General features: G+C 58.5%; 102 protein-coding genes, 1 riboswitch and 1 other annotated feature. Of the genes, 63 read left to right on the forward strand and 39 right to left on the reverse strand.

The genetic code is table 11. From position 1 onward, the window contains the following. Positions 1–225: 225 nt before the first annotated feature. Positions 226–1,254 carry a 16S rRNA (guanine(1207)-N(2))-methyltransferase RsmC gene (gene rsmC / locus ABLU73_RS11555; protein WP_348850222.1) on the reverse strand — a complete coding sequence of 343 codons (1,029 nt, stop codon included), beginning with the start codon at positions 1,252–1,254 and terminating at the stop codon, positions 226–228. A gap of 102 nt (positions 1,255–1,356) precedes the next feature. On the opposite strand from rsmC, the gene ABLU73_RS11560 reads away from it, so the two are divergent. The 13 genes from ABLU73_RS11560 (at position 1,357) to deoD (ending at position 13,839) form a co-directional block, all read left to right on the forward strand. Continuing rightward, on the forward strand, positions 1,357–1,770 hold the full coding sequence (locus tag ABLU73_RS11560; RefSeq protein WP_004886506.1) for a DNA polymerase III subunit psi: 414 nt from the start codon (positions 1,357–1,359) through the stop codon (positions 1,768–1,770). After that, entirely contained in the window at positions 1,739–2,185 is a 447-nt protein-coding gene (rimI, locus tag ABLU73_RS11565; RefSeq protein ID WP_004886508.1) for a ribosomal protein S18-alanine N-acetyltransferase, read from the forward strand. The genes ABLU73_RS11560 and rimI overlap by 32 nt, the downstream gene beginning before the upstream one ends. A 14-nt stretch (positions 2,186–2,199) precedes the next feature. Next, entirely contained in the window at positions 2,200–2,877 is a 678-nt protein-coding gene (gene yjjG, locus ABLU73_RS11570; RefSeq protein ID WP_004886511.1) for a pyrimidine 5'-nucleotidase, read from the forward strand. Positions 2,878–2,967: 90 nt separating this feature from the next. Continuing rightward, complete coding sequence (prfC, locus tag ABLU73_RS11575) at positions 2,968–4,557, forward strand: peptide chain release factor 3 (RefSeq protein WP_004886513.1); 1,590 nt, start codon at positions 2,968–2,970, stop codon at positions 4,555–4,557. Between the two features lie 219 nt (positions 4,558–4,776). Continuing rightward, the gene (osmY, locus tag ABLU73_RS11580; RefSeq protein ID WP_017901234.1) at positions 4,777–5,397 is read left to right on the forward strand and encodes a molecular chaperone OsmY; all 621 of its coding nucleotides are present in this window, start codon (positions 4,777–4,779) and stop codon (positions 5,395–5,397) included. Between the two features lie 129 nt (positions 5,398–5,526). Then, positions 5,527–5,688 (forward strand): DUF1328 family protein, encoded by a 162-nt coding sequence (locus ABLU73_RS11585; protein ID WP_002887716.1) that lies wholly within the window; start codon positions 5,527–5,529, stop codon positions 5,686–5,688. Positions 5,689–5,841: 153 nt separating this feature from the next. Next, a complete protein-coding gene (locus ABLU73_RS11590; RefSeq protein ID WP_004886521.1) occupies positions 5,842–6,915 on the forward strand; it encodes a patatin family protein in 1,074 nt (357 codons plus the stop codon). Continuing rightward, positions 6,912–7,706 carry a metal-dependent hydrolase gene (locus ABLU73_RS11595; RefSeq protein ID WP_231829138.1) on the forward strand — a complete coding sequence of 265 codons (795 nt, stop codon included), beginning with the start codon at positions 6,912–6,914 and terminating at the stop codon, positions 7,704–7,706. The genes ABLU73_RS11590 and ABLU73_RS11595 overlap by 4 nt, the downstream gene beginning before the upstream one ends. A 129-nt stretch (positions 7,707–7,835) precedes the next feature. After that, positions 7,836–9,113 (forward strand): NupC/NupG family nucleoside CNT transporter, encoded by a 1,278-nt coding sequence (locus tag ABLU73_RS11600; protein WP_017901232.1) that lies wholly within the window; start codon positions 7,836–7,838, stop codon positions 9,111–9,113. Between the two features lie 415 nt (positions 9,114–9,528). Then, positions 9,529–10,308 (forward strand): deoxyribose-phosphate aldolase, encoded by a 780-nt coding sequence (gene deoC, locus ABLU73_RS11605; protein ID WP_017901231.1) that lies wholly within the window; start codon positions 9,529–9,531, stop codon positions 10,306–10,308. A gap of 109 nt (positions 10,309–10,417) precedes the next feature. Next, positions 10,418–11,740, forward strand: coding sequence for a thymidine phosphorylase (gene deoA, locus ABLU73_RS11610; protein ID WP_032455525.1), 1,323 nt, complete (start codon positions 10,418–10,420; stop codon positions 11,738–11,740). 52 nt (positions 11,741–11,792) lie between these two features. Further along, complete coding sequence (gene deoB / locus ABLU73_RS11615; RefSeq protein ID WP_004886536.1) at positions 11,793–13,016, forward strand: phosphopentomutase; 1,224 nt, start codon at positions 11,793–11,795, stop codon at positions 13,014–13,016. 103 nt (positions 13,017–13,119) lie between these two features. Next, complete coding sequence (gene deoD, locus ABLU73_RS11620; RefSeq protein ID WP_004886539.1) at positions 13,120–13,839, forward strand: purine-nucleoside phosphorylase; 720 nt, start codon at positions 13,120–13,122, stop codon at positions 13,837–13,839. 89 nt (positions 13,840–13,928) lie between these two features. Here deoD and lplA read toward each other — a convergent pair whose 3' ends face one another. Together lplA and ABLU73_RS11630 are read right to left on the reverse strand one after the other, a co-directional pair. Then, positions 13,929–14,945, reverse strand: coding sequence for a lipoate--protein ligase LplA (lplA, locus tag ABLU73_RS11625; protein WP_004886541.1), 1,017 nt, complete (start codon positions 14,943–14,945; stop codon positions 13,929–13,931). After that, on the reverse strand, positions 14,945–15,592 hold the full coding sequence (locus tag ABLU73_RS11630; RefSeq protein WP_004886544.1) for a YtjB family periplasmic protein: 648 nt from the start codon (positions 15,590–15,592) through the stop codon (positions 14,945–14,947). The genes lplA and ABLU73_RS11630 overlap by 1 nt, the downstream gene beginning before the upstream one ends. A 104-nt stretch (positions 15,593–15,696) precedes the next feature. Between ABLU73_RS11630 and serB the strand changes: the two genes are divergently transcribed. The 3 genes from serB to nadR are packed head-to-tail and all read left to right on the forward strand — an operon-like array spanning position 15,697 to position 19,314. Continuing rightward, on the forward strand, positions 15,697–16,668 hold the full coding sequence (gene serB / locus ABLU73_RS11635) for a phosphoserine phosphatase (RefSeq protein ID WP_004886545.1): 972 nt from the start codon (positions 15,697–15,699) through the stop codon (positions 16,666–16,668). Positions 16,669–16,677: 9 nt separating this feature from the next. After that, positions 16,678–18,060, forward strand: coding sequence for a DNA repair protein RadA (radA, locus tag ABLU73_RS11640; RefSeq protein WP_002887800.1), 1,383 nt, complete (start codon positions 16,678–16,680; stop codon positions 18,058–18,060). 21 nt (positions 18,061–18,081) lie between these two features. Next, positions 18,082–19,314: a multifunctional transcriptional regulator/nicotinamide-nucleotide adenylyltransferase/ribosylnicotinamide kinase NadR gene (gene nadR / locus ABLU73_RS11645; RefSeq protein ID WP_004886547.1), complete on the forward strand. Its 1,233-nt coding sequence runs from the start codon at positions 18,082–18,084 to the stop codon at positions 19,312–19,314. Positions 19,315–19,489: 175 nt separating this feature from the next. On the opposite strand, the gene ettA is transcribed toward nadR, so the two are convergent. Further along, complete coding sequence (gene ettA / locus ABLU73_RS11650) at positions 19,490–21,157, reverse strand: energy-dependent translational throttle protein EttA (protein WP_004204211.1); 1,668 nt, start codon at positions 21,155–21,157, stop codon at positions 19,490–19,492. A gap of 228 nt (positions 21,158–21,385) precedes the next feature. Between ettA and sltY the strand changes: the two genes are divergently transcribed. After that, the gene (gene sltY, locus ABLU73_RS11655; RefSeq protein WP_053810947.1) at positions 21,386–23,323 is read left to right on the forward strand and encodes a murein transglycosylase; all 1,938 of its coding nucleotides are present in this window, start codon (positions 21,386–21,388) and stop codon (positions 23,321–23,323) included. Between the two features lie 88 nt (positions 23,324–23,411). Continuing rightward, on the forward strand, positions 23,412–23,741 hold the full coding sequence (gene trpR / locus ABLU73_RS11660) for a trp operon repressor (protein ID WP_004204213.1): 330 nt from the start codon (positions 23,412–23,414) through the stop codon (positions 23,739–23,741). On the opposite strand, the gene yjjX is transcribed toward trpR, so the two are convergent. Further along, on the reverse strand, positions 23,728–24,243 hold the full coding sequence (yjjX, locus tag ABLU73_RS11665) for an inosine/xanthosine triphosphatase (protein ID WP_004204215.1): 516 nt from the start codon (positions 24,241–24,243) through the stop codon (positions 23,728–23,730). The two genes, trpR and yjjX, sit on opposite strands and share 14 nt — an antisense overlap. 113 nt (positions 24,244–24,356) lie before the next feature. On the opposite strand from yjjX, the gene gpmB reads away from it, so the two are divergent. Beyond that, the gene (gpmB, locus tag ABLU73_RS11670; RefSeq protein WP_004204216.1) at positions 24,357–25,004 is read left to right on the forward strand and encodes a 2,3-diphosphoglycerate-dependent phosphoglycerate mutase GpmB; all 648 of its coding nucleotides are present in this window, start codon (positions 24,357–24,359) and stop codon (positions 25,002–25,004) included. Here the strand turns inward: gpmB and robA are convergent. Then, a complete protein-coding gene (robA, locus tag ABLU73_RS11675) occupies positions 25,001–25,870 on the reverse strand; it encodes an MDR efflux pump AcrAB transcriptional activator RobA (RefSeq protein ID WP_004204217.1) in 870 nt (289 codons plus the stop codon). The genes gpmB and robA overlap by 4 nt on opposite strands. Positions 25,871–26,079: 209 nt before the next feature. On the opposite strand from robA, the gene creA reads away from it, so the two are divergent. From creA to creD, 4 genes are read left to right on the forward strand one after another with little or no spacing between them, the layout of a single operon-like run. Next, a complete protein-coding gene (gene creA / locus ABLU73_RS11680) occupies positions 26,080–26,553 on the forward strand; it encodes a protein CreA (RefSeq protein WP_009309170.1) in 474 nt (157 codons plus the stop codon). 12 nt (positions 26,554–26,565) lie between these two features. Continuing rightward, on the forward strand, positions 26,566–27,255 hold the full coding sequence (creB, locus tag ABLU73_RS11685; RefSeq protein WP_009309171.1) for a two-component system response regulator CreB: 690 nt from the start codon (positions 26,566–26,568) through the stop codon (positions 27,253–27,255). Then, a complete protein-coding gene (creC, locus tag ABLU73_RS11690; protein ID WP_264923634.1) occupies positions 27,255–28,679 on the forward strand; it encodes a two-component system sensor histidine kinase CreC in 1,425 nt (474 codons plus the stop codon). Before creB ends, creC begins: the two co-directional genes overlap by 1 nt. Before the next feature lie 59 nt (positions 28,680–28,738). After that, positions 28,739–30,097: a cell envelope integrity protein CreD gene (gene creD, locus ABLU73_RS11695; RefSeq protein ID WP_069135399.1), complete on the forward strand. Its 1,359-nt coding sequence runs from the start codon at positions 28,739–28,741 to the stop codon at positions 30,095–30,097. Between the two features lie 64 nt (positions 30,098–30,161). Here the strand turns inward: creD and arcA are convergent, their stop codons facing one another. Beyond that, a complete protein-coding gene (arcA, locus tag ABLU73_RS11700) occupies positions 30,162–30,878 on the reverse strand; it encodes a two-component system response regulator ArcA (protein WP_002887843.1) in 717 nt (238 codons plus the stop codon). Positions 30,879–30,973: 95 nt separating this feature from the next. Between arcA and yjjY the strand changes: the two genes are divergently transcribed. The 6 genes from yjjY to thrC all read left to right on the forward strand — a co-directional run bounded on the left by yjjY (position 30,974) and on the right by thrC (position 37,237). Continuing rightward, positions 30,974–31,114 carry a protein YjjY gene (yjjY, locus tag ABLU73_RS11705; protein WP_004146984.1) on the forward strand — a complete coding sequence of 47 codons (141 nt, stop codon included), beginning with the start codon at positions 30,974–30,976 and terminating at the stop codon, positions 31,112–31,114. Positions 31,115–31,511: 397 nt separating this feature from the next. After that, entirely contained in the window at positions 31,512–32,198 is a 687-nt protein-coding gene (locus tag ABLU73_RS11710; protein ID WP_004204223.1) for a tRNA/rRNA methyltransferase, read from the forward strand. Positions 32,199–32,409: 211 nt separating this feature from the next. Continuing rightward, on the forward strand, positions 32,410–32,478 hold the full coding sequence (thrL, locus tag ABLU73_RS11715) for a thr operon leader peptide (protein WP_004222578.1): 69 nt from the start codon (positions 32,410–32,412) through the stop codon (positions 32,476–32,478). After that, positions 32,417–32,534 (forward strand) — a sequence feature (Thr leader region). Its footprint overlaps the gene before it by 62 nt. A 25-nt stretch (positions 32,535–32,559) precedes the next feature. After that, the gene (gene thrA, locus ABLU73_RS11720; protein WP_004204224.1) at positions 32,560–35,022 is read left to right on the forward strand and encodes a bifunctional aspartate kinase/homoserine dehydrogenase I; all 2,463 of its coding nucleotides are present in this window, start codon (positions 32,560–32,562) and stop codon (positions 35,020–35,022) included. A gap of 1 nt (position 35,023) precedes the next feature. Next, positions 35,024–35,953, forward strand: coding sequence for a homoserine kinase (gene thrB / locus ABLU73_RS11725; RefSeq protein ID WP_002887853.1), 930 nt, complete (start codon positions 35,024–35,026; stop codon positions 35,951–35,953). Between the two features lie 3 nt (positions 35,954–35,956). Continuing rightward, positions 35,957–37,237 carry a threonine synthase gene (gene thrC, locus ABLU73_RS11730; RefSeq protein ID WP_002887863.1) on the forward strand — a complete coding sequence of 427 codons (1,281 nt, stop codon included), beginning with the start codon at positions 35,957–35,959 and terminating at the stop codon, positions 37,235–37,237. A gap of 48 nt (positions 37,238–37,285) precedes the next feature. Here the strand turns inward: thrC and yaaA are convergent, their stop codons facing one another. Next, complete coding sequence (gene yaaA / locus ABLU73_RS11735; RefSeq protein ID WP_264923633.1) at positions 37,286–38,059, reverse strand: peroxide stress protein YaaA; 774 nt, start codon at positions 38,057–38,059, stop codon at positions 37,286–37,288. Positions 38,060–38,136: 77 nt separating this feature from the next. Then, positions 38,137–39,567 carry a sodium:alanine symporter family protein gene (locus tag ABLU73_RS11740; protein ID WP_004204227.1) on the reverse strand — a complete coding sequence of 477 codons (1,431 nt, stop codon included), beginning with the start codon at positions 39,565–39,567 and terminating at the stop codon, positions 38,137–38,139. A 202-nt stretch (positions 39,568–39,769) separates the two neighbouring features. Here ABLU73_RS11740 and tal point away from each other — a divergent pair, with 202 nt between their 5' ends. From tal to ABLU73_RS11755, 3 genes are all read left to right on the forward strand, one after another. Further along, complete coding sequence (gene tal, locus ABLU73_RS11745) at positions 39,770–40,723, forward strand: transaldolase (RefSeq protein ID WP_004204228.1); 954 nt, start codon at positions 39,770–39,772, stop codon at positions 40,721–40,723. 99 nt (positions 40,724–40,822) lie between these two features. Further along, entirely contained in the window at positions 40,823–41,410 is a 588-nt protein-coding gene (mog, locus tag ABLU73_RS11750; RefSeq protein WP_004204229.1) for a molybdopterin adenylyltransferase, read from the forward strand. Between the two features lie 119 nt (positions 41,411–41,529). Further along, positions 41,530–42,831, forward strand: a complete 1,302-nt coding sequence (locus ABLU73_RS11755; RefSeq protein WP_004204230.1) for an MFS transporter — start codon at positions 41,530–41,532, stop codon at positions 42,829–42,831. Between the two features lie 56 nt (positions 42,832–42,887). Here the strand turns inward: ABLU73_RS11755 and satP are convergent, their stop codons facing one another. The 3 genes from satP to ABLU73_RS11770 all read right to left on the reverse strand — a co-directional run bounded on the left by satP (position 42,888) and on the right by ABLU73_RS11770 (position 44,725). Further along, positions 42,888–43,454 carry an acetate uptake transporter gene (satP, locus tag ABLU73_RS11760; protein ID WP_004204231.1) on the reverse strand — a complete coding sequence of 189 codons (567 nt, stop codon included), beginning with the start codon at positions 43,452–43,454 and terminating at the stop codon, positions 42,888–42,890. An 88-nt stretch (positions 43,455–43,542) separates the two neighbouring features. Next, positions 43,543–44,292, reverse strand: a complete 750-nt coding sequence (gene msyB / locus ABLU73_RS11765) for an acidic protein MsyB (RefSeq protein WP_048979796.1) — start codon at positions 44,290–44,292, stop codon at positions 43,543–43,545. A 28-nt stretch (positions 44,293–44,320) separates the two neighbouring features. Next, entirely contained in the window at positions 44,321–44,725 is a 405-nt protein-coding gene (locus ABLU73_RS11770) for a DUF2541 family protein (RefSeq protein ID WP_009309180.1), read from the reverse strand. 396 nt (positions 44,726–45,121) lie between these two features. On the opposite strand from ABLU73_RS11770, the gene dnaK reads away from it, so the two are divergent. From dnaK to nhaR, 4 genes are all read left to right on the forward strand, one after another. Further along, positions 45,122–47,038, forward strand: coding sequence for a molecular chaperone DnaK (gene dnaK, locus ABLU73_RS11775; RefSeq protein ID WP_004204234.1), 1,917 nt, complete (start codon positions 45,122–45,124; stop codon positions 47,036–47,038). 87 nt (positions 47,039–47,125) lie between these two features. After that, a complete protein-coding gene (gene dnaJ / locus ABLU73_RS11780) occupies positions 47,126–48,259 on the forward strand; it encodes a molecular chaperone DnaJ (protein WP_002887955.1) in 1,134 nt (377 codons plus the stop codon). 176 nt (positions 48,260–48,435) lie between these two features. Next, positions 48,436–49,611 (forward strand): Na+/H+ antiporter NhaA, encoded by a 1,176-nt coding sequence (gene nhaA / locus ABLU73_RS11785; protein WP_017901221.1) that lies wholly within the window; start codon positions 48,436–48,438, stop codon positions 49,609–49,611. 53 nt (positions 49,612–49,664) lie between these two features. After that, complete coding sequence (nhaR, locus tag ABLU73_RS11790; protein ID WP_002887961.1) at positions 49,665–50,561, forward strand: transcriptional activator NhaR; 897 nt, start codon at positions 49,665–49,667, stop codon at positions 50,559–50,561. Positions 50,562–50,669: 108 nt separating this feature from the next. Here the strand turns inward: nhaR and rpsT are convergent, their stop codons facing one another. Then, a complete protein-coding gene (gene rpsT / locus ABLU73_RS11795) occupies positions 50,670–50,933 on the reverse strand; it encodes a 30S ribosomal protein S20 (RefSeq protein ID WP_002887965.1) in 264 nt (87 codons plus the stop codon). A 329-nt stretch (positions 50,934–51,262) separates the two neighbouring features. Between rpsT and ribF the strand changes: the two genes are divergently transcribed. From ribF to ABLU73_RS11830, 7 genes are all read left to right on the forward strand, one after another. Continuing rightward, the gene (gene ribF, locus ABLU73_RS11800) at positions 51,263–52,201 is read left to right on the forward strand and encodes a bifunctional riboflavin kinase/FAD synthetase (protein WP_004204236.1); all 939 of its coding nucleotides are present in this window, start codon (positions 51,263–51,265) and stop codon (positions 52,199–52,201) included. Positions 52,202–52,244: 43 nt separating this feature from the next. Continuing rightward, on the forward strand, positions 52,245–55,061 hold the full coding sequence (gene ileS / locus ABLU73_RS11805) for an isoleucine--tRNA ligase (protein ID WP_004204238.1): 2,817 nt from the start codon (positions 52,245–52,247) through the stop codon (positions 55,059–55,061). Continuing rightward, positions 55,061–55,561, forward strand: coding sequence for a signal peptidase II (gene lspA / locus ABLU73_RS11810; protein ID WP_004204239.1), 501 nt, complete (start codon positions 55,061–55,063; stop codon positions 55,559–55,561). The genes ileS and lspA overlap by 1 nt, the downstream gene beginning before the upstream one ends. A gap of 116 nt (positions 55,562–55,677) precedes the next feature. Beyond that, positions 55,678–56,127, forward strand: a complete 450-nt coding sequence (gene fkpB, locus ABLU73_RS11815) for an FKBP-type peptidyl-prolyl cis-trans isomerase (RefSeq protein WP_004204241.1) — start codon at positions 55,678–55,680, stop codon at positions 56,125–56,127. A gap of 1 nt (position 56,128) precedes the next feature. Beyond that, positions 56,129–57,079, forward strand: coding sequence for a 4-hydroxy-3-methylbut-2-enyl diphosphate reductase (gene ispH / locus ABLU73_RS11820; RefSeq protein WP_002887979.1), 951 nt, complete (start codon positions 56,129–56,131; stop codon positions 57,077–57,079). A 67-nt stretch (positions 57,080–57,146) separates the two neighbouring features. Continuing rightward, positions 57,147–58,061 carry a ribonucleoside hydrolase RihC gene (gene rihC / locus ABLU73_RS11825; protein ID WP_004204242.1) on the forward strand — a complete coding sequence of 305 codons (915 nt, stop codon included), beginning with the start codon at positions 57,147–57,149 and terminating at the stop codon, positions 58,059–58,061. Between the two features lie 29 nt (positions 58,062–58,090). Continuing rightward, positions 58,091–58,441, forward strand: a complete 351-nt coding sequence (locus ABLU73_RS11830; RefSeq protein WP_049004272.1) for a DUF805 domain-containing protein — start codon at positions 58,091–58,093, stop codon at positions 58,439–58,441. Here ABLU73_RS11830 and ABLU73_RS11835 read toward each other — a convergent pair. Further along, positions 58,404–59,333 (reverse strand): LysR family transcriptional regulator, encoded by a 930-nt coding sequence (locus tag ABLU73_RS11835; RefSeq protein ID WP_049093225.1) that lies wholly within the window; start codon positions 59,331–59,333, stop codon positions 58,404–58,406. The two genes, ABLU73_RS11830 and ABLU73_RS11835, sit on opposite strands and share 38 nt — an antisense overlap. A 92-nt stretch (positions 59,334–59,425) precedes the next feature. Here ABLU73_RS11835 and ABLU73_RS11840 point away from each other — a divergent pair, with 92 nt between their 5' ends. After that, on the forward strand, positions 59,426–60,055 hold the full coding sequence (locus ABLU73_RS11840; RefSeq protein WP_004204246.1) for a hypothetical protein: 630 nt from the start codon (positions 59,426–59,428) through the stop codon (positions 60,053–60,055). A 5-nt stretch (positions 60,056–60,060) separates the two neighbouring features. On the opposite strand, the gene ABLU73_RS11845 is transcribed toward ABLU73_RS11840, so the two are convergent. The 6 genes from ABLU73_RS11845 to citS form a co-directional block, all read right to left on the reverse strand. Beyond that, a complete protein-coding gene (locus tag ABLU73_RS11845; RefSeq protein WP_004204247.1) occupies positions 60,061–60,765 on the reverse strand; it encodes a response regulator in 705 nt (234 codons plus the stop codon). Further along, positions 60,758–62,386 (reverse strand): sensor histidine kinase, encoded by a 1,629-nt coding sequence (locus ABLU73_RS11850; RefSeq protein WP_264923647.1) that lies wholly within the window; start codon positions 62,384–62,386, stop codon positions 60,758–60,760. Before ABLU73_RS11850 ends, ABLU73_RS11845 begins: the two co-directional genes overlap by 8 nt. Positions 62,387–62,551: 165 nt before the next feature. Continuing rightward, on the reverse strand, positions 62,552–63,853 hold the full coding sequence (locus ABLU73_RS11855) for an oxaloacetate decarboxylase subunit beta (protein ID WP_348850224.1): 1,302 nt from the start codon (positions 63,851–63,853) through the stop codon (positions 62,552–62,554). A 15-nt stretch (positions 63,854–63,868) separates the two neighbouring features. After that, positions 63,869–65,638 carry a sodium-extruding oxaloacetate decarboxylase subunit alpha gene (gene oadA, locus ABLU73_RS11860; protein WP_114506259.1) on the reverse strand — a complete coding sequence of 590 codons (1,770 nt, stop codon included), beginning with the start codon at positions 65,636–65,638 and terminating at the stop codon, positions 63,869–63,871. Positions 65,639–65,653: 15 nt separating this feature from the next. Further along, positions 65,654–65,902, reverse strand: a complete 249-nt coding sequence (locus tag ABLU73_RS11865) for an oxaloacetate decarboxylase subunit gamma (protein WP_004204254.1) — start codon at positions 65,900–65,902, stop codon at positions 65,654–65,656. Between the two features lie 157 nt (positions 65,903–66,059). Continuing rightward, positions 66,060–67,400: a citrate/sodium symporter CitS gene (citS, locus tag ABLU73_RS11870; RefSeq protein ID WP_004204255.1), complete on the reverse strand. Its 1,341-nt coding sequence runs from the start codon at positions 67,398–67,400 to the stop codon at positions 66,060–66,062. A 256-nt stretch (positions 67,401–67,656) separates the two neighbouring features. Between citS and citC the strand changes: the two genes are divergently transcribed. The 12 genes from citC to folA all read left to right on the forward strand — a co-directional run bounded on the left by citC (position 67,657) and on the right by folA (position 81,814). Next, a complete protein-coding gene (gene citC, locus ABLU73_RS11875) occupies positions 67,657–68,685 on the forward strand; it encodes a [citrate (pro-3S)-lyase] ligase (RefSeq protein WP_243813500.1) in 1,029 nt (342 codons plus the stop codon). Positions 68,686–68,715: 30 nt separating this feature from the next. Further along, positions 68,716–69,009, forward strand: coding sequence for a citrate lyase acyl carrier protein (gene citD / locus ABLU73_RS11880; protein WP_032426016.1), 294 nt, complete (start codon positions 68,716–68,718; stop codon positions 69,007–69,009). After that, entirely contained in the window at positions 69,006–69,875 is an 870-nt protein-coding gene (gene citE / locus ABLU73_RS11885) for a citrate (pro-3S)-lyase subunit beta (RefSeq protein WP_032455538.1), read from the forward strand. The genes citD and citE overlap by 4 nt, the downstream gene beginning before the upstream one ends. A 10-nt stretch (positions 69,876–69,885) precedes the next feature. After that, positions 69,886–71,412 (forward strand): citrate lyase subunit alpha, encoded by a 1,527-nt coding sequence (gene citF, locus ABLU73_RS11890; protein ID WP_064187705.1) that lies wholly within the window; start codon positions 69,886–69,888, stop codon positions 71,410–71,412. Positions 71,413–71,430: 18 nt separating this feature from the next. Continuing rightward, complete coding sequence (citG, locus tag ABLU73_RS11895) at positions 71,431–72,339, forward strand: triphosphoribosyl-dephospho-CoA synthase CitG (protein ID WP_260205998.1); 909 nt, start codon at positions 71,431–71,433, stop codon at positions 72,337–72,339. A 226-nt stretch (positions 72,340–72,565) separates the two neighbouring features. Then, the gene (gene dapB / locus ABLU73_RS11900; RefSeq protein WP_004204265.1) at positions 72,566–73,387 is read left to right on the forward strand and encodes a 4-hydroxy-tetrahydrodipicolinate reductase; all 822 of its coding nucleotides are present in this window, start codon (positions 72,566–72,568) and stop codon (positions 73,385–73,387) included. A 457-nt stretch (positions 73,388–73,844) separates the two neighbouring features. Beyond that, positions 73,845–74,993, forward strand: a complete 1,149-nt coding sequence (gene carA, locus ABLU73_RS11905; RefSeq protein ID WP_004212571.1) for a glutamine-hydrolyzing carbamoyl-phosphate synthase small subunit — start codon at positions 73,845–73,847, stop codon at positions 74,991–74,993. 17 nt (positions 74,994–75,010) lie between these two features. Beyond that, positions 75,011–78,235 carry a carbamoyl-phosphate synthase large subunit gene (carB, locus tag ABLU73_RS11910; RefSeq protein ID WP_004204267.1) on the forward strand — a complete coding sequence of 1,075 codons (3,225 nt, stop codon included), beginning with the start codon at positions 75,011–75,013 and terminating at the stop codon, positions 78,233–78,235. 169 nt (positions 78,236–78,404) lie between these two features. Then, positions 78,405–78,638 (forward strand): YgdI/YgdR family lipoprotein, encoded by a 234-nt coding sequence (locus tag ABLU73_RS11915; protein WP_002888059.1) that lies wholly within the window; start codon positions 78,405–78,407, stop codon positions 78,636–78,638. A 131-nt stretch (positions 78,639–78,769) separates the two neighbouring features. Further along, positions 78,770–79,303 carry a glutathione-regulated potassium-efflux system oxidoreductase KefF gene (gene kefF / locus ABLU73_RS11920; protein WP_004204269.1) on the forward strand — a complete coding sequence of 178 codons (534 nt, stop codon included), beginning with the start codon at positions 78,770–78,772 and terminating at the stop codon, positions 79,301–79,303. Then, the gene (gene kefC, locus ABLU73_RS11925; protein WP_004204270.1) at positions 79,296–81,161 is read left to right on the forward strand and encodes a glutathione-regulated potassium-efflux system protein KefC; all 1,866 of its coding nucleotides are present in this window, start codon (positions 79,296–79,298) and stop codon (positions 81,159–81,161) included. Before kefF ends, kefC begins: the two co-directional genes overlap by 8 nt. Positions 81,162–81,334: 173 nt before the next feature. Then, positions 81,335–81,814 (forward strand): type 3 dihydrofolate reductase, encoded by a 480-nt coding sequence (folA, locus tag ABLU73_RS11930; protein ID WP_004204271.1) that lies wholly within the window; start codon positions 81,335–81,337, stop codon positions 81,812–81,814. Between the two features lie 208 nt (positions 81,815–82,022). On the opposite strand, the gene apaH is transcribed toward folA, so the two are convergent. From apaH to lptD, 6 genes are read right to left on the reverse strand one after another with little or no spacing between them, the layout of a single operon-like run. Continuing rightward, positions 82,023–82,871 (reverse strand): bis(5'-nucleosyl)-tetraphosphatase (symmetrical) ApaH, encoded by an 849-nt coding sequence (apaH, locus tag ABLU73_RS11935; protein ID WP_004204272.1) that lies wholly within the window; start codon positions 82,869–82,871, stop codon positions 82,023–82,025. Between the two features lie 4 nt (positions 82,872–82,875). Beyond that, positions 82,876–83,253, reverse strand: a complete 378-nt coding sequence (gene apaG, locus ABLU73_RS11940) for a Co2+/Mg2+ efflux protein ApaG (RefSeq protein ID WP_004204274.1) — start codon at positions 83,251–83,253, stop codon at positions 82,876–82,878. A gap of 2 nt (positions 83,254–83,255) precedes the next feature. Next, on the reverse strand, positions 83,256–84,077 hold the full coding sequence (gene rsmA / locus ABLU73_RS11945; protein ID WP_004204275.1) for a 16S rRNA (adenine(1518)-N(6)/adenine(1519)-N(6))-dimethyltransferase RsmA: 822 nt from the start codon (positions 84,075–84,077) through the stop codon (positions 83,256–83,258). Beyond that, positions 84,074–85,063: a 4-hydroxythreonine-4-phosphate dehydrogenase PdxA gene (pdxA, locus tag ABLU73_RS11950; protein ID WP_226548879.1), complete on the reverse strand. Its 990-nt coding sequence runs from the start codon at positions 85,061–85,063 to the stop codon at positions 84,074–84,076. Before pdxA ends, rsmA begins: the two co-directional genes overlap by 4 nt. A 5-nt stretch (positions 85,064–85,068) precedes the next feature. After that, positions 85,069–86,355, reverse strand: a complete 1,287-nt coding sequence (gene surA, locus ABLU73_RS11955; RefSeq protein WP_004204278.1) for a peptidylprolyl isomerase SurA — start codon at positions 86,353–86,355, stop codon at positions 85,069–85,071. A 54-nt stretch (positions 86,356–86,409) separates the two neighbouring features. Then, positions 86,410–88,758, reverse strand: coding sequence for an LPS assembly protein LptD (gene lptD, locus ABLU73_RS11960; RefSeq protein WP_032455544.1), 2,349 nt, complete (start codon positions 88,756–88,758; stop codon positions 86,410–86,412). Between the two features lie 243 nt (positions 88,759–89,001). Between lptD and djlA the strand changes: the two genes are divergently transcribed. Then, positions 89,002–89,829 carry a co-chaperone DjlA gene (gene djlA, locus ABLU73_RS11965; protein ID WP_008807470.1) on the forward strand — a complete coding sequence of 276 codons (828 nt, stop codon included), beginning with the start codon at positions 89,002–89,004 and terminating at the stop codon, positions 89,827–89,829. 30 nt (positions 89,830–89,859) lie between these two features. Here the strand turns inward: djlA and ABLU73_RS11970 are convergent, their stop codons facing one another. Both ABLU73_RS11970 and ABLU73_RS11975 read right to left on the reverse strand, forming a co-directional pair. Beyond that, complete coding sequence (locus ABLU73_RS11970) at positions 89,860–90,558, reverse strand: response regulator (RefSeq protein WP_194006887.1); 699 nt, start codon at positions 90,556–90,558, stop codon at positions 89,860–89,862. Beyond that, a complete protein-coding gene (locus ABLU73_RS11975) occupies positions 90,548–92,173 on the reverse strand; it encodes a sensor histidine kinase (protein ID WP_017901206.1) in 1,626 nt (541 codons plus the stop codon). Before ABLU73_RS11975 ends, ABLU73_RS11970 begins: the two co-directional genes overlap by 11 nt. 323 nt (positions 92,174–92,496) lie before the next feature. On the opposite strand from ABLU73_RS11975, the gene ABLU73_RS11980 reads away from it, so the two are divergent. Together ABLU73_RS11980 and citX are read left to right on the forward strand one after the other, a co-directional pair. Next, complete coding sequence (locus ABLU73_RS11980; RefSeq protein WP_049004278.1) at positions 92,497–93,861, forward strand: 2-hydroxycarboxylate transporter family protein; 1,365 nt, start codon at positions 92,497–92,499, stop codon at positions 93,859–93,861. 179 nt (positions 93,862–94,040) lie between these two features. Continuing rightward, positions 94,041–94,580 carry a citrate lyase holo-[acyl-carrier protein] synthase gene (gene citX, locus ABLU73_RS11985; RefSeq protein ID WP_004204286.1) on the forward strand — a complete coding sequence of 180 codons (540 nt, stop codon included), beginning with the start codon at positions 94,041–94,043 and terminating at the stop codon, positions 94,578–94,580. Positions 94,581–94,622: 42 nt separating this feature from the next. Here citX and rluA read toward each other — a convergent pair whose 3' ends face one another. The 6 genes from rluA to araB form a co-directional block, all read right to left on the reverse strand. Next, on the reverse strand, positions 94,623–95,282 hold the full coding sequence (rluA, locus tag ABLU73_RS11990) for a bifunctional tRNA pseudouridine(32) synthase/23S rRNA pseudouridine(746) synthase RluA (RefSeq protein WP_226548847.1): 660 nt from the start codon (positions 95,280–95,282) through the stop codon (positions 94,623–94,625). An 11-nt stretch (positions 95,283–95,293) separates the two neighbouring features. Further along, the gene (gene rapA, locus ABLU73_RS11995; RefSeq protein ID WP_004204289.1) at positions 95,294–98,200 is read right to left on the reverse strand and encodes an RNA polymerase-associated protein RapA; all 2,907 of its coding nucleotides are present in this window, start codon (positions 98,198–98,200) and stop codon (positions 95,294–95,296) included. A 187-nt stretch (positions 98,201–98,387) separates the two neighbouring features. Next, on the reverse strand, positions 98,388–100,745 hold the full coding sequence (polB, locus tag ABLU73_RS12000; RefSeq protein ID WP_048322975.1) for a DNA polymerase II: 2,358 nt from the start codon (positions 100,743–100,745) through the stop codon (positions 98,388–98,390). Between the two features lie 175 nt (positions 100,746–100,920). Next, positions 100,921–101,616, reverse strand: a complete 696-nt coding sequence (gene araD / locus ABLU73_RS12005; RefSeq protein ID WP_049004281.1) for an L-ribulose-5-phosphate 4-epimerase — start codon at positions 101,614–101,616, stop codon at positions 100,921–100,923. Between the two features lie 136 nt (positions 101,617–101,752). Beyond that, the gene (gene araA / locus ABLU73_RS12010) at positions 101,753–103,255 is read right to left on the reverse strand and encodes an L-arabinose isomerase (RefSeq protein WP_226548844.1); all 1,503 of its coding nucleotides are present in this window, start codon (positions 103,253–103,255) and stop codon (positions 101,753–101,755) included. Positions 103,256–103,265: 10 nt separating this feature from the next. Next, the gene (araB, locus tag ABLU73_RS12015; protein ID WP_017901200.1) at positions 103,266–104,975 is read right to left on the reverse strand and encodes a ribulokinase; all 1,710 of its coding nucleotides are present in this window, start codon (positions 104,973–104,975) and stop codon (positions 103,266–103,268) included. A 337-nt stretch (positions 104,976–105,312) separates the two neighbouring features. On the opposite strand from araB, the gene araC reads away from it, so the two are divergent. Both araC and ABLU73_RS12025 read left to right on the forward strand, forming a co-directional pair. Then, positions 105,313–106,158, forward strand: a complete 846-nt coding sequence (araC, locus tag ABLU73_RS12020) for an arabinose operon transcriptional regulator AraC (protein WP_004204301.1) — start codon at positions 105,313–105,315, stop codon at positions 106,156–106,158. A gap of 128 nt (positions 106,159–106,286) precedes the next feature. Beyond that, positions 106,287–107,054 carry a DedA family protein gene (locus tag ABLU73_RS12025; protein ID WP_017901199.1) on the forward strand — a complete coding sequence of 256 codons (768 nt, stop codon included), beginning with the start codon at positions 106,287–106,289 and terminating at the stop codon, positions 107,052–107,054. Here ABLU73_RS12025 and thiQ read toward each other — a convergent pair. From thiQ to sgrR, 4 genes are all read right to left on the reverse strand, one after another. Then, entirely contained in the window at positions 107,041–107,742 is a 702-nt protein-coding gene (gene thiQ, locus ABLU73_RS12030; protein ID WP_264923632.1) for a thiamine ABC transporter ATP-binding protein ThiQ, read from the reverse strand. The two genes, ABLU73_RS12025 and thiQ, sit on opposite strands and share 14 nt — an antisense overlap. Next, positions 107,726–109,336 (reverse strand): thiamine/thiamine pyrophosphate ABC transporter permease ThiP, encoded by a 1,611-nt coding sequence (gene thiP, locus ABLU73_RS12035; RefSeq protein WP_004204304.1) that lies wholly within the window; start codon positions 109,334–109,336, stop codon positions 107,726–107,728. Before thiP ends, thiQ begins: the two co-directional genes overlap by 17 nt. Then, entirely contained in the window at positions 109,312–110,295 is a 984-nt protein-coding gene (thiB, locus tag ABLU73_RS12040; RefSeq protein ID WP_264923630.1) for a thiamine ABC transporter substrate binding subunit, read from the reverse strand. Before thiB ends, thiP begins: the two co-directional genes overlap by 25 nt. 32 nt (positions 110,296–110,327) lie before the next feature. Continuing rightward, a riboswitch (TPP riboswitch) is annotated at positions 110,328–110,547 on the reverse strand. A 36-nt stretch (positions 110,548–110,583) separates the two neighbouring features. After that, a complete protein-coding gene (gene sgrR / locus ABLU73_RS12045; protein WP_023319716.1) occupies positions 110,584–112,239 on the reverse strand; it encodes an HTH-type transcriptional regulator SgrR in 1,656 nt (551 codons plus the stop codon). Positions 112,240–112,326: 87 nt separating this feature from the next. On the opposite strand from sgrR, the gene sgrT reads away from it, so the two are divergent. Both sgrT and ABLU73_RS12055 read left to right on the forward strand, forming a co-directional pair. Next, positions 112,327–112,479 carry a glucose uptake inhibitor SgrT gene (gene sgrT, locus ABLU73_RS12050; RefSeq protein WP_004204309.1) on the forward strand — a complete coding sequence of 51 codons (153 nt, stop codon included), beginning with the start codon at positions 112,327–112,329 and terminating at the stop codon, positions 112,477–112,479. A 286-nt stretch (positions 112,480–112,765) separates the two neighbouring features. Continuing rightward, positions 112,766–113,950, forward strand: coding sequence for a sugar efflux transporter (locus ABLU73_RS12055; RefSeq protein WP_130942986.1), 1,185 nt, complete (start codon positions 112,766–112,768; stop codon positions 113,948–113,950). A gap of 44 nt (positions 113,951–113,994) precedes the next feature. Here ABLU73_RS12055 and ABLU73_RS12060 read toward each other — a convergent pair whose 3' ends face one another. Continuing rightward, positions 113,995–115,305, reverse strand: coding sequence for an MFS transporter (locus tag ABLU73_RS12060; protein ID WP_264923629.1), 1,311 nt, complete (start codon positions 115,303–115,305; stop codon positions 113,995–113,997). Between the last annotated feature and the right edge of the window lie 38 nt (positions 115,306–115,343).

A 115,343-nucleotide genomic window follows, 5' to 3' on the forward strand; every position in this document is an offset into this window, starting at 1 on the left:
CGTAAGGACACTAACACCTGAAGCTAGCGCGTCTACCAATTCCGCCACCTTCGCATACCATCGACACTATGAAAGTATCGTTACCACGGAGGCGCATTCTAGTGGTTTTCGGCGACACGTCAATAGTTAATTATGCAGGTTGTATCGATTGCTGCAAAAATGGGCGGATTTGCCCGCTGGAAGCGCCAGCGGCACCAGGAGCGGGCCGCCGGCGTGAAAAGACGATTATTTTTTCGCCTGACGGGTCATGATGGTGCGATAGACCTTAAAACGTCCGGTCTGGGCGATCACCTCATGGAAGCCGAACGTCTCATCCAGCACCTGCGGATACGGCAGGAAGGCGTTGGCGACAATGCGCAGCTCGCCGCCGCTGTTGAGATGGCGAACCGCGCCGCGGATCAGCGCCTGGGCGGCTTCGAGGCTGGTCTGCAGGCCGTCATGGAATGGCGGGTTGGAGATGATCATGTCGAAGCGACCATTGACCTCGGAGAAGACGTTGCTGGCAAACACATCGCCAGCCAGGCCGTTGGCGGCAAGCGTCGCGCGGCTGGCTTCAACCGCCGGGGCGCTGACGTCGCACAGGGTGAGGCGCACTTTCGGCGAATGGCTGGCCAGCGCGGCGGCCAGCACACCCGCGCCGCAGCCGACGTCCAGCACTTTCCCTTTGGTATGCGGCTCGAGGGTGGAGAGCAGCAGCTGGCTGCCGACGTCCAGACCGTCGCGGCTGAAGACGCCCGGTAGGGTTTTAATCGTCAGATTATCCAGTGTGTATTCGCCCCAGAAAGCTTCGGCGTCGAAGGCGGGCTGCTTTTCCAGACGGCCATGATAGAGGCCACAGCGGCGAGCGCTATCCACTTTGTTTAATGGCGCGTATTCAGTCAGCATCTGCTCCGCGCTGCGGACGCCGCTGCGGTTTTCACCGATGACGAAAATGTCGCTTCCCACCGGCAGCAGAGAGAGCAGGTTCATCAGCTGGAACTGCGCCTCTGGTTTGTTCTTTGGCCAGTAGTAGATCAGGGTGTCGCACTCGGCGACGTCAGCCGCCTCAGCCACTAAGCTAAAACGGACGGTGTCACCCATCTGGCGGCTGAGGACCTGCCAGTGGTGGAACTGCTGGGTGTGGGCGCGGCTGGCCGCGGTATCCAGACGCGCAGGCAGGTCATCCTGCAGGTCACCGGCAAACAGAACGCGGGCGGACTCGAAATCATCACTGTGGCGCAGCAAGACTTCACTTGCCGGGGTAAAAGCGGACATGAAACACTCCTTCATTAAGACTGGCGCCGATTATAGTAGTTTGTTGGCGCAGATACGACGGATTTGCTATATTGCGCGCTTGTTTAACAGGAGTGTTTCGCTATGACATCCCGACGAGACTGGCAACTACAGCAGCTGGGCATTACCCAGTGGTCGCTGCGCCGACCGGGGGCGTTACAGGGCGAAATCGCTATCTCGCTTCCTGAACATATTCGTTTGGTGATGGTGGCGGAAACCCCGCCGTCGCTGACAGAGCCGCTGATTGGCGACGTATTGCGCGCGCTGGCCGTAACGCCAGATCAGGTCCTGCAGCTGACCCCGGAGCGGGTGGCGATGCTGCCGCAGGACAGCCGCTGTAACAGCTGGCGGTTGGGCACAGAGGCGTCGCTGCCGCTGGCGGGCGCCCAGGTGTCCACCCCCGCTTTTGATGAACTCCAGACCAGCGCGCCGGCTCGCAGGGCGCTCTGGCAACAAATCTGCGCACATGAACACGATTTCTACCCTCAGCACGGCTGATTTAACCCGAGCCTGGCAAATCGAAACCCGCGCCCACGCTTTCCCGTGGAGCGAACAGACCCTGGCCAGTAACCAGGGGGAACGCTATCGCAACTATCAGCTGTCGGTGGATGGCGAAATGGCGGCTTTCGCCATTACGCAAGTGGTGCTGGATGAGGCGACGCTGTTCAATATCGCTGTCGATCCCGCTTACCAGCGCCGTGGCCTGGGGCGAGCGCTGCTGGAACATGTCATTGATGAAGTCGAAAAGCTCGGCGTCGTCACGCTATGGCTGGAGGTGCGCGCCTCCAACGTTGCCGCCCTCGCGCTGTATGAAAGCTTAGGCTTCAATGAAGCGACGATTCGCCGCAACTACTACCCGACGGCCGACGGGCGCGAAGACGCCATTGTTATGGCTCTGCCAATCAGTATGTAAGACAAGGTGATACGATGAAATGGGACTGGATTTTCTTTGATGCCGATGAAACGCTGTTTACGTTTGATTCTTTCAGCGGCTTACAGCGGATGTTTCTCGACTACAGCGTGACCTTTACCGCCGAAGATTTTCAGGACTATCAGGCCGTGAATAAGCCGCTATGGGTGGATTACCAAAACGGCGCCATCACCTCGCTGCAGCTGCAGCACCAGCGTTTTGACAACTGGGCGCAACGTTTGAATGTGCCGCCGGGGGAGCTCAACGACGCGTTTATGAATGCGATGGCGGAAATCTGTGCGCCGCTGCCGGGTGCGGTCTCTCTGCTCAACGCGCTGCAGGGCAAGGTCAAAATGGGCATCATCACCAACGGCTTTACCTCGCTGCAGCAGACTCGTCTGGAGCGGACCGGTTTACGCGATCACTTTGATTTGCTAATTATTTCTGAAGAAGTGGGCGTCGCTAAACCGGACGCGCGCATTTTCGATTACGCGCTGGCGAAGGCGGGTAACCCACCGCGCTCGCGGGTGCTGATGGTCGGCGATACCGCCGAGTCGGATATTCGCGGCGGCGTGAACGCCGGACTGGCGACCTGCTGGCTCAATGCGCATCAGCGCGAGCTGCCGGCGGACCTCGAGCCGGACTGGACGGTGACCTCGTTAAGCGAACTGGAGCAGCTCCTGTGTAAACACTGATTGCCTCCCCCCCGTTGATGGGTAAAATAGCCGCAATTTTTCGTATTCCACATGCGTGGCCCATGGCCGCGTTTACTTAGAAGATTAATTATGACGTTGTCTCCTTATCTGCAAGAGGTGGCCAAACGCCGCACTTTTGCCATTATCTCTCACCCGGATGCCGGTAAGACCACCATCACCGAAAAGGTGCTGCTGTTCGGACAGGCGATTCAGACCGCCGGTACCGTAAAAGGCCGTGGCTCCAGCCAGCACGCGAAATCCGACTGGATGGAGATGGAAAAGCAGCGTGGTATCTCGATCACCACCTCGGTAATGCAGTTCCCGTATCATGACTGTCTGGTGAACCTGCTGGATACCCCGGGGCACGAAGACTTCTCCGAAGATACCTACCGTACCCTGACGGCGGTGGACTGCTGCCTGATGGTGATTGACGCGGCAAAAGGCGTCGAAGATCGGACCCGTAAGCTGATGGAAGTCACCCGTCTGCGCGATACGCCGATCCTCACTTTTATGAACAAACTCGACCGTGATATCCGCGATCCGATGGAGCTGCTGGATGAAGTCGAGAACGAGCTGAAAATTGGCTGCGCGCCGATTACCTGGCCTATCGGCTGCGGTAAGTTGTTCAAGGGCGTCTATCATCTCTACAAAGATGAAACCTACCTGTATCAGACCGGTAAAGGCCATACCATCCAGGAAGTGCGCATCGTGAAGGGGCTCAACAACCCGGATCTTGACGCGGCGGTGGGGGAAGATCTCGCGCAGCAGCTGCGTGACGAGCTGGAGCTGGTGCAGGGCGCGTCGAACGAGTTCGATAAAGATCTGTTCCTGGCCGGGGAAATCACCCCAGTGTTCTTCGGGACCGCATTAGGTAACTTCGGCGTTGACCATATGCTGGATGGCCTGGTGGAGTGGGCGCCGGCGCCGATGCCGCGTAACACCGACACCCGTGAAGTCAACGCCACGGAAGAGAAGTTCACTGGCTTCGTGTTTAAAATTCAGGCCAATATGGACCCGAAACACCGCGACCGCGTGGCTTTCATGCGCGTGGTGTCCGGTAAATATGAGAAAGGCATGAAGCTGCGTCAGGTGCGCATCGGTAAAGACGTGGTGATCTCCGACGCGCTGACCTTTATGGCCGGCGACCGTTCACACGTCGAGGAAGCCTATCCTGGGGATATTATCGGCCTGCATAACCACGGCACCATTCAGATTGGCGATACCTTCACCCAGGGCGAGATGATGAAGTTCACCGGTATTCCGAACTTCGCACCGGAACTGTTCCGTCGTATTCGCCTGAAGGATCCGCTGAAGCAGAAACAGCTGCTGAAAGGGCTGGTTCAGCTCTCTGAAGAGGGCGCGGTGCAGGTCTTCCGTCCGATCGCCAATAACGATCTGATCGTCGGCGCCGTGGGGGTGCTGCAGTTTGACGTCGTCGTGGCGCGCCTGAAAAGCGAATACAACGTGGAAGCGATTTACGAATCGGTCAACGTGGCCACCGCGCGCTGGGTTGAATCCACTGACGTGAAGAAATTCGAAGAGTTCAAGCGCAAAAATGAAGTTCAGCTGGCACTGGATGGCGGCGATAACCTGACTTACATCGCTCCGACGATGGTCAACCTGAACCTGACGCAGGAGCGTTATCCTGACGTGGTGTTCCGCAAAACGCGCGAGCACTAATCCCTGACGAAGCGCGGCGCAGGCCGCGCTTTTTTCTTCTTCTGCCCGCGCTTCCTTCCTTCTGGAAAGTTCTTAAAACGCCGCTAATTCGTCTGTTTTTTATCCATATCCTCCGCAACCCCTTCGCCTGTCTACTATATTTAATTCGTGTTTTTAAAAATGCTGGCGTAATTCACTGCGATAAGACGCCAGCGCTGGTGAAAAAACGAGGACATCACGATGACCAGACTAAAGAATGCCAATATGTTGCTGGCGCTCTTCTTAGGCTTAGCCGCGTTGAACGCCTCGGCAGAGACGGAAAAAACAACGGTAGACAGTGCGAAGTCAGCTGCCAGCAATGCGGGAGAGGCGGTAGACAATTCGATTAATAAAGTCGGCGATTTTATGGACGACAGCACCATTACCGCGCGGGTAAAGGCGGCGCTGATCGACCATAAGGATATTAACTCCGGCGATATTTCGGTGAAAACGGAAAACAAAGTGGTCACCCTCAGCGGCGACGTCACCAGTGCTGAACAGAAAAGTCAGGCGCTGAGCGTGGCAAAAGCGGTCGAAGGCGTCTCTCAGGTTAACGACAAACTGACGGTGCAGCACAAATCGTCGAGCGAGACGGCGACGCTGAAAGGCTATGCCGGGGATACCGCTATTACCAGCGAAGTGAAAGCCAAGCTGCTGGCGGATGACATTGTCCCTTCGCGCAATGTGAAAGTAGAAACTAACGCCGGCGCCGTGCATCTGACCGGTACGGTGGCTTCCGCTGCGCAGGCTGAGCGCGCCGCAGAGATTGCGAAAGCGGTCTCCGGTGTGAAAAGCGTCCGCAACGATCTTAGCGTGAAGTAAATCGAGTTATTAACAAAAGTGTTGTCTGGCCAAGGTTGCCGAACGAATAGCAGCATCCACTGAGCGATGAGCTAGACAGAAAGGGTGCGCAAACCGCTGTTCACCGTCCATTATGGTAAGGAGAAAAGTATGTTTCGATGGGGAATTATTTTTCTGGTCATTGCATTAATTGCTGCGGCCCTGGGCTTCGGTGGTCTGGCGGGTACTGCCGCTGGCGCCGCGAAAATCGTCTTTGTCGTCGGGATTATCCTGTTCCTGGTGAGCCTGTTTACTGGACGCAGACGTCCTTAGGTGGCCCGCGATGCGGGCGATGCTGAAGCCTGAGCATTTTTACTGACACGTCGTCTTACACAAAGCCAGTCCTGCGGACTGGCTTTCGCGGTTTAAGCGGCGGGCAAATTGCGTTACCTTGTCAGGAGAAGACCAATCGAACAGGAAAGCAGGGTGGGGCAACGCATTCCCGTCACGCTGGGCAATATCGCCCCGCTGGCGGTTAAACCCTTCCGACCAGGCAAGCTGGCGCTGGTGTGTGAAGGCGGGGGACAGCGAGGGATTTTCACCGCCGGGGTTCTGGACGAATTCATGCGCGCCGGATTTAACCCCTTTGACCTGATGCTGGGGACTTCCGCGGGGGCGCAAAACCTCTCCGCCTACATGTGTAATCAGCAAGGCTATGCCCGCAAAGTCATCACCCGCTACACCACCTCACGCCAGTTTTTCGATCCGATGCGCTTTGTGCGCGGCGGCAACCTTATCGATCTCGACTGGCTGGTCGAGGCCACCTCGCAGCAGATGCCGCTGGCCATGAACTATGCTGAAACGCAGTTCGCGCAGGGAAAAGAGCTGTGGATGTGCGCCTGTCGCGGCGACGATTACTCCGCCAGCTATTTTTCACCAACGCCGCAAACCTGGCTGGATCTGATCCGCGCCTCCAGCGCCATCCCTGGATTTTATCGCAGCGGCGTATTGCTTGACGGCGTCAGCTACCTTGACGGCGGCGTCAGCGATGCGATCCCGGTTCAGGAGGCGGCCCGCCGCGGCGCTCAGACCATCGTGGTGATCCGCACCGTCCCCTCGCAGATGTTTTATACCCCGGAGTGGTTTAAGCGGATGGAGCGCTGGCTGGGGGAGAGCAGCCTGCAGCCGCTGGTCAATCTGGTGCATCACCACGAAACCACCTATCGCGCCATCCAGCAGTTCATCGAGAAACCGCCCGGTAAGCTGCGGATCTTCGAAATCTATCCCCAGCGGCCGCTGCGCAGCATGGCGCTTGGCAGCCGACTGCCGGCGCTGCTGGAGGACTACAAAACCGGACGCCAGTGCGGCCGTTATTTCCTGGCCACTGTGGGTAAACTGCTGGCCGACCGGCCGCCGCTGTTGCGCCACGCGCCGCGTGTTGCCCGGCCCTCGCCGGTGGTGGTGCCGCCGGTGCCGGTGGCCAATGAAGCGCCGCAGGCGACCATCATCGCTGCGCCGCAGGCCAATGACGCAAGCTTTAATCATGAGGATCTGGCGTGACGCACCGTTTTATCGATACCCACTGCCACTTCGATTTTCCTCCCTTCGCGGAAGATGAGGTCGCCAGCCTGGCGCGTGCGGCGCAGGCCGGCGTCGGGCGAATTATCGTTCCGGCCATCTCCGCTGAGCGTTTTAGCCGCGTGCTGGCGCTGGCGGCGCAGCACGAGGCGCTGTATGCCGCGCTGGGCCTGCATCCGATTGTCATTGAGCAGCATACCGATGAGGGGCTGGCGCAACTGGAGGCTTCGCTGGCGCAGCGCCTGCCAAAACTGGTGGCGGTGGGGGAGATTGGTCTCGATCTCTATCGCGACGAGCCGCAGTTCGATCGTCAGCAGGCGCTGCTGGAAGCGCAGCTGCGTCTGGCGAAGCGTTACGATCTGCCGGTGATTCTCCACTCCCGACGCACCCACGATAAGCTGGCGATGCTGCTGAAAAAACATGCCCTGCCGCGTACCGGGGTGGTACATGGTTTCGCCGGCAGTCTGCAGCAGGCCGAGCGCTTTGTGCAGCTTGGCTATAAGATCGGCGTTGGCGGCACCATTACCTATCCCCGCGCCAGCAAAACCCGCGAGGTGATGGCGCGTCTGCCGCTTTCAGCCCTGCTGCTGGAGACCGATGCCCCGGATATGCCGCTCAATGGCTTTCAGGGACTGCCCAATCGCCCGGAGCAAGCTGCGCGGGTATTTGAGGCCCTGTGCGAACTGCGCCCTGAGCCGCCGGCAGCCATAGCCGAAGGGATAATGCGCAACACACTCGCCTTGTTTTCCTTACCCTCAGCCACTGTATGGTGATCGAATTCTCATAATTGTCCATCCATATCATTGATTTGCTTAAAATGTGTGAAGCCAGGCGGGCAGGATAGTTTCAGGCCGATATAATCACGCCGTTAGTGCTGGACTATCAAAACACAGGGAATCTGTATGCAAATCCTCATGGGACTTATCGGCATGGTGGCGCTGTTGGCCATTGCTGTGCTGCTCTCCAATAATCGAAAAGCCATTAACCTGCGTACCGTGCTTGGCGCCTGGATAATCCAGGTGGGTATCGGCGCGTTAATATTGTATGTACCGGCCGGGCGCTCGGCGCTGTTAGCGATGTCGAACGGCGTCGCCAGCGTTATTGCCTACGGCAATGAAGGGATTAGTTTCATCTTCGGCGGGCTGGTTTCCGATAAAATGTTCGAGGTGTTTGGCGGCGGCGGCTTCGTCTTTGCCCTGCGCGTGTTGCCGGTGATCGTTTTCTTCTCGTCGCTGATTGCCGTGCTTTACTACCTGGGCATTATGCAGCTGGTCATTCGCATTCTCGGCGGCGCGCTGCGGGCGGTTCTGAAGACCTCGCGTACCGAGTCGCTGTCGGCCACGGCGAACATCTTCGTTGGTCAGACCGAAGCGCCGCTGGTGGTGCGTCCTTATATCGCCACCATGACCCGCTCGGAGCTGTTTGCGGTCATGTGCGGCGGCCTGGCCTCGGTGGCGGGTTCCGTGCTGGCGGGCTATGCGCAGATGGGCGTTCCGCTGGAGTACCTGATTGCCGCGTCGTTTATGGCGGCGCCGGGTGGACTGCTGTTTGCCAAAATTATCGTACCGGAAACGGAGAAACCGGACGATAACCCAGCTCATGACCGCCAGAGCGCGGATGCGGATAAACCGGCCAACGTGCTGGACGCCGCCGCCTCCGGCGCCGCGTCTGGTATGCAGCTGGCGCTCAACGTCGGCGCAATGCTGCTGGCGTTTATTGCGCTGATCGCTCTGCTGAACGGCATTCTGTCCGGCGTCGGCGGCTGGTTTAACCATCCGGAGCTGTCGCTGCAGATGATCCTCGGCTGGGTCTTCTCACCGCTGGCGTGGGTGATCGGCGTGCCGTGGCACGAAGCGACGGTAGCGGGGTCGTTTATCGGCCAGAAGCTGATCATTAACGAGTTCGTGGCCTATATGAACTTTGGCGAGTATCTGAAGGCGGACGCTGAGGTGGCGGCGGCCGGGCTGCAGGTCATTTCAGATCACACCAAAGCCATTATCTCTTTCGCGCTATGCGGATTCGCCAATCTGTCATCGATCGCCATCCTGATTGGCGGCCTCGGGGGGATGGCACCCAACCGGCGTCAGGATATCGCCCAGCTTGGGCTGCGTGCGGTGGCGGCGGGGACGCTGTCTAACCTGATGAGCGCCACCATCGCCGGGGTTTTCCTCGCCCTCTAAACCTGTTACCTGAACCAGCGGCCGTCGCGTCGCTGGTTTTATTGAGTTTGTGAAAATTCCATCATTTCTGGTTTTCAGAAAAACCATTTACATTTCAAATGATAATCATTTTATTACCGGCAGTGCGGACAAAATGTGCGCCACGTTGTCGAGTGGCGCTGTTATTATGTGTTAGAATTGTCACATCCCCATTGGTTGCAGAGTTTTGATTATGCTTAAGAGGGGCGTGATGATAATTGTCGCGGTATGCACCGATGTTTCGTGATTAAAATCACATTACAGTAATGCAAATTAGTAAGTAGTTTTCATTAACTGTGATGAATGTCGAAGTGTAACAGCGAGTGAATGTTACAATAGTAACAGACTCGCAAGGTGAACAAACTATTGAACCGGCACTGCGCCGGCGGAGTATGAAATGACTGATTTAAAAGCAAGCAGCCTGCGCGCGTTAAAACTGATGGACCTGACCACCCTGAACGACGACGACACCAATGAGAAGGTGATTGCCCTGTGTCATCAGGCGAAAACCCCGGTGGGTAACACCGCGGCGGTCTGTATCTATCCGCGCTTCATCCCGATTGCCCGTAAGACGCTGAACGAGCAGGGAACGCCGGATATCCGCATCGCCACGGTCACCAACTTCCCGCACGGTAATGACGATATCGACATTGCTCTGGCGGAAACCCGCGCGGCGATCGCTTACGGTGCTGATGAAGTGGACGTGGTTTTCCCGTACCGCGCGCTGATTGCCGGTAACGAACAGGTCGGCTTCGAGCTGGTGAAAGCCTGTAAAGAGGCCTGCGCGGCGGCCAACGTGCTGCTGAAAGTGATCATCGAAACCGGTGAGCTGAAAGAAGAAGCGCTGATCCGTAAAGCGTCTGAAATCTCTATCAAAGCCGGGGCCGATTTCATCAAAACCTCGACCGGTAAAGTGCCGGTGAATGCCACGCCAGAAAGCGCGCGCATCATGATGGAAGTCATTCGTGATATGGGCGTTGAGAAAACCGTTGGCTTCAAACCGGCGGGCGGCGTGCGCAGCGCGGAAGATGCGCAGCAGTTCCTGGCGATCGCCGATGAGCTGTTTGGCGCCGACTGGGCCGATGCTCGTCACTACCGCTTTGGCGCCTCCAGCCTGCTGGCCAGCCTGTTGAAAGCCTTGGGTCACGGCGACGGCAAGAGCACCAGCAGCTACTGATTGTCAGACATTGCCGGATGAGGCTTCACTTATCCGGCCTACAGGATCGTAGGGCGGGTAAGCGTAGCGCCACCCGCCACCATTCACCCGATTCCTCATGGGGGTTACCGTGTTTCTCGCACAAGAAATTATTCGTAAAAAACGTGATGGTCAGGCATTAAGCGATGAAGAGATCCGCTTTTTCATCAACGGCATCCGCGACAATACTATCTCAGAAGGGCAGATCGCCGCGCTGGCGATGACCATCTTCTTCCATGATATGTCTATGCCGGAGCGCGTTTCGCTGACCATGGCGATGCGGGATTCCGGTACCGTTCTGGACTGGAAAAGCCTCAACCTTAACGGCCCCATCGTCGATAAACACTCCACCGGCGGCGTCGGGGATGTCACTTCGCTGATGCTGGGGCCGATGGTGGCCGCCTGCGGCGGCTATGTGCCGATGATTTCCGGCCGCGGCCTCGGCCATACCGGCGGTACCCTGGATAAACTGGAAGCCATCCCGGGCTTCGATATCTTCCCGGACGACAACCGCTTCCGCGAGATTATTAAAGATGTCGGCGTGGCGATTATCGGGCAGACCAGCTCCCTCGCTCCGGCGGACAAACGTTTCTATGCCACCCGCGATATTACCGCGACGGTGGATTCCATCCCGCTGATCACCGCCTCGATCCTTGCCAAAAAGCTGGCGGAAGGGCTGGATGCGCTGGTGATGGACGTTAAAGTCGGCAGCGGCGCGTTTATGCCGACTTATGAGCTTTCCGCCGCGCTGGCGGAAGCGATCGTCGGGGTCGCCAACGGCGCCGGCGTGCGCACCACCGCGCTGCTGACCGATATGAACCAGGTGCTGGCCTCCAGCGCCGGGAACGCCGTTGAAGTTCGCGAAGCGGTTCAGTTCCTGACCGGCGAATACCGCAACCCACGCCTGTTCGACGTGACGATGGCGCTGTGTGTGGAGATGCTGATTTCCGGCAAGCTGGCGGCGGACGATACCGATGCGCGCGCGAAGCTGCAGGCGGTGCTGGATAACGGTAAAGCAGCGGAAGTCTTTGGTCGCATGGTCGCGGCGCAGAAAGGACCGAGCGACTTTGTCGAGAATTATGATCATTATCTGCCGACGGCGATGCTGAGCAAAGCAGTCTATGCTGATACCGAAGGTTTTATCAGCGCGATGGACACTCGCGCGCTGGGCATGGCAGTGGTTTCTATGGGCGGCGGCCGCCGTCAGGCATCAGACACCATTGACTATAGCGTTGGCTTTACCGAGATGGCGCGTCTGGGTGACCGCGTGGACGGACAGCGTCCGCTGGCGATGATCCATGCCAAAGACGAGAACAGCTGGCAGGAGGCCGCGAAAGCGGTCAAAGCGGCCATTAAACTGGACGATAAAGCTCCGGAAATTACACCGACAGTCTATCGCCGTATCACTGAATAGCGATATACTGATCTGATCGCTTTTTTGCAGCGCAAGATGTATGGAGAACAAGATGAAACGTGCATTTATCATGGTGCTGGACTCCTTTGGGATTGGCGCAACGGAAGACGCAGACCGCTTTGGCGACGTCGGCGCCGATACGCTGGGCCACATTGCGGAAGCCTGCGCCAAAGGCGAAGCTGACCACGGCCGCAAAGGCCCGCTGAATTTACCGAACCTGACCCGTCTGGGGCTGGTGAAAGCGCATGAAGGCTCCACCGGTAAAATTGCCGCCGGAATGGATGGCAATGCCGAAGTGATTGGCGCCTATGCCTGGGCGCATGAACTCTCTTCTGGTAAAGATACGCCGTCCGGCCACTGGGAAATCGCTGGCGTGCCGGTACTGTTTGACTGGGGCTACTTCAGCGATCACGAAAACAGCTTCCCGCAGGAGCTGCTGGATAAGCTGGTGAAACGCGCCAACCTGCCGGGCTACCTCGGCAATTGCCACTCTTCCGGGACGGTGATTCTCGATCAGCTCGGCGAAGAGCATATGAAAACCGGGAAACCGATTTTCTATACCTCCGCTGACTCCGTATTCCAGATCGCCTGTCATGAAGAGACCTTTGGCCTCGACAAACTGTATGAGCTGTGCGAAATCGCCCGTGAAGAGCTGACCGAAGGCGGCTACAACATTGGCCGCGTCATCGCCCGTCCGTTTATCGGCGATAAAGCCGGCAACTTCCAGCGTACTGGCAACCGTCACGATCTGGCGGTCGAACCGCCGGCGCCGACCGTGCTGCAGAAGCTGGTTGACGAGAAGAACGGCCACGTGGTGTCTGTCGGTAAGATAGCGGATATCTACGCCAACTGCGGCATCACCAAAAAAGTGAAAGCCACCGGGCTGGACGCGCTGTTCGACGCAACCATTAAAGAGATGAAGGAAGCTGGCGACGAGACTATCGTCTTCACCAACTTCGTCGACTTTGACTCCTCCTGGGGCCACCGTCGCGATGTCGCCGGCTACGCGGCGGGTCTGGAACTGTTCGACCGTCGTCTGCCGGAGCTGATGGAGCTGGTAGGGGAAGACGACATTCTGATCCTCACCGCCGACCACGGCTGCGACCCGACCTGGACCGGTACCGACCACACCCGCGAGCATATTCCGGTGCTGGTGTACGGCCCGAAAGTGAAACCAGGTTCGCTCGGTCACCGTGAAACCTTCGCGGACATCGGCCAGACTATCGCGAAATACTTTGGTACGTCTGACATGGAATATGGCAAAGCCATGTTCTGAGGTCATTGCCCGGTGGCGCACAGCGATCCGGGCCTACTATTTTGTAGGCCGGGTAAGGCGTAGCCGCCACCCGGCAAAAACAACAATATAAAAGGAACTGAAGATGGCAACTCCTCACATTAACGCAGAAATGGGCGATTTCGCTGACGTAGTTTTGATGCCGGGCGACCCGCTGCGCGCCAAGCACATTGCCGAAACCTTCCTCGAAGACGTGCGTGAAGTGAATAACGTGCGCGGCATGCTGGGCTTCACCGGCACCTATAAAGGCCGCAAAATCTCCGTAATGGGCCACGGGATGGGTATCCCGTCCTGCTCTATCTACACCAAAGAGCTGATCACCGATTTCGGCGTTAAGAAAATCATCCGCGTTGGCTCCTGCGGCGCAGTGCGCGAAGACGTCAAACTGCGCGACGTGGTGATCGGCATGGGCGCTTGCACCGACTCCAAAGTGAACCGTCTGCGTTTTAAAGACCATGACTTCGCGGCGATTGCCGATTTCGGCATGGTGCGTAACGCGGTAGACGCGGCGAAAGCGTTGGGCGTTGACGCGCGCGTCGGCAACATCTTCTCCGCAGACCTGTTCTATACCCCGGACCCGTCCATGTTCGACGTGATGGAAAAATACGGCATCCTGGGCGTGGAAATGGAAGCGGCGGGTATCTACGGCGTGGCGGCGGAGTTCGGGGCGAAAGCGCTGACCATCTGCACCGTGTCTGACCATATTCGTACCCACGAGCAGACCACTGCCGCGGAGCGTCAGACCACGTTCAACGACATGATTAAAATCGCGCTGGAATCGGTACTGCTGGGCGACCAGGAGTAAGCGTGGTATAGCCCGGTGGCGCTTTGTTTACCGGGCTTGAGTCAAATCTGTAGGCCGGATAAGGCGCAGCCGCCATCCGGCTTTTTTTATCAGCGCACCGCGCCGGCAATCCATGCCGACAGTTCTTTCAGTTCCGCTTTCTGCTCCGGGAAATCGCCGACCAGCGCCTCACACTGCTGCTGCAAAACCTCAGCCCGATACTGACAGCCGACTAAGCGTGCCGCCAGCGCCTCCAGCGGCGCCGGATTCAGGCTATCGGTAAAGGCCTGCGCGCGGGTGATATGGCCTTTCTCAACGTCAAAATGCAGCTCGACGCCGCCCCAGGGGAAGCGCTCGTCCAGCAGATGGGAAAAGGCGGGCGCCTGGCCGAAGTTCCATTCCCAGCTGCTCTGGCGAGCGAAAGTGTCGGCAAAGTTCGGCAGGTCCGGCGTGTTGTCCGGGGAGATCACCTCGGCGTCTACCCGTTCGCCGTAATGGCTGAAGAACGCCTCCTGGATCGCCTCGCAAACTTGCTGATGGGTAATGCCCGGCAGTAGCTCAACCAGATTCGCCACTCGCCCGCGCACCGAGGTAATGCCTTTAGCCTGCAGCTTTTTCTGGTCCGGGTTGAGGTAGTTGGCAAGACGGCTTAAATCGGCGTTGAGCAGCAGGGTGCCGTGGTGAAAACCGCGGTCCATGGTTTCACGATAGGCGGAGCCGGAGACTTTGCGGTCGCCGCTGTCGGTTTTGACCACCAGATCGTTGCGCCCGGAGGCTTCGGCGGTTACGCCGAGTGAATTGAGCGCCGCCAGCACAATAGCGGTGGAGACGGTTTTGTCGTACTCCGGTTTGCCAGCCATAAAGGTAAAGCAGGTATTGCCGAGGTCGTGGAACACCGCGCCGCCGCCGCTGCTGCGACGGGCCAGCCGCACATGATCTTCTTCCATTCGGCGGGTATTACACTCCTTCCACGGGTTCTGCGCGCGGCCGATGACCACGGTATCGGCATTGCGCCACAGGAACAGCACCCGCTGGGTGGCGGGCATCTGGCGGAAGATGCACTCCTCGACCGCCAGGTTGAACCACGGGTCGTAAGAGTCAGAAAGCAGGAGGCGCAGTGTGGACATTATAGATTTCCTTTCTTTTCATCGTCTTCATCCTCAACCGGCTTGTTGGCGGTGAGCAGGAAGGGCGATTGCTGCCAGCGGGTGCGTTTGCCCTGCAGCAGCGTGCGGGTCAGTACCACGCCGATGGCCAGGGACAGCAACAGCATCAGGCGTAAGATATTGGTGGTATTATCCACCTGCTTCGCCTCGGTCGCCAGAGTATGGGTATCGAGGGTCAGACGCAGATAGCCCAGCGGGCCATTTTTTCCCGGCACCGGTTCGACAACCTGCTGGTTGAAGTAGCCGCCGGCTTTCTTACCATCCAGCGCCAGCCGGTCGCGAACCTCGACGCTTTCGCCAGAGCGCGCCACCAGGTCGCCCTGTTCGTCATATACCCCGGCGTCAAGTACGCGGCTGTTGTGGGTGAGCTGCGTCAACAGCTGATGGATGCGCTTCTCGTCCGGCGTCTCGCTGCGCATCAGCGGCGCGAGATTCAGCACCACCTGCTGCGCCAGCGTGCGGGCCAGCTCTTCCAGCTGCGGATTGCGTTGTTTCTGACTGTTCTGACTGAACCACGAGGCGCCCTGCATCAGCGCGACGAGCAGGGCGAGACAGATAAGGACAATGACCGCACGATGCAGCCGGAATTTCAGTTTTGCGCGAACCATATTCCACCTTTGAAAATTTGCAGCTTAATGTTGCCAGAAGCGCTGGTTACAAGGTAGCCTCATGCGTTATTTTCCTCGCCTGAATGAAGAGATGTGGAGCCGTAATGCCTAACAGTTTGACCTGGTGCGACCTGCCTGAAGACGTTTCCCTGTGGCCTGGGTTGCCGCTTTCCCTGAGCGGTGACGAGGTCATGCCGCTGGATTATCACGCCGGGCGCAGCGGTTGGCTGCTGTACGGACGTGGGCTGGATAAACGCCGTCTGACGGCGTGGCAGCGCGAGCTGGGCGCCGCGTTAGTGATCGTCGCCTCCTGGGTGGTCGAGGATTACCAGGTGATCCGCCTGGCGGGCTCGCTTACCCCGCGTGCGACGCGACTGGCGCATGAGGCGGGGCTGGACGTCGCGCCATTGGGTAAAATTCCCCATCTGCGCACCCCAGGGCTGCTGGTGATGGATATGGACTCCACGGCGATCCAAATTGAATGCATCGATGAGATCGCGAAACTGGCCGGCACCGGCGAGCTGGTGTCAGAAGTGACCGAGCGGGCGATGCGTGGAGAGCTGGACTTCACCGCCAGCCTGCGCCAGCGCGTGGCGACACTAAAAGACGCCGATGCCAACATTCTGCTGCAGGTTCGCGACGCGCTACCGCTGATGCCGGGCCTGGCGCAGCTGGTGCTCAAGCTGGAAACGCTGGGCTGGAAGGTGGCGATCGCCTCCGGCGGCTTTACCTTCTTTGCGGAGTATCTGCGCGACAAACTGCATCTCGACGCGGTGTTCGCCAACGAACTGGAGATCCGCGACGGTAAGCTTACCGGCAACGTGCTCGGCGATATCGTCGATGCCAAATACAAAGCCAATACGCTGCGCAAGCTGGCGGAAAAGTATGAGATCCCAACGGCGCAGACCGTGGCCATCGGCGATGGCGCCAACGACCTGCCGATGATTAAGGCTGCCGGGCTTGGCATCGCGTATCATGCGAAGCCTAAAGTGAATGAACAGGCGGAAGTGACTATCCGCCACGCTGACCTGATGGGGGTATTCTGTATTCTCTCGGGCAGCATGAACCAAAAGTAAGAGGTAAACGTGGCGAAAGCTCCAAAACGCGCATTTGTCTGTAATGAATGTGGTGCGGATTATCCGCGGTGGCAGGGGCAATGCAGCGCCTGCCATGCCTGGAATACCATCACCGAGATGCGCATCGCCGCGTCGCCGCAGGTGGCGAGAAACGAGCGTTTGTCAGGCTACGCCGGTAACGCCGGCGTCTCGAAGGTGCAGAAGCTGTCAGACATCAGCCTGGAAGCGCTGCCGCGTTTCTCCACCGGGTTTAAAGAGTTCGATCGCGTACTCGGCGGCGGCGTGGTGCCGGGCAGCGCGATCCTGATTGGCGGCAACCCCGGCGCGGGGAAATCGACCCTGCTGCTGCAGACTTTGTGCAAGCTGGCGGAAGGGATGAAAACGCTGTACGTCACCGGGGAGGAGTCCCTTCAGCAGGTGGCGATGCGCGCCCATCGCCTTGGGCTGCCGACGGCGAACCTGAACATGCTCTCGGAAACCAGCATTGAGCAGATCTGTCAGATTGCCGATGAAGAAAAACCGCAGCTGATGGTGATCGACTCAATCCAGGTGATGCATATGGCCGACGTTCAGTCGTCGCCGGGCAGCGTCGCCCAGGTACGTGAAACGGCGGCCTATCTGACGCGCTTTGCCAAAACTCGCGGCGTGGCGATCGTTATGGTCGGCCACGTCACCAAAGACGGTTCGCTGGCCGGCCCGAAGGTGCTGGAGCACTGTATTGACTGCTCGGTGCTGCTGGACGGTGATGCCGACTCCCGTTTCCGCACTCTGCGCAGCCACAAAAACCGCTTTGGCGCGGTGAATGAGCTGGGCGTTTTCGCCATGACCGAGCAGGGGCTGCGCGAAGTCAGCAACCCGTCCGCTATCTTCCTCAGCCGGGGAGATGAAATCACCTCCGGCAGCTCGGTGATGGTGGTCTGGGAAGGGACCCGCCCGCTGCTGGTGGAGATCCAGGCGCTGGTGGATCACTCGATGATGTCCAACCCGCGCCGTGTGGCGGTGGGGCTGGAACAGAACCGTCTGGCGATCCTGCTGGCGGTGCTGCATCGCCACGGCGGCCTGCAGATGGCCGATCAGGATGTCTTCGTCAACGTGGTCGGCGGGGTGAAGGTCACGGAAACCAGCGCCGATCTGGCGCTGCTGCTGGCGATGGTCTCCAGCCTGCGCGATCGCCCGCTGCCGCAGGATCTGGTGGTCTTTGGCGAAGTGGGGCTGGCCGGCGAAATTCGCCCGGTGCCGAGCGGTCAGGAGCGTATCTCCGAAGCGGCGAAGCATGGCTTCCGCCGCGCCATCGTCCCGGCGGCCAATGTGCCGAAAAAAGTGCCGGAAGGCATGCAAATCTTTGGTGTGAAAAAGCTTTCAGACGCGCTAAGCGTTTTTGACGACTTATAATAAGTTAAAAGGAGATTAGCGATGTCGTCATTTGACTATTTAAAAAGCGCCATAAAGCAGAAAGGCTGTACCCTGCAGCAGGTGGCGGAAGCCAGCGGGATGACCAAGGGGTATCTCAGCCAGCTGTTGAACGCCAAAATCAAAAGCCCGAGCGCGCAGAAGCTTGAAGCGCTGCATCGCTTCCTCGGGCTGGAGTTTCCCCGCCGACAGAAAAGCGTCGGCGTGGTGTTTGGTAAATTTTACCCGCTGCATACCGGGCACATCTATTTGATTCAACGCGCCTGTAGCCAGGTCGATGAGCTGCATATCATCATGGGTTATGACGATACCCGCGACCGCGAGCTGTTTGAAGAGAGCGCCATGTCGCAGCAGCCAACGGTGCCTGACCGCCTGCGCTGGCTGCTGCAGACCTTTAAATATCAGAAGAATATTCGCATCCATGCGTTCAATGAAGAGGGGATGGAGCCCTATCCGCACGGCTGGGATGTGTGGAGTCATGGGATCCGCGCTTTTATGAGCGAAAAAGGGATCGAGCCGAACCGGATCTATACCTCGGAAGAGGCCGATGCGCCGCAGTACCTTGAGCATCTGGGGATCGAGACGGTGCTTATCGATCCTAAGCGGACCTTTATGAATATTAGCGGCGGCCAGATCCGCGAGAACCCGTTCCGCTACTGGGAATATATTCCGACGGAAGTGAAACCGTTCTTTGTGCGGACGGTGGCGATCCTCGGCGGCGAGTCGAGCGGTAAATCAACGCTGGTCAATAAGCTCGCCAATATCTTCAATACTACCAGCGCCTGGGAATATGGCCGGGATTATGTCTTTTCGCATCTCGGCGGCGATGAGATGGCGCTCCAGTATTCTGATTACGATAAAATTGCCCTCGGTCATGCCCAGTATATTGATTTCGCAGTGAAATATGCCAACAAGGTGGCATTTATCGATACCGACTTCGTCAGCACTCAGGCGTTCTGTCTGAAGTACGAGGGGCGTGAGCACCCGTTCGTGCAGGCGCTGATTGATGAATACCGCTTTGACCTGGTGATTCTGCTGGAGAACAACACCCCGTGGGTGGCTGATGGGTTACGCAGTCTTGGGAGTTCCGTGGATCGTAAAGAGTTTCAGTCGCTGCTGGTGTCGCTGCTGAAAGAGAATGAGATCGAGTTCGTCCATGTTAAGGAGTCGGACTACGATACGCGCTTCCTGCGCTGCGTCGAGCTGGTGAAGCAGCTGATGGGGGAGCAGGGGTAGGTCCTCTGCGGGCTGTTGCCCTCACCCCTGCCCTCTCCCGGTGGGAGAGGGAGCAAACCCTAAAAAAGGCAACTTGCGTTGCCTTTTTACTTTTACCTTGCCCTCACCCCGGCCCTCTCCCACAGGGAGAGGGAGCAAACATTAAAAAAGGCAACTTGCGTTGCCTTTTTGCATTTTATTTTGAGATACGTTTGTACTTGATTCGCTTCGGCTCCAGCGCGTCGGCGCCGAGAGTGCGTTTCTTGTACTCTTCGTACTCGGTAAAGTTACCTTCGAAGAACTCCACCTTACCTTCATCCTGGTAATCCAGAATGTGGGTGGCAATACGGTCAAGGAACCAGCGGTCGTGCGAGATAACCATCGCGCAGCCCGGGAACTCCAGCAGGGCGTTTTCCAGCGCGCGCAGGGTTTCGATATCCAGGTCGTTGGTCGGTTCATCGAGCAGCAGGACGTTACCGCCGACCTGCAGCAGCTTCGCCAGGTGCAGACGACCGCGTTCACCGCCGGACAGCTCGCCAACGCGTTTGCCCTGGTCGACGCCTTTGAAGTTAAAGCGGCCCACGTAGGCGCGGCTCGGCATTTCGGTGTTGCCGATCTTCATGATATCCAGGCCGCCGGACACTTCTTCCCACACGGTTTTGCTGTTGTCCATCGCGTCGCGGAACTGATCGACGGAAGCCAGCTTAACGGTTTCACCCAGGGTGATGGTGCCGGAATCTGGCTGTTCCTGGCCAGACATCATGCGGAAGAGGGTGGATTTACCCGCGCCGTTCGGACCGATGATGCCGACGATAGCGCCTTTCGGTACCGAGAAGCTCAGATCGTCGATCAGCACGCGGTCGCCGTAGGATTTGCGCAGATGGCTGACTTCCAGAACTTTATCGCCCAGACGCGGGCCTGGCGGAATGAACAGTTCGTTGGTCTCGTTACGTTTCTGGTATTCAACGTTGTTAAGCTCTTCAAAGCGCGCCAGACGGGCTTTGCCCTTAGACTGACGGCCTTTCGCGCCCTGGCGTACCCACTCGAGCTCTTTCTCGATGGATTTGCGACGTGCGGCTTCCTGAGAAGCTTCCTGCGCCAGACGCTGATCTTTCTGCTCCAGCCAGGAGGAGTAGTTGCCTTCCCACGGAATACCTTCGCCGCGGTCAAGTTCGAGGATCCAGCCGGCGACGTTATCGAGGAAGTAACGGTCGTGGGTAATCGCCACCACGGTGCCTTCGAAGTCGTGCAGGAAGCGTTCCAGCCAGGCGACGGACTCGGCGTCGAGGTGGTTAGTCGGTTCGTCGAGCAGCAGCATATCCGGTTTTTCCAGCAGCAGGCGGCACAGCGCGACGCGGCGGCGTTCACCACCGGAAAGATTAGCGATTTTCGCATCCCAGTCCGGCAGGCGCAGGGCGTCGGCCGCGCGCTCCAGCTGCACGTTCAGGTTGTGGCCGTCGTGCGCCTGGATAATCTCTTCGAACTTGCCTTGCTGTGCGGCAAGCTTATCGAAGTCCGCATCCGGCTCGGCGTATTTGGCATAGACTTCGTCCAGACCCTTCAGCGCGTTAACCACTTCGGCGACCGCTTCTTCCACGGACTCGCGCACGGTGTGCTCCGGGTTGAGCTGCGGCTCCTGCGGCAGGTAGCCAATTTTAATGCCGGGCTGCGGACGCGCTTCACCTTCGATCTCGGTGTCGATACCGGCCATGATGCGCAGCAGGGTAGATTTACCGGCGCCGTTCAGACCGAGCACACCGATTTTCGCGCCAGGGAAAAAGCTGAGGGAGATATTTTTCAAAATATGACGTTTCGGCGGAACCACTTTGCCGACACGATGCATGGTATAAACGAATTGAGCCACGTTGGACTTCGCCTCTTTCTATTTTGATAGATAGTTCAAAGCCGAAGTGTAGCCTTTTTCGCGCGCTAATCCCAGCGAGGCGACAGGATTCACAGAAGCGTAAAAAAATGTTCAGGACATGGCGCGTTTAGCGTTGTCTGATTAGCATAAGTAAAGCCGCCTGCCGAACCGGCAGGGGCTTTTAAGCGGCACGATGCTGCGAAAATGCACCTGAAAGAGGAAGAGCTTGTGGAAAAAGCCAAAAAAATGGCGTGGCATCTTTTGGCTGCCAGCGTTGGTCTGTTGGCGTTGAGTCAGCTGGCGCATGCGGATTCACTGGATGAACAGCGCAGCCGCTACGCACAAATTAAGCAGGCGTGGGATAACCGGCAGATGGATGTGGTTGACCAGCTGATGCCCACGTTAAGCACCTATCCCCTGTATCCCTATTTGCAGTACCGGCAGATTACCGACGATCTGATGAACCAGCCGGCGCTGGTGGTGAAAAACTTTATTGACGCCAACCCGACGCTGCCCCCGGCGCGTTCATTACGTTCGCGTTTCGTGAATGAACTGGCCCGGCGCAGCGACTGGCGCGGCTTGCTGGCGTTTAGCCCCGATAAGCCGACCAGCACCGAGGCGCAGTGCAACTACTACTACGCCAAACTGAGCGTGGGTCAGTCGCAGGAGGCCTGGAGCGGAGCGAAAGCGCTCTGGCTGACGGGCAAGAACCAGCCCGGCGCCTGTGAACCGCTGTTCAGCGCCTGGCGCGACTCCGGCCAACAGGATCCGCTGGCCTATCTCGAACGGATCCGCCTGGCGATGAAGGCCGGCAATATTGGGTTGGTGAAATCGCTGGCCCAGCAGATGCCTGCCAACTACCAGAGCATCGCCAGCGCCGTGGTCGCCCTGGCTAACGATCCTAACAGCGTCCTGACCTTTGCCCGCACCACCGGGGCGACGGACTTTACCCGCCAGATGGCCGCCGTCGCTTTCGCCAGCGTCGCCCGTCAGGATGTGGAAAATGCCCGTTTGATGATCCCTTCGCTGGTGCAGGCCCAGCAGCTGAATGAGGATCAGACCCAGGAGCTACGCGATATTGTCGCCTGGCGCCTGATGGGGAACGATGTGACCGAAGAGCAGGCCATCTGGCGCGACGATGCGATTATGCGCTCGCAGTCCACGCCGCTGGTGGAGCGGCGGGTACGGATGGCGCTGGGGACGGGCGATCGCCATGGTCTGAATACCTGGCTGGCGCGCCTGCCGATGGAGGCGAAAGAGAAAGACGAATGGCGCTACTGGCAGGCGGATCTGTTGCTGGAGCGCGGCAGGGACGAGGAAGCGCAGGCGATCCTCCGGTCGTTGATGCAGCAGCGGGGTTTCTACCCGATGGTCGCTGCGCAGCGTCTCGGCGAGGAGTATACCCTCCGCATTGATAAAGCGATTGGCACGCTCGATCCGGCGCTGGCCTCCGGTCCGGAGATGGCCCGGGTGCGCGAGCTGATGTACTGGAATATGGATAACACCGCGCGCACTGAATGGGCGAACCTGGTCACCAGCCGTAGTAAATCCCAGCAGGCGCAGCTGGCGCGTTACGCTTTTGATCAACACTGGTGGGATCTGAGCGTACAGGCGACGATCGCCGGCAAACTGTGGGATCAGCTGGAGGAGCGCTTCCCGCTGGCCTATAACGATCTGTTTGCCCGCTATATCAGCGGTAAAGATATTCCGCAGAGCTACGCGATGGCGATTGCCCGCCAGGAGAGCGCCTGGAACCCGAAAGTGCGCTCGCCGGTCGGCGCCAGCGGGCTGATGCAGATTATGCCGGGCACCGCGACGCATACCGTCAGCATGTTCAGCATTCCCGGCTACAGCGGCCCGTCGCAGCTGTTGGATCCGGAAACCAACATCAACATCGGCACCAGCTATCTGCAGTACGTTTACCAGCAGTTCGGTAATAACCGCATCTACGCCTCGGCGGCCTATAACGCCGGGCCGGGTCGGGTACGCACCTGGCAGGGGAACAGCGCCGGACGGATCGACGCCGTGGCGTTTGTCGAGAGTATTCCGTTCTCGGAAACACGCGGCTACGTGAAGAATGTCCTCTCCTATGACGCCTACTATCGCTACTTTATGGGTCAGCAGGATAAGCTCTTCAGCGATGCGGAGTGGCGGCAGCGTTACTGATCGCCGGGAAGTATGTTATGCTTTGTACTCGTTGAAGAGTACATTCGACGGGCAGCGTAAGCTGCCCGTCTCAATATGGTGGCGCGATATGACCCAACAATCTCCCTATTCCGCGGCCGTTGCCGAACAACGTCATCAGGAGTGGCTGCGCTTTGTGGCGCTGCTACAGCAGGCCTATGCGCAGGATCTGCATCTACCGTTGCTGCAGCTCATGCTGACCCCTGATGAGCGTGAAGCGCTGGGGACTCGGGTGCGCATTATCGAAGAGCTGCTGCGCGGTGAGATGAGCCAGCGCGAGCTGAAAAATGAGCTCGGTGCCGGCATTGCGACCATTACCCGCGGGTCCAACAGCCTGAAGTCGGCGCCGGTTGAGCTGCGCCAGTGGCTGGAGCAGACGCTGTTGGCTAGCGATAAATAGCGTTGTGGAACGGGCTTAACGCCAGCACGACCGCCTGATGGTAAACGCTGCTGCGGGTTAATTTGCCGCCGGTGAAAACCCCAATCGCTCCCTCTTTACGACCAATCTGATCGATGCCGGTATACTGCGACATGACCGGCCCGAGGGCTTCGCCAGCGCGAACCTGCTCAAGAATAACGTCAGGCAACGGCAGCGTGGCTGAGCGCGCTTCTCCGCGCTGGCTGGCGCTTTCGATGACCACCCAGCTAAAGGTACTGTCATCGTCAATTCCGGCTTCGATGGCGACCCAGAAATCGGCATGGGGCTGGGCGAGGCGCGCATTGGCGACGCGATTTCGTGCGCCAGCGCGCGTTTCCTCGCTGCCGAAGGGTTGTTCCGGCACGCCGCTCTCGACGGAGACGGACTCAATGTGGCAGGATCCTTCGCCGAAAATCTCGTCAAAAGCCTGCAGAATTGCCTGAATTTTGGCGGGATTAGTGGTCGCTGAGACAACATGGTGCATAATCAAAACAACTCAGAATAAACTAACGTCATCGCAGTATACTCTAAATCACCCCCAGGGCAGTCGGTAATGCCCGCAAGCGGTCGATAACGAGTTCAGAACGGAAAAAAAGCATGTTACAGGTATACCTTGTTCGCCACGGTGAAACGCAGTGGAACGCCGAGCGACGTATTCAGGGTCAGTCCGACAGCCCGCTGACCGCACACGGTGAGCGCCAGGCCTGGCAGGTTGGCGAGCGCGCCAGAACGCTGGGGATCACCCATATCATTACCAGCGATCTGGGGCGAACCCGTCGCACAGCAGAGATTATCGCCGAAGCCTGCGGCTGCAGCGTGATCGCTGATGCGCGCCTGCGCGAGCTGGATATGGGAGTGCTGGAGAAGCGCCATATTGACTCGCTCAGCGAAGAAGAAGAGGGCTGGCGCCGCCAGTTGGTCAACGGCACGCCGGATGGTCGCATTCCGCAGGGCGAATCGATGCAGGAGCTTAGCGAACGTATGCATGCGGCGCTGGCCGCCTGTCTGGAATTACCGGCCGGTAGTCGACCGCTGCTGGTGAGTCATGGTATCGCGCTGGGCTGCCTGGTGAGTACGATTTTAGGGCTGCCGGCATACGCAGAGCGTCGTCTGCGCCTGCGCAACTGCTCGATCTCGCGCGTCGATTATCAGCAAAGCCCGTGGCTGGCTTCCGGCTGGGTGGTGGAAACGGCGGGCGACGTCTCGCATCTTGACGCCCCCGCGATGGACGAGCTGCAGCGTTAACGGCGGATCGGGATCAGATACTCGCAGCGCAACTGAATCGGCGTGGCCTGATCCCGGCTTTCATCTTCAGGATAGAAGCGTTCAATATCCAGCCCCTTGCGACGCGTCAGGTTCAGCATCGGCATGCAGGTGCCGTAGACCGTCAGGATGAATTCCTGCAGGCCGGTACCCAGCCCTTCATACGTAAACATGACATACTCGCCGCCCTCCAGCGTCACCGGATGGGCGTTCTGCAGGTGGCCGTTAGCCATCTCCGGCGTCAGCGCGGTGGTATAGAACACTTCCTGCTCATCGTCTTTCTCCAGGCTCGGACGCGGTTCATGCAGCCCGTAGAGCACCGGGGGGATCGACGGCGAGTTGCCGAGGAAATCTCGCCAGAACTGGACCCGCATCTGGTTGCGGAAGTCGGAGATTTCCTCCAGCTTACAGGTATAGCTCTGAGTCACACCGAGCAGTTGAGTCGTGGGTAGGGCGACAAATTCATGTTTCGGCAGGGTAAACTCGCCAAGACGTAGCGGCGGACGCATACCGAACGAGCTCCAGTCCGGCGAGCGGCGGTAGAGAGCCGGCGTCAGCGAGAATTGCTTCTTGAACGCACGGGTGAAGGTCTGCTGGGAGTCGAAACGGTACTGCAGCGCAATATCAAGGATTGGACGGGCGGTAAGGCGTAATGCGACAGCTGATTTCGACAACCGGCGCGCGCGAATATAGGCACCGATAGCGTGGCCGGTGACATCCTTAAACATTCGCTGCAGATGCCACTTGGAATAACCTGCCTTCGCCGCCACATTGTCCAGAGAAAGCGGCTGATCCAGGTGACCTTCCAGCCAGCTAAGGAGATCGCGAATAATCCCTGCTTGATCCATAAAATGTCCCCATCCTTAAACACAGGTGCCTGATATTAAAGTAGCGGATAATAGCATTTTTTGATGTTTTAGCATTCAGTGTTTTTTTTGCTTTTAAATGCGGTAGGTCAGTGGATCTGAACGATAATTTTGTAAAGCTGTGATCTATAAACCTTTTCTGCTAGGTCCGTGATAATCACTTAGCTATATTTTTTAATAATGGTAACAATATGAAATACAAGAAGTTTGCGATGGGCCTGCTGTTGCTGGCCGGCTGTCAGGTTGCTCAGGCGGAGCAGATTGGTTCCGTGGATACGGTCTTCAAATGGTTAGGACCGGATCACAAAATTGTCGTCGAAGCCTTTGACGATCCGGATGTACAGAACGTGACCTGCTATATCAGCCGGGCGAAAACCGGCGGGATCAAAGGCGGCCTGGGGCTGGCGGAGGATACCTCCGACGCGGCCATCTCCTGCCAGCAGGTCGGGCCGATTGAGCTGACGGACAAAATCAAAAATGGCAAAAGCCAGGGCGACGTGGTGTTCCAGAAGCGCACCTCGTTAGTATTTAAAAAGCTACAGGTCGTTCGCTTCTATGATGCGAAGCGCAATGCGCTGGTCTACCTGACCTATTCGGATAAAGTAGTTGATGGTTCGCCGAAGAACGCCATCAGCGCCGTGCCGATTATGCCCTGGAATAAATAAACGGGAGCGCGCATGCAGCAGCCATGGATTTGGTTAGTTGAGGATGAACAGAGTATCGCCGATACCCTGGTTTATATGCTCCAGCAGGAGGGCTTCCAGGTCACCGTCTTCGACCGCGGGTTGCCCGCGCTGGAGGCGGCGGCGCATCAGGCGCCCGATGTCGCCATCCTCGACGTTGGCTTGCCGGATATCAGCGGCTTCGAGCTCTGTCGGCGCCTGCTGACGCGCTTTCCGGCGCTGCCGGTGCTGTTTCTCACGGCGCGGAGCGATGAGGTCGATAAGCTGCTGGGGCTGGAAATCGGCGCTGACGATTACATCGCCAAGCCGTTTTCGCCGCGCGAAGTTTGCGCGCGGGTGCGCAGCGTGCTGCGACGGCTGCAAAAATTTGCCGCGCCTTCGTCGGTAGTTCGCGTCGGCGAGTTTGTGCTTGACGAGCAGGCGGCGTCGATAAGCTGGTTCGGCCAGCCCCTGAACCTGACGCGCTATGAATTTCTGCTGTTGAAAACTTTGCTTCACGCGCCCGGTCGCGTTTTCTCCCGTCAGCAGCTGATGGAGCGGGTATGGAGCGATGCCTGGGAAAGCCTCGACCGCACCGTCGACACCCACATCAAAACCCTGCGCGCTAAACTGCGGGCCGTGAATCCTGATTTGTCGCCAATCAATACCCATCGCGGGATGGGCTACAGCCTGGGGCGCAGCTGATGCGCATCGGCATGCGCCTGCTGCTGGGCTATTTCCTTATCGTCGCGATCGCCGCGTGGTTTGTACTGTCGATCTTTGTCCAGGAAGTGAAGCCGGGCGTGCGCCGGGCGACGGAGGGGACCCTCAACGATACCGCCACCCTGCTGGCGGCGCTGGCGCGTGAGGACCTGCTGGTGGCAAACCCGCAGCAGGGCAGGCTGGCGCAGGCCTTTCAACAGCTCAACCAGCAGCGGCTAAACGCCAACATTGGCGGAATTAAAAAGGTGCGTAATGAGTACCGCGTCTATCTGACCGATGCCCGGGGCAAGGTCGTGTTTGACTCCAGTGGAGAGGCGACAGGGCAGGACTATTCACGCTGGAACGACGTCTGGCTCACCCTGCGCGGGCAGTATGGCGCGCGCAGTTCGCGCAGCGATCCGCATGATGAAGCCAGCTCGGTGATGTATATCGCCGCGCCGGTGATGGATAAGGGGCGGATTATCGGCGTGCTGAGCGTCGGTAAACCCAACCTGGCGATGACGCCGGTCATTAAGCGCAGCGAGCGGCGGATCCTCTGGGCCGGCGGCGCCCTGCTGGGCATTGCGCTGTTGATCGGCTGCGGCGTCGTCTGGTGGATCAATTTCTCTATCGGTAAGCTGGTGCGCTATGCGGACTCCGTGACCGCTGACCGCCCGCTGCCGTTGCCGGAGGTCGGCAGCAGCGAACTGCGTAAGCTGGCCCAGGCGCTGGAGAGCATGCGGGTGAAGCTCGAAGGCAAAAACGCCATCGAAAACTATGTCTATGACCTGACGCACGAGCTGAAAAGTCCGCTGGCGGCTATTCGCGGTGCGGCGGAAATTCTGCGCGAAGGGCCGCCGCCTGAGGTGGCGGCGCGGTTTACTGAGAATATCCTTGCGCAGAACACCCGCATGCAGCTGCTGGTGGAGCGGTTACTCCAGCAGGCGCGACTGGAAAGCCGGCTGGAGATAAAGCTACAGCCGGTGTCGATAGATGCGCTATACCAACGCCTGGCGGAGGAGCGCGACATCGCCCTGGCGGCGAAAGCCATTACTCTGCGCTGGCAGGCGAGTGGGATGCTGGTCAATGGCGATGGCGAACTGCTGGCCCAGGCGCTGGGTAATCTGCTCGACAACGCGATTGATTTTACCCCCCAGGGCGGCGAGATCGCCCTGGGGGTAGAGAAACGGAATGCAGAGGTGCGACTGAGCGTAACGGATAACGGATGCGGTATTCCGGAGTATGCCCTGACGCGGATCTTTGATCGGTTCTACTCGCTGCCGCGTGAAGACGGCCACAAGAGCAGCGGCCTTGGGCTGGCCTTCGTTCGTGAAGTGGCGCGCCTGCATCATGGCGATATCCGTCTGCACAATCGCCCTGAAGGCGGCGTGGTCGCTACGCTGAGACTTCACCGTCCCTTCACATAGCTTCAAATTCTCCCCACACAGCCGCCCTATGGTGAGGCCATCACGATAGGGAGAAAGCTATGTTGAAATCACCGTTATTCTGGAAAATCACCACGCTAATCGGCTGTATTGTGCTGTTATCTCTACCTTTAATGATGGTCAGGGAGCTCATCAATGAGCGGGCTGATTATCGCAGCGAGGTAGTGGACGCCATTGAGCAGAGCACCAGCGGTTCGCAAAAACTCGCCGGGCCGCTGATCGCTATTCCGGTAACCGAGACGCTGACCCGCAGGGAGAACCAAAAAGAGGTCGCCTATCAGCGTAGCTGGGTGTACTACTGGCTGCCGGAGTCGCTGGCGGTCACCGGCAAACAGACCGTGGAGTCGAGAAGGGTGGGCATCTACAGCGGGCAGGTATGGCATAACGCCCTGCAGATTAAGGCCACCTTCGATCCGCTGCGTCTGGCGTCGCTGCGAAAAACGCATATCACCCTGGGCCTGCCGCGGCTGGTGGTGAGCGTTGGCGATGCCCGCGGCATTGGCGCCATCCATGCCCCGGAGGTCAATGGTAACGTATTAAGCGTGGAGCCGGGGCTGGGGATCAGCGGCGATGGGGCGGGCATCCATATGCCGATGCCTGCGCTGGCGGAGGACAACAAGCCGCTTGAGATTGCTTTTTCGCTCGATCTGAACGGAACGGGCGCATTTTCACTAGCGCCGCTCGGGCGCAACAGCGAGCTGCAGCTGACCAGTAACTGGCCGCATCCCGGCTTTCTCGGCAGCTTCCTGCCAACGAAACGCGAAGTGAATGCTGCCGGCTATCGCGCCCACTGGCAAAGCAGCTGGTTCGCCAATGATATGGGCAGCTATTTCAAGGATGATATGGAGATCCCGTGGTCGCGCTTACCGGCGTTCAGTGCCGATGTCATGTCGCTTGCCGACCAGTACCAGCTAACCGATCGGGCGACAAAATATGCCATCCTGTTAATCGGGCTGACGTTTATGGCCTTTTTCGCTTTCGAGAGCCTGACCCATCGGCCCCTGCATCCGATGCAATATTTGCTGGTGGGCTTATCGCTGGTGCTGTTTTACCTGGTGCTGCTGGCGCTTTCGGAGCACATTGGCTTTACCGCCGCCTGGCTGGCCGCCAGTCTGTGCGGCGCGGTGATGAATGGGATCTACCTCCAGGCGGTGCTCAGGGGATGGCGCAACAGCCTGCTGTTTGTCGCCGCGCTGCTGCTGCTGGATGGGGTGATGTGGTTTCTGCTGCACTCCGAGGACAGCGCGCTGCTGTTGGGGACCGGTGTGCTGGCGCTGGCGCTGAGCATTCTGATGTTTTTGACCCGGCGAGTGGACTGGTATGCGTTATCGTTACCGAAAGGCAGTGCGCCTCCGCCGCCATCTGCCGATGACGACAAACTGCGCCTGTGGAAAGAGTGACGGCATAAAAAAAACGGCGCCCTCGGGGCGCCGTTTTCACATCATAGCTGCCGAATAACTCGCATTATTCCTGCAGATCGCCGCAGAAACGGTAACCTTCACCGTGAATGGTAGCGATGATTTCCGGAGTATCCGGAGTGGATTCGAAGTGTTTACGAATCCGACGAATGGTCACGTCAACGGTACGGTCATGCGGCTTCAGCTCGCGACCGGTCATTTTCTTCAGCAGCTCGGCACGAGACTGAATTTTGCCCGGGTTTTCGCAGAAGTGCAGCATCGCGCGGAATTCACTGCGCGGCAGCTTGTACTGTTCGCCGTTCGGGCTAACCAGGGAACGGCTGTTGATATCGAGTTCCCAGCCGTTGAACTTGTAGCTTTCCACGCTGCGACGCTCTTCGCTCACGGTACCGAGGTTCATGGTACGGGAGAGCAGGTTGCGCGCGCGGATAGTCAGTTCACGCGGGTTAAACGGTTTAGTGATATAGTCGTCAGCGCCGATTTCGAGGCCAAGGATCTTATCCACTTCGTTGTCGCGGCCGGTTAAGAACATCAGCGCGACGTCGGCCTGCTCGCGCAGCTCGCGCGCCAGCAGAAGACCATTTTTACCCGGCAGGTTGATATCCATGATCACCAGGTTGATATCATTTTCAGACAGGATCTGATGCATTTCCGCGCCATCGGTCGCTTCGAATACATCGTAACCTTCTGCTTCGAAAATACTTTTTAACGTGTTGCGTGTTACCAACTCGTCTTCAACGATAAGAATGTGCGGGGTCTGCATGTTTGCTACCTAAATTGCCAACTAAATCGAAACAGGAAGTACCAAAGTCCCTGACCTGCCTGGTGCATGTCGCAAATTAACATGCGCGGCGTAACATGACTAAAGTACGTAATTGCGTTCTTGATGCACTTTCCATCAACGTCAACAACATCATTAGCTTGGTCGTGGGTACTTTCCCTCTGGACCCGACGGTGTCAAAAACGGCTGACATCCTAACCATTTTAACAGCAACATAACAGGCTAAGAGAGGCCGAACACCCAATAAAACTACGCTTCGTTGACATATATCAAGTTCAATTGTAGCACGTTAACAGTCTTGTGAAATCATTGCATCGCCATGCTCTTTATAGTCACAATCTTTACCCGGCTCAACTAGTTGCGTGGATAAATTAATAAATACAGTGAATCCAATGTCTGGAACGATGCGTCAGATGAAATTTCATTGCCCATCATATGGATAAATGGGTTCTGTTAACATACTCCTTGTCATGGCCTCCTGAGAACAGTTTAGATTTTTTTATGGGTAAGAAAACGCAATTTTAGTGATTTTTGTTGCAAATTTGTAAATTTTCACCGCGTAAAATGGGGGGCTCCGCGCCTCAGACAACGCCTGAGAGAGAGAATGAAACCGCAATGCGTTTAACGATTATTTTGGTCGGTCCTGCCCGGGCCGAGAACGTCGGTGCCGCCGCCAGGGCGATGAAAACCATGGGATTTCGCGATCTGCGGATCGTGGACAGTGAAGCCCATCTGGCGCCGGCGGCACGCTGGGTGGCGCACGGCTCAGGCGACATCCTCGATGGCATCACCACCTATTCCACCCTTGCTGAGGCGCTGCACGACGTCGATTTTACCGTCGCCACCACCGCCCGCAGTCGCGCGCGGTTTCACTATTACGCCACGCCGCAGCAGTTGTTGCCGCTGCTGGAGGAGAAGGCGAACTGGATGACCCATACCGCGCTGGTATTTGGCCGTGAAGACGCCGGATTGACCAATGAGGAGCTGGCCCTGGCCGATGTGCTGACCGGCGTGCCGATGGTCGCGGATTATCCGTCGCTGAACCTCGGTCAGTCGGTGATGGTTTACTGCTATCAATTAGCATCGCTTATGCAACAATCGGCTCCCGCCGCTGCCGCGGCAGACCATCATCAGCTGCAGGCGTTGCGCCTCCGCACCATGGCCTTGCTTTCGCGTCTGGGCGTGGAGGACGATGCCAAACTGGCCGACTGGCTGTCGCAACGATTGGGGCTGCTGCAGCAGCGAGACACGGCAATGTTGCATCGTTTGCTGCATGATATTGAAAAAAACCTACCAGAATAAAGTTCTGTCATATTTTTTATTTATGGTTGCATGTACTGTTTTTGCGGGAGGTGTTCCGCCAATCTGGGTGTTTTTTCTTGTCGAGGTGGCGCAATACGTAAGCCGGCTGAAATGGGGTTAATTGAGAAATTCATTGACTTAAGACGGCAGATACTTTAACCAATATAGGCAGGACACACAGACAGATAAAAATACAGAGTACACAACATCCATGAATCGCATCGGCATGATTACCACCATTATCACCACCACCATTACCACAGGTAACGGTGCGGGCTGACGCGTACAGGAAACACAGAAAAAAGCCCGCACCTGAACAGTGCGGGCTTTTTTTTTGACAAGAGATCAAGGGGTAAGAACCATGCGAGTGTTGAAGTTCGGCGGTACATCAGTGGCAAATGCGGAACGGTTTCTGCGGGTTGCCGATATTCTGGAGAGTAATGCCAGGCAGGGGCAGGTAGCGACCGTCCTGTCTGCCCCGGCGAAGATCACTAACCATCTGGTAGCGATGATTGAAAAGACCATTGGCGGCCAGGATGCCCTCCCCAATATTGCCGACGCTGAACGCATTTTTGCCGAACTTCTTCAGGGCCTTGCCGACGCCCAGCCCGCTTTCCCGCTCGCCCAGTTGAAAGCCTTTGTTGAGCAGGAGTTTGCTCAGATTAAGCATGTCCTGCACGGTATTAGCCTGCTGGGTCAGTGCCCGGATAGCGTCAATGCCGCGCTGATCTGCCGAGGCGAAAAGCTCTCCATCGCCATCATGGCGGGTCTGCTGGAAGCCCGTGGTCATAAAGTCAGTGTCATTAACCCGGTGGAAAAACTGCTTGCCGTTGGTCACTACATGGAGTCCACGGTCGATATCGCCGAATCCACCCGCCGCATCGCCGCCAGCCAGATCCCGGCAGACCATATGATCCTGATGGCTGGGTTTACCGCTGGCAATGAGAAGGGGGAGCTGGTGGTGCTGGGGCGCAACGGCTCCGACTATTCGGCTGCGGTGCTGGCCGCCTGCCTGCGCGCCGATTGCTGCGAAATCTGGACCGATGTCGACGGAGTGTACACTTGCGACCCGCGCCAGGTGCCGGATGCGCGTCTGCTGAAATCGATGTCTTATCAGGAGGCGATGGAGCTCTCCTATTTTGGCGCGAAAGTGCTGCACCCGCGCACCATCGCCCCTATCGCCCAATTCCAAATCCCATGTCTGATTAAAAATACTGGCAACCCGCAGGCGCCGGGAACGCTCATCGGCGCCAGCCGCGACGAGGACGATCTGCCGGTTAAAGGCATCTCTAACCTCAACAACATGGCGATGTTCAACGTTTCCGGGCCGGGGATGAAAGGCATGGTCGGCATGGCCGCCCGCGTCTTCGCCACCATGTCCCGCGCCGGCATCTCGGTAGTGCTGATCACCCAATCCTCCTCCGAGTACAGCATCAGTTTCTGCGTGCCGCAGAGCGACTGCGCGCGAGCCAAACGGGCGATGGAAGATGAGTTTTACCTCGAGCTGAAAGAGGGGCTGCTGGAGCCGCTGGCCATTATGGAGCGTCTGGCTATTATCTCGGTGGTGGGTGACGGGATGCGCACCCTGCGCGGTATCTCGGCGAAATTTTTTGCCGCGCTGGCCCGCGCCAATATCAATATCGTGGCGATTGCTCAGGGTTCTTCCGAACGCTCCATTTCGGTGGTGGTCAGCAATGACGACGCTACCACCGGCGTGCGCGTGACCCATCAGATGCTGTTCAACACCGACCAGGTGATCGAAGTGTTCGTCATCGGCGTCGGCGGCGTCGGCGGGGCGCTGCTGGAGCAGATCAAACGCCAGCAGAGTTGGCTGAAGAGCAAACATATCGATCTGCGCGTTTGCGGCGTGGCCAACTCTCAGGCGCTGCTGACCAGCGTGCATGGTCTGAATCTGGAAAACTGGAGTGAAGCTCTGGCGGAGGCGAAAGAACCCTTTAATCTTGGCCGCCTGATCCGCCTGGTAAAAGAGTACCACCTGCTGAATCCGGTGATCGTCGACTGTACCTCCAGCCAGGCGGTCGCCGATCAGTACGCCGACTTCCTGCGCGAAGGTTTCCATGTGGTCACGCCGAATAAAAAGGCCAATACCTCTTCACTGGATTACTATCATCAGCTGCGCCACGCGGCGAGCAGCTCGCGCCGCAAGTTCCTCTATGACACGAACGTTGGCGCTGGCCTGCCGGTGATTGAGAACCTGCAGAACCTGCTCAACGCCGGCGATGAACTGCGCCATTTCTCCGGGATCCTTTCCGGTTCGCTGTCGTTTATCTTCGGCAAGCTGGATGAGGGCGTGAGTTTCTCGGCGGCGACGGCAATGGCCCGTGAGATGGGGTATACCGAGCCGGATCCGCGCGACGATTTATCCGGGGTGGACGTCGCGCGTAAGCTGCTGATTCTGGCCCGTGAGACCGGACGTGAACTGGAGCTGTCGGACATTATCGTCGAGTCGGCGCTGCCGGCGGACTTCGACGCCAGCGGTGATGTCGAGACCTTTATGGCTCGCCTGCCGTCGCTGGATGATGAGTTCGCCTCGCGGATTGCTAAGGCGCGCGATGAAGGTAAAGTCTTGCGCTATGTCGGTAACATCGAAGAGGATGGTACCTGCCGGGTGAAAATTGCCGCCGTTGACGGTAACGATCCGCTGTACAAAGTCAAAAATGGCGAGAACGCGCTGGCCTTTTACAGCCACTATTATCAGCCATTGCCGCTGGTGCTGCGCGGCTATGGTGCCGGGAACGACGTCACGGCGGCCGGCGTATTCGCCGACCTGCTGCGCACCCTTTCCTGGAAGTTAGGAGTTTAAGATGGTCAAAGTATATGCCCCGGCTTCCAGTGCCAATATGAGCGTCGGGTTTGATGTGTTGGGCGCGGCGGTCACGCCGGTCGATGGCACGCTGCTTGGCGACAACGTCACTGTCGAAGCGGCGGAGCAATTCAGCCTGCAGAATCTGGGACGCTTCGCCAGCAAACTGCCGACGGCGCCGCAGGAGAACATTGTTTACCAGTGCTGGGAAAGCTTTTGCCGGGAGATCGGTAAGACGGTGCCGGTGGCGATGACGCTGGAAAAAAACATGCCGATTGGTTCCGGGCTGGGTTCCAGCGCCTGCTCGGTGGTCGCCGCGCTGGTGGCGATGAACGAGTTTTGCGGTAAGCCGCTGAACGAGACGCGCATGCTGGCGCTGATGGGGGAGATGGAAGGGCGTATCTCCGGCAGCATTCACTACGACAACGTGGCGCCGTGCTATCTTGGCGGCATGCAGTTGATGATCGAAGAGAACGGGATTATCAGCCAGCAGGTGCCCGGGTTTGATGAGTGGCTGTGGGTGCTGGCCTATCCGGGGATTAAAGTCTCCACCGCCGAAGCGCGGGCGATTCTGCCGGCGCAGTACCGCCGTCAGGATTGTATCGCCCATGGTCGCCACCTCGCGGGCTTTATTCATGCCTGCTACACCCGCCAGCCGCAGCTGGCGGCAAAATTGATGAAAGATGTGATTGCCGAACCGTACCGAACCAAACTGCTGCCGGGCTTTAGCGAAGCGCGTCAGGCGGCCATGGAGATGGGCGCCCAGGCTTGCGGCATCTCCGGCTCTGGCCCAACGCTGTTCGCGTTGTGCGATAAGCCGGACACCGCACAGCGCGTCGCCGACTGGCTTGGCGCGCACTATCTACAGAATCAGGAAGGCTTTGTTCATATTTGCCGGCTGGATACGGCGGGCGCACGCGTAGTGGGATAACCAATGAAACTGTATAACTTAAAAGATCACAATGAGCAGGTCAGCTTTGCGCAGGCCGTTACCCAGGGACTTGGCAAGCATCAGGGCCTGTTCTTTCCGCACGATCTGCCGGAATTCAGCCTGACTGAAATCGACGATATGCTGGCGCAGGACTTTGTCACCCGCAGCGCCAAAATTTTATCCGCCTTTATCGGCGATGAGATCCCGCAGGATGTCCTGCAGCAGCGGGTCCGCGCGGCGTTTGCGTTTCCGGCGCCGGTGAGCAAGGTTCAGGAGGATGTCGGCTGTCTGGAACTGTTCCATGGCCCCACGCTGGCGTTCAAGGATTTCGGCGGCCGCTTTATGGCGCAGATGCTGACCCACATTGCGGGCGACAAGCCGGTCACCATCCTTACGGCGACCTCTGGCGATACTGGTGCGGCGGTGGCGCATGCTTTCTATGGTCTGCCGAACGTTAAGGTGGTGATCCTCTATCCGCGCGGCAAGATCAGCCCGCTGCAGGAGAAGCTGTTCTGTACTCTCGGCGGCAACATTGAAACCGTGGCGATCGACGGCGACTTCGACGCCTGCCAGGCGCTGGTGAAGCAGGCGTTTGACGATGAAGAACTGAAGGCGACGCTGGGGCTGAACTCGGCTAACTCCATTAACATCAGCCGCCTGCTGGCGCAGATCTGCTACTACTTCGAAGCGGCGGCGCAGCTGCCGCAGGAAGCCCGCAATCAGCTGGTGATTTCTGTGCCGAGCGGCAACTTCGGCGATCTGACCGCCGGTCTGCTGGCGAAGTCGCTGGGTCTGCCGATCAAACGCTTTATCGCTGCCACCAACGCCAACGACACTGTTCCGCGCTATCTGCAGGGCGGCGAGTGGGCGCCAAAAGCCACCCAGGCGACGCTGTCCAACGCCATGGACGTCAGCCAGCCGAACAACTGGCCGCGTGTCGAAGAGCTGTTCCGCCGTAAAATCTGGCGTCTCAGCGAGCTGGGCTATGCCGCGGTCGATGATGAGACCACCAAAGCGGCAATGCGTGAGCTGAAGGCCATCGGCTACATCTCTGAGCCGCACGCGGCGATTGCCTGGCGCGCGCTGCGCGATCAGCTGCAGCCGGGAGAGTACGGTCTGTTCCTCGGCACCGCCCATCCGGCGAAGTTCAAAGAGAGCGTGGAGGAGATCCTGCAGGAGACCCTGCCGCTGCCGAAAGAGCTGGCCGACCGCGCCGACCTGCCGCTGCTGTCTCACAATCTGCCGGCGGATTTCGCCGCGCTGCGTAAGCTGATGATGGGCTAAATCCTTACCGTCCCCCTGTCGCGTCGAACGCCGCAGGGGGACGCTTACTTACTGCTCGTGGCGTTTAAACACCAGTTCGCCTTTCTCCGAAGCCTCCGCATCAAAGAAATAGCCTTCGCTATTAAAGGATTTCAGCTGCTCCGGCTGGGTTAAGCGATTTTCAATAATGTAGCGGCTCATCAGGCCACGGGCTTTCTTGGCATAGAAGCTGATCACTTTGAATTTGCCGTTCTTCTCATCGAGGAAGACCGGCTTGATCAGCTGGCCCTGCAATTTTTGCGTTTTCACCGATTTAAAATACTCATCGGAAGCCAGGTTGATGACGATATCGTCGCCCTGAGCCTGCAGCGCCTGATTCAGCTTCTCGGTAATGGTATCGCCCCAGAACTGGTACAGATCTTTACCGCGCGGGTTTTCCAGACGGATCCCCATCTCCAGGCGGTAGGGCTGCATCAGGTCCAGCGGGCGCAGCACGCCATACAGGCCGGAGAGCATGCGCAGGTGTCGCTGGGCGAAGTCAAAGTCGTCCTCAGTGAGCGTCTCTGCCTGCAGGCCGGTGTAGACATCGCCCTTAAAGGCGAGGATCGCCTGGCGGGCGTTTTGCGGCGTAAAGTCAGGGTGCCAGTCGTGGAAACGGGTGGCGTTCAGATCCGCCAGCTTGTCGCTGATGCTCATCAGCTTGCCGATTTGCGGCGCGGTCAGTTGACGGGCGATGCTGATAAGCTCTTGAGAATACTCGAGGAGTTCGGGCTGGGTATAGCGAGTCGTTGCCAGCGGGCTTTCATAATCGAGCGTTTTAGCAGGTGAAATCAGAATCAGCATATCCAGTCCTTGCAGGTAATTTCGACGAATTTTAACAAAAAAAGTGCATGGTGGGATCGATAGCTGCGATTGCCGCGCTATTCTCGCGGCAGTTCATTCCACGCGCCCGGGGCCAGCTGCTGGTGAATCTCGGGATAGCGCGACGCATCAAAAGTGGGCTGGATGCCTAACTGGCGCTGACGCAGATAATCACTGGCGATAATCCGCACCGTCGGGGAGAGCAGCAGGATGGCCGTCAGGTTGGTCATCGCCATCAGCGCCATAATGATATCCGCGCTCTGCCAGACGACCGGCAGGCTAACCAGGGTCCCCAGCAGCACCATCAGGACGGTGAGTATTCTCAGCCCCCAGATATAGCGCGGCTTATCCAGATGCAGAAAGATCAGATTATTTTCCGCATACACGTAGTTGGCCACGATAGAGCTAAAAGCGAACAGCAGCACGATGAGGGCGATAAAATCCGCTCCCCAGCCGCCGACCAGCACGCTCATCGCGTGTTGCAAGTCCTGAATACCATTGAGCGTATATTCATTGTCGGGCCGCGGCGCCAGCATGACGATAATCGCGCTGGCGGTACAGATCACGATGGTATCGATAAACACGCCTATCATCTGCACGATACCCTGCGCCGCCGGGTGCGGCGGCCATGAGGCGGCGGCTGCGGCGGCGTTAGGCGAAGAGCCCATCCCTGCTTCATTGGAGAACATGCCGCGCTGAAAGCCGCTGGTCAGCGCCTGGCTGATGGTGTAGCCCACCGCGCCGGCGGCGGCTTCCTGCCAGCCGAAGGCGCAGCGAAAGATGGTGGCGAAAATCGTCGGCAGGGCGGTGATATGCCACAGGCCGATAAGCAGGCTGGTGGCGATCCATAGCAGCGCCATGATGGGCACTATCCACTGCATCAGGCGCGCCACGCCGCGTAAACCGCGGAGGATGGCCAGCAGAACGACAACGGCCAGCACGCCGCCGCTGACCGCCGCCGGCAGATCGAACGCATAGCGCAGGGCATGAGCCACGGAGTTAGCCTGCACGGTATTGAAGATAAAACCATAGGCCAGCAGCAGGAGGATCGAAAACAGCACGCCCATCCAGCGCATGCCGAGCCCGCGCGCCATATACCAGGCCGGGCCGCCGCGAAACTGGCCGCGGCTGTCGCGTTCTTTATACAACTGGGCAAGGGAACATTCGGCGAAGCTGCTGGCCATGCCGAGCAGGGCGGAGACCCACATCCAGAATACCGCTCCGGGTCCGCCGGCGGCGATGGCCAGCGTGACGCCGGCAAGATTACCGCTGCCAACCCGGGCGGCAAGACTGGTACATAACGCCTGAAAAGAGGTTAAACCGCCCGGCTGCGGATGCAGGCTTTTTTTCAGACTGCGGCTAAATTTGCGCACGTAACGGAACTGAATACCCCGGGTTTGCCAGCTAAACCAGATCCCTGCGCCCAGTAGCAGATAAATCATCACTGAGCCCCAGAGTATTTCATTGATAAATGAGAGAAAATCAGGCATTAAACATCCTCTTGTCCATGCCGGCACGCCAGTGTAAGCGTTACCAATTAAGTGACAATCCTTGCGCTTTCAGCAAATTAATCTGCATAGTTTATCACACTCTGCGCTCTTCTCTCGTCGGCGGTTGCGCTGACCCGGCAGCGTGTTATCATCTGGGCAGACCGGTTACATCCCCTTAACTGCTGTTTAAGAGAAATATATCATGACGGATAAATTAACTTCTCTGCGTCAGTACACCACTGTCGTCGCTGACACCGGAGATATTGCGGCAATGAAGCTGTATCAGCCTCAGGATGCCACCACCAACCCTTCCCTGATCCTCGGCGCGGCTCAGATCCCTGAGTACCGTAAGCTGATTGACGACGCTGTGGCCTGGGCTCGTAGCCAGAGCAGCGATCGCGCACAGCAGATCCTTGATGCTTCCGATAAGCTGGCGGTGAACATCGGTCTCGAAATCCTGAAACTGATCCCGGGCCGTATCTCCACCGAAGTGGATGCACGTCTTTCCTACGACACCGAAGCGTCTATCGCCAAAGCTAAGCGCATCATCAAGCTGTATAACGACGCGGGCATCAGCAACGATCGTATTCTGATCAAGCTGGCTTCCACCTGGCAGGGCATTCGCGCCGCTGAGCAGCTGGAAAAAGAAGGCATCAACTGCAACCTGACCCTGCTGTTCTCCTTCGCTCAGGCTCGTGCTTGCGCCGAAGCGGGCGTCTTCCTGATTTCGCCGTTCGTTGGTCGTATCCTCGACTGGTACAAAGCCAACACCGATAAGAAAGAGTATGCGCCGGCAGAAGATCCGGGCGTGGTTTCCGTCAGCGAAATCTACGAGTACTACAAGCAGCACGGTTATGAAACCGTAGTGATGGGCGCCAGCTTCCGTAACGTTGGTGAAATTCTCGAACTGGCTGGCTGTGACCGCCTGACCATCGCCCCGGCGCTGCTGAAAGAGCTGTCCGAAAGCGAAGGCGCCGTTGAGCGTAAACTGGTGTATACCGGTGAAGTGAAAGCGCGTCCGGAGCGTATTACCGAATCTGAATTCCTGTGGCAGCATAACCAGGATCCGATGGCGGTAGACAAACTGGCGGAAGGTATCCGCAAGTTTGCGATCGACCAGGAAAAACTGGAAAAAATGATCGGCGAACTGCTGTAATCCCGCAGGTGGCCGACGCCCGTCGGCCACATTACACTGTCTGTCCCGCCATCAGCAGTGTATCATTTCGTTTAACGCTACAGTTTGAACGGAATAACCATGAATACCTTACGAATCGGCTTAGTTTCCATTTCCGATCGCGCCTCCAGCGGCGTCTATCAGGACAAAGGCATCCCGGCACTGGAAGAGTGGCTGGCGCGTGCCCTCACCACCCCTTTTGAACTGCAGACTCGCCTGATTCCGGATGAGCAGGTCATTATTGAGCAAACGCTGTGCGAACTGGTTGACGAGATGGGGTGCCACCTGGTGCTGACCACCGGCGGAACCGGCCCTGCGCGTCGCGATGTGACGCCCGACGCCACGCTGGCGATTGCCGATCGCGAGATGCCGGGCTTCGGCGAGCAAATGCGCCAGGTTAGCCTACACTTTGTGCCGACGGCGATCCTTTCCCGGCAGGTCGGGGTGATCCGCAAGCAGGCGCTGATCCTCAATCTACCCGGACAACCGAAAGCGATTCAGGAGACCCTGGAAGGGGTGAAAGATGCTGACGGCAACGTGCTGGTGCACGGTATTTTCGCAAGTGTACCTTATTGTGTACAGTTGCTGGAGGGGCCTTATGTGGAAACCGATGGCCGTGTGGTAGAAGCATTTCGTCCAAAAAGCGCCAGACGCGAAACTTTATCCTGAATTTGATGCATTTGTGACATAACCTGCATCGCTGATGGTGTGCCGTTTTATTTACGATATAGTGCTGTTTACTTTACACACTATAAAATACGCTGCACACCTCAGGATGAAATCGCGTTATGTCATATGCAAACCGACCGCTCAACCGCCAGGATTATAAAACGCTAACGCTGGCCGCCCTTGGCGGCGCGCTGGAGTTTTATGACTTTATCATCTTCGTTTTCTTCGCCGCCGTCGTCGGCGAGCTCTTCTTCCCCGCGGATATTCCGGAATGGCTGCGCCAGGTACAGACCTTTGGCATTTTCGCCGCCGGTTACCTGGCGCGTCCGCTGGGGGGGATCATCATGGCCCACTTTGGCGATCTGGTAGGGCGTAAGAAAATGTTTACCCTCAGCATTCTGCTGATGGCGGTGCCGACCCTGGCGATTGGTCTGCTGCCGACCTACAGCTCGGTGGGCATCGTCGCGCCGCTGCTGTTGCTGCTGATGCGTATTCTGCAGGGGGCGGCGATCGGCGGCGAGGTGCCTGGCGCCTGGGTGTTTGTCGCCGAGCATGTTCCGGAAAAACGCATTGGTATCGCCTGCGGCACGCTGACGGCCGGCCTGACCGTAGGCATCCTGCTGGGATCGGTGGTGGCGACGCTTATCAACACCAGCCTGACGCCGCAGGGGATCCACGACGGCGGCTGGCGGATCCCCTTCCTGCTGGGGGGCGTATTTGGCCTGGTGGCGATGTATCTGCGCCGCTGGCTGCAGGAGACGCCGATTTTTCTTGAGATGCAGCAGCGCAAAGCGCTGGCGCAGGAACTGCCGGTAAAGGCGGTCGTCCTCAAGCACCAGAAGGCGGTGGCGGTCTCTATGCTGCTGACCTGGCTGCTGTCGGCAGGCGTGGTGGTGGTGATCCTGATGTCGCCGGTCTGGCTGCAGAAACACTATGGCTTCGCCCCGGCGATGACCCTGCAGGCCAACAGCATTGCCACGATTATGTTGTGCATCGGCTGTCTGCTCGCCGGGCTGGCGGCGGACCGCTTCGGCGCCAGCCGCACCTTTATCGTCGGCAGCCTGCTGCTGGCGGTTGCCAGCTGGGCATTTTATCACCTGTCCGGCGCCAGCCCGCAGCGGCTGTTTCTGCTGTACGGTACGGTGGGACTCTGCGTGGGCGTGGTGGGGGCGGTGCCTTATGTCATGGTGCGGGCCTTCCCGGCGGAAGTGCGCTTCACCGGCATTTCCTTTTCCTACAATCTGTCGTACGCGATTTTTGGCGGCCTGACGCCGATTGCCGTCACGATGCTGATGGGGGTGTCGCCGATGGCCCCGGCCTGGTATGTGCTGGCCTTGTCGCTGATGGGCTTGGGATTAGGTATCTGGCTGCGTCAGGGGCTGACGGCGGCGAGGTTGCCGGAAGGGGAGCTGCAGCGCTAAGCAGGGTTTACCGATGATGACCAGCCGCCGCCCTGTCACAGGGCGGCGGCGGAAGATTAACGCGGTTCGCCGATCGGCAACACGGTGCGGCCGAACTGCTCGTTCAGCACTTCGCCCATCGCCAGGTAAATGGCGCTGGCGCCGCAGATCAGGCCGATCCAGCCGGCTACTTTCACGATGCCTTCGTTATCTACCAGATGCCCAATCGCCAGCAGCGCGAACAGCACCGTCAGGCTCAGGAACACGAACTGCAGCATACGTGCGGCTTTCAGCGTGCCGAAGAACATGAACAACGTAAAAATACCCCACAGGCCGAGATACATGCCGAGGAAGTGCGCGTTCGGCGCATCAGCCAGGCCCATTTTCGGCATCAGAAGGATAGCAACCAGCGTCAGCCAGAAGCTGCCGTAGGAGGTAAAAGCGGTCAAGCCAAAGGTGTTGCCTTTTTTGTATTCCAGCAGGCCGGCAAAAATTTGCGCAATGCCACCGTAAAAAATGCCCATCGCCAGGATAGCTACATCGAATGCGAAGAGGCCGCTATTCGCCAGGTTAAGCAGAATAGTGGTCATGCCGAAGCCCATAAGGCCCAGCGGTGCCGGATTAGCCAACTTAGTGTTGCCCATAATTCCTCAAAATTATCATTAAAAGGGAAGCATTACCCCGCGACTTGGCGGCGGGGCGCGGCATAATAATGAGGCGCGTAAAGGCTGTCTATGATCTGGCGGGGTATTTTTCACCAATTTCAGTTGCGCCCGACGATGAGTGGAGCATTTGTCGTAAACAGGCAATTTGCAGGACCGCGGGGATGGTGACCCGATAAGCGCTGCCGCTCACCGCTTTCACGCTGTTCAGCGCGGCGCCAAGCGGCCCCCCCAGCCCGGCGCCGCGTACCAGGCCATGACCGATGACGCTCACGGCGGCGTGCGTGCGCAGGATGGCGGTTAACCGCTCATCCAGTAGCAGGGCAACGCCTTCACTCAGCTTGCGGCGTCTCAACAGATGGGGCAGTAGGCTTTCCAGCTCAAGACTCCGGCACTCCACCGCGGCGAGAAACTGCGTTTTTTGTGCCGCATCCAGCTTATTCCAGCTGTGCTGCAGAAAATGCGTCAACAACTGTTGCTCAATCTGCGGCGTCGTCATCTGTTTATCGACCTTTGCCTTCAGCCTCTTACACACATCCAGCAGGATGGCGCGATAAAATTTGCCATGGCGGCGCAGCGTATTGGCGATGCTGTCGCCGCCGAAATGCTGTAGCTCGCCGGCGATCAACTGCCAGTTGCGGCGATAGCGCTCCGGGTGGCCCTCCATAGACAGAAAGGTTTCGTTGCGCAGCAGCGTACTGGAGAGACGGGGTTTGCCATTTTCCCCGTGGGTCAGAATACGGGTAAACGCTTCCAGATGCGCCTCGCTGCACTCAGGCAGAAAGGCGAGATCGTCATCATCCAGATAATTAATACGCATAACGTTTTCTCTCGGGCAGGGGACGACGTTAGTCGTCGCCGATAATTTTCAGTGAGGCCATATCTGAGGAGTTGACCGTCTGGCCGGAGAAGGCGATTTTTTTCACACAGCGCTTGTTGTCGTTATCGCTGTTGAGGGTGATCCAGCCGGTGGTGTTGCCCTCTTTGATCCCGGCGGGCACGTTCAGCGTGTGGCTGGCGCCGTGGCTGGCCTTAAAGTAGACGGTTGCTCCGGAGAGCTGTATATCGCCGCGCTCGGCGCTGAGCTGAATACGTTTGACCACCCGGCAGACGGGGAGCTTCAGCGTCAGATCGTTGGTCTCATTGCGCGGCATGGCGATCACGCCGAGGATCTTATGGTCGTTGGCGGCCGCCGAGGTGATAACTGACACGCTAAGGATAAGCCCCGCTGAAAGCCGGAATAGTGATTTCATTAATCTGTCCCCTGAATAAGTAAAGTGCGAGGGCGGGGATCTTATCACTGCGAAAACGGGGCTTTTAGCGCACAAGTATTGCGTTTTATGTCAATGATATTATGAATATATTTGGTTATTTTATTCGTTATTTATATGGATGTTTCGCCATCTTTTTTGCCGCCCGGCAACATCGTTTGCTGAGCCATCGGCGACAGGGGGCGAGGGCGTCGGCTGGTACCCGGCAAAAAATTTTTCTACTTGCCCCTTGATGCCGGAGTGGGCGACCCCATCTTGTAGTCAACCGCAGTGAAGAACCTGAAAAAAAATGATGTCTGGGCAGTTGAAACCGCAGGTTTCGCCCTTATTACAGGTTCACAACCACATGTTGATCGAATTTTTAGTGGAGACGTTTAGATGGGTAAAATTATTGGTATCGACCTGGGTACTACCAACTCTTGTGTAGCGATTATGGATGGCACTACTGCACGCGTGCTGGAGAACGCCGAAGGCGATCGCACCACGCCTTCTATCATTGCCTATACCCAGGATGGTGAAACTCTGGTTGGTCAGCCGGCTAAACGTCAGGCAGTGACAAACCCGCAAAACACCCTGTTTGCGATTAAACGCCTGATTGGCCGCCGCTTCCAGGACGAAGAAGTTCAGCGTGACGTTTCTATCATGCCATACAAAATTGTTGCCGCAGACAATGGCGACGCATGGCTGGATGTGAAAGGCACCAAAACTGCACCGCCGCAGATCTCTGCTGAAGTGCTGAAAAAAATGAAGAAAACGGCTGAAGATTACCTGGGTGAACCGGTAACTGAAGCGGTTATCACCGTACCGGCTTACTTCAACGATGCGCAACGTCAGGCCACCAAAGATGCTGGCCGTATCGCCGGTCTGGAAGTCAAACGTATCATCAACGAACCGACCGCGGCCGCGCTGGCGTACGGTCTGGATAAAGAAGTGGGCAACCGTACTATCGCGGTTTACGACCTCGGTGGTGGTACTTTCGATATCTCTATTATCGAAATCGACGAAGTGGATGGCGAAAAAACCTTCGAAGTACTGGCGACCAACGGTGACACCCACCTGGGCGGCGAAGACTTCGATACCCGTCTGATCAACTACCTCGTTGATGAATTTAAGAAAGATCAGGGCATTGACCTGCGCAACGACCCGCTGGCGATGCAGCGTCTGAAAGAAGCCGCTGAGAAAGCGAAGATTGAACTGTCTTCTGCTCAGCAGACCGACGTTAACCTGCCGTACATCACTGCAGATGCGACCGGTCCGAAACACATGAACATCAAAGTGACTCGCGCGAAACTGGAAAGCCTGGTAGAAGACCTGGTTAACCGTTCCATCGAGCCGCTGAAAGTAGCCCTGCAGGATGCCGGTCTGTCCGTTTCCGATATCAACGACGTGATCCTCGTTGGTGGTCAGACTCGTATGCCGATGGTGCAGAAGAAAGTGGCCGAGTTCTTTGGTAAAGAACCGCGTAAAGACGTTAACCCGGATGAAGCCGTGGCGATCGGTGCTGCCGTTCAGGGCGGTGTACTGACTGGTGATGTGAAAGACGTTCTGCTGCTCGACGTGACCCCGCTGTCGCTGGGTATCGAAACCATGGGCGGCGTGATGACTGCGCTGATCAGCAAAAACACCACCATCCCGACCAAGCATAGCCAGGTGTTCTCTACCGCTGAAGACAACCAGTCTGCGGTCACCATCCATGTGCTGCAGGGTGAGCGTAAACGCGCGTCTGATAACAAATCTCTGGGTCAGTTCAACCTGGATGGTATCAACCCGGCGCCGCGCGGCATGCCGCAGATCGAAGTGACCTTTGACATCGATGCTGACGGTATCCTGCACGTCTCCGCGAAAGACAAAAACAGCGGTAAAGAGCAGAAGATCACCATCAAAGCGTCTTCCGGTCTGAATGAAGAAGAAATTCAGAAAATGGTTCGCGAAGCGGAAGCTAACGCCGAATCTGACCGTAAGTTCGAAGAGCTGGTACAGACCCGCAACCAGGGCGACCATCTGCTGCACAGCACTCGCAAGCAGGTTGAAGAAGCAGGCGATAAACTGCCGGCTGACGACAAAACTGCCATCGAGTCTGCGCTGACCGCGCTGGAAACTTCGCTGAAAGGTGAAGACAAAGCGGACATCGAAGCGAAAATGCAGGCGCTGGCGCAGGCTTCCCAGAAGCTGATGGAAATCGCCCAGCAGCAGCATGCTCAGCAGCAGGCGGGTTCCGCTGACGCTCAGGCGAGCAACGCGAAAGACGACGATGTTGTCGACGCTGAGTTCGAAGAAGTGAAAGATAAAAAATAATCGCCCTTTGAACGGGTAAAACACTGGCACGGGCGAAGAGGTTTCCTCTCCGCCCGTGCACGCATGTTAAGGGGCTGAAAAACACCGATGGCAAAGCAAGATTACTACGAGATTTTAGGCGTCTCCAAAACAGCGGAAGAGCGTGAAATCAAAAAGGCTTATAAGCGCCTGGCCATGAAGTATCACCCGGACCGCAACCAGGGTGATAAAGAGGCCGAAGCCAAATTTAAAGAAATCAAAGAAGCGTATGAAATCCTGACTGATGCCCAGAAGCGTGCGGCCTACGATCAGTACGGCCACGCGGCCTTTGAGCAGGGCGGCATGGGCGGCGGCGGCGGTTTTGGCGGCGGTGCGGACTTCAGCGATATCTTTGGCGATGTTTTCGGCGATATCTTTGGCGGCGGACGTGGCCGGCAGCGCGCGGCGCGCGGCGCCGATCTCCGTTACAACATGGAGCTGACGCTGGAAGAAGCGGTACGTGGCGTCACCAAAGAGATCCGTATTCCGACGCTGGAAGAGTGCGACGTCTGCCACGGCAGCGGCGCCAAAGCAGGCAGCAAACCGCAAACCTGTCCGACCTGTCATGGCGCAGGCCAGGTACAGATGCGTCAGGGCTTCTTTGCGGTACAGCAGACCTGTCCGCACTGTCAGGGACGCGGTACGCTGATTAAAGATCCGTGCAATAAATGTCATGGTCACGGCCGCGTTGAGAAGACCAAAACCCTGTCGGTTAAAATCCCGGCGGGCGTGGATACCGGAGACCGGATCCGTCTGGCGGGCGAAGGTGAAGCCGGCGAGCATGGCGCACCGGCAGGCGATCTGTACGTTCAGGTCCAGGTGAAGCAGCACGCTATCTTTGAGCGTGAAGGCAATAACCTGTACTGCGAAGTGCCGATCAACTTCACCATGGCAGCGCTGGGCGGCGAGATTGAGGTCCCGACGCTCGACGGCCGCGTCAATCTCAAGATTCCGGGCGAAACCCAGACCGGCAAGCTGTTCCGCATGCGCGGCAAAGGCGTGAAATCCGTTCGCGGCGGCGCGCAGGGCGATCTGCTGTGCCGGGTGGTGGTGGAGACGCCGGTGGGGCTGAACGAGAAGCAGAAGCAGCTGCTGAAAGAGCTGCAGGAAAGCTTCGGCGGCCCGACCGGGGAAAACAACAGCCCGCGTTCGAAAAGCTTCTTCGACGGTGTGAAGAAGTTCTTCGACGATTTGACCCGCTAATTCCGCTTTCGCTGACTCCTGGCCCGGGCCTTTGCTGCCCGGGCTTTTTTTGTCTTATCGCTCCTCTTTGATTCGTAAAAATCGAATGTTTACTCAACTTAAATCTGATTTTTTCGAGTTATCAGTTTGTGTATTATGCTTTTATCGAGTTATTCACCAACAGGATGAAAGTAAAAGTGAAACATCTGCAACGATTCTTCAGTAGCGATGCTTCCGGCGGCATTGTCTTAATCATCGCCGCGGTGCTGGCGATGGTCATGGCCAATACCAGCGTGACCAGCGGTCTGTATCACTCCTTCCTTGATACGCCTGTACAGCTGCGGGTGGGGGCGCTGGAGATCAACAAGAATATGCTGCTCTGGATCAATGATGCCCTGATGGCGGTGTTCTTCTTGCTGATTGGCCTCGAGGTCAAACGCGAGCTGATTCAGGGCTCGCTGGCGAGTCGTCGTCAGGCGGTCTTTCCGGTGATTGCCGCGCTCGGCGGGATGATCGTCCCGGCGCTGGTCTATCTGGCCTTTAACGCTCAGGATCCTGTCGCCAGAGAGGGATGGGCGATCCCGGCAGCGACGGATATTGCCTTTGCCCTCGGCGTGCTGGCGCTGTTAGGCAGCCGCGTCCCGACGGCGCTAAAGATTTTCCTGATGGCGCTGGCGATCATTGATGACCTGGGGGCTATCGTGATTATCGCGCTGTTTTATACCCACGACCTGTCAATGCTCTCGTTGGGCGTGGCGGCGGCGGCGATTGCGGTGCTGGTGGCCCTGAATCTGAGCGGCGTGCGGCGCACTGGGATCTATATTCTGGTCGGCGCGGTGCTGTGGACGGCGGTGCTGAAGTCCGGCGTTCACGCGACGCTTGCCGGAGTCATCGTCGGCTTTATGATTCCGTTACAGGAAAAGCAGGGTAAATCCCCGGCCAAAGCGCTTGAGCATGTCCTGCACCCGTGGGTCGCGTTTATGATCCTACCGCTGTTTGCCTTTGCCAACGCGGGTGTCTCGTTGCAAGGGGTCACACTTGATGGACTGACGTCGCTGCTGCCTCTGGGCATCATGGCCGGCCTGTTTATCGGTAAGCCGCTGGGGATCAGCCTGTTCTGCTGGCTGGCCCTGAAGCTGAAGTGGGCCTCGCTGCCGGAGGGGACCACCTGCGGGCAGATTATGGCGGTGGGTATCCTGTGCGGGATTGGCTTTACGATGTCGATTTTTATCGCCAGTCTCGCCTTTGGCAACGTGGATCCCGCGTTGATCAACTGGGCCAAGCTTGGCATCTTGATCGGCTCAGTGTTATCGGCCGTCACCGGATACCTCATACTGCGTCAGCGCGCGACGGATACTCGCCTCGCGGTATAACCTTTCTGCGGAGGGCCTCTCCGGCCCTCCAGGACATTATCAGGGAGAGAAGCATGTCACATATCAACTACAACCATCTGTACTACTTCTGGCACGTCTATAAAGAAGGGTCTGTCGTGGGCGCGGCGGAGGCGCTGTTTCTGACGCCGCAGACCATTACCGGGCAGATCAAAGCGCTGGAGGAGCGTCTGCAGGGTAAATTATTCAAGCGCAAGGGAAGAGGGCTGGAGCCGAGCGAGCTCGGGGAGTTGGTCTTCCGCTATGCCGACCGGATGTTTACCCTGAGCCAGGAGATGCTCGACATCGTCAACTATCGCAAAGAGTCTAATCTGCTGTTTGACGTCGGCGTGGCCGATGCGCTCTCGAAGCGGCTGGTCAGCGGCGTGCTGGATGCCGCCGTTGTCGAAAGCGAGCAGATTCATCTGCGCTGTTTTGAATCCACCCATGAGCTGCTGCTGGAGCAGTTGAGCCAGCATAAGCTCGATATGATTATCTCTGACTGCCCGATCGACTCGACGCAGCAGGAAGGGCTGTTTTCGGTGAAGATTGGCGAGTGTAGCGTCAGCTTCTGGTGTATGAACCCGGCGCCGACGAAGCCGTTCCCGGCTTGTCTCGAAGAGCGACGGCTGCTAATCCCCGGCCGACGATCGATGCTGGGACGTAAGCTGCTGAACTGGATTAATGTGCAGGGTCTGAAGGTGGAGATTCTCGGCGAGTTTGACGACGCGGCGCTCATGAAAGCCTTTGGCGCTGCGCATAATGCGATATTTGTCGCGCCGACGCTCTACGCGCATGATTTCTATCATGATGAATCGATTGTCGAAATTGGCCGCATGGATAGCGTGATGGAGGAGTATCACGCTATTTTCGCCGAACGGATGATTCAGCATCCGGCGGTACAGCGCATCTGCAATCGCGATTATTCGTCGCTGTTTACTGAACCCAGATAGCCGGAAAGCGTGGCTGGCGTGGCTCAGGTCGCGCCAGGGCGGGGAAGATGACAGGCATAAAAAAACCCGCTTTCGCGGGTTTTTTCACAAAGCGACAACAAGCAGCGATTAAGCCAGTTTGTTGATCTGAGCGGTCAGGTTAGCCTTATGACGCGCAGCTTTGTTTTTGTGGATCAGACCTTTAGCAGCCTGACGGTCCACGATCGGTTGCATTTCGTTAAATGCTTTTTGTGCAGCAGCTTTGTCGCCAGCTTCGATAGCTGCGTATACTTTCTTGATGAAAGTACGCATCATAGAGCGACGGCTAGCGTTGTGCTTGCGAGCCTTTTCAGACTGAACGGCGCGCTTCTTAGCTGATTTGATATTAGCCAAGGTCCAACTCCCAAATGTGTTCTATATGGACAATTCAAAGGCCGAGGAATATGCCCGTTTAGCCTTCTTTTGTCAATGGATTTGTGCAAATAAGCGCCGTTTAACACCACAGCGCTTCATTACGTAGTGATGGCGCAAGATTCTACCAGCTTGTTGCAGGCGAATACAGCTTTTCCACCATAAAAATCGCCGGGGGCGGGCGGTTTTCCCGCTTACCCGCGCTGAGTGAATGAATTCCTGAGAACTTTCGTTGCCGAGGAGCAATCGCTGGTTAACGTTGACAGTTGTACAAGGTATACTCGGACGATTTTCACTGTTTTGAGCCAGACATGAAGCTGATACGCGGCATACATAATCTCAGTCAGGCCCCGCACGGGTGCGTGCTGACCATTGGCAATTTTGACGGCGTGCATCGTGGGCATCAGGCGCTGCTGCAGCGATTGCGCGAAGAGGGCCGCCAGCGCGGTTTACCGGTGGTGGTGATGATTTTCGAACCCCAGCCGCTCGAGCTTTTTGCCGCCGATAAAGCCCCGGCGCGGTTGACCCGCCTGCGTGAAAAGCTGAGCTATCTGGCTGAAAGCGGGGTCGACTATGTGCTGTGCGTTCGCTTCGACCGCCGGTTCGCCGCGCTGACGGCGCAGGATTTTATCAGTGAACTGCTGGTGCGCCGCCTGGGCGTGCAGTTCCTTGCCGTCGGTGACGATTTCCGCTTTGGCGCTGGTCGCCAGGGGGATTTCTTGTTATTACAAAAGGCGGGGGCGGAATACGGCTTCGACGTCACCAGCACCCAAACCTTCTGCGAAGGCGGGGTGCGGATCAGCAGCACGGCGGTGCGTCAGGCGCTGGCCGATGACGATCTTCTTCTTGCGGAGACGCTGCTCGGCCATCCGTTTAGCATTTCCGGACGCGTCGTGCATGGCGACGAACTGGGCCGTACCATAGGTTTTCCGACGGCGAACTTACCGCTGCGTCGTCAGGTTTCCCCGGTTAAAGGGGTCTATGCGGTAGAAGTGACAGGTCTGGGCGACAAACCGATCGCCGGTGTCGCCAATATTGGCACCCGTCCAACGGTAGCGGGCGTGCGTCAGCAGCTCGAAGTGCATCTGTTGGACGTTGTAATGGACCTCTACGGTCGCCATATCAATGTAGTACTGCGTAAAAAGATACGTAATGAGCAGCGGTTTGCGTCGCTGGACGAGCTGAAGGCGCAAATCGCACGTGATGAGTTAACGGCCCGCGAATTATTTGGGCTGACCAGCCAGGCCTGAGCCACTGGTGTTTATCAAACCGAAATACGGAACCGAGAATCTGATGAGTGACTATAAATCGACCCTGAATTTGCCGGAAACAGGGTTCCCTATGCGTGGCGACCTCGCCAAACGCGAACCGGGAATGCTGGCGCGTTGGACCGATGATGACCTGTACGGCATCATTCGTGCAGCCAAAAAAGGCAAAAAAACCTTCATTCTGCATGATGGCCCTCCTTATGCGAATGGCAGCATTCATATTGGTCACTCGGTAAACAAGATTCTGAAAGACATTATCGTTAAGTCCAAAGGACTGACGGGCTATGACTCGCCTTACGTTCCGGGCTGGGACTGCCACGGTCTGCCGATCGAGCTGAAAGTAGAGCAGGAATACGGCAAGCCGGGCGAGAAGTTCACCGCAGCAGAATTCCGCGCCAAGTGCCGCGAATATGCCGCCGAGCAGATCGACGGCCAGCGTAAAGACTTTATTCGCCTCGGCGTGCTGGGCGACTGGTCGCATCCGTACCTGACCATGGACTTCAAAACCGAAGCCAATATCATTCGCGCGCTGGGCAAAATCATCGGCAACGGCCATCTGCATAAAGGCGCCAAGCCGGTGCACTGGTGCGTAGACTGCCGTTCCGCGCTGGCGGAAGCGGAAGTGGAGTATTACGACAAGACTTCCCCATCCATCGACGTGGCGTTCCACGCGGTAGATAAAGCCGCGGTGCTGGCGAAATTCGGCGTCGCCGACGTCAACGGCCCGGTGTCGCTGGTTATCTGGACCACCACTCCGTGGACCCTGCCGGCTAACCGCGCCATCTCCCTGTCGCCGGAGTTCGACTATGCGCTGGTGCAGGTTGACGGTCAGGCGCTGATCCTGGCGAAAGACCTGGTCGAGAGCGTGATGAAGCGCGTTGGCGCGGCCGATTACACCATCCTGGCGGCGGTGAACGGCGCCGAGCTTGAACTGATGCGTTTCCAGCATCCGTTCCTGGATTTCGACGTGCCGGCGATCCTTGGCGACCACGTGACGCTGGATGCCGGTACCGGCGCGGTGCATACCGCCGGCGGCCACGGTCCGGACGACTACACGATCAGCCAGAAATACGGTCTGGAAATCGCTAACCCGGTTGGCCCGGACGGAGCTTATCTGCCAGGCACCTATCCGTCCCTGGACGGTATCAACGTCTTCAAAGCCAACGATATCATCGTTGAGATGCTGCGTGAGCGCGGCGCGCTGCTGCATGTGGAAAAAATGCAGCACAGCTATCCGTGCTGCTGGCGCCACAAGTCGCCGATCATCTTCCGCGCCACCCCGCAGTGGTTCGTGAGCATGGATCAGAAAGGCCTGCGCGCGCAGTCGCTGAAAGAGATCAAAGGCGTGCAGTGGATCCCGGACTGGGGCCAGGCGCGTATCGAATCGATGGTCGCCAACCGTCCTGATTGGTGTATCTCCCGTCAGCGTACCTGGGGCGTGCCGATGTCGCTGTTCGTGCATAAAGAAACCCACGAACTGCACCCGCGTACCCTTGAGCTGATGGAAGAAGTCGCGAAGCGTGTTGAAGTCGACGGCATCCAGGCGTGGTGGGATCTCGATTCCCGCGACATCCTTGGCGATGACGCTGACAGCTACGAGAAAGTGCCGGATACCCTCGACGTCTGGTTTGACTCCGGATCGACCCACTCTTCCGTGGTTGACGTGCGTCCGGAATTCGCCGGTCACGCCGCCGATATGTATCTGGAAGGCTCCGACCAGCATCGCGGCTGGTTCATGTCCTCGCTGATGATTTCCACGGCGATGAAAGGCAAAGCGCCCTATCGTCAGGTACTGACCCACGGCTTCACCGTCGATGGTCAGGGGCGCAAAATGTCCAAGTCTATCGGCAACACCGTTAGCCCTCAGGACGTGATGAACAAGCTGGGCGCCGATATCCTGCGCCTGTGGGTGGCTTCCACCGACTACACCGGCGAAATGGCGGTCTCTGACGAGATCCTCAAACGCGCCGCGGACAGCTATCGTCGTATCCGTAACACCGCGCGCTTCCTGCTGGCGAACCTGAACGGTTTCGATCCGGCAAAAGACATGGTCAAACCGGAAGAGATGGTGGTGCTGGATCGCTGGGCGGTCGGCTGCGCGCAGGCGGCACAGGAAGATATCCTGAAAGCCTACGAATCCTACGACTTCCACGAAGTGGTGCAGCGCCTGATGCGCTTCTGCTCCATTGAGATGGGCTCGTTCTACCTCGACATCATCAAAGACCGCCAGTACACCGCTAAGGCGGACAGCGTGGCGCGTCGCAGCTGCCAGACCGCGCTGTTCCACATCGTGGAAGCGCTGGTGCGCTGGATGGCGCCGATCATGTCCTTCACTGCGGACGAAATCTGGGGTTACCTGCCGGGCGAGCGTGAGAAATACGTCTTTACCGGCGAATGGTATCAGGGTCTCTTCGGCCTGGCCGACGACGAAGCGATGAATGACGGCTTCTGGGATGAGCTGCTGAAAGTCCGTGGCGAAGTCAACAAAGTGATCGAGCAGGCGCGTGCGGATAAGAAAGTCGGTGGTTCGCTGGAAGCTGCGGTGACGCTGTATGCTGATGCCGACCTGGCCGCTAAGCTCAACGCACTGGGGGATGAATTGCGATTTGTCCTGTTGACCTCCGGGGCGAACGTCGCAGACTATGCGAGCGCATCTGCTGATGCGCAGCAGAGCGAACTGCTCAAAGGGCTGAAAGTCGCATTGAGTAAAGCTGAAGGTGAGAAATGCCCGCGCTGCTGGCATTACACCACCGATATCGGCAAGGTGGCGGAACACGCGGAAATCTGCGGACGCTGTGTGAGCAACGTCGCCGGTGACGGCGAGCAACGTAAATTCGCCTGATGAGTAAATCGATCTGTTCAACGGGGCTACGCTGGCTGTGGGTGGTCGTAGCCGTGCTGATTATCGATCTGGGTAGCAAATTCCTGATCCTCCAGAACTTCGCTCTGGGGGAGACGGTTCCGCTGTTCCCGTCGCTTAATCTGCATTATGCCCGCAACTATGGCGCGGCCTTTAGCTTCCTCGCCGACAGCGGCGGCTGGCAGCGCTGGTTCTTTTCCGGGATCGCGATCGGCATTTGCGTGGTGCTGACGGTACTGATGTACCGTTCGAAGGCGTCGCAAAAGCTGAACAATATTGCCTACGCCCTGATTATCGGCGGCGCGCTGGGCAACTTGTTCGATCGCCTGTGGCACGGCTTTGTGGTCGATATGATCGACTTCTACGTCGGCGACTGGCACTTCGCCACTTTCAACCTCGCCGATAGCGCTATCTGCATCGGCGCGGCGATGATTGTGCTGGAAGGCTTCTTGCCGAAACCGACCGCAAAAGAGCAGGTGTAAAGGTTAATGCCGGGTGGCGCCACGCCTGCCCGGCCTACAGAATGTGTGGTCTCCCGTCGCCCGGTAAGCGTAGCGCCTCCGGGCAACAGGTGACCTAAAACAAGCGAGCAATTTGCATGTCTAAATCCGTACAGAGCAACAGCGCGGTTCTCGTTCACTTCACGCTGAAGCTGGACGATGGATCCACCGCCGAGTCCACCCGTAACAATGGCAAACCGGCGCTGTTTCGCCTCGGCGACACCTCCCTGTCTGAAGGGCTGGAGCAACAGCTTCTTGGTCTGAAAGAGGGCGAGAAAAAGGCCTTTTCGCTGGAGCCTGACGCCGCTTTTGGCGTCCCGAGCCCGGACCTGATTCAGTATTTCTCTCGCCGCGAGTTTATCGACGCCGGCGAGCCGGAGATCGGCGCGATTATGCTCTTTACCGCAATGGATGGCAGCGAAATGCCTGGCGTGATCCGTGAAGTGAACGGCGATTCCATCACCGTCGACTTCAACCATCCGCTGGCCGGGCGCACCGTTCATTTTGATATTGAAGTGCTGGAGATCGATCCGGCGCTGGAGGAGTAACATGCAGATCCTGTTGGCTAACCCGCGCGGCTTTTGCGCTGGCGTTGACCGCGCTATCAGCATTGTAGAAAACGCGCTGACGCTGTACGGCGCGCCGATCTATGTTCGTCATGAAGTGGTGCATAACCGCTATGTGGTGGATAGCCTGCGCAAGCGCGGCGCCATATTTATCGAACAGATCAGCGAAGTACCGGACGGCGCGATCCTGATTTTCTCCGCTCACGGCGTATCGCAGGCGGTACGGAATGAAGCGAAGAGCCGCGACCTGACGGTGTTCGACGCCACCTGTCCGCTGGTGACGAAAGTGCATATGGAAGTCGCCCGCGCCAGCCGCCGTGGCGAAGAGTCGATTCTGATCGGCCATGCCGGACACCCGGAAGTCGAAGGCACTATGGGGCAGTACAATAACCCGCAAGGGGGCATGTACCTGGTCGAGTCGCCGGAAGATGTTCTCAAGCTGGAAGTCAAAAACGACGCCCGGCTGTCGTTTATGACCCAGACCACCCTCTCGGTGGACGATACCTCTGATGTGATTGACGCGCTGCGCGCGCGTTTCCCGAAAATCGTCGGCCCGCGCAAAGACGACATTTGCTATGCCACCACTAACCGTCAGGAAGCGGTGCGCGCGCTGGCGGAGCAGGCTGACGTGGTGCTGGTGGTCGGTTCGAAAAACTCCTCCAACTCTAACCGCCTCGCCGAACTGGCGCAGCGGATGGGTAAGGCAGCCTACCTGATTGACGATGCCTCCGATATTCAGGAAGCCTGGGTCAAGGATGCGGCCTGCGTCGGCGTGACGGCGGGCGCATCGGCGCCGGATATTCTGGTGCAGAACGTTATCACCCGGCTGCAGGAGCTGGGCGGTGGCGAAGCGGTGCCGCTGGAAGGCCGAGAAGAGAATATCGTTTTTGAAGTGCCGAAAGAGCTGCGTGTGGATGTCCGTGAAGTAGAGTAAGTTCTTTCCGCCTGCAATATGAGAAGATGCCAGACTTAACGTCTGGCATTTTTTTTAGGGAGAAACCATGCGCTTACCGATCATTCTTGATACTGACCCGGGCATCGACGACGCTGCCGCCATTGCTGCGGCGCTGTTCGCTCCCGAGCTGGATCTGCAGCTGATGACCACCGTGGCGGGCAATGTCTCGGTGGAGAAGACGACCCGTAACGCGCTGCAGCTGCTGCACTTCTGGCATGCCGATGTGCCGCTGGCGCAGGGCGCTTCGATGCCGCTGGTGCGTCCCCTGCGCGATGCCGCTTCGGTGCATGGCGAATCCGGTATGGAAGGGTATGACTTTGTTGAGCATCAACGTCAACCGCTGGCGAAGCCGGCCTTCCAGGCGATCCGTGATGCGCTTATGCACGCTGCCGAGCCGATCACTCTGGTGGCGATTGGCCCGCTGACCAATATTGCGCTGCTGCTGACCCAGTATCCGGAATGCGTGTTCAACATTCGCCGGCTGGTGATCATGGGCGGCTCGGCGGGCCGCGGCAACTTTACACCGAATGCCGAATTCAATATTGCCATCGACCCGGAAGCCGCCGCGAAAGTCTTCCACAGCGGGCTGGAGATTGTGATGTGCGGGCTGGACGTCACCAATCGGGCGCTGCTGACGGCAGATTATCTCGCGACCCTGCCGACGCTGAACCAGACCGGTAAAATGCTCCATGCGCTGTTTAGCCACTATCGCAGCGGCAGCATGAGCAGTGGTCTACGAATGCACGATCTCTGCGCTATCGCATGGCTGGCCCGCCCGGAACTGTTCACTCTGCAGCCATGTTTTGTGGCGGTGGAGACGCAGGGCACCTGGACCGCCGGCACCACGGTGGTGGATATTGAAGGACGACTGGGTCAGCCGGCGAACGCCCAGGTGGCGCTGGATATCGACGTGGAAGGGTTTCAGCGCTGGGCGGCGGAGGTGATTGCTCTGGCGCCGTAATACCCACCCAATCTTCAAGGAGAGAAGCAATGACCTATGGACAGGCGTATTTGAGCGGCTGGAAAGAGACCTTTAATTTTAGCGGCCGGGCCAGCCGACAGCAGTTCTGGACGTTTTTTCTTATCAATCTACTGATCGCCAGCGCGCCGCTGGCCGTCTGGTGTCTGGCAACCCGCCTAGACCCTCGCTACGGCATCCTCAGCTTTGTGGTCATACCCTTTGCGGCGCTGTGGCTGCTATTGATGGCGATCCCCCTGCTGGCAGTTGGCTGCCGGCGGATGCATGACATCGGCCGCTCCGGGATCTGGTTCGTGCTGGGGGTTATCATTCCGTGGTTTGCGGTTATTTCGCTGGCTCTGTGCTGCCTGCGTTCAGCGTAGGCACCGTCTCGCTGAGATAATCAATCATCGCCCGCATTCTGGCGGGCATATGCTTATCTCCCGCCCACAGCAGCCACAGATCGCCGGAATAGCTGCTGATAAATTCCCACTCGGGCAGCACCTGCACAATGTCGCCATTCGCCAGCGCCTCGCGGGCGGTGAACAGCGGCAGGCTGCCGATCCCCAGATGCTGCTTAACCGCGTCGAGGCGCACGGCGGTATGGTTGGCGGCGTACCGCCCGTATGTTTGCACCGTTTCGGTTTTCCCTTCCCGACGGAACTTCCAGCGCGCGTCGGCAGGCGTTTCGCCAAGGCTGATGCAACTGTGCGCCCGCAGTTCCTGCGGCGTGTGCGGCATACCGTGGCGCTGTAAATAGGCTTCAGTGGCGCAGATAACGTGCGTGACCGGCATCAGCGGTTTGCCATGCAGGCCGGGCGAGGGGGTATCGGTGATGCGTAGCGCCAGATCGATACCGTCATCGATAAAATCCAGAGGGCGATCTTCCAGCCGCAGGCAGACGTCAACCTGCGGGTAACGGTGAAAAAACGCCATCATCAGCGGATGGATCACAAAGCGGCCGATGGCTTTCGGTACGCTGAGCGTCAGCTTTCCCTGGGCGACCGTTTGGCGACTGCCGGCGGAATCCATCGCCTGTCGCGCCGCTTCCAGCATCTGCTGGGCATGCTGGTAAACCGTTTCCCCGGCATCGCTCAGACGCAGCTTGCGAGTGGTACGCTGCAGCAGTTTGCAGCCCATCTCTCGCTCCAGCCGCGACACGCTACGGCTAACCGCGGAAGGGGTAATGCCGCTCTGGCGGGCGACGGCGGAGAAGCTGCCCTGGTCGACGATCTGTACGAAGAGGGCAAGGTCGGGCAGGAGGTTCAGATTCATTTGTGCTCATGGAGCAAGAGTGCATTGGCGAATGATGGGATTATCGCTGGCGGTATTAATAATATACTGGGCGAACAGAGAGGAGAATCACTATGACTGAACGGGTTTATTACACCAGCGATGCTACCGACGGGCGCGCCCAGATCATCGCCTGCACTGCAGAAGCGGATGGCCGTTACGCCATCGAACTGGATCGGACGCTGTTTCACCCGCAAGGGGGCGGTCAACCGGCGGATTGCGGCTGGATTGCCGGACAGGCCGTTGAGACGGTGGTTGTGCGCGGCGACAGGGTGCTGCATATTCTGTCGCAACTGCTTCCCCTCGGTGAAGTGGAGATGAAAATTGATGCCTCCGCGAGACAGCTGCATGCTCGTCTGCATTCTGCCGGCCACCTGCTTGGCCTGGCGGGCGAACAGCTTGGCTGGCAACCGGTGAAAGCGCACCACTGGCCCGGCGAAGGGCGGATAACCTTTGCCAGCAGGAATAGCGCCGCGCTGCCGGACGCCAGTGCGCTACTGGCGCTAGTAAAGGCATGGCAGGCGCAGGATTTACCGCGTCAGGTGACGTTCGCTGACGGCATGCGCAAAGTGGGATTCGGCGAGCTGCCCGCCTATCCCTGCGGTGGCACCCACGTCGCCCGTCTGGCGGAGCTGGGCGACATTGTCATTAGTCAGATTAAGATGAAGAAGGGGCAGCTGGTGATCAGCTATTCCCTGACGTAAACGTTTCAGTTCTGCTCAGGGTAGGTCTGTTTGACGCGATAAATACGCTCCGGTCGGCCAACCTTGCCGTAGCTGATTTCCGCTTCCAGAAAGTCGTTCTTCACTCCCTGTTCCAGATAACGGCGAGCGGTGGTTTTGCTGCTGCCAAGGATACGCGCCAGCGAGTCGGCGGTATGTACCACCGCCGGGTCGGCAAACAGCTGGAGTACGCGCTGAAAGGTGCTTTCATCGATCCCGCGTAGCGGTGCGCTGGCCGGTTCCGTCTGTTCCCGAGCCTGAATATTAAACAGCGCATCGACGTGGATCTGGCTGGCCTGTTCGCTGGAACGCAGCGAGCTGCGATAGCGGGCGAAGCGCTCCAGGGTGTGCTGCAGGCGCTGATAATGCACCGGCTTAATTAGATAGTCGAACACCCCCAGGCGCAGCGCTTCGCTGATGGTATCCATATGATTATCAGCGGTAATAAAGATGATCCGCCCCTTGTAATGGGTACTGACCGCATGGCGGATCAGATCGATACCTTTGCCATCAGGTAAGAAATTATCCAACAGGATCAGCTGCGGTTGATACAGTCTGAGTTGTTTCCTGGCGCTCTCGAGTTTATCCGCAATGCCAATGACGTCGAACTGGGGAAACTGTTTGATGTTATCCACCAGGATCTCCGCCAGCATAGGTTCGTCTTCAACGATAAGAGTGGTGATGCTATCCATGATGTTCATCTCGGGTCAGGGGAATATAAAGAGTAAAGATGGTGCCAAAGGGAAGGTTATTTTCGACGACGATGCTGCCGCCTGCCTGTTCCACGTAGCTGCGAACCAGCCAGAGTCCGATGCCATGATCTTTGCTGACGCTGCTGGTGACGCCGCGCTCGAAGATCCGATCGCGCAGCGTCTCGTCAATGCCGCATCCCTGATCGGCGACCTCGATAATCACTTCGTGGCCGTCGCTGTTGATCAGGCACTCTATCTGCTTTGAGCCCTGCGGCTGTTGCAGGCTGGCATTGTAGGCGTTATCAAGCAGATTCCCCACGATCGAGATCCATTCGTTGTGAGAAAGGGCGGTGGGTAATCTGTCGACGAAGCAGGCCGGATCGAAAACCAGTTCCAGACCGAGCTCTTTGGCGCGGTAATACTTGCCGATCAACAGCCCGGCCAGATGGTTATCCTGGAAATTCCGCGCGATAAAATCGATCACTTTCTGGTGGCTTTCCGACTGCTGTTGGATCAGATCCAGCGCATGATCGTAGCGTTTAAGAAACAGCAGGCCGGCGATGGTGGAGATCAGATTGCGATGCTCATGCTGCACGGCGCGCAGGTTATCGGCATACTGTTGCACCTGACTGAGCTGCAGGCTGAGGGTGTTGATATCGTCTTTACTACGAAAGCTGATCACCCAGCCCTGTGGATCATTATTTAAGATCACCGCCATCCGGCTGGCGATCACTTTGATATGATTGAAGGTGACGATCTCGTCTTTTTTATTGGTCTGCGGCGCATCGTAGAAGAAAGCCTCCTGAGAAATAACGCTGCTGATCCCTTTACCGATAAGCGTCGGTTCCGGTTGGCTCAGGTTGAGCAGCCGGCGGGCAGTCTGATTAATCGCGGTGATCTTGTAACGGGAGTCGATGGCGATGAGCCCTTCGAACACGGATTCAAACAACACGCTTTGCTGGATCAACAGCTGCGACAGCTGTTGAGGTTCCATATTCAGCATCTGCTTTTTGATATGCAACGAGAAGCGGCGGGCGCAGTAGAGCAGGAGCAGTAACATGATCGCCATCGGGATCAGCAGCGAGCTTATCTGCAGGCTGAGCCAGTTCTCTAACTGTTCAATGGTATAGCCTACCGACACAATGCCAATCACCTTGCCGGTCTCGTCCTGAATCGGTGATTTACCGCGCAGCGAGGAGCCCAGCGAGCCTTTGCGCACTGACACGTAGCTTTTCGCGTTTAACAATGCTTCATCGCTATCGCCGCCCTCCATCGATTTGCCGATTTCATCAGGATTAACATGATAGAGGCGCTGGCCGTTGGCATCACCGACGGTGATATAGGTGGCGTCGGAGAACGAACGCATGGGATCGATAAGCGCTTTGATTCTGGCGAGATCGCGTTTCTGAACCGCTTCGACCAGCTCCGGCATCGCCGAAATCTGCATTGCCTGAATCAGCGCCCGCTGCCCGACCTGGTAATGCAGACGCTCTTCGGTAATGTCGGTCAGATACCATGACATCGCCAGCATAACGATCGTCGAGGTGAATAAGATCAGCAGGAAGATGCGATTCTGAAACGATCGCCTGGCAAACCAGTGGGTGATTTTTCGGGTATACATAGCGCCAATAGACATTAAATGATTAGTTTCCCCGTTTCGCGGCCCGAGAACCCGCAGATGGCGCACAGAACCGCTAATTTCAGAAAAGTGATCGATGGCAAGGGGGCGCTGTTAATCCTGACCCGGAGGCGAGGTAACGGCCACGCCTCCGGAGAGGATGCCGGCCTACATCGCCAGCACGTACTTGAGCATCACCCCGGCGGCGATCGCCGAGCCGATCACCCCGGCCACGTTCGGGCCCATGGCGTGCATCAGCAGGAAGTTCTGCCCGTCCGCTTCCAGACCCACCTTGTTCGACACCCGCGCCGCCATCGGCACCGCCGACACCCCGGCTGAACCGATCAGCGGGTTGATCGGGTTCTTACTGAACCTGTTCAGCAGCTTCGCCATCAGCACCCCGGCCGCGGTGCCCACGCAGAAGGCGATCACCCCCAGCAGCAGGATCCCCAGGGTCTGCGGCTGCAGGAACTTGTCCGCCACCAGCTTGGCTCCCACCGACAGCCCGAGGAAGATGGTCACGATGTTGATTAGCGCGTTCTGCACCGTGTCGCTCAGCCGCTCCACCACCCCGCTCTCGCGCATCAGGTTGCCGAAGCAGAACATCCCCAGCAGCGGCGCGGCGTCCGGCAGCAGGAGCGCCACCAGCAGCAACAGCACCGCCGGGAAGAGGATCTTCTCCCGCTTACTCACCGTACGCAGCTGCACCATGCGGATCTTCCGCTCCTTATTCGTGGTCAGCGCCTTCATGATCGGCGGCTGGATCAGCGGCACCAGCGCCATGTAGGCGTAGGCCGCCACCGCGATGGCCCCCAGCAGCTCCGGCGCCAGCTTGCCCGACAGGTAGATAGCCGTCGGGCCGTCGGCGCCGCCGATGATGCCGATGGCCGCCGCCTGCGGCAGGGTGAAGCTGATGATGCCGAAGTAGTTCAGCGTCAGCGCCCCGAGCACGGTGGCGAAGATACCGAACTGCGCCGCCGCCCCCAGCAGCAGGGTGCGCGGGTTGGCCAGCAGCGGGCCGAAATCGGTCATCGCCCCGACGCCCATGAAAATTACCAGCGGCGCGATGCCCGAGCCAATCGCCACCTTATAGAAGATGGCCAGCACCCCGGCGGAGTAGCCCATGTCCACCGCCAGGCTCTCCATCTGCCCCTGCACCGACGGCAGGGCCAGGGCCAGCGCGTCCTTAATGGCGTGGACGTCCGGCGCGCAGTGGAGCTTCGCGGCAATCACCGCCAGCTGCGCCGGGTCGTGGTGGGCCAGCAGGCTCTCCAGGGCGGTGAGCGCTAGCCCGGCCTCCGGAATATTGGAGAGCAGGCCGCCGAAGCCAATCGGCAGCAGCAGTAACGGCTCGAACTTCCTGGCAATCGCCAGCCAGAGCAGCAGCAGGCTGACCAGCAGCATCACCGCCTGGCCGAACCCCAGGTGCATCAGCCCCATCCCCTGAATCAGGGCGTTCAGACTTTCCATTTCCGCTCCTCGTCCTTACGCCAGGGTCATCAGGGTGTCGCCGACCGCCACCGCGTCGCCGGACTTCACCGCGATACCGCGCACGGTGCCGGCCTGCGCGGCGCGGATTTCGGTCTCCATCTTCATGGCTTCCAGAATCAGCAGCACCTCGCCTTCGGCCACCGCCTGGCCTTCCGCGGCCAGCACCTTCCAGATAGTGCCCGCCAGCGGGGCGGTCACCGGGGTGCCGGCGCCGGCCGGGGCCGGGGCGGCAGCAGGCGTAGCGGCCACCGGCGCGGCGCTGAGCTGGCTGACGTCGCCGCCGTCGCTGACCTTCACCACAAAGGCCTTGCCTTCCACTTCCACGGTGTAGACGCCGGAGGCGGCTGGTTTCTCAGCCTTCGCGGCAGGTCTGGCTTCTTCCAGCTGCGGCAGCGGTTCAAAGGCTGCCGGATTGTGGCGGTTTTCGAGGAACTTGAGGCCTATTTGCGGGAACAGCGCCACGGTGAGCACGTCGTCGATGGCGTTTTCGGCAAGCGTGATGCCCTTCTCCTGTGCCTGGCGTCTGACGTCGGCTTCCAGCTGCGCCAGCTCCGGCTTCAGCAGGTCCGCCGGGCGGCAAGTGATGGCCTCTGCGCCCTCGAGTACCCGCGCCTGCAGGGCGGCGTTCACCGGCGCCGGGGTGCGGCCGTATTCACCTTTCAGAATGCCGGCGGTCTCCTTCGCGATGGTTTTGTAGCGCTCGCCGGTGAGGACGTTGAGCACCGCCTGGGTGCCGACAATCTGCGAGGTCGGGGTGACCAGCGGGATGAAACCGAGGTCCTCGCGCACGCGAGGGATTTCCGCCAGCACTTCATCCAGACGGTGGGCGGCGCTCTGTTGCTTCAGCTGGCCTTCGAGGTTGGTGAGCATCCCGCCCGGCACCTGGGCGACGAGGATACGGCTGTCGGTGCCTTTCAGCTGCCCTTCGAAGGCGTGGTACTTCTTACGCACCTCGCGGAAGCAGGCCGCGATGCTCTCCAGCTTGTGGATATTCAGCCCGGTGTCATATTGCGTGCCGGCGAGGGTGGCCACCAGCGCTTCGGTTGCCGGATGGCCGTAGGTGGCGCTCATGGACGAAATCGCCGTATCCACGCCGTCGACCCCGGCTTCAATGGCCTTCAGCAGGGCCATCTCCGCCATGCCGGTGGTGGCGTGGCAGTGCAGGTGCAGGGTGACGTCGTAGCGTTTTTTGATTTCGCTGACCAGCTCAAAGGCGGCATGCGGCGTCAGAATGCCGGACATGTCCTTGATGGCGATGGAGTCGACGCCGGTCTCCAGCAGCTGTTCGGTGAGGTCGAGCCAGGTCTGCAGGGTGTGCGCCGGGCTGGTGGTGTACGAAAGCGTGCCCTGGGCGTGGGCGCCGTGGCTGCGCACCGCCTGCAGGGCGGCCTGCATGTTGCGCGGGTCGTTCATGGCGTCGAAGACACGGAAGACGTCCATGCCGTTTTTGACGGCGCGCTCCACGAAGCGCGCCACCACGTCATCGGCGTAGTGGCGGTAGCCGAGCAGGTTCTGGCCGCGGAGCAGCATCTGCAGCGGGGTTTTCGGCATCGCTTTTTTTAGCTCGCGCAGGCGGACCCACGGGTCCTCGCCGAGAAAGCGGATGCAGGCATCAAAGGTGGCCCCGCCCCAGCACTCGAGGGAGCGGTAGCCGACGTCGTCAAGCTGAGCGGCGACGGGGAGCATATCGTCGAGGCGCAGGCGGGTGGCGAACAGGGACTGGTGGGCGTCGCGCAGGACGACATCGGTAATGGCAACGGTCATGAATTCCTCCGTGAATTAAGGGTGCAAACGGCGATGGTGGTGAATGGCGGCGACAATCGCCGGCTTTAAGCGGGCGAAGTCGTCGGCGGGCGCGACGGCGGCCGGTGCCGGTTTTGACGCCGGAAGCGGCTCGGGAAACAGACGGTTAACGGCGAGGGACATCCCCTGGATGGCGAAGATGAGCAGCAGCAGGAACACCAGCACAAAGCCCATGCCGAGAAACATCAGGGTGAAGCCTTCGCCTAGCAGCGCAGCATCAGTCATGTATACCTCTCAAAATAGGGGCACGATGGCGCGCTGCCTGGCGACGTTTCTGGCATTCCCGGCTAAGGAGCAGGGTGGATTTCCCTCTGCCGCTCCCGGCATTGGACCCTGGCGATGCTAGTCGTCGTCCGTTCAACGGCGCCATCGTGCAAATGGGTTAAATCATCATGCCGAACACGATGCTGGCGATGACCAGCACAATACCGCCACCCAAACGGGAGGAGATTTGCGCATAAGAGATAAGGTTCATACGGTTACAGGCAGAGAGCACTTCCAGGTCACCGGAACCGCCGCGGTTGGCCATGCACAGACCCGCGGTGATCGCTGATTCAATCGGGAAGAAGCCAATCATCCAGCCGCCCAGGGCCGCGCCAACCACCGCGCCAACGACGATAACCGCGGCGATGACGACGTTAGCGAAGGTAATAGCGTTGATGATTTCCTGCAGGTCGGTGTAGCAGACGCCGACGCCGACCATCAGCACCCACAACAGCTGTTTGGAAAAGAAATCCGACAGGCGTTTGGCGCCAGCTTTGATTTCGGGTGTGCAGAGGCCAGAGGCGTTCAGCGCCGCGACGATCAGCACCATCCAGGCAAAATAGTGAATCGATACGCCGCCAATGCTGGGCAGGATTTTCTTCGCCATCACGTAGGCCAGCAGGAAGCAGGTGGTGGCCAGCACCATGCCGACGGCGGTTTCGCGATGAGTGATCTGGCCCGCTTTTTCGTCTTCTTCGACTTTAAACGAGGCTTTGCGCACCAGCTCGCCCTCGCCGCTCAGCCAGGTGTGTTTTTTACCGATGATATCGAGTACGGCGGCAAAGACGATGGCAAAGATATTGGCGATGGTCAGAATAGCGATAGCGGTTGAATAGTACTCTTCGCGAGACCGACCGGTAACGGAGTGATAAATTTCCGACAGCGGTACCGCGCCCGCGCCGTTGCCGCCGCCCATGATCGGCAGGACGTACAGCATCATAATGCGATCCATCGGGATGCCGAACACCAGGCCGATGACGATACCGAAAATCGACGCGCCGACAATGCCCATCAGAATGGTCGGGATGTAGCCGAGCAGCGATTTCAGCAGCAGACGACGGTTTACCGACAGGATCGCGCCGGTAATTAATACGGCGATGAATAAGTTAAGGAAGTTACTCTCATCCATGACGTTACTGATGGCATCGATCTCTTTCTGCGTGAAAATACCGGCATAAACGAAATATGCTGCCACCAGAAAGATCATCACTGGCGCACCACCGATATATTTGTTGAATATCGGCAGGCGTTTGCCTATTTCGCCAAACAGGGCGCCGATAATAAACATAATGGCAAAGCCGCCAACCAGGTCGGTGGGTAACGCATTAAAGAAGTGGGAAAGTAATAGCGTAATTAACGCAAACGCATAAAGGGGTAACGGCATGCCGAAGATTTTAAATCCCAGCAGGTCGCTTACGCCCTTTTTCTCCGTCGCCGGAGCCTGGCTCATGTTAGTCATAAACGTTATCCTGTTTATCAATGAAGTAATAAGACCGGCGCATAGTAATAAATAGATTCAGTGTTAAGGTGTGATAACCTTCACTGAATACTCGTGTTTTTAATTAATTTAATTATTTTTATTATGCTGAATGAATTAGCAACATAAAAACCATAAAGCCAATTAAGCGACGGGAAAAATTGTGATTTAAATACAAGAATCGATAGCCGAACGCTGGCGAAATACAGGTCGTTTTGGAATAACGAAGCGCTAAAAAATGACTCTGATATTAAAACGCGTTCTGCTACGGAAGGATAAATCGCGGCGAGAGGCGATTGACCTCTTTCTCCGTCAGCATCAGCTCTCATTAGAGGCTGATTGCGAAATGGCCATTGTCGCCGAGTATCAGCAGCGGCTGGTCGGCTGCGGCGCCATCGCCGGCAACGTCCTGAAGTGCATCGCTATCGACCCCTCGCTGCAGGGGGAGGGGCTGAGCCTTAAGCTACTGACAGAATTACTCACCCTGGCCTACGAGCTGGGGCGCAGTGAACTGTTTTTATTCACTAAGCCCTGTAACGCCGCGCTCTTTGCCGGCGCCGGCTTCTGGCCAATTGCCCAGGCCGGCAATCTCGCCGTGTTACTGGAAAATAGCCGCGAACGGCTGACCCGCTACTGCCGCCAGCTGGCGATGTACCGTCAGCCGGGACGCAAAATCGGCGCTATCGTGATGAACGCCAACCCGTTCACGCTCGGCCACCGCTGGCTGGTGGAGCAGGCGGCCCGTCAATGCGACTGGCTACACCTGTTTGTGGTGAAAGAGGATGCCTCCCGTTTCACGTATCAGGATCGCTACACGCTAATCGAAAAAGGGATTGCCGGCATCGACAAAGTGACGCTGCATCCCGGTTCGGCATACCTCATCTCGCGGGCCACCTTCCCCGGCTACTTCCTCAAAGAACAGGGGGTGGTGGATGACTGCCACAACCAGATCGATCTCCAGCTGTTCCGCGAACATTTAGCCCCGGCGCTGAAGATAACCCATCGTTTTGTCGGCACCGAGCCGCTGTGTTCGCTGACCCGCCATTACAACCAGCGTATGAAAACGTTGCTGGCAGCGCCGGGCGACGCACCGCCTGTTGAGGTCGTTGAGCTGGCGCGGATCGAAAAAAACGGCGGGCCGATATCGGCTTCAAGGGTGCGCGAACTGTACCAGCAGCGCAACTGGCAGGCGGTGGCGGCGCTGGTGCCGCCGGGAACCCTCTCTTTTCTGATGCAACTGGCGGAAAGCGAACATCAAACCGCCTGATTTTTACGCCATAACAAAGGATTTGCCTCTATGGAAATGAAGATTGACGCCCTGGCCGGCACGCTGGAGTCCAGCGATGTGATGGTCAGGATTGGGCCGGCGACGCAGCCGGGCATTCAACTGGAGATCGACAGCATTGTGAAGCAGCAGTTTGGCGATGCGATTGAGCGAGTGGTCAGAGAAACCCTGACGCAGCTCGGTGTTAGCCAGGCCAACGTGGTGGTGGATGATAAAGGGGCGCTGGAGTGCGTTCTGCGCGCCCGAGTTCAGGCTGCGGCCCTGCGTGCGGCGCAACAGTCTCAATTGCAATGGAGCCAGCTATGAAACCACGTCGCAGTATGCTGTTTATCCCCGGCGCCAATGCCGCCATGTTAAGTACTTCATTCGTCTACGGCGCCGATGCGGTGATGTTCGACCTTGAAGATGCCGTTTCGCTGCGCGAGAAAGATACCGCTCGTCTGCTGGTGTATCAGGCGCTGCAGCACCCGCTGTATCAGGATATCGAAACGGTGGTGCGCATTAACCCACTAAATACCCCGTTTGGACTGGCCGATCTGGAAGCCGTGGTTCGTGCGGGCGTGGATATGGTGCGCCTGCCGAAAACCGACAGCAAAGAAGATATCCATGAGCTGGAAGCTCACGTTGAGCGTATTGAGCGTGCGTGCGGCCGCGAAGTGGGCAGCACCAGGCTCATGGCGGCCATCGAGTCGGCGTTGGGGGTGGTAAACGCGGTCGAGATCGCCCGCGCCAGCCCGCGTCTGTCGGCCATCGCGCTGGCGGCTTTCGATTACGTGATGGATATGGGCACCTCCCGCGGCGACGGCACTGAGCTGTTCTATGCCCGCTGCGCCGTGCTACATGCTGCGCGGGTTGCCGGCATCGCCGCCTATGACGTGGTGTGGTCGGATATTAATAATGAAGAGGGATTTCTTGCGGAAGCGAATCTGGCGAAGAACCTCGGCTTCAACGGGAAATCACTGGTCAACCCGCGCCAGATCGAACTGCTGCACCAGGTCTATGCCCCGACGCGAAAAGAGGTCGACCATGCGCTGGAGGTGATTGCCGCGGCGGAAGAGGCAGAGTCGCGCGGTCTGGGCGTGGTGTCGCTGAACGGTAAGATGATCGATGGACCGATTATCGACCACGCGCGCAAAGTGGTGGCGCTTTCGGCTTCCGGTATTCGTGATTAAGGGGAATAAGATGAAAGAGACAGTAGCAATGCTTAATCAGCAGTACGTGATGCCGGAAGGATTGACCCCTTACAACGGCGTGACGGCGAAAAGTCCGTGGCTGGCTAGTGAGACGGAAAAGCGTCAGCGTAAAATCTGCGACTCGCTGGAAACGGCAATCCGTCGCTCCGGCCTGCAAAACGGCATGACCATCTCGTTCCACCACGCGTTTCGCGGCGGTGACAAAGTGGTCAATATGGTGGTGGCGAAGCTAGCGGAGATGGGATTTCGCGATCTGACCCTGGCGTCCAGTTCGCTGATCGACGCCCACTGGCCGCTGATTGAGCATATTAAAAACGGCGTGATCCGTCAGATCTACACCTCCGGTCTGCGCGGCAAGCTTGGCGAGGAGATCTCCGCCGGCCTGATGGAAAATCCGGTGCAGATCCACTCTCACGGTGGTCGCGTACAGCTGATCCAAAGCGGTGAGCTGTCCATTGACGTGGCGTTCCTCGGCGTTCCCTGCTGCGATGAGTTTGGCAACGCCAACGGCTTTAGCGGTAAGTCGCGCTGCGGCTCGCTGGGCTACGCGCGCGTTGATGCGGAACATGCCAAATGCGTCGTGCTGTTGACCGAAGAGTGGGTGAATTACCCTAACTACCCGGCCAGTATCGCCCAGGATCAGGTGGATCTGATCGTTCAGGTGGACGAAGTGGGCGATCCGCAAAAAATCACCGCGGGCGCCATTCGTTTGACCAGCAACCCGCGTGAGCTGCTGATCGCCCGCCAGGCGGCGAAAGTGGTTGAACATTCCGGTTACTTTAAAGAGGGGTTCTCGCTGCAGACCGGCACCGGCGGCGCCTCGCTGGCGGTGAGCCGCTTCCTGGAAGACAAAATGCGCCGCAACGGCATTACCGCCAGTTTCGGCCTTGGCGGCATCACCGGGACGATGGTCGACCTGCATGAGAAAGGGCTGATTAAAACGCTGCTCGACACCCAATCGTTCGATGGCGATGCGGCGCGCTCGCTGGCGCAGAACCCGAACCACGTCGAAATCTCTACTAATCAGTATGCCAGCCCGGGTTCCAAAGGGGCCTCCTGCGAGCGCTTAAACGTAGTGATGCTCAGCGCGCTGGAAATTGACACCGACTTTAACGTCAACGTGATGACCGGCTCCAACGGCGTGCTGCGCGGCGCGTCAGGCGGACATAGCGATACCGCCGCCGGCGCGGATCTGACCATCATTACCGCACCGTTAGTTCGCGGTCGCATTCCCTGCGTCGTGGAAAAAGTGCTGACCCGCGTGACGCCGGGAGCCAGCGTGGATGTGCTGGTCACCGACCATGGCATTGCGGTAAACCCGGCGCGCCAGGACCTGATCGACAATTTACGCAACGCCGGTATTCCGCTGATGACCATTGAGGAACTGCAGCAGCGCGCGGAGCTACTGACGGGCAAACCGAAGGCGATCGAATTTACCGATCGGGTGGTGGCGGTAGTCCGCTATCGCGACGGTTCGGTCATCGATGTGATCCATCAGGTGAAAAACAGCGACTAAGCGCAGAGGGGAAAGGCTATGAGCGACGTGTTAATTCAACCTCCGCGTGTGCTACGCGGGAAACCACTGAGCGCCGAAGAGGTGGTCAGCGCGGTAGAGCGCGCGCTGTTGACCGAAGTTCGCCTGACCCCAAAGCCCGGGCTGGTGGATATTCGTAACGCTGGCGCGCACCGGGATATGGATCTGGCCTCGTTTGAGGACAGTACCGCGGTGGTGGCGCCGTGGATGGAGAAGTTTTTTATCATGGGCCACGATACCGCGGCGGTCGCGCCGGAGCAGGTATTGATGATGCTGCGGCCGGTGGGAATGGCCTGCGAGAACGATATGCTGGAGGTCACCGGCGGGGTGAATACCCATCGTGGGGCGATCTTCGCTTTTGGCCTGCTCAGCGCGGCGGCGGGCAGGCTGGTTTCGAAAGGCGAGCCGATAGAACAGCACCGGCTTTGCGACCAGGTGGCGCGCTTCTGTCGCGGCATGGTTATGCAGGAATTATCCTCCGCCAGCGGGGAACGGCTGAGCAAAGGCGGGATTCATTTTCTGCGTTACGGTTTCTCCGGCGCCCGCGGCGAGGCGGAGAGCGGATTCCTGACCGTGCGCACCCAGGCATTACCGGTCTTTAACCGCATGATGGAGGAGACTGGCGACAGCAATCTGGCGCTGCTGCAAACCCTGCTGCATCTGATGGCATGGAATGATGACACCAATCTGGTGTCTCGCGGCGGGCTGGCCGGGCTGAACTATGTCCAGCAGGAGGCGCAGCGGCTGCTGTGGCAGGGCGGCGTACTGGCTGACGGTGGCCTGGAGGCGCTGCGCCAGTTTGATGACGATCTGATTGCTCGCCACCTCAGCCCCGGCGGTAGCGCCGATCTGCTGGCGGTGACCTGGTTTTTATCCGCGTTTCCCGCCGGCGCGCTTTTCCCGCTGTAACCCTCTGCAACATGGCCTTCGCCCGCACCGGCGGGCGGGGCATCATCATTCGCCATCCTGGTTATCACTGCGTAAACGAGGAATTGCGGCACAATCGTATAGTTTTTACTGATATCGTCCGCCGTTTGTCATAAATTTCTAATTATCGGCGTTTTTGAGTAGCGGCCCGCTGACGGGCTGGTTACTCTGAAAACAATTTACGTAATGTTAACAAAAGAGAATAGCTATGCATGATGCACAAATCCGCGTGGCCATCGCCGGCGCGGGCGGCCGGATGGGACGCCAGTTAATTCAGGCTGCGCTGCAGATGGATGGAGTGGCGCTGGGCGCGGCGCTGGAGCGTGAAGGGTCCAGCCTGGTGGGCAGCGACGCCGGCGAGCTGGCAGGTGCCGGCAAAGCGGGCGTCACGGTGCAAAGCAGCCTGACGGCGGTAAAAGATGATTTCGACGTGTTGATCGATTTTACCCGCCCGGAAGGCACGCTGAACCATCTGGCGTTTTGCCGCGACCACGGCAAAGGGATGGTCATCGGCACCACCGGTTTTGACGACGCCGGCAAGCAGGCGATTCGCGACGCCGCGCAGGAGATTGCCATTGTCTTCGCCGCTAACTTTAGCGTCGGCGTCAATGTCCTGTTAAAGCTGCTGGAGAAGGCGGCGAAGGTGATGGGCGACTACACCGACATCGAAATTATCGAAGCGCACCATCGGCATAAAGTGGATGCGCCGTCAGGCACCGCGCTGGCGATGGGCGAAGCGATCGCCGGAGCATTGAACAAAGATCTCAAGGACTGCGCGGTCTACAGCCGTGAAGGCCACACTGGCGAACGCGTCCCGGGCACCATTGGCTTCGCCACCGTCCGCGCGGGGGATATCGTCGGGGAGCATACGGCGATGTTTGCTGATATTGGCGAACGTATCGAGATCACCCATAAAGCCTCCAGTCGAATGACCTTTGCTAATGGCGCGGTTCGCTCTGCATTGTGGCTGAAAGGCAAGAAAAGCGGACTTTTTGATATGCGTGACGTGCTTGATCTGAATAGTTTATAACGATTATTACCCATCGTGATGTGGTTATTGCTATCAATAAGTTATTGATGCAAGGGGCAATATTTTGTTGCCCTTTTTTATTTTTGGCCGCTTTAGGTTGTTATTTTTCTGAATGGGCTATAAGTTAGGGTATTATTCGGTTTTCAAGTGAATGAAATGTAAATTTTGACCATCTGGTCCACTTTTTTGCCGTCCAGCGCCAGATTTTACACTCTTCGCCGTCCGCAAGCGTTTTCTCAGCCAGGTTTGTTGATCTTTTTGGCGTAAAAATCACGTGTTATGCGCCAGTGGCGTAAAATGACATTAAAAATCTCCGCTTTAAGTTGACTTTTATCCGACATCTCTCCAGAATGCCGCCGTTTGCCAAAAATCTGCGGGCAACAGATTTGCATTGATTCAGATCGTGTTTATGAATTAATATGCAAATAAAGTGAGTGGATATTCTCTGGAGGATGTTTTGATTAAGTCAGCGCTATTGGTTCTGGAAGACGGAACCCAGTTTCACGGTCGGGCCATCGGGGCAACCGGCACGGCGGTTGGGGAAGTCGTTTTCAATACTTCAATGACCGGTTATCAAGAAATCCTCACTGATCCTTCCTATTCCCGCCAAATCGTCACTCTTACTTATCCTCATATTGGTAATGTCGGCACCAACGCCGCCGATGAAGAATCTTCTCAGGTACATGCTCAGGGTCTGGTTATTCGCGACCTGCCGCTGATTGCCAGCAACTTCCGCAGTACCGAAGACCTCTCTTCCTATCTGAAGCGCCATAACATCGTGGCGATTGCCGATATCGATACCCGCAAGCTGACGCGTCTGCTGCGTGAGAAAGGGGCGCAGAATGGCTGCATCATCGCGGGCGACAGCCCGGATGCCCAGCTGGCGCTGGAAAAAGCGAAAGCGTTCCCGGGCCTGAACGGCATGGACCTGGCGAAGGAAGTGACCACCGCAGAAACCTACAGCTGGACGCAAGGCAGCTGGACCCTGGCGGGCGACCTGCCGGAAGCGAAAGCGGAAAGCGAGCTGCCGTTCCACGTCGTGGCGTATGACTTCGGCGCGAAACGCAACATCCTGCGCATGCTGGTTGACCGCGGCTGCCGCCTGACGGTGGTGCCGGCGAAGACTTCGGCGGCGGATGTGCTGGCGCTGAATCCGGACGGTATTTTCCTCTCCAACGGCCCAGGCGACCCGGCGCCGTGTGATTACGCTATCGAGGCGATTGAAAAATTCCTCGAGACCGATATTCCGGTGTTTGGCATCTGTCTCGGCCATCAGCTGCTGGCGCTGGCGAGCGGCGCCAAGACCATTAAGATGAAGTTCGGCCACCACGGCGGCAACCACCCGGTGAAAGATATTGATAACAACGTGGTGATGATCACCGCCCAGAACCACGGCTTCGCCGTGGATGAGGCGACGCTGCCGGCCAACCTGCGCGTGACCCACAAGTCGCTGTTCGACGGCACCCTGCAGGGGATCCATCGCACCGACAAGCCGGCGTTCAGCTTCCAGGGGCACCCTGAAGCGAGCCCGGGGCCGCACGATGCCGCGCCGCTGTTCGACCACTTTATCGAGTTAATTGAGCAATACCGTCAGTCCGCGAAATAATCAGGAGTAAAAGAGCCATGCCAAAACGTACAGACATAAAAAGTATCCTGATTCTGGGCGCGGGCCCGATTGTTATCGGTCAGGCGTGCGAGTTTGACTACTCCGGCGCCCAGGCCTGTAAAGCCCTGCGCGAAGAGGGCTACCGCGTTATCCTGGTGAACTCTAACCCAGCGACCATCATGACCGACCCGGAAATGGCCGATGCCACCTACATCGAGCCGATTCACTGGGAAGTGGTGCGCAAAATCATCGAAAAAGAGCGCCCGGACGCGGTGCTGCCGACCATGGGCGGCCAGACGGCGCTGAACTGCGCGCTGGAGCTGGAGCGTCAGGGGGTGCTGGCTGAATTCGGCGTGACCATGATTGGCGCCACCGCCGATGCGATTGACAAGGCCGAAGACCGTCGCCGATTCGATATCGCGATGAAAAAAATCGGTCTCGACACCGCGCGTTCAGGTATCGCCCATACGATGGAAGAGGCGCTGGCGGTAGCGGCTGACGTCGGCTATCCGTGCATCATCCGTCCGTCGTTCACCATGGGTGGCACCGGCGGCGGCATCGCCTATAACCGCGAAGAGTTTGAAGAGATTTGTACCCGCGGCCTGGATCTCTCTCCTACCAACGAGCTGCTGATTGATGAATCGCTGATCGGCTGGAAAGAGTATGAGATGGAAGTGGTGCGCGATAAGAACGACAACTGCATCATCGTCTGCTCTATCGAAAACTTCGACGCCATGGGGATCCACACCGGTGACTCCATCACCGTTGCGCCGGCGCAGACCCTGACCGACAAAGAATACCAAATCATGCGTAACGCCTCGATGGCGGTGCTGCGTGAAATCGGCGTCGAAACCGGCGGCTCTAACGTTCAGTTCGCGGTCAACCCGAAAAACGGTCGCCTGATCGTTATTGAAATGAACCCGCGCGTTTCCCGCTCCTCGGCGCTGGCCTCCAAAGCCACCGGTTTCCCGATTGCCAAAGTGGCAGCCAAGCTGGCGGTAGGTTACACCCTCGACGAGCTGATGAACGACATCACCGGCGGCCGTACCCCGGCTTCCTTCGAGCCGTCCATCGACTACGTGGTCACTAAAATTCCACGCTTTAACTTCGAAAAATTCGCCGGCGCAAATGACCGTCTGACCACCCAGATGAAGTCCGTCGGCGAAGTGATGGCGATTGGCCGTACCCAGCAGGAATCCTTGCAGAAAGCGCTGCGCGGTCTGGAAGTGGGCGCCACCGGCTTCGATCCGAAAGTGAGCCTCGACGATCCGGAAGCGCTGACCAAAATCCGCCGCGAGCTGAAAGACGCCGGCGCTGAGCGTATCTGGTACATCGCCGACGCGTTCCGCGCGGGCCTCTCGGTTGACGGCGTCTTCAACCTGACCAACATCGACCGCTGGTTCCTGGTGCAGATTGAAGAGCTGGTCCGTCTGGAAGAGAAAGTGGCGGAAGTGGGCATCAACGGCCTCGACGCTGACTTCCTGCGCACCCTGAAACGTAAAGGCTTTGCCGATGCGCGTCTGGCGAAGCTGGCGGGCGTGCGGGAAGCGGAAATCCGTAAACTGCGCGACCAGTATGACCTGCACCCGGTCTACAAGCGCGTGGACACCTGCGCCGCGGAATTCGCCACCGATACCGCCTACATGTACTCCACCTATGAAGAAGAGTGCGAGTCCAACCCGTCCGTTGACCGCGATAAAATCATGGTCCTCGGCGGCGGCCCGAACCGTATCGGTCAGGGTATCGAATTTGACTACTGCTGCGTACACGCCTCGCTGGCGCTGCGCGAAGACGGTTACGAGACCATCATGGTCAACTGTAACCCGGAAACCGTCTCTACCGACTACGACACTTCCGACCGTCTGTACTTCGAGCCGGTCACCCTGGAAGACGTGCTGGAAATCGTGCGCATCGAGAAGCCAAAAGGCGTTATCGTGCAGTACGGCGGGCAGACTCCGCTGAAGCTGGCGCGCGCCCTGGAAGCCGCAGGCGTACCGGTTATTGGTACCAGCCCGGACGCTATCGACCGGGCGGAAGACCGTGAGCGCTTCCAGCACGCGGTTGACCGTCTGAAGCTGAAGCAGCCGGCGAACGCCACCGTCACCGCCATTGAGCAGGCGGTAGAGAAAGCGAAAGAGATTGGCTACCCGCTGGTGGTGCGTCCGTCTTACGTGCTCGGCGGTCGGGCGATGGAGATCGTCTATGACGAGCAGGATCTGCGCCGCTACTTCCAGACTGCGGTCAGCGTCTCCAACGACGCGCCAGTGCTGCTGGACCGCTTCCTCGACGACGCGATTGAAGTGGATGTCGATGCCATCTGCGATGGCGAAATGGTGCTGATTGGCGGCATCATGGAGCATATCGAACAGGCAGGCGTCCACTCCGGCGACTCCGCCTGTTCCCTGCCAGCCTATACCCTGAGCAAAGAGATTCAGGATGTGATGCGCGAGCAGGTGCAGAAGCTGGCCTTCGAGCTGCAGGTTCGCGGTCTGATGAACGTCCAGTTCGCGGTGAAAGATAACGAAGTCTATCTGATTGAAGTCAACCCGCGTGCGGCGCGCACCGTGCCGTTCGTCTCCAAAGCCACCGGCGTACCGCTGGCGAAAGTGGCGGCGCGCGTGATGGCCGGTAAGACGCTGGCGCAGCAGGGCGTGACCAAAGAGATCATCCCGCCGTACTACTCGGTGAAAGAGGTGGTCCTGCCGTTCAACAAATTCCCGGGCGTTGACCCGCTGTTAGGGCCAGAAATGCGTTCCACCGGGGAAGTGATGGGCGTTGGCCGTACCTTTGCCGAAGCGTTCGCCAAAGCGCAGCTGGGCAGCAACTCGACCATGAAGAAACAGGGTCGCGCGCTGCTCTCCGTCCGCGAAGGCGACAAAGAGCGTGTGGTCGACCTGGCAGCGAAGCTGCTGAAGTTTGGCTTCGAGCTGGATGCGACTCACGGCACGGCGATTGTGCTGGGCGAAGCGGGCATCAACCCGCGTCTGGTGAACAAGGTGCATGAAGGTCGTCCGCACATTCAGGACCGCATCAAGAATGGCGAATATACCTACATCATCAACACCACCGCAGGTCGTCAGGCGATTGAAGACTCCAAGCTGATTCGCCGCAGCGCGCTGCAGTACAAGGTGCACTATGACACCACCCTGAACGGCGGCTTTGCCACCGCGATGGCGCTGAACGCTGACGCCACCGACAAGGTGATTTCGGTTCAGGAAATGCACGCGCAAATCACCAAATAAGCGCTCCGGCCTGGCCGGATAGCAACACACCTGGGCTGACGACTTCGTCAGCCCATTTTTTTTGGCCGCGGCCATCTTCAGAGAGTTCTGCTTTTAACCCCCTGTCGGGTCAGGCTAACTATAGTTAGCACCATAACGATACCTATTGATGAAAAGACAGGAGGATACAATGCGGAACAATATTCTGGTGGCATCCGCACTGGCAGCGACGGCAATCATGTTCGTGGCCGGCTGCTCATCGAATCAGTCGATCAAAACCACCGACGGCAAGACCATTGTCACCAGCGGTAAACCGCAGGTGGATGATGATACCGGTCTGGTCTCTTACAAAAATGCCGAAACCGGACGCGTGGAGCAGATTAACCGCGATCAGGTGAAATCTATGGATGAGCTGGATAATTAAGGCCTGACGTTTGCCATTCAGGCGCGCGTTGTGTCCACCACCGCGACATAAATCACAGTTATCATTGTAAGCGGTTCATTTAACTGTCTACACTCTTGCTGATTACGACAAGAGCTAACGCAGGCCAATCAATGATTCTGATAATTTATGCGCATCCTTATCCGCAGCATTCGCATGCGAATAAGCGAATGCTTGAACAAGCAGGGACGCTTGAAGGCGTAGAGATACGCTCCCTCTATCAACTCTATCCCGACTTTAATATCGATGTCGCCGCCGAGCAGGCGGCGCTCGCCCGTGCCGATCTGGTTATCTGGCAGCACCCGATGCAGTGGTATAGCGTGCCGCCGCTGCTGAAGCTGTGGATGGACAAAGTGCTGTCGCACGGCTGGGCCTATGGCCATAACGGTATTGCGCTGCGCGGTAAATCGCTGATGTGGGCGGTGACCACCGGCGGCGGTGAAAGCCACTTTGATATCGGTTCGTTTCCCGGTTTCCCGGTGCTGGCGCAGCCGCTGCAGGCCACGGCGCTCTACTGCGGGATGAAATGGCTGCCGCCGTTCGCCATGCACTGCACCTTTATCTGCGATGACGAAACGCTGCAGGCGCAGGCCCGCCATTATCGTCAACGCTTAATCGACTGGCAGGAGGCACATCAAAATGGATAGCCATACGCTGATACAGGCGCTGATTTACCTGGGCGCCGCGGCGCTGATTGTGCCCATCGCCGTCCGCCTTGGGCTGGGGTCGGTGCTGGGCTATCTCATCGCCGGCTGTATTATTGGGCCGTGGGGGCTGCGGCTGGTGACCGACGCCGAGGCGATTCTGCACTTTGCCGAGATTGGCGTGGTGCTGATGCTGTTCGTCATTGGTCTGGAACTGGATCCGCAGCGTCTGTGGAAGCTGCGCGCTTCGGTGTTTGGCGGCGGTGCGCTGCAGATGGTGGCCTGTGGGGTATTGATCGGCCTCTTCTGCATGCTGCTGGGGTTGCGTTGGCAGGTGGCCGAGCTGATCGGTATGACCCTGGCGCTCTCCTCAACCGCGATCGCCATGCAGGCGATGAATGAGCGCAATCTGACGGTATCGCAGATGGGGCGCAGCGCCTTCGCGGTGCTGCTATTCCAGGATATCGCGGCGATCCCGCTGGTGGCGATGATCCCGCTGCTGGCGGCCAGCGGCGGCGCCACTTCGCTGATGGCTTTTGCCCTTTCCGCGCTGAAGGTGGCCGCGGCGCTGGCGCTGGTGGTGGTGCTGGGGCGCTATCTGACCCGTCCGCTGCTGCGCTTTGTCGCCCGTTCCGGTCTGCGCGAAGTATTCAGCGCCGTGGCCCTGTTCCTGGTCTTTGGCTTTGGGCTGTTGCTGGAGGAGGTGGGGCTATCGATGGCGATGGGGGCGTTTCTCGCCGGGGTGTTGCTGGCCAGCTCCGAGTATCGCCATGCGCTGGAAAGCGATATTGAGCCGTTTAAAGGCCTGCTGCTGGGGCTGTTTTTTATCGGCGTCGGGATGTCGATTGATTTCGGCACCCTGGTCACCCATCCGCTGCGTATCGTGATTTTGCTGGTGGGTTTCCTGGCGATAAAAATGCTGATGCTGTGGCTTATCGCCAGGCCGCTTGGCGTGCCTCGCGCTCAGCGCCGCTGGTTTGCGGTGCTGCTGGGGCAGGGGAGTGAGTTCGCGTTTGTGGTCTTTGGCGCCGCGCGGATGGCGGAGGTGCTGGACGGCGAATGGGCAAAGGCGCTGACCCTGGCGGTGGCGCTGTCGATGGCGGCAACCCCCATTCTGCTGGTGCTGTTGACCCGTCTGGAGAAATCGTCCAGCGGCCAGGCGCGGGATGCGGACGAGATTGATGAAGAGCAGCCGCGGGTGATTGTCGCCGGCTTTGGCCGCTTCGGGCAGATCGCCGGGCGACTACTGCTCTCCAGCGGGGTGAAGATGGTGATCCTCGATCACGACCCGGACCATGTCGATACTCTGCGCAAATTTGATATGAAGGTCTTCTACGGCGACGCCACCCGGGTCGATCTGCTGGAGTCGGCCGGCGCCGAAAAGGCGGAGGTACTGATCAATGCCATTGACGATCCGCACGTCAGCCTGGAGCTGGTGGCGAGGGTAAAAGAGCATTTTCCGCATCTGCAGATTATCTCCCGCGCCCGCGATGTCGATCACTATATCCAGCTGCGTCAGGCTGGCGTTGATGCCCCGGAGCGTGAAACCTTCGAGGCGGCGCTGAAATCCGGCCGAATGACGCTGGAGGCGCTGGGGCTCGGCGCGTATGAAGCGCGCGAGCGGGCCGATCTGTTCCGTCGTTTCAACCTGCAGATGGTCGAAGAGATGGTGGCGATGGCGGAAAACGACGCGGCGTCGCGGGTGGCGGTCTTCAAGCGGACCAGCGATATGCTGACCGGCATCATCAACGAAGATCGTCATCATCTGTCGCTGGTGCAGCGGCACGGTTGGCAGGGGACGGAAGAGGGCAGGCACACCGGCGATATCGCCGATGAGCCGGAAAATAAGCCCTCCGCCTGACGCTAATCAGTAACATTCTGTTTTCGTTTGGATCCTGTTCTGGCGGCCCACGGTGTGAACGTGGGCTTGCCAGCAAATCAGAAAATTTTCTTATTCTTTACCCTCCGGCCAGTCGACGAAGTTGTACGCTTTCCGTATAGTGGCGACAATTTTTTGTACTCAGGAATGAATGAATGATCAGTCTGATTGCGGCGTTAGCGGTAGATCGCGTCATTGGTATGGAAAACGCCATGCCATGGAACCTGCCTGCCGATCTCGCCTGGTTCAAACGCAACACATTAAATAAGCCGGTAGTGATGGGGCGTCTGACCTGGGAATCCATTGGGCGCCCGTTGCCGGGGCGTAAAAATATCGTGATCAGCAGCAAGCCAGGCAGCGACGATCGCGTGCAGTGGGTCTCCTCCGTTGACGAAGCGATTGCCGCCTGCGGCGATGTGGAAGAGATCATGGTGATCGGCGGCGGTCGGGTGTATGAGCAGTTCCTGCCAAAGGCGCAGAAGCTCTATCTGACCCATATCGATGCGGAAGTGGAAGGCGATACCCATTTCCCGGATTACGATCCGGACCAGTGGGAATCGGTGTTCAGCGAGTTTCATGACGCCGACGCGCAGAACTCCCACAGCTACTGCTTTGAGATCCTCGAACGCCGTTAAGCGGGAAGGATAGCAATGAAAAACCCCGGTCGCGTCTGGCGTGACCGGGGTTTTCTTTGCCGTGAATTCAGCGTGGATGACGCTGCTACTATTTTTTCTGCGCCATGTTTCCCGTCGCGGGCTTCGTCTTTCGGGAGCGCTGCTAGGGCGACAAATCGCAAGGAAATGTAGCCCGGATAAGGCGCAACGCGCCGCCATCCGGGAAGACTCAGGACGCGACGGCTTCGCCTTCGTCGAGGCTTTTCTGCCGGTTCGACGGCTGGGTAAAGTACTGCTTATCCTCCCAGCGCAGGCAGGTGAGTTCACCGCCCCAGCAGCAGCCGGTATCCAGCGCGTAAATGCCCTCCGGCGTACCGCGTCCCTCCAGCGACGCCCAGTGGCCAAAGGCAATGCTGTAGGCACTGCTGACCGGACCAGGAATGGCAAACCACGGCTTTAGCGGCGCCGGGGCGTCCTCGGGCGCTTCTTTCGAGTACATATCCAGCTGGCCGTTCGGGAAGCAGTAGCGCATGCGGGTAAAAGCGTTAGAGATAAAGCGCAGGCGCGCCAGGCCGCTCAGCTCGTTGCTCCAGTGATTCGGCATGTCGCCGTACATGGCATCGAGGAAGAAAGGGTAGGAGTCGCTGGAGAGCACCGCTTCAACATCGCGCGCGCACTGCTGGGCGGTCTCCAGATCCCACTGCGGCGTGATGCCGGCGTGGGCCATCACCAGCTTTTTCTCTTCGTCCACCTGGAGCAGCGGCTGACGACGCAGCCAGTTAAGCAGCTCATCGGCATCCGGCGCTTCCAGCAGTGATTTCAGACGATCCTTCGGCTTGTTGCGGCTGATGCCGGCGAAGACCGCCAGCAAGTGTAAATCGTGATTGCCCAGCACCAGTCGCACGCTGTCGCCCAGAGATTTGACATAGCGCAGAACCTCCAGCGACCCCGGGCCACGGGCTACCAGATCGCCGGTCAGCCACAGCGTATCGCTCCGCGGGTCGAATTCAACCTGCGCTAATAATGCGATCAGTTCATCGTAGCAACCGTGAACGTCGCCAATAAGGTATGTTGACATTGTTTTAATGAATGAGCGTTGGAACTGCGAGACGGAAAACAGGGATCTCGATACGGAACGGCGCGCCGTCGATATCGATCATCTCATAATGACCCTGCATGGTTCCCAGCGGCGTTTCAATGACCGCGCCGCTGGTATATTGATATTCACCGCCGGCGGGAATATGCGGTTGCTCGCCGACCACCCCTTCACCTTGAACTTCAGTCTCACGACCGTGGCCGTTAGTGATGAGCCAGTAGCGGCCAAGCAGCTGAACCTGACTCCGCCCCAGATTGCGAATGGTGACGGTATAAGCGAAGACGTAGCGCTCTTCTTCCGGAGAAGATTGCGATTCGATATAGACGCTTTGCACCTGGACGCAAACACGAGGCGAATTAATCATGGTTAGCTCTCCTTCGATGGCAGATTGTCAGACAGCCAGTTGGCCATCTGGCAGTACTGCGCCACGGAAATATTTTCTGCACGCATGGCCGGGTCGATGCCCAGCTCGGTCAGCACTTCCACACTGAACAGATTGCCGAGACTGTTGCGGATGGTCTTGCGGCGCTGGTTGAACGCTTCGGTGGTGATGCGGCTCAGCACCCGGATCTCTTTGACCGGATACGGCATCGTGCTGTGCGGCACCAGACGGACCACCGCGGAATCGACCTTAGGCGGCGGGGTGAACGCGCTCGGCGGCACTTCGAGTACCGGGATCACCTGGCAATAATATTGCGCCATCACGCTTAACCGACCATACGCCTTACTGTTCGGTCCGGCAACCAGACGATTCACCACTTCCTTCTGCAGCATAAAGTGCATATCGGCAATGGCATCAGTATAGCTGAACAGATGGAACATCAGCGGGGTCGAAATATTGTACGGCAGGTTGCCGAAGACGCGCAGCGGCTGACCCATTTTCTCCGCCAGTTCGCCGAAGTTCATGGTCATCGCATCCTGCTGATAGATGGTCAGCTTCGGCCCGAGGAACGGATGCGTCTGCAGGCGTGCCGCCAGATCGCGGTCCAGCTCAATGACGGTCAACTGGTCAAGGCGTTCGCCGACCGGCTCGGTCAGCGCGGCGAGACCGGGGCCGATTTCAACCATCGCCTGGCCTTTCTGCGGATTAATCGCCGAGACGATGCTGTCGATCACAAACTGATCGTTGAGGAAGTTCTGCCCGAAGCGTTTACGGGCTAAATGGCCCTGATGGACTCGATTATTCATTGGGTATTAACAATCATTTTGATGGCGAGATTAAGCGCCGTGATAAAACTGCCGACGTCCGCTGTTCCCTGGCCCGCTAATTCCAGTGCGGTGCCGTGGTCGACGGAGGTGCGAATAAAAGGTAAACCGAGCGTAATGTTCACGCCGCGGCCAAAGCCTTGGTATTTTAGCACGGGCAGGCCCTGATCGTGGTACATCGCGAGTACTGCATCGGCATGGTCAAGGTATTTGGGCTGGAAAAGGGTGTCAGCTGGCAGCGGACCGCTGAGGTTCATCCCCTTCGCGCGCATCTCTTCCAGCACCGGAATGATGGTGTCTATCTCTTCCGTTCCCATATGACCGCCTTCGCCAGCATGCGGGTTAAGCCCGCAAACCAGCACGTGCGGCTGGGCAATACCAAATTTCGTGCGCAGGTCGTGATCGAGAATCGTGATGATCTCGCGCAGCAGGTCGGGCGTTATCGCCTCGCTGATGGCTTTCAACGGCAGATGGGTCGTCACCAGCGCCACCCGCAGCTCCTCGGTCGCCAGCATCATCACCACTTTGCTGGCCTGCGCGCGCTCTTCGAAGAACTCGGTATGACCGGTGAAGGCGATGCCGGCGTCGTTGATGTTGCCTTTGTGCACCGGGCCGGTCACTAACGCCGCGAATTCGCCGCTCAGGCAGCCGTCGCAGGCGCGCGCCAGCGTCTCGACCACGTAGGCGCCGTTATGTACGTTCAGCACGCCGGGCTCCGCCGGGACGCTCAGCGGGACGTTAAGCAGCGTCAACGTACCGGCACGCTGCGGAACGGCCGGTTGCGCAGGATCGTATGGCAGGAGAGATAAAGGAAGACCGAGCCTTTGGGCTCGGTCAGTTAACAGGGCGCCGTCGGCGCAGATCACCAGCTCAACTGGCCAGTCGCGCTGGGCAAGCTGCACGACCAGGTCAGGGCCAATCCCGGCGGGTTCGCCGGGAGTGATAACAACTTTACGGGTTTCAGGCATCGATATTAGTTGCTCAGAATTTTAACATACGCACTGGCGCGCTGTTCCTGCATCCAGGTTGCCGCTTCTTCAGAGAATTTGCGGTTCATCAGCATACGGTAAGCACGATCTTTCTGCGCGGCGTCGGTTCTGTCGACCTGACGGCTATCCAGCAGTTCGATCAGGTGCCAGCCGAAGGAGGAGTGCACCGGTCCGCTGGTCTGCCCTTTGTTCAGACGCATCAGCGCATCGCGGAACGCAGGGTCGAAGATATCCGGCGTGGCCCAGCCTAAATCACCGCCCTGGTTCGCCGAGCCCGGATCTTCAGAATACGCTTTCGCCGCTTTAGCGAAGGTGGTTTTCCCGCTCTTAATGTCGGCGGCAATTTGCTCCAGCTTCGCCTGAGCCTGCGCATCGTTCATGATTGGCGATGGCTTCAGCAGAATATGACGGGCATGCACTTCAGTGACGGAGATGTTCTGGGTCCCGCCGCGCAGATCGTTCACTTTCAGAATGTGGAAGCCGACGCCGGAACGGATCGGACCGACGATATCCCCTTTCTTCGCGGTGCTTAACGCCTGGGCGAAAATGCCCGGCAGCTCCTGGATACGACCCCAGCCCATCTGGCCGCCCTTCAGCGCCTGCTGGTCGGCGGAGTAGGTGATCGCCAGTTTACCGAAGTTGGCGCCGTTGCGCGCTTGCTCAACGATAGCATTCGCTTGCTCCTGGGCCGCGGCGACTTGATCGGAGGTCGGGTTCTCCGGCAGCGGGATCAGGATGTGGCTCAGGTTGAGCTCGGTGCTGGCGTCGTTCTGGTCGCCGATCTGTTTGGCCAGCGCTTCCACTTCCTGCGGCAGCACGGTGATGCGACGACGCACTTCATTGTTACGCACTTCCGAAATCAGCATCTCTTTACGGATCTGGTTACGGTAGGTGTTGTAGTTGATGCCTTCATAGGCCAGACGGCTGCGCATCTGATCCATGGTCATGTTGTTTTGTTTAGCGATGTTGGCGATGGCCTGATCGAGCTGGTCGTCAGAGACCTTCACGCCCATCTTCTGCCCCATCTGTAACACGATCTGGTCCATGATCAGTCTTTCGAGGATCTGATGGCGCAGGGTCGCGTCATCCGGCAGCTGTTGGCCAGCCTGACCAGCATTGAGCTTAACCGATTGCATCAAACCATCGACGTCGCTTTCCAGCACGACGCCATTATTGACGACGGCCGCTACTTTATCGACCACCTGGGGGGCAGCGAAACTGGTATTCGCGATCATGGCGATACCGAGAAGCAGCGTTTTCCAGTTCTTCATACTTTTTCCATTTCGATTAACCGCAAATGCGGATGATGTTGTAAACCAGCCGCATCACAGGGAGCTCTGGTACGGTAAAATGTTCGAACGCAGCATCTGCTGGGTGCCGAGGCCGTAGTTAGAGCTCAGACCGCGCAATTCGATATTGATTCCGAAGGTGTTGTCGTATTTGCTCTCGCCGCCGTTGTTGTTGCTATCCCAGCCGTTGACTTTACGTTCGTAGCCAAGACGGATGGCGTAGCAGCAGGAGTTATACTGGACACCCAACATCTGGTTTGCTGCTTTTCGGGTATTGGTATCGTAGTAGTAGGCACCGACCACGGACCAGCGATCGACGATCGGCCAGCTGGCGGTCATCCCCACCTGCGAGATACCCTCTTTATATTGCGCCGCGGTGGAATATGACGGCAGTGTGGCCTGAATATATTCCGGGCTGGCGTAACGATAGTTAAGCTGGACTAAGCGGTTTTCATCGCGACGGTATTCAATGGTGCCGTTACCGGTTGCGACGTTATCCAGACGCGTATCGTACTGGATCCCGCCGCGCAGACCCCAGTTATCGGCAATGCGCCAGTAGGTGTCGCCGGCCCATACCAGTGAACCCGTGGTGTCGTTGTTCTCCCAGTTGATGTTGTCATCACCGGTGCGTGACTCGGTGAAATAGTAGATTTGACCAACGGAAATGTTAAAACGTTCCACCGCGGCGGCGTCATACACGCGCGAGGTGATACCGGTAGTGACCTGATTGGCCGACGCGATGCGGTCGAGACCGCTATAGGTACGGTCGCGGAACAGGCCGGTGTAGTCCGACTGCAACAGCGTGGAGTCGTAGCTGCCGATTTCACTCTGATCGCGGTACGGCACATACAGATACTGCATGCGTGGTTCCAGCGTTTGGGTGAATCCCTCCTGCAGGTCGCGCTCGAAGACCATTTTGCCGTCGACTTTAAACTGCGGCATCACGCGGCTAACGGACTCTTTGTAGTCCGTGCCGTTGGCGGCGTTGTACTTATCGAGGTTGCTCTGCTGGTAGTGGGTCGCCAGCAGCTTGGCTTCGGTATTCAGACTGCCCCAGCCGTTCGACAGCGGCAGGTTGATCGTCGGTTCGAAGTGAACGCGGGTCGCTTCCGGCATGTTGTTATTCGAGTTAACAAAATGGGCGACCTGGCCGTACAGATGGGTATCGAACGGACCGACATCGTTCTGGTAGTAGTTAATGTCGAGCTGCGGCTCAGCCGAGTAGGAGTTGCTCGACTCCCGATCGAAGACCTGGAACTGCTTGGTTGAGACCGTGGCGTCAAAGTTCTGATTGACATACCCGGCGCTGAATTTCTGCGTCGCATAGCCGTCGGTACTGGAACCATACTTCGAGCTGAAATCGTTGAAGTAGTCAGGATCGCTGACCTTGGTGTAGTCAGCGTTCAGACGCCACACCTGATCGATAACCCCGGAGTGGTTCCAGTAGAACAGCCAGCGGCGGCTGTTGCTGTCGCTGGAGTGGTCATCTTCGTAGACTTTATCCGACGGCAGGTAGTCGAACTCCGTTAAGCCGCTGCCGAGCTGGGTCAGGTAGCGGAATTCGTTTTCCCACATCACGCCGCCGCGCTTGTTCATATAGTGCGGGGTGATGGTGGCATCGAAGTTTGGCGCGATGTTCCAGTAGTACGGCAGGGAGAATTCCACGCCGTTTTTGGTGCTGTATTTCGCGTTCGGGATCAGGAAGCCTGAACGACGCTTATCGCCCACCGGCAGCTGCAGGTAGGGGCTGTAGAAAATCGGCACGGAGCCAAGCTTGAAGCGGGCGTTCCAGATCTCGGCGACTTGCTCTTCGCGATCGTGGATAACTTCGCTGCCCACGACGCTCCAGGTGTCGGAGCCCGGCAGACAGGAGGTAAAGCTGCCGTTTTCCAGAATGGTATAGCGGTTTTCACCGCGCTGTTTCATCAGGTCAGCAGTACCGCGTCCCTGGCGTCCGACCATCTGATAATCGCCCTGCCAGACGTTGGTATCTTTGGTATTCAGATTCGACCAGGCTTTTGGTCCTTTGAGGATCACCTGGTTATCGTCGTAATGCACGTTGCCCAGCGCGTCCACTGTGCGCACCGGCTGCGCCTGGCCCGCGGCCTGCTGCTGATGCAGCTGAACTTCGTCGGCGCGGAGGCGGCTATTCCCCTGGTTGATATCGACGTTGCCGGTAAAGACGGCGTTGTCCGGGTAATTGCCCTTCGCATGATCGGCGTTAATCGTCACCGGCAGATCGCCAGGCCGCCCTTCCACGAGCGGACGATCAAAGCTTGGCACGCCAAGCATACATTGCGTTGCGAGATCGGCAGCGAGGCCTTGTTGGCTATACAAGGCGCTGGCAATCATCGTAGCCAGGAGGCTGGGAATACGTTTTTTCATACGTTGTATTTATTGTTCCATCATCTTGTGGCAGCGGCTTGCAAACGGTCAGAGCCTAACTTACTCAACTTTATCACGCTAGTGTTAATCCTGCCCGTTTCGAGCCCGAGCGTTAGGCACCCTGTTGAATGACGAGTATGATAAAGCAAATTATAGGCTATGTCCCACAATTGACCGAGGCGCGAGTGCCGGGTAACGTGCGGTCATATTCGTGCTTAACGGCGACAAACAGTTGGGGAGTCTATGCAGTATTTGGGTAAAGTGATTGGCGTGGCAGTAGCTTTGCTGATGGGCGGTGGGTTCTGGGGCGTGGTGCTCGGCTTCCTGGTCGGCCATATGTTTGACCGGGCGCGCAGCCGCCGGTTGAATCTCTTCGCCAATCAGCAGGAGCGTCAGTCGCTCTTCTTTTCCACCACCTTTGAAGTGATGGGGCATCTGACCAAATCCAAGGGCCGCGTTACTGAGGCGGATATTCACGTCGCCAATGTGCTGATGGATCGCATGAATCTGCACGGCGCTTCGCGTACCGCGGCGCAGCAGGCGTTTCGCGACGGCAAGGCCGACAATTATCCGCTGCGTGAGAAGATGCGCCAGCTGCGCAGCGTCTGCTTTGGCCGCTTCGATCTGATTCGGATGTTTCTGGAAATTCAGCTGCAGGCGGCGTTCGCTGACGGCGAACTGCACCCTAACGAACGTGAAGTGCTGTTCGTCATCGCCGATGAGCTTGGTATCTCTCGCGCCCAGTTCGATCAATTCCTGCGAATGATGCAGGGTGGCGCCCAGTTCGGCGGCGGTTCGCAGCAGCAATCTTATGGTCAGCACGGCGGCAACGCCGGCTGGCAGCAGGCGCAGCGCGGGCCAACGCTGGAGGACGCCTGCAACGTGCTGGGGGTGAAACCGACTGACGACGCGGCGACGGTGAAGCGCGCCTATCGTAAGCTGATGAACGAGCACCATCCGGACAAGCTGGTGGCGAAAGGGCTGCCGCCGGAGATGATGGAGATGGCCAAACAGAAAGCCCAGGAGATCCAGAAGGCCTGGGAGCTGATCAAAGAACAGCGCGGCTTCTGAGTTTTTCAGCCCCTCGTCCGGCGAGAGGGGTTAGCGTTTGGCCTGTGCGCGGCGATACAGCCGCCGCGGATGGCCGATTTTTCCATACAGCATCTCCACCTCCAGAAACCCGGTCTCAACGCCGTGTTCAAGATAGCGGCGGGCGGTGGTTTTGCTGAGTCCGGCGGCGCTGACCACCTCATCAACGGAAAAGCAGTGCGCTTCCCGGCCGCTAAACAGACCCTGCACCAGCGCCAGCGTCTTCTCTTCAATCCCCTTGCTGCCACTATCTACGCGATAGTTCTTCGCCTGCAGTTGATAGAGGGAATCGACGTTCTGCTGATCGACGATTTTCCACTCCCGCTGCTGATCGTAGAACTGGATAAAACGCTCCAGCGACTGACTCAGCCGCTTCCATGATACCGGCTTAAGAATATAGTCGAAGGCGCCGTTGCGGATAGCCTGGCTGCAGGTTTCCATATCGCTGGCGGCGGTGATAAAGATCACCGAGCATTGGCTGGTCGCCAGCGCCGGATCGGTCATCAGCGTCACCCCTTTGCCGTCCGGCAAATAGTTATCCAGCAGTACCAGCTGCGGCGGGGTGGCTTGGAGCAACTGGCGGGCCTGGGCGAGGGAGGCCGCCATGCCCGCCAGCCGCAGACGCGGGTGTTTCTGCACAAGCTCGGCGTGCAGGCGCGCCAGCTCGCTCTCATCTTCAATGATTAGCACATCGACCAGGTCATGATGCATCGTGGGCCTCCGGGTGCGGACGGGCAGGTGCGTCGGCCGGGATAAACAGGGTGAAGATCGTTCCCCGCGGCGCATTATCGGCGACTTCGATGGTGCCGCCCGCCTGAGTGACATAATGTTCAATAAGATACAGACCAATGCCGTGATCGCCACGGGTTTTGGTGGTGACGCCGCGTTCAAAAATGCGCTCGCGGATATCGGGGCGGATGCCGACGCCGCGGTCGGCCACTTCGATAATCAGCTCCCGGGCGTTGAGCTGGATCAGGACTTCCACCGGCTCATGCGGAAGCTCGGCGCGCTGCGTGGCTTCGATGGCGTTATCCAGCAGGTTGCCGATGATGGAGATCAGCTCGGATTCCATCAGCGACGGCAGGGGACGGTCGATGCGGCAGGCCGGGTCGAAGCTCAGCGCCACGCCTTTTTCGCGGGCGCGGGTGGCTTTGCCGAGCAGCAGACCGCACAGCGTCGGCGAGTGGAAGTGCGAGGAGATAAAGTCCAATAGCTCCTGAGCATGTTCCGACTGGGCCTGAATATAGCGGATCGCTTCGTCATAATGGCCCATATGCAGCAGGCCGGAGAGGGTAGTCATCCGGTTGAGCTGCTCGTGGCGCATGATGCGCAGATTGTCGACATAGCGCTTCACCTGGCTCAGCTGGGCGGTGAGGGCATTGATTTCATTGCGGTCACGGAATGTGATCACCCAGCCCTGCAGGGTATTCTCCAGCATAATGCGTACCCGACTGGCGAGCACGGTCAACTGGTTGAAGCGGCACAGCTCATCGTGGGTGTCGCGCTCAAGCATGTCGCCGCTGGCGAAAAAGGGCTGCGGGGAAATCACGCTGTCAATCGACTGACCGCGCAGCTGACTGGCGGGCTGGCTGAGTCCCAGCAGGCTGCGGGCGGCATGGTTTATCACCTCAATGCGCCGCTGGCGATCGATGACGATCACCCCCTCAAAGATCGACTCCATCATCGCTTTTTGCTGTCGCACCAGCAGGCCTATCTCCCGCGGCTCGAGCGAAAAAATCTGCTTTTTGATGCTGCGGGTAAAGTACCAGGAGAAGATAAACAGGGCGATGAGCAGCAGAACGGCGGCGATAAAAATATTGATCACTTTGGTCAGGGTAATGCTGTCGAGATAGCTGGTGAGGTAGCCGACGGAGACAATGCCGATCACCCGCCCCTCGTCATCGACGATCGGCGTTTTGCTGCGCAGCGAGACCCCAAGTCCGCCTTTGCGAATGGTGGTAATGGATTTTCCCTCCAGTACCGCCTGGTTGTCGCCGCCAACCAGCCGCGTGCCGACCCACTCCGGATGGACCGAATGAAACAGATGCACCCCCTGGCGGTCGCCGATGACGATAAAGCTGGCGTCACTATGGGCGGCGATTTGCTGCATAAACGCCTGAATCGCCTGTGGGTCATGCCGGCTGACCTGCTGACGTAAATTTGGCATCAGGGCTATCTCTTCGGCCTGAATTTTGGCCCGGGCGCTCATTTCCTGATAAAGCTGGCGGCTGGCATCAAAGTAATAATAAATACCCAGCGCGATAAAGAGGACTGAGAAAAAAGCGACCAGCGAAATAAACAGCTTATATTGAAAAGATAATTTCATAGGTCCCGGACGACGTATTCACCATACCGGCACTCTATCATTTTTCTGTCACGTGACGTAAATGTTAAAGGAAAGTTGTGATCAGCGGCGCAGGCGCGGGCTGCCGCCAGCGGTTGCGGTGGATATAAGGCGTGATGGGAAATAAAAACCATAAAAACCACGATAATAAATCAGAGATATATCACCCCTGCGCGGATCCGCGAATAGAAACCATAAAAACCATAGTGACCATTAAAACTTCTTTTTTAATTCGGGGAGCTTCACATTAACGACGCCGCTGTCCCTTTACGCTGAAAATGAATAATAACGACAGGGCTGAATTTATGAGCACGACAGACAATGCATTCTCTGCAACCCTTGAACCGATCAATACGCCGAAAGCCACGCTCAGGCAGCGCTGGTGGCACATCATGGATAACTGGAAGGTAGGGATCGTCCCGCTGCCGCTGTTTTTGCTGGCCGGGGGGCTGATTGCCCTCGATTGCCTTGGCGGTAAACTGCCGAGCGATATCGTGGTGATGGTGGCCACTCTGGCTTTCTTTGGCTTCGCCTGCGGCGAGTTTGGTAAACGCCTGCCGGTGCTGGGGAAACTCGGCGCGGCGGCGATCTGCGCCACTTTTATTCCTTCCGCGCTGGTCCATTACGGCCTGCTGCCGGACGTGGTCGTGGAATCCACCACCAAATTCTATAAATCCACCAACATCCTCTATCTCTATATCTGCTGCATTATCGTCGGCAGCATCATGAGTATGAACCGTACCACCCTGATTCAGGGCTTCCTGAAGATCTTCTTCCCAATGCTGTGCGGCGAGGTGGTCGGCATGCTGGTGGGCATCGGCGTTGGCACGCTGCTGGGCATGGAGCCGTTTCAGGTGTTCTTCTTTATCGTGCTGCCGATCATGGCCGGCGGCGTGGGGGAAGGGGCGATCCCGCTGTCGATGGGCTATGCCGCGCTGATGCATATGGAGCAGGGGGTGGCCCTGGGCCGGGTGTTGCCGATGGTAATGCTCGGCAGCCTGACGGCGATCGTCATCTCCGGCTGCCTCAACCAACTCGGCAAGCGCCTCCCGCATCTGACCGGCGAAGGGCAACTGATGCCGAACCGCAGCCATGAAACCCGCAGCCTCGGCGAGAGTGAAGGCATGAGCGGTAAAACCGATGTCGGGACGCTGGCCTCCGGCGCGCTGCTGGCGGTACTGCTGTATATGATGGGGATGCTCGGCCACAAACTGATTGGTCTGCCGGCGCCGGTGGGCATGCTGTTTCTCGCGGTGCTGTTAAAGCTGGCTAATGTGGTGTCTCCGCGCCTGCAGGAGGGATCGCAGATGGTGTATAAATTCTTCCGCACCGCGGTCACCTACCCGATCCTCTTTGCCGTCGGTGTGGCGATCACCCCGTGGCAGGAGCTGGTGAACGCCTTCACTTTCACTAACCTGCTGGTGATCGTCAGCACCGTCTCCGCGCTGGTGGCGACCGGTTTCCTGGTCGGTAAAAAGATAGGGATGCACCCGATCGATGTGGCGATTGTCTCCTGTTGCCAGAGCGGGCAGGGCGGCACCGGCGATGTGGCGATCCTGACCGCTGGTAACCGCATGAGCCTGATGCCGTTCGCGCAGATCGCTACCCGGATTGGCGGGGCGATAAATGTCTCTCTGGGGTTGCTGTTCCTCAGCCACTATCTGGCGTGATATAACGCTACGCTCAGCGATAAAACTGCTATTTTCCGCTACAGAACGCCGAAAATATCTGCGTTCTGTATCCTAAATGCTCCGCATTTAGCGTTACAATCAGCGCGCGATCGGCTATCGCAACCATCATTATGACAGTCCAGGCGCTGTCGCATTTATCATATGTAGGAGAGGAATTAATGTCAGTGGATACTCCCGCCCAGGCGGGCGTCAGCATCGACGCATTGCTGGCGGCGAAAGAGCAGCGTGCAGCCCGCCAGGCCGACTGGTTGGCCCATTATCAGCAGCCTGTTATTTCCCTGACCCTGGTGACCCCCGGGGCGGTGAAGGACAGCATTCGCTATCGCAACATGATGGGCGTAGCCCTCCAGGCCTGCGATCAGCTGCTTTGGAAGCACCGCTGGCAAACGCTGGATCGTCAGGTGCTGTGGCTGCCGACCGGGCCTGAAGCGCTGTGGTGCGTGGCGCATCCGGCCAGCGAAATCAAAGCGATGTGCAGTACGCTGGAGCAGAGCCATCCGCTGGGACGCTTGTGGGATATCGATGTGATCTGTCCGCAGAGCGGGCAGGTGGGACGCCAGTCGCTGGGCGAGTCGCAGCGCCGCTGCCTGCTGTGCGATGAGCCGGCGCACGCCTGCGCGCGTAGCCGTCGTCACGACACCGATCTCGTCGTTGCCCGCGTTGAGCAAATGATTGACGCGTGGTTTGCCCGCGATTAACGGGTTAGCATTCCCCGGCAGCAGAGCGCTGCCGGGGAGGTCCTAAAAGTCGAGCGGCGCGCGGAAGGTCATCGCGTTGCCGTAGGCGGGGTGGGTGATGGTGAGCGTCTCGGCGTGAAGCAGCAGGCGCGGGGCCATCTCCAGCGCCTCCGGCGTGGCGTAAAAGCGGTCGCCAAGGATCGGATGTCCCAGCGCCAGCATATGCACGCGCAGCTGGTGTGACCGTCCGGTAATTGGCTTCAGGCGCACGCGGGCGGTATTATCTTCCGCGTACTCCAGCACCTCATACTCGGTCTGCGCCGCTTTGCCGGTTTCATAACACACCTTCTGCTTTGGCCGGTTCGGCCAGTCGCAAATCAGCGGTAAATCCACCAGGCCCTCCGCCGGCTGCGGATGGCCCCAGACGCGGGCGATGTACTGCTTCTTCGGCTCGCGCTCGCGGAACTGGCGCTTCAGTTCGCGCTCGGCCGCCTTATTCAGCGCCACCACAATCACGCCGCTGGTGGCCATATCAAGGCGATGCACCGATTCGGCCTGCGGGAAGTCGCGCTGAATGCGCGTCATCACGCTGTCTTTATGCTCATCAAGACGACCCGGCACGGACAACAAGCCGCTCGGCTTGTTGACCACCATGATGTGCTCATCCTGATACAGGATCACCAGCCAGGGATCCTGCGGCGGATTGTAGTTTTCCATCGCCATTTCGCGTTCCGTTACTGGTGAGTGACGACGATCAGACGCAGCGCGTCCAGACGCCATCCGGCCTGTCCCAGCGCCTCCAGCACCTGCTGGCGGTTGCTTTCAATCGCCGCCAGTTCGTCGTCACGGATGTTCGGGTTGACCGCCTTCAGCGCTTCCAGACGGGAGAGTTCCGCCGTCAGCTTATCGTCGGCTTCACTACGCGCCGCGTCGATCAGCCCCTGCGCCGCCTTGGCGATCTGCGCTTCGCCCTGCTGCAGAATGGCATGAACGTCCTGCTGCACCGCGTTGACCAGCTTGCTGCCGGTGTGGCGATTGACCGCGCTCAGCTGGCGGTTGAAGCTTTCAAACTCCACCTGGCCGGCGAGGTTGTTGCCGTTTTTATCCAGCAGCATGCGAACCGGGGTCGCCGGCAGGAAGCGGTTGAGCTGCAGCTGCTTCGGCGCCTGCGCTTCGACCACGTAGATCAGCTCCAGCAGCAGAGTGCCGACCGGCAGCGCCTTGTTCTTCAGCAGGGAAATAGTGCTGCTGCCGGTATCGCCGGAGAGGATCAGGTCGAGGCCGTTGCGGATCAGCGGGTGTTCCCAGGTGATGAACTGCGCGTCTTCACGGGACAGCGCCACGTCACGCTCGAAGGTGATGGTGCAACCGTCCTCCGGCAGGCCCGGGAAATCCGGCACCAGCATATGGTCGGAAGGGGTGAGGACGATCAGGTTTTCCCCGCGGTCGTCCTGGTTGATGCCGACGATATCGAACAGGTTCATCGAGAAGGCGATCAGGCTGGTGTCGTCATCCTGCTCTTCGATGCTCTCCGCCAGGGCCTGGGCTTTCTCGCCGCCGTTGGAGTGGATCTCCAGCAGACGGTCGCGGCCCTGCTCCAGCTGCGCTTTCAGAGCGTCATGCTGCTGGCGGCAGGATTTGATCAGATCGTCAAAGCCGTCGGTGGATTCCGGCGCCGCAAGGTAGTTGATCAGCTCGTTATGGACGCTGTCGTAGACGGTCCGTCCGGTCGGGCAGGTATGTTCAAAGGCGTCGAGGCCTTCGTGATACCAGCGCACCAGCACCGACTGCGCGGTCTTTTCCAGGTACGGGACGTGGATCTGGATATCGTGCGCCTGGCCGATACGGTCGAGACGGCCGATACGCTGCTCCAGCAGATCCGGGTTAAACGGCAGATCGAACATCACCAGGTTGCTGGCGAACTGGAAGTTGCGTCCTTCGGAGCCGATCTCGGAGCACAGCAGCACCTGGGCGCCGGTGTCTTCTTCAGCAAACCACGCCGCGGCGCGGTCGCGTTCGATAATCGACATCCCTTCATGGAACACGGCGGCGCGGATACCTTCGCGCTCGCGCAGCACCTGCTCCAGCTGGAGCGCGGTGGCGGCTTTGGCGCAAATCACCAGTACCTTCTGCGAGCGATGGCTGGTCAGGTAGCCCATCAGCCACTCGACGCGCGGGTCAAAGTTCCACCAGGTGCCGGTATCGCCTTCAAATTCCTGATAGATCTGCTCCGGGTAGAGCATGTCGCGCGCGCGCTCTTCCGCGGTTTTGCGGGCGCCCATGATGCCGGATACTTTGATGGCGGTCTGGTACTGGGTCGGCAGCGGCAGGCGAATGGTGTGCAGCTCGCGTTTCGGGAAACCTTTGACGCCGTTACGGGTGTTACGGAACAGCACGCGGCTGGTGCCGTGGCGGTCCATCAGCATCGAGACCAGCTCCTGGCGCGCGGCCTGAGCGTCTTCACGATCGCTGTTGGCGGCCTGCAGCAGCGGCTCGATATCCTGCTCGCCGATTAGATCGCCGAGGGTATTGAGTTCGCTATCGCTCAGCTTGTTGCCCGCCAGCAGCAGAGCGACAGCGTCGGCCACCGGACGGTAGTTCTGCTGTTCTTCGACAAACTGCGCGAAATCGTGGAAGCGGTTCGGATCCAGCAGGCGCAGGCGCGCAAAGTGGCTCTCCATCCCCAGCTGTTCCGGCGTCGCGGTCAGCAGCAGAATGCCCGGCACGCGCTCGGCCAGCTGTTCAATGGCTTGATATTCGCGGCTCGGCGCCTCTTCGCTCCACACCAGGTGGTGCGCTTCATCGACCACCATCAGGTCCCACTCGGCGTCGCACAGGTGCTCCAGGCGCTGCTTGCTGCGGCGCACGAAGTCTAAAGAGCAGATCACCAGCTGTTCGGTTTCGAACGGGTTGTAGGCGTCATGCTGCGCTTCGGCGTAGCGCTCGTCGTCAAACAGCGAGAAGCGCAGGTTGAAGCGGCGCAGCATCTCCACCAGCCACTGGTGCTGAAGGGTTTCCGGGACCACGATCAGTACGCGCTCGGCGGCGCCGGAGAGCAGCTGCTGGTGCAGGATCATCCCGGCTTCGATGGTTTTACCTAAGCCCACTTCATCGGCCAGCAGGACGCGTGGCGCGTGACGACGGCCCACGTCGTGGGCGATGTTCAGCTGATGCGGGATCAGGCTGGTGCGCTGGCCGCGCAGGCCGCTCCACGGCATGCGGTACTGCTCGCTCTGGAACTTGCGCGCGCGGTAGCGCAGGGCAAAGCGGTCCATGCGGTCGATTTGGCCGGCGAACAGACGGTCCTGCGGCTTGCTGAACACCAGTTTGCTGTCGAGCAGCACTTCACGCAGGGTGACGTTCGCTTCCTGGGTATCGAGGCGGGTGCCGGTGTAGGACAGCAGCCCATTCTCTTCATGCACTTTGTCAACGTGGAGCTGCCAGCCTTCGTGGCTGGTAATGGTGTCGCCCGGGTTAAACATCACGCGAGTGATCGGGGAATCGTTGCGTGAGTACAGACGGTTTTCGCCGATGGCGGGGAAAAGGAGAGTGACCATGCGCGCATCCAGCGCTACCACCGTCCCTAATCCTAGTTCGCTCTCTGTGTCGCTAATCCAGCGTTGACCAAGTGTAAAAGGCATATATGTTCGGCTCTTTAGTTCTTTAATTGCAGGCAATAGTTGATCATCTCCATGTACAACCGGAGATGCGTCAAAATTGGGGCCAGGAATGGAAAGGGCGCTATATTACTGGATGGCAGAACGTTCGTCACGTCCTCCTCACGGTTCATTTTCAGGCTTCTGCGCCCGCGGAATGGGTGAGAAAAAATCAAAATAGCCCCAGCTGTCCTGTCACTATTGTAGCAAAGTCGTCGTTGACGAAGGGCAGGATCCCTTCCGCTACCGGCTGCAGCTGCTTTGACAAATAGTGGTCGTAATCGAGCGGCGACTGCTGATAATCCACCGGTTCCGGACCGCCGGTGGTCCAGACGTATTTGATGGTGCCGCGTTGCTGATACTGCTGCGCCCGACCCCGCTTCAGGTTGTGCTCATCGGCAAGCCTCGCGGCGCGCACATGCGGCGGCACGTTGCGCTGATACTCCGCCAGCGGCCGACGCAGGCGTTTGCGATAAACCAGCTGCTCATCGAGCTCGCCGTTCATCAGCCTGGCGATAGTCTCCCGCACATAATCCTGATAGGGCTGGTTTCGGAAGATGCGCAGGTACAGCTCCTGCTGAAACTGCTGGGCCAGCGGCGTCCAGTCGGTGCGCACTGTTTCCAGACCCTTGAAAACCATGCGCTGGCCGTCGCCCTCCTGAATCATTCCGGCGTAACGCTTCTTGCTGCCGGTATCGGCGCCGCGGATCGTCGGCATCAAAAAGCGGCAGAAGTGGGTTTCGTATTCCAGCTCCAGGGCGCTGGTTAGCTGGAGTTTGCCAAGCTCCTGCGCCCACCAGGCGTTGACGTCGTTCACCAGCGTCCGGCCGATCTCCGCCGCCTGCGCTTCGCTGTGCGGGCGCTTAAGCCAGACGAAGGTGGAGTCGGTATCGCCGTAGATGACGTCATAACCATTGGCTTCAATTAACGCTTTAGTCTGACGCATGATCGCGTGGCCGCGCATGGTGATCGACGAGGCGAGACGTGGGTCGAAGAAGCGGCAGGCGCTGGTGCCCAGCACGCCGTAAAAAGCGTTCATGATGATCTTCAGCGCCTGGGAGAGCGGCTTATTGTGCTGGCGCTTGGCTTCATCGCGGCCGTGCCAGATCTGGCTGACAATCCCCGGCAGGCAGTGCTTGTCTCGCGAGAAGCGGGCGCCGAGGAAGCCCTCAATGCTGTGCTGGTCATCGGGCTGCGCCAGGCCCTCCACCAGGCCGACAGGATCGATTAAAAAGGTGCGAATGATCGACGGATACAGGCTCTTGTAGTCCAGCACCAGCACCGAGTCATACAGGCCGGGGCGGGAGTCCATCACATAGCCGCCGGGGCTCGCCTGGGGCGGCACGTCGCCGAGGTTCGGCGCCACGTAGCCCAGGCGGTGCATGCGCGGAAAATAGAGGTGACTGAAGGCGGCGACCGAGCCGCCGTGGCGATCGGCGGGCAGGCCGTTGACCGTCGCCCGCTCGAGCAGAAATGGCATGATCTCCGTTTTGTGGAAGATCCGCGTCACCAGCTCGCAGTCCTGTAGGTTATAGATGGCCAGCGCCGGTTTATCTTCATGGAAGCGGCGATCGATCTCGTCCATCCGATCCCATGGGTTGTCGATGGCTTTGCCTTCGCCCAGCAGCTCGCGGGCCACCGCCTCCAGCGAAAAGGAGGAGAAATTCCAGAACGCCGATTTCAGCGCGTCGATGCCGTCAATAATCAGCCGGCCGTGGGCCTGGGCGAAGAAGACACCGTTCTTAAAACCGTGCTCGCGCCACTCCAGCTCGCTGTTGCCGCGGCCGAGCCTTAGCGGGATGCGGTAGCGTTCGGCATGCTTTTGCAGGACGCGCAGATCGAACTGCACCACGTTCCAGCCGATCAGCACGTCGGGGTCGTGATCGGCAAACCAGGCGTTGAGTTTTTCCAGCAGCAGGGGGCGACTGGCGACGTAGACCAGATCGAAATCGACGCCTGGCGGCGTTTCCGGTTCGGGGCCCAGCATGTAGACCACCCGCTGACCGCAGCCTTGCAGGCCGATGCAGTACAGCTCGCCGTGGCGGCTGGTTTCGATATCCAGCGACACCCATTTCAGCGGCGGGCGATAGTCAGGATTAGGTTTCATGCGCGCGTTAACCAGCTGTGGGCCGCGCGTTTCGCCTTCCACCCACACCGGGGCGGTAATAAAGCGCTCCATCAGGTAGCGCTCCGGCGGACGGATATCGCCCTCATAGAGGGTGACGCCGCTGTCGCGGAGCATCTTCTCCAGACGCATCAGTTGACGATGGGCGCGGCAGTAGAGGCCGACAACCGGCTGGCGGTGGAAATCTTTCAGGGCCAGCGGGGCGAAGCGGAAGCCTTTCTCACCCTGCAACAGTCGCTCAGCCTGCGCCCGCTGCGCTTCGGGGATAAAGGCGACGGACTCCTGCGGCGGCAGCGTGACCTGCAGCGGGCCGTCGTCGGTGGCCAGCCAGAAGGAAAGCTCGGTGCCTTGCGGAGTGTCCCGCCAGTGACGGGTGAGTAGAAAACCTGCTCGTGGCTGGGTCACGGGTGCTCTCGATGATAAAAAACCAGGCCTGATTATAGCCTGGTTTCTCAATGGGTGCTGGGATTTTATACAGGTATTCGGCGCTGAGGTGGCCCCGGATTTCGGCTTGCGCCTTATCCGGTCTGCCAGACGGTGCAGAGCCGTAGCCCTGCTAAACGCAGCGCGAGCAGGGTGATTATTGGCCGTAGTAGGCTTTGGCCCCATGCTTACGCAGATAGTGTTTATCCAGCAGCGTCTGCTGCATATCCGGCAGCTGCGGCGCCAGCTGGCGGCAGAAGATGCCCATATAGGCGATCTCTTCCAGCACGATGGCGTTATGCACCGCGTCTTCGGCGTTTTTACCCCACGCGAACGGGCCGTGGGAATGCACCAGCACGCCGGGCATCTGCGCCGGGTCGATCTCGCGCTGGCGGAAGGTTTCGACAATCACCTTGCCGGTTTCCCATTCGTATTCGCCGTTGATCTCCGCATCGGTCATCAGCCGGGTGCATGGCACCGGACCATAGAAATAGTCGGCGTGGGTGGTGCCGGTCGCCGGAATAGCTTGACCGGCCTGCGCCCAGATGGTGGCGTGGCGCGAATGGGTATGCACAATGCCGCCCAGCGTCGGGAAGGCCTGATACAGCAGGCGATGGGTCGGGGTATCCGACGAGGGTTTCTTCTTACCCTCCACCACTTCGCCGCTCTCCAGACTGACCACCACCATATCGTCGGCGGTCATCACGCGGTAATCCACGCCGGAGGGTTTGATAACCAGAACGCCCTGGTCGCGGTCGACGGCGCTGACGTTGCCCCAGGTTAAGGTCACCAGATTATGCTGCGGCAGCGCTAAGTTGGCTTCCAGCACCTGGCTTTTAAGATCTTCTAACATAGTGTGCTCCGAATAGCAGGCGAGTCGGGTATCCCTCACCCCGACCCTCTCCTGGCGGGAGAGGGAGAAAGGCGGCATCGCGCCAGGCCGGTACCCTCTCCCCGGCGGGGAGAGGGGAGGGTGAGGGGGCGACCTCTTAGCGTTTTGAACCGTAATAGACTTCATTCCAGCGCAGCGCGTCTTTGAAGGCCGGCAGACGGGTGTCGTTGTCGATGACCGTCAGCTCGATATCATTCAGTTCGGCGAACTGGCGCATATCGTCGAGGTTCAGCGCATGGCTGAAGACGGTATGGTGCGCGCCGCCGGCGATGATCCAGGCTTCCGAAGCGGTACGCAGATCCGGCTGCGCTTTCCACAGGGCGTTGGCCACAGGCAGCTTCGGCAGGTCGTGCGGGGTCGGGACGGTTTCGATGGTATTGACCAGCAGACGGAAGCGGTTTCCCAGGTCGATCAGGCTGGCGACAATCGCCGGGCCGGTCTGAGTATTGAAGATCAGGCGCGCCGGATCCGCTTTGCCGCCGATGCCCAGCGGCTGGACGTCGAGGATCGGTTTCTCGGCGGTGGCGATCGTCGGGCACACTTCCAGCATGTGCGAGCCGAGCACCAGATCGTTGCCGTTGTCGAAGTGGTAGGTGTAATCCTCCATAAAGGAGGTGCCGCCCTGCAGACCAGTTGACATCACCTTCATGATGCGAAGCAGAGCGGCGGTTTTCCAGTCGCCCTCGCCGGCAAAGCCGTAGCCCTGCTGCATCAGGCGCTGTACGGCGAGCCCCGGGAGCTGTTTCAGGCCGTGGAGATCTTCAAAGGTGGTGGTAAAGGCGTGGAAACCGCCCTGTTCGAGGAAGCGTTTCATCCCCAGCTCAATGCGCGCGGCGTCCAGCACGTTCTGACGCTTGTCGCCGTGAACCTGCGCCGCCGGGGTCAGACGATAGCTGCTCTCGTATTCATCGACCAGGGCGCTGATATCGCCGTCGCTGACGCTGTTGACCACTTGCACCAGATCGCCGACCGCCCAGGTGTTCACCGAGAAGCCAAACTTGATCTGCGCCGCGACTTTATCGCCGTCGGTCACCGCCACTTCGCGCATGTTATCGCCGAAACGGCACACTTTAAGATGACGGGTATCCTGTCTGGAGACCGCCTGGCGCATCCAGCCGCCGATGCGCTGGTGGGCCTCTTTATCCTGCCAGTGGCCGGTCACCACGCTGTGCTGCTGGCGCATACGGGCGCCGATGAAGCCGAACTCGCGGCCGCCATGCGCGGTCTGGTTCAGGTTCATAAAGTCCATATCGATGCTGTCCCAGGGCAGCGCGGCATTGTACTGCGTATGGAACTGTAGCAGCGGCTTGTTGAGAATGGTCAGGCCGTTGATCCACATTTTTGCCGGCGAGAAGGTGTGCAGCCAGACCACTAACCCGGCGCATTTGTCATCGTAGTTAGCGTCGCGGCAGATGTGAGTGATTTCGTCCGGGGTGGTGCCCAGCGGCTTAAGGACCAGTTTGCACGGCAGTTTGGCTTCCGCATTCAGGCTGTTCACCACATGTTCGGCATGCTTCGTCACCTGGTGCAGGGCTTCCGGGCCGTACAGATGTTGGCTGCCAATAACGAACCATATTTCATAGTTATCAAAAATCGTCATTTTCGTATCCTTAATGGGTGAGCGCTGCCTGAGATTGCGGGGCTTTTTCCGCCTTTGCAGCCGAAGGGAGATAGTGTTGTTCGGCGCTGACCGACCACTGTTGGTAGCGCTGATAGAGTTGTTCGAAACGCTGTGCCTGCGCCGGGCGCGGCTGCAGGGTGGTTTCCACCTGGCTTGCCATCCGCTGCTGGGCGGCTGGAATATCCTCATAGACACCGGCGGCGACGGCGGCGAAGATAGCCGCCCCCAGCGCGCAGCACTGATCGGAGGCGACAATTTGCAGCGGACGGTTCAGCACGTCGCAGCAGGCCTGCATGATGACCTGGTTTTTCCGCGCGATACCGCCAAGCGCCATGACGTTGTTAACCGGGATCCCCTGCTCGGTGAAGCACTCCATAATGGCGCGGGCGCCGAAGGCGGTGGCGGCGATCAGACCGCCGAATAGCGCCGGCGCGTCGGTGGCCAGGTTAAGGTCGGTGATCACCCCTTTCAGGCGCTGGTTGGCATTCGGCGTGCGGCGGCCGTTGAACCAGTCAAGTACCACCGGCAGATGCTCCAGCGATGGATTGTTGGCCCAGGCTTCGGTGAGCGCCGGCAGTAACTGTTTTTGGCTGGCTTTGATTTGCTCCCGCAACGCTGGCTGCTGCTGGGCTAGCTGCTCCAGCGGCCAGCCGAGAATGCGACCAAACCAGGCGTAAATATCGCCGAAGGCGGACTGGCCTGCCTCCATACCGATAAAGTGCGGGACCACGCTGCCGTCGACCTGGCCGCAGATGCCTTTGACCGTGCGGTCGCCGACGCTCTCTTTATCGGCAATCAGAATGTCGCAGGTGGAGGTGCCGATGACTTTCACCAGCGCGTTAGGTTGCGCGCCGGCGCCCACGGCGCCCATATGGCAGTCGAAGGCGCCGCCGGAGATGGCCACGGTCTGCGACAGGCCCAGGCGCTGGGCCCACTCTGCGCTCAGCGTGCCGACCGGCACATCGGCCGTCCAGGTATCGGTGAACAGCGGCCAGGCCAGATGCTGGTTAATGATGGGATCAAGCTCATCGAAGAAGCTGGCCGGCGGCAGACCGCCCCAGCTCTCATGCCACAGGGATTTATGCCCGGCGCTGCAGCGGCCGCGGCGCAGATCCTGCGGACGGGTGGTGCCGGAGAGCAGGGCGGGTACCCAGTCGCAAAGCTCCACCCACGAGGCGGCTGCCTGGGCGACGGCGCTATCTTCCCGGGTGACGTGGAGGATTTTGGCCCAGAACCATTCGCTGGAGTAGATCCCGCCAATATAGCGCGAGTAATCCTCTTTGCCCGGCTGGTGGCACAGGCGGGTGATCGCCTCGGCTTCCTCGACCGCGGTGTGATCCTTCCACAGGACAAACATGGCGTTAGGGTTGTCAGCGAATTCTTCGCGCAGCGCCAGCACGTTGCCCTCGGCATCAACGGGAGCCGGGGTTGAGCCGGTGCTGTCGACGCCAATGCCCACGACGTCGGCGCGCTGTTCGGCGCTCAGGGAGGCAAGTACGCTTTTCAGCGCCGCTTCCATGGACTCGATGTAATCTCGCGGGTGGTGGCGGAACCGGTTGTTAGCGCCATCGCAATACTGTCCTTCCCGCCAGCGTGGATACCACTCCACGCTTGCCGCCAGTTCTGCGCCGGAGGCGCATTCCACCGCCAGGGCGCGGACTGAGTCACTACCAAAGTCGAGGCCAATCGCAATTGCCATCTTGTTACTCCATGCAGAAATCATTCATGCAGCAACAGTAGATATCCCCGGCAAAATCCGTCAGGCCGGATTCGCTAATCTTATGGATTATTTTGCTGTCACCTCGCAAAGTGTGACGTCGTGCAAATATTCGATGTGGACTTTCCTGCCGTATTTATAGACACTTTTGTTACCCGGCATATCACGGTGGAATGCACGCCGCTGGCGCTTTTTTCGCTTGCTGTGCGGCTTTTTAGCGAAATTCCCACTGCCGTCGCAGTCGTGACAGGGCCGAGAGCGATAAAATGATGAATATGGACAATTGGTGTCACTAATACCTTCGGGGAGAACCACGCGTATGGCCGAAACGCAAAACGATCCGCTGCTGCCGGGCTACTCTTTTAACGCTCATCTGGTCACCGGTCTGACGCCGATTGAGGCGCAGGGATACCTGGATTTTTTTATCGACCGCCCGCTGGGTATGAAAGGCTATATCCTCAACCTGACGATCCGCGGCGAGGGGGTGATCAACAACCACGGCGAGCAGTTTGTCTGCCGGCCGGGCGATATGCTGCTGTTCCCGCCGGGGGAGATCCATCACTACGGCCGCCATCCCGACGCCAGCGAGTGGTATCACCAGTGGGTCTACTTCCGCCCGCGCGCCTACTGGCACGAGTGGCTCAACTGGCCGACCATCTTCGCCCAGACCGGCTTTTTCCGTCCGGACGAGCAGTGGCAGGCGCGCTTTGGCGAGCTGTTCGGCCAGATAGTCGATGCCGGACAGGGGGCGGGGCGCTATTCCGAACTGCTGGCGATTAATCTGCTGGAACAGCTCCTGCTGCGGCGGATGGAGGCGATCAACGAATCGCTGCATCCGCCGCTGGATAACCGGGTGCGCGACGCCTGCCAGTACATCAGCGACCATCTGGCGGACAGCCATTTTGATATCGCCAGCGTCGCCCAGCACGTCTGCCTGTCGCCCTCGCGTCTGTCGCACCTGTTCCGCCAGCAGTTGGGGATCAGCGTGCTCGGCTGGCGTGAAGATCAGCGCATCAGCCAGGCCAAACTGTTGCTGAGCACCACGCGGATGCCGATCGCCACCGTCGGGCGCAACGTCGGCTTTGAAGATCAGCTCTATTTTTCCCGCGTGTTCAAAAAATGCACCGGCGCCAGCCCGAGCGAATTCCGCGCGGGATGTGAATAAAAAGTAAAGAAAGTGAAATGATGACCCGCTTAAATGTCACAGCCAGTAAACTATTAAGACAATTGTTGGCTTGACGACGGCGCGATGGCTTCGGAGAATCCGGGCTTCGTTTTTTAACCGGGTACATTATGCAAGCATTGCTCGAACACTTTATTACCCAATCCACGGTCTACTCGTTGTTAGCCGTGATGCTGGTGGCCTTTCTCGAGTCGCTGGCGCTGGTGGGGCTTATTTTACCCGGAACGGTGATGATGGCCGGCCTTGGGGCGCTGATTGGCGGCGGTGAGGTTAATTTCTGGCAGGCGTGGCTGGCGGGGATCGTGGGCTGTCTGCTGGGAGACTGGATCTCATTCTGGCTCGGCTGGCGCTTTAAAAAGCCGCTGCACCGCTGGTCGTTCATGAAGAAAAACCGCGCCCTGCTGGAAAAAACCGAGCATGCGCTGCACCAGCACAGCATGATCACCATCCTGATTGGCCGCTTTGTCGGGCCGACGCGTCCGCTGGTGCCGATGGTCGCCGGGATGCTCGACTTGCCGGTGGCCAAATTCGTGCTCCCGAATATTATCGGCTGCCTGCTCTGGCCGCCGCTCTATTTCCTGCCGGGGATTCTCGCCGGCGCGGCGATTGATATTCCGGCCGATGAAAACAGCGCCAGCTTTAAATGGCTGCTGCTGGGGGCGGCGCTGCTGGCCTGGCTGGCGGGGTGGCTGTGCTGGCGGCTGTGGCGGAGCGCGAAAACGTCTGGCGATCGGCTGTCCCGCTGGCTGCCGCGCGGGCGTCTGCTGTGGCTGGCGCCGTGTATGGTCGCGCTGGCGGCAACGGCGTTAACATTTGTCTTCCGCCATCCGCTGATGCCGGTCTATCTGGCGATCCTGCACAAGGTTATCGCGCGCTGATCCCCATCAGATGCGAGGCGCTGCTGCGGCCGCTTAACAGCTCGGCGGTAGCGCCATCCCAGACAATGCGCCCTTCGGCGACCACAATCGAGCGCGGCGCGATGCGCGCGGCATCTTCCACGCTGTGCGAAACCATCAGCAGGGTGAGCTGCTGCTGTTCACAGACATCCGCCACCAGCGCCAGCATCTCCTGACGCAGCGCCGGGTCGAGCGCCGAGAAGGGTTCATCCAGCAGCAGCACCGGCTGCTGGCGCACCAGACAGCGGGCCAGCGCCGCGCGCTGCCGTTGACCGCCGGAGAGCGCTCCCGGCAGGCGGTCAAGCAGGGCATCAATTCCCATCTGGACGGCAATCGCCGTGACTTTCTGCTGCTGTTCGCGGCTCAGTTTCAGGCCAGGGTGGATCCCGAGGCTGATATTCTGCCGAATGGTCAGATGGTTAAACAGGTTATTCTCCTGGAACAGCATCGAGACCGGACGCTGCGCCGGCGGCGTCGCGTGATGCGTCTCGCCGTTAATCTGCATGCTGCCGCTGGCGGGCGGCAGAAAACCGGCGATCAGATTCAGCAGGGTGCTCTTTCCGGCGCCGCTGGGGCCGAGCACCGCGATGCGCTCGCCGCGCGCGACGTCGAGAGTAAAGCGCATCGGCAGATGCTGGTACAGCCAGGTCACATCATTGAGTTTTAGCATCACGCCCCGGAAGTTTTTCAATCAGCGTAAATAGTAAGAAACAGAGCAGCAGCAGAAGCAGAGCGGTGACGGCGCCGTCCTGGCTGCGGTAGGCGCCTATCTGCTGGTAGAGATAGAAAGGCAGGGTGCGGAACGCCTCGTTGCCGAACAGCGCCACCACGCCGAAGTCGCCAATCGACAGCACGCAGGCGAAGGCTAACGCCTGGGCTAGGGGGCGCCGGAGCGCGCGAAGTTCAATGACCCGCAGTCGCGTCAGACCTTCGATCCCCAGCGACTGGCACAGCATATTGTAGCGGACGGCAATGTCGCGCATCGGGTTTTCCAGCACTTTAAGCGCGTAGGGGATCGCCATCAGAGCGTTGGTAAAGATGACGATGCCGTCGGCGGACTCCGGCAGGCCGATGCTGTTATTGAGCAGCAGAAAGAAGCCGGTAGCCAGCACGATGCCCGGCATGGCAAGGATCAGCATGCCGCTCAGCTCCATCGCCTGCCCGGCCAGCGGCCGCTGGCGGGCGCGCAGCTCTCGACTGCTCCATAGCAGCATCATTGTCAGGGTCACGCTCAACAGCCCGGCGGCGATGGCGATGCGCAGGGAAGTCGTTAATGCCTGCCAGAGGGCGGGCTGCGCCAGCACGTCCAGCATATTGCGGTTGACCCCGTCGACGATGACCGCCAGCAGCGGCGGCAGCAGCAGCAGCAGGGCGGCGCCGATCAGCAACCCATCGCTCAGCCGGCTATGCAGGCGATCGTCAGGGTCACGCCAGCCGCGGACATGGCTGACGCCGATAGCCACCGCTTTACTGAGGCGCTGGCTGAGCAGCACCAGCCCGAGGCAGCAGAGCATCTGAATCAACGCCAGCATTGCCGCTCGCGCCGGATCGTAGTCAAAGCTCAGCGCCTGGTAGATAGCCAGCTCAATCGTGGTGGCCTTCGGGCCGCCGCCCAGTGACAGCACGGTGGCGAAGCTGGCAAAGCAGAGCATAAAAATCAGCGCGGCGACGGCGGGAATGTGCCGGCGCATCCATGGCCATTCGACGAGGCGGAAGAAGGCATAGCCGCGCATGCCAAGCTGGGCGGCAATTTGCCGCTGCTCGCCGGGAATGTTCTCCAGCGCCTGCAGCAGCAGGCGGGTGGCCATCGGCATATTGAAAAAGACGTGCGCCAACAGGATGCCCTGCAGGCCGTAAGGTGAGAAATCCCACTGCCAGCCAAAAGTGTGAAACAGCGAGGCCAGCCAGCCCTGGCGGCCATAGACGCTGAGGATGCCGAACACCGCCACCAGCACCGGCAGGATCAGGGTCATCGCGCACAGACGCAGCAGCAACGTGCGGCCGGGGAAGCGACGCCGATAAAGCGCGCGGGCGAGAAAGATAGCCGGCCCCACCGAGAGCAGCGCTGACAGCGACGCCTGCCAGAAGGAGAAGCGCACCACATGCCAGAGGTAGCTATCGCTGAAGACCGTCCGCCAGCCCGCGCCGGGCGCGCTGAACCACAGCGCCAGAAACGCCGCCAGCGCGACGGCGCAGAGCAGCGTAGCGGCGAACAGGCCCGGCAGCAGCCCGCTCAGGTTTAGCGGCTGACGGCGCGTTGCCATGCGCTAATCCAGGTCTGACGCTCGCTGGCGACCTGCTGCGGGGTAAACGTCAGCGTGGTCTGCGGTTTTACCAGGCTTGCAAAACCGGCCGGCAGCGCGACCTGGGTCACCGGATACATCCAGTTGCCGGTGGGGATGGCGTTCTGGAAGCCAGGCGAGACCATGAATTTGAGGAATTTTTCCGCCAGTTCCGGCTGCTTGCTGGCGGCGGTGCGGGCGGCAATTTCGACCTGCAGATAGTGGCCTTCGGCGAAGTTCGCCGCCGCATAGTGGTCTTTTTTCTCTTCAATCATGTGGTAGGCCGGCGAGGTGGTGTAGCTCAAGACCAGGTCGCTTTCCCCTTTCAGGAACAGACCGTAGGCTTCGCTCCAGCCCTTGGTGACGGTAACGGTTTTCGCCGCCAGCTTCTGCCAGGCCTCGGGCGCTTTATCGCCATAGACCTTTTGCATCCACAGCAGCAGCCCCAGCCCCGGGGTGCTGGTGCGCGGATCTTCATAGATGACCCGCCATTTTTGCGGGCTCTCGACCAGCTCTTTCAGGCTCTTCGGCGGGTTGGCCAGTTTGTTTTTGTCATAGACGAAGGCGAAATAGCCGTAATCGTAGGGGACAAAGGTGTCGTTATCCCAGCCGCCCGGCACGCTGACCGCGCTGGCGGGTACGTTGCTTTTGGCAAACAGTTTACTCTGCGCCGCGGCTTCCAGCAGGTTGTTATCAAGGCCAAGCACGACGTCGGCCTTGCTGTTTTTGCCTTCCATGCGCAGGCGATTCAGTAGCGAAACGCCATCTTCCAGCGCGACGAACTTCAGCTCGCAGCCGCAGTCCGCTTCAAACGCTTTTTTGACCGCCGGTCCGGGGCCCCAGTCGGCAGAGAAGGAGTCATAGGTATAGACAGTGAGGACAGGCTTCGCCAGAGCGGGCATGGCGACCAGCGCCAGCAGCGGGAGTAATTTTTTCAACACTTTGCACCTCAGAAAAAAGGGGGGGCAAAGGATTTTGAGTGAGCCTCAAATCCCTTCGCCGGCGTTATCCGGATCAGGTTCGACGGGTATTTTCTCAGCCCATACGCTTCATCCTTCAAGCCGCATCTGCGTTAGCTTCGCGCGTTCACCCCAGTCACATAGTTATCTATGCTCCAGGGGATTCACCCGCTTGCTGCCTTGATGCAACTTGAATGATATTGCGTATGTTTATTAGCACCCCGTTGAGAACGGCCTTAGTGTAATGATTTTGTCAGATGACGGAAAGGCTTACGGCTCCGGCGGCGCAAACCATGCGGATTTAAAATCGAACCAGCCGAGGGTGTTCATCCGCACGCCGCGCATACTGCGCTGGCCCTGAATCATCAGCCAGTGATGGATCAGCGGCACGATATGCTGGCTGGCCAGCAGACGCTGACTCCAGGTGGCCGGATTAAACTCTCCCGCGCGCCAGCGGCTGGCGTCTTCCTGCCAGTCGATGGGGATGCAGCGCTGAATCAGCGGGACTTCGTACAGATAGGCGAATAGCGAGAATTCGATTGGCAAGGTGAAGTTAACGCTGTTGAGCCAGATATCGCTGACTACCTCGCCGCGATGCCAGGCATCGTACTCCAGCTCCTGGATCTCCAGCTTCACCTGATGCGCGGCCAGCAGGTCGCGCATGATCCCGCCGATCACCCGGTGTTCGACGTGATCGCGGTAATAGGTGAGGGTGACCGTCTCCAGCCCCGCCGGCTTGTCGCTGGCGTGGTTGCTGGCGTGATGCCAGCGCGGCAGCAGGCCGTAGGCGGGAAACCAGTTGCCCTGGTAGTGTTCGCCCGCATGGTAGAGCAGGTTCGCGGGCTGGAACAGATAGCTTAACCAGCGACGCACCGCGTCGTTGGCGCCCAGCGGGCTTCGCGAGTCGAACAGCAGATAGTAGCACCCCTCTTCCAGACGACTCTCCACCGCCTTTTCGCTTTCGGTATTGCCCTGCAGCGTCAGGCCGCCGTTGGGCTCTTCGCTAATTTCCGGTAGCACCCAGACGTTCACCTCATCGATCAGCGCCCGGTAGCCAAAATAGTCCTCAAAGGCGTGGATCTTGAGCTGGTTCTGATTGTTACGCACCACGGCATACGGGCCGGTGCCGACCGGCATCGAAGAAAAGTGGTTCATGGTCTGCCACTCCTGCGGCAGCACCATCGCTGGCACCTGGCCCAGCAGCCAGGGCAGCCAGCGGTCGGGCTGGCGCAGATGAATATCCAGGGTCCAGGCGGTGGGCGACGCGATGCGTTCGATATGCGAATAGAGCGGCAGGGCATTGCTGCGCTGCAGAGAAGCGATCACATCGCTCATCTCCAGCTCACGGCCATGGTGAAAATGGATGCCTGGCCGGAGGAAAAAGCGCCAGTGGGTGGGCGTCAACTGCTGCCAGTGGTGGGCAATATCAGCTTCCAGTTCCCCATTTTCCTCATTTACCCGCGTCAGCGCGCTGAATATTTGCCGGGCGATATGGGTTTCCGAACGTCGCAGCGCGCTGCCGGGCAGTAAATTCTTCATCGGCCGGTAGTAGAGCACGCGCAGGATGTGCCGCCCCTGGCGGAAGCTGCGCCCGAGATGCGAGACCAGCATCTGACGGACGGCGGCTTTATCGCCGACCAGCTGCACCAGCTGATCGATGCGATCCTGTTCAAGCAGATCTTCGGCACGCTGCTGCTGCAGGGCGAGGCCGGTATAGAGAAAGGTCAGCCGCGAGCGTTTTCCGCGGCCAGCCTCCGCCTCCCAGGTCAGCCAGCCGCGGGACTCCATCATATTGAGCAAGGTGCGCATGTGGCGGCGCGAGCAGCTTAGCATTTCCGCCAGCTCGTTGAGGGTGGTCTCCTGCGACTTGCCGTCGCAGCACTGCCATAGACGGATGAACTGTTGTTGCAGACGGCCGGAAGACATAAAAGGGGAACTCCTGCGCAAAACTCAGCAATTTATTACTCCCCATATTAAGCCAATAATGAATCCCGATGAAGCGAGGAGGTGAATATGATGAGGTCTACCGCAAAATCGTTCTACCAGCGCTACTTTTCTGCGACGCAGGAAGCGTCCTGGCTGGCCCGCCTGATGGCAGGACGACAGCAGGAAATCCTGGGCGAACTGATGCAGTGGGGAGTGACGTCAAAGACCTCTGATCATTGACTTGCAGACATCATGTGTGACTGAGTATTGGTGTTATACTCGTCGTTTTTCAAGCTGCAGGTGCGCGCGCTTGCCCGGGTCTATCGCTGTCGATGCTCCCAGAGCCTATGTTCTGGCCGCGTGAATCGCCCCTACGGGACTCACCCTTTCGGAGCCAGCGTAAGCGCTGCGCAAAACGGTTAACCGTTTGTCCTGCAACGTGAAATCCACAGAGTATAGAATCACCCGCCAGCAGAAAGCCTCTGCTGGCTTTTTTCGTTTACTTCGCGTGTGTTAAGGACATTTCATGCTGTGGTTGATGACGATGGGACGACGGCTAAACGGCGTCTATGCCGCCTTTATGCTGGTTGCTTTTATGATGGGCGTGGCGGGCGCATTGCAGGCGCCGACGTTGAGTTTGTTTCTCAGCCGCGAAGTGGGGGCGCAGCCGTTCTGGGTGGGCCTGTTCTACACCGTGAATGCGATAGCCGGGATCCTGGTGAGCCTGGCGCTGGCCAAGCGCTCCGATAGCCGCGGCGACCGGCGGCGGTTAATTATGTTCTGCTGTCTGATGGCGGTAGGCAATGCGCTGCTGTTTGCCTTCAACCGCCACTATCTGACGCTGATCACCTGTGGGGTGATGCTGGCATCCATCGCTAACGCCGCCATGCCTCAGCTCTTTGCCCTGGCGCGGGAATATGCCGACAGCTCGGCGCGGGAAGTGGTGATGTTCAGCTCGGTCATGCGTGCCCAGCTGTCTCTGGCGTGGGTGATTGGCCCGCCGCTGGCCTTTATGCTGGCGCTCAACTATGGCTTTACCACCATGTTCTCTATTGCGGCGGGCATCTTTGCGATCAGCCTGGCGCTGATTGCGGTCAAACTGCCCTCGGTTCCGCGCGTGGAACAGCCCTCGGAAGAGGCGGAGGCGCTGGCGCAGGCCGGCGGCTGGCAGGACAAGAATGTGCGGATGCTGTTTATCGCCTCCACCCTGATGTGGACCTGCAACACCATGTATATCATTGATATGCCGCTGTGGATCAGCAGCGATCTCGGGCTTCCAGACAGTCTGGCCGGGATCCTGATGGGCACCGCCGCCGGCCTGGAGATTCCGGCGATGATCCTCGCCGGCTACTACGTAAAGCGCTTTGGTAAACGTAAAATGATGGTAGCGGCGGTGGCGGCCGGTGTGCTGTTTTATCTGGGGCTGATCCTGTTTCATGGCCGAACGGCGCTGCTGGCCCTGCAGCTGTTCAACGCCATTTTTATCGGCATAATCGCTGGGATCGGCATGCTGTGGTTCCAGGATTTAATGCCGGGACGCGCGGGGGCGGCGACCACCCTGTTTACCAACAGTATTTCCACTGGCGTGATCCTCGCCGGCGTGATGCAGGGGGCGCTGTCGCAGAGCTATGGCCACGCCAGCGTCTACTGGACGATCGCCGCGATTTCGCTGCTGACGCTGTTTTTAACCAGTAAGGTGAAGGATATCTGACCGTCCTCTTCGCCCCGGCGTGCAATTCGCCGGGGCCGCCGTCTTTACTTCAGTTCGATTCGCTTGATGTCGCCGATGATAAAAATGTAGGCAATCACGCCGATCAGCGCCGTCAGGCCGACGTAGATCAGTGCGTAAAAGAAGTTACCCGTTGCGGAGATAATCACGCCAATTATCAGTGGGGCTATAATCGACGCCATATTAGCGCAGAAATTAAATATCCCGCCGGTCAGGCCTGCCATATTTTTCGGGGCAATATCAGAAACTAACGTCCAGCCCAGACCAACCATTCCCTGACCAAAAAATGCCACTGACATAATAATAATAACGGTGCTGTTGGCGCTCACCCAGTTCGCCGCAATAATACAGCTGGAGAGTAATAATCCGGAAATTATTGGTAACTTCCGACTGATATTGACGGAGCCGGTTCGCTTCAGCAGTCGGTCCGAGATCCAGCCGCCGAAGAGGATGCCGATGGCGGCGGCGAGAAACGGCCAGGTGGCGAAGAAGCCAACGTGCAGCCAGGGAAGATGGCGCTCGTTGGCCAGATAGCTGGGAAACCACGTCAGGAAAAACACCAGCGTGGTGTTGCCCGCAAACTGACCCAGACTGGCGCCGAGGATCTGGCGACAGCCCAGCAGGCGCCTGGCGTCACGCCAGTTAAATGGAACGTTCTGGATATTATTGTTAATACCGTTTGCGCCGATAAAATCCAGCTCCGCTTGATTAGCCGTGCGCGATTCATGGGGTTCGTGATAAAAACGCCACCACACCAAAGTAAATAAAATACCTAATCCTCCAGTGAGGAAAAAAAGCGTTCTCCAGCCGTGATGTTCGAGGATTAAAAATAACAGCGGTGAGAAGGCCGCCAGTCCTATATATTCACCAACCGTATATGTTGCCGTCGCCCGTGCGCGCTCATGCTGCGGGAACCAGGTGCTGACGATGCGGCTGTTGGCCGGGAAGCAGGGCGCTTCACTGACGCCAAGTCCCAGGCGCAGAAGCAGCAGAGATTTAAGCCCGAGGGTGAAACTTTGCAGCAGGGTAAACAGCGACCAGAAGAAAATTGACAGGGCATAGGTCAGTTTGTTGCCGAAGCGGTCTAAAAACATGCCGCCGGGGATCTGCGCCAGGGCATAGGTCCAGGCAAAGGCGGAGAAAATGATGCCCATCATCGCCGGATCGATATGAATTTCCTGGGTTAACTGTGGGGCAACGATACCGAGGATGGTGCGGTCGAGATAATTGATCATCGTTCCGACGGACAACAGCAGTAAAATAACTATCCGAACGCGGCTTCTTTTTTTCGTCCCTGATGAGGAAGTGAGGACTTCCTGAGAGTTTGACATACTCATAGCGAGTTCCTTTAAAGTTTAAAATATTTTTGCATATA

Origin of the sequence: Klebsiella sp. GG_Kp175 (assembly GCF_040062325.1) — a bacterium.
GTDB lineage: Bacteria > Pseudomonadota > Gammaproteobacteria > Enterobacterales > Enterobacteriaceae > Klebsiella > Klebsiella quasipneumoniae.

Coding starts and splice junctions, on each gene's coding strand:
- rsmC (WP_348850222.1), bottom strand. CDS start 1,254: ATGTCCGCTTTTACCCCGGCAAGTGAAGTCTTGCTGCGCCACAGTGAT.
- ABLU73_RS11560 (WP_004886506.1), top strand. CDS start 1,357: ATGACATCCCGACGAGACTGGCAACTACAGCAGCTGGGCATTACCCAG.
- rimI (WP_004886508.1), top strand. CDS start 1,739: ATGAACACGATTTCTACCCTCAGCACGGCTGATTTAACCCGAGCCTGG.
- yjjG (WP_004886511.1), top strand. CDS start 2,200: ATGAAATGGGACTGGATTTTCTTTGATGCCGATGAAACGCTGTTTACG.
- prfC (WP_004886513.1), top strand. CDS start 2,968: ATGACGTTGTCTCCTTATCTGCAAGAGGTGGCCAAACGCCGCACTTTT.
- osmY (WP_017901234.1), top strand. CDS start 4,777: ATGACCAGACTAAAGAATGCCAATATGTTGCTGGCGCTCTTCTTAGGC.
- ABLU73_RS11585 (WP_002887716.1), top strand. CDS start 5,527: ATGTTTCGATGGGGAATTATTTTTCTGGTCATTGCATTAATTGCTGCG.
- ABLU73_RS11600 (WP_017901232.1), top strand. CDS start 7,836: ATGCAAATCCTCATGGGACTTATCGGCATGGTGGCGCTGTTGGCCATT.
- deoC (WP_017901231.1), top strand. CDS start 9,529: ATGACTGATTTAAAAGCAAGCAGCCTGCGCGCGTTAAAACTGATGGAC.
- deoB (WP_004886536.1), top strand. CDS start 11,793: ATGAAACGTGCATTTATCATGGTGCTGGACTCCTTTGGGATTGGCGCA.
- deoD (WP_004886539.1), top strand. CDS start 13,120: ATGGCAACTCCTCACATTAACGCAGAAATGGGCGATTTCGCTGACGTA.
- lplA (WP_004886541.1), bottom strand. CDS start 14,945: ATGTCCACACTGCGCCTCCTGCTTTCTGACTCTTACGACCCGTGGTTC.
- ABLU73_RS11630 (WP_004886544.1), bottom strand. CDS start 15,592: ATGGTTCGCGCAAAACTGAAATTCCGGCTGCATCGTGCGGTCATTGTC.
- serB (WP_004886545.1), top strand. CDS start 15,697: ATGCCTAACAGTTTGACCTGGTGCGACCTGCCTGAAGACGTTTCCCTG.
- nadR (WP_004886547.1), top strand. CDS start 18,082: ATGTCGTCATTTGACTATTTAAAAAGCGCCATAAAGCAGAAAGGCTGT.
- trpR (WP_004204213.1), top strand. CDS start 23,412: ATGACCCAACAATCTCCCTATTCCGCGGCCGTTGCCGAACAACGTCAT.
- yjjX (WP_004204215.1), bottom strand. CDS start 24,243: ATGCACCATGTTGTCTCAGCGACCACTAATCCCGCCAAAATTCAGGCA.
- gpmB (WP_004204216.1), top strand. CDS start 24,357: ATGTTACAGGTATACCTTGTTCGCCACGGTGAAACGCAGTGGAACGCC.
- robA (WP_004204217.1), bottom strand. CDS start 25,870: ATGGATCAAGCAGGGATTATTCGCGATCTCCTTAGCTGGCTGGAAGGT.
- creA (WP_009309170.1), top strand. CDS start 26,080: ATGAAATACAAGAAGTTTGCGATGGGCCTGCTGTTGCTGGCCGGCTGT.
- creB (WP_009309171.1), top strand. CDS start 26,566: ATGCAGCAGCCATGGATTTGGTTAGTTGAGGATGAACAGAGTATCGCC.
- creC (WP_264923634.1), top strand. CDS start 27,255: ATGCGCATCGGCATGCGCCTGCTGCTGGGCTATTTCCTTATCGTCGCG.
- creD (WP_069135399.1), top strand. CDS start 28,739: ATGTTGAAATCACCGTTATTCTGGAAAATCACCACGCTAATCGGCTGT.
- arcA (WP_002887843.1), bottom strand. CDS start 30,878: ATGCAGACCCCGCACATTCTTATCGTTGAAGACGAGTTGGTAACACGC.
- yjjY (WP_004146984.1), top strand. CDS start 30,974: ATGACTAAAGTACGTAATTGCGTTCTTGATGCACTTTCCATCAACGTC.
- ABLU73_RS11710 (WP_004204223.1), top strand. CDS start 31,512: ATGCGTTTAACGATTATTTTGGTCGGTCCTGCCCGGGCCGAGAACGTC.
- thrA (WP_004204224.1), top strand. CDS start 32,560: ATGCGAGTGTTGAAGTTCGGCGGTACATCAGTGGCAAATGCGGAACGG.
- thrB (WP_002887853.1), top strand. CDS start 35,024: ATGGTCAAAGTATATGCCCCGGCTTCCAGTGCCAATATGAGCGTCGGG.
- thrC (WP_002887863.1), top strand. CDS start 35,957: ATGAAACTGTATAACTTAAAAGATCACAATGAGCAGGTCAGCTTTGCG.
- yaaA (WP_264923633.1), bottom strand. CDS start 38,059: ATGCTGATTCTGATTTCACCTGCTAAAACGCTCGATTATGAAAGCCCG.
- ABLU73_RS11740 (WP_004204227.1), bottom strand. CDS start 39,567: ATGCCTGATTTTCTCTCATTTATCAATGAAATACTCTGGGGCTCAGTG.
- tal (WP_004204228.1), top strand. CDS start 39,770: ATGACGGATAAATTAACTTCTCTGCGTCAGTACACCACTGTCGTCGCT.
- mog (WP_004204229.1), top strand. CDS start 40,823: ATGAATACCTTACGAATCGGCTTAGTTTCCATTTCCGATCGCGCCTCC.
- ABLU73_RS11755 (WP_004204230.1), top strand. CDS start 41,530: ATGTCATATGCAAACCGACCGCTCAACCGCCAGGATTATAAAACGCTA.
- satP (WP_004204231.1), bottom strand. CDS start 43,454: ATGGGCAACACTAAGTTGGCTAATCCGGCACCGCTGGGCCTTATGGGC.
- msyB (WP_048979796.1), bottom strand. CDS start 44,292: ATGCGTATTAATTATCTGGATGATGACGATCTCGCCTTTCTGCCTGAG.
- ABLU73_RS11770 (WP_009309180.1), bottom strand. CDS start 44,725: ATGAAATCACTATTCCGGCTTTCAGCGGGGCTTATCCTTAGCGTGTCA.
- dnaK (WP_004204234.1), top strand. CDS start 45,122: ATGGGTAAAATTATTGGTATCGACCTGGGTACTACCAACTCTTGTGTA.
- dnaJ (WP_002887955.1), top strand. CDS start 47,126: ATGGCAAAGCAAGATTACTACGAGATTTTAGGCGTCTCCAAAACAGCG.
- nhaR (WP_002887961.1), top strand. CDS start 49,665: ATGTCACATATCAACTACAACCATCTGTACTACTTCTGGCACGTCTAT.
- ribF (WP_004204236.1), top strand. CDS start 51,263: ATGAAGCTGATACGCGGCATACATAATCTCAGTCAGGCCCCGCACGGG.
- ileS (WP_004204238.1), top strand. CDS start 52,245: ATGAGTGACTATAAATCGACCCTGAATTTGCCGGAAACAGGGTTCCCT.
- lspA (WP_004204239.1), top strand. CDS start 55,061: ATGAGTAAATCGATCTGTTCAACGGGGCTACGCTGGCTGTGGGTGGTC.
- fkpB (WP_004204241.1), top strand. CDS start 55,678: ATGTCTAAATCCGTACAGAGCAACAGCGCGGTTCTCGTTCACTTCACG.
- ispH (WP_002887979.1), top strand. CDS start 56,129: ATGCAGATCCTGTTGGCTAACCCGCGCGGCTTTTGCGCTGGCGTTGAC.
- rihC (WP_004204242.1), top strand. CDS start 57,147: ATGCGCTTACCGATCATTCTTGATACTGACCCGGGCATCGACGACGCT.
- ABLU73_RS11830 (WP_049004272.1), top strand. CDS start 58,091: ATGACCTATGGACAGGCGTATTTGAGCGGCTGGAAAGAGACCTTTAAT.
- ABLU73_RS11835 (WP_049093225.1), bottom strand. CDS start 59,333: ATGAATCTGAACCTCCTGCCCGACCTTGCCCTCTTCGTACAGATCGTC.
- ABLU73_RS11840 (WP_004204246.1), top strand. CDS start 59,426: ATGACTGAACGGGTTTATTACACCAGCGATGCTACCGACGGGCGCGCC.
- ABLU73_RS11845 (WP_004204247.1), bottom strand. CDS start 60,765: ATGGATAGCATCACCACTCTTATCGTTGAAGACGAACCTATGCTGGCG.
- ABLU73_RS11850 (WP_264923647.1), bottom strand. CDS start 62,386: ATGTATACCCGAAAAATCACCCACTGGTTTGCCAGGCGATCGTTTCAG.
- ABLU73_RS11855 (WP_348850224.1), bottom strand. CDS start 63,853: ATGGAAAGTCTGAACGCCCTGATTCAGGGGATGGGGCTGATGCACCTG.
- oadA (WP_114506259.1), bottom strand. CDS start 65,638: ATGACCGTTGCCATTACCGATGTCGTCCTGCGCGACGCCCACCAGTCC.
- ABLU73_RS11865 (WP_004204254.1), bottom strand. CDS start 65,902: ATGACTGATGCTGCGCTGCTAGGCGAAGGCTTCACCCTGATGTTTCTC.
- citS (WP_004204255.1), bottom strand. CDS start 67,400: ATGACTAACATGAGCCAGGCTCCGGCGACGGAGAAAAAGGGCGTAAGC.
- citC (WP_243813500.1), top strand. CDS start 67,657: ATGACTCTGATATTAAAACGCGTTCTGCTACGGAAGGATAAATCGCGG.
- citD (WP_032426016.1), top strand. CDS start 68,716: ATGGAAATGAAGATTGACGCCCTGGCCGGCACGCTGGAGTCCAGCGAT.
- citE (WP_032455538.1), top strand. CDS start 69,006: ATGAAACCACGTCGCAGTATGCTGTTTATCCCCGGCGCCAATGCCGCC.
- citF (WP_064187705.1), top strand. CDS start 69,886: ATGAAAGAGACAGTAGCAATGCTTAATCAGCAGTACGTGATGCCGGAA.
- citG (WP_260205998.1), top strand. CDS start 71,431: ATGAGCGACGTGTTAATTCAACCTCCGCGTGTGCTACGCGGGAAACCA.
- dapB (WP_004204265.1), top strand. CDS start 72,566: ATGCATGATGCACAAATCCGCGTGGCCATCGCCGGCGCGGGCGGCCGG.
- carB (WP_004204267.1), top strand. CDS start 75,011: ATGCCAAAACGTACAGACATAAAAAGTATCCTGATTCTGGGCGCGGGC.
- ABLU73_RS11915 (WP_002888059.1), top strand. CDS start 78,405: ATGCGGAACAATATTCTGGTGGCATCCGCACTGGCAGCGACGGCAATC.
- kefF (WP_004204269.1), top strand. CDS start 78,770: ATGATTCTGATAATTTATGCGCATCCTTATCCGCAGCATTCGCATGCG.
- kefC (WP_004204270.1), top strand. CDS start 79,296: ATGGATAGCCATACGCTGATACAGGCGCTGATTTACCTGGGCGCCGCG.
- folA (WP_004204271.1), top strand. CDS start 81,335: ATGATCAGTCTGATTGCGGCGTTAGCGGTAGATCGCGTCATTGGTATG.
- apaH (WP_004204272.1), bottom strand. CDS start 82,871: ATGTCAACATACCTTATTGGCGACGTTCACGGTTGCTACGATGAACTG.
- apaG (WP_004204274.1), bottom strand. CDS start 83,253: ATGATTAATTCGCCTCGTGTTTGCGTCCAGGTGCAAAGCGTCTATATC.
- rsmA (WP_004204275.1), bottom strand. CDS start 84,077: ATGAATAATCGAGTCCATCAGGGCCATTTAGCCCGTAAACGCTTCGGG.
- pdxA (WP_226548879.1), bottom strand. CDS start 85,063: ATGCCTGAAACCCGTAAAGTTGTTATCACTCCCGGCGAACCCGCCGGG.
- surA (WP_004204278.1), bottom strand. CDS start 86,355: ATGAAGAACTGGAAAACGCTGCTTCTCGGTATCGCCATGATCGCGAAT.
- lptD (WP_032455544.1), bottom strand. CDS start 88,758: ATGAAAAAACGTATTCCCAGCCTCCTGGCTACGATGATTGCCAGCGCC.
- djlA (WP_008807470.1), top strand. CDS start 89,002: ATGCAGTATTTGGGTAAAGTGATTGGCGTGGCAGTAGCTTTGCTGATG.
- ABLU73_RS11970 (WP_194006887.1), bottom strand. CDS start 90,558: ATGCATCATGACCTGGTCGATGTGCTAATCATTGAAGATGAGAGCGAG.
- ABLU73_RS11975 (WP_017901206.1), bottom strand. CDS start 92,173: ATGAAATTATCTTTTCAATATAAGCTGTTTATTTCGCTGGTCGCTTTT.
- ABLU73_RS11980 (WP_049004278.1), top strand. CDS start 92,497: ATGAGCACGACAGACAATGCATTCTCTGCAACCCTTGAACCGATCAAT.
- citX (WP_004204286.1), top strand. CDS start 94,041: ATGTCAGTGGATACTCCCGCCCAGGCGGGCGTCAGCATCGACGCATTG.
- rluA (WP_226548847.1), bottom strand. CDS start 95,282: ATGGCGATGGAAAACTACAATCCGCCGCAGGATCCCTGGCTGGTGATC.
- rapA (WP_004204289.1), bottom strand. CDS start 98,200: ATGCCTTTTACACTTGGTCAACGCTGGATTAGCGACACAGAGAGCGAA.
- araD (WP_049004281.1), bottom strand. CDS start 101,616: ATGTTAGAAGATCTTAAAAGCCAGGTGCTGGAAGCCAACTTAGCGCTG.
- araA (WP_226548844.1), bottom strand. CDS start 103,255: ATGACGATTTTTGATAACTATGAAATATGGTTCGTTATTGGCAGCCAA.
- araB (WP_017901200.1), bottom strand. CDS start 104,975: ATGGCAATTGCGATTGGCCTCGACTTTGGTAGTGACTCAGTCCGCGCC.
- araC (WP_004204301.1), top strand. CDS start 105,313: ATGGCCGAAACGCAAAACGATCCGCTGCTGCCGGGCTACTCTTTTAAC.
- ABLU73_RS12025 (WP_017901199.1), top strand. CDS start 106,287: ATGCAAGCATTGCTCGAACACTTTATTACCCAATCCACGGTCTACTCG.
- thiQ (WP_264923632.1), bottom strand. CDS start 107,742: ATGCTAAAACTCAATGATGTGACCTGGCTGTACCAGCATCTGCCGATG.
- thiP (WP_004204304.1), bottom strand. CDS start 109,336: ATGGCAACGCGCCGTCAGCCGCTAAACCTGAGCGGGCTGCTGCCGGGC.
- sgrR (WP_023319716.1), bottom strand. CDS start 112,239: ATGTCTTCCGGCCGTCTGCAACAACAGTTCATCCGTCTATGGCAGTGC.
- sgrT (WP_004204309.1), top strand. CDS start 112,327: ATGATGAGGTCTACCGCAAAATCGTTCTACCAGCGCTACTTTTCTGCG.
- ABLU73_RS12055 (WP_130942986.1), top strand. CDS start 112,766: ATGCTGTGGTTGATGACGATGGGACGACGGCTAAACGGCGTCTATGCC.
- ABLU73_RS12060 (WP_264923629.1), bottom strand. CDS start 115,305: ATGAGTATGTCAAACTCTCAGGAAGTCCTCACTTCCTCATCAGGGACG.